This window comes from Ochrobactrum teleogrylli (assembly GCF_006376685.1).
GTDB classification, from domain to species: Bacteria; Pseudomonadota; Alphaproteobacteria; order Rhizobiales; family Rhizobiaceae; genus Brucella; species Brucella teleogrylli.
On the sequence record NZ_VEWL01000009.1, the window covers coordinates 1 to 115,343 of the forward strand.

Genomic DNA, 115,343 nt, shown 5'->3' on the forward strand with positions numbered 1-115,343 from the left:
CGAAAGCTCGCAACCATTCTTAACACCATCCTGCGAAGGCGAACTCCTTGGACCTCTCAACAACACGGTTGCTGAGGAGGCCCGTAGGGCCGTCTCGAAGGATCGCCCTTCGAGGCTGCGCTTCGCTCCGCACCTCAGGGTGAGGGGTGTGGCGCTTGATAAAGAGGTCAGAAGAGCGGCGATAAAAAAGGCGCGCTGGGTGATTGAGATTCTGGTGATGACGAGACGAAAATGGTGTTTCTCGAGAACCGGAGCGGAGTGTACTTTAGGGTACATGAGCACCGGAAGCGAAGAGAAGCGCCATTTGCAGGCCGTCAGCGCCTGAATATCATTCGCCCCGGGGCCAGGTATCCGACAACCGATACCCCCCGGGAAACGGATCGCTCGGATCGAGCATCAGCTGCGCGGTGCCGGTCACCCATGCGCGACCGGAAATGATCGGGCTGATGGCGGGCTTGCCGCCAAGTTCCAGCGCTCTGTCCAACCGGCAATGAAATTCCGTACCCAGTACGGATTTGCCGATGAAGCGCTCGCCCACTTTCATCTGGCCCTTGGCGTGCAGCACAGCCATTCGCGCCGAACATCCCGTCCCGGTCGGCGAGCGGTCCAGCTTGGCCGGACGGATAGCTACCGTGTTCACGCCGGTCAGCACATCGCCGTCGCGCGTGACCGGCTCGGTGATCTGGCAAAACGAAATGTGGTTCCAGTCCTTTTCCGGGTGACGAAAACCGAGTTGCTCATTGGCGGCCTTGGTGATCCTCACGCCGATCTCTGCCAGTTCCCGCGCCTGACCCGGCTCGATCTTCATGCCGATCTCAGCCGCATCGATAATGACAAAGCTGTCGCCACCATAGGCCGTATCGACGGTGAGGGTGCCTAGTCCTTCGACTTCAAGCGCAGCATCCAGCCGGTCCGCGAAAGACGGCACGTTGCGCACGCTGATACGCTCGGCCTTGCCGTTGCGACACTCCGCTTCCACCTCGATAAGCCCGCCCGGCGCTTCCAGCACCATGCGCGTTACCGGTTCCTGCATCGGGATGATGCCGCTATCAAGCAGCACTGTTGAAACGCAGATCGAGTTCGAACCCGACATGGGCGGCGTATCGGCAGGTTCCATGATGATGAAGCCCATCTGCGCGCGCGGATCTTTCGGCGGCACCAGCAGATTGACATGACGAAACACCCCGCCGCGCGGTTCGTTCAGCACGAAATTGCGCAAGCTCTCGTCGCTGGCGATGAAACGCGACTGTTCCCACACTGTTTCGCCCGGAGGCGGCGCGACACCACCGACGATGACATCGCCGACTTCGCCCTCCGCATGACAGCCGACGATATGGATGACCTTGGTGCTGCGCATGGGAACCTCGCAAAATACAACACGTATATTCCTATCCAGACGCTGTGCCGGTCAATCATTTATCGGACGATGGATGGCTCATTCGCGACAGTTTTGAAAACTGGTTTCGAGGCATGCCGCGAAGTTGGAATTTACTTCCCAAGATGTGTTGCTCTTTTAAGCGGGTCTGATATCCATGTGCTGCTAAATTGTGCAGATCGATGCGCAACCCGCTTGGCTCCGGATCAGTTTCAGGAACATGCAAAACGTTCCCCATTGAAATTGAACAACCCGAAAAGCTGGGGCGCCGTTGTTTTGAAAAGCAACGCGCGGCTCTTAGCCGGCATGGGACGGTCGATGATCGTATCGCGACGCCACTCTCTCCTCAGATTGACCCGGTCTCTGAGTCTTTGATGTCTCGGCGCGTGGTTTTCAGGTTTTGAATTGTCCGGCGGAGTGACGGCTCCCCGGATGATTCAGGGGAGTGGAATGTGAGCAGTACAACCAATGCGGGCTTTCATGAGCCCAATCAGAACAGCGTTCAACGCTGGGGCAGGGAACTTTCGGCGGCGCTGAAGCTCGGCTGGCCGCTGATCCTGACCAATGTTTCGCAAGCCGCATTGACGGCAACCGACGTGATCTTCATCGGGCGTCTCGGCAAGGATACGCTCGCCTCGGCGTTGCTCGCCACGAGCTTCTACCACACGCTGGTCATCTTCTCGATGGGGCTGGTTTCGGCGGTCATGCCGATGATCGCCATCGCGCTTGGCAAGAACCGCCATTCGGTGCGCGATGTGCGCCGCACGGTCCGTCAGGGCTTCTGGACGGCGATCATCATATCGATCCCGATCTGGGTCGTGCTGTGGCATTGCGAGGAGATATTCCTGTTCCTCGGCCAGCAGCCGGATATTGCCGCACGCTCGACCGATTTCATGCACACGCTGCAATGGGCGCTGTTGCCCTATCTGTTCTACATCGTGCTGCGCTCGTTCTTCGCGGCGATGGAAAAGCCCATGTGGACGCTGCTGATTGCAGGTGCTGCGATCGGCTTCAACGCGCTTGCCGGATGGACGCTGATCTTCGGTCATTTCGGCTTTCCGCGCATGGAGTTGCATGGCGCAGGTATCGCGACGACGCTTTCCAGCCTGATGATGTTTCTCGGCATGGCGGTGATCGCGCTGCGTCATCGCCGCTTCCGGCGCTATCACCTGTTCGGTCGCTTCTGGCGTCCCGACTGGCCGCGTCTGCGCGAGCTGTGGCGCATTGGCTTTCCGATGGCGCTGACCTTCGTGTTCGAAACCTCGATCTTCTATGCGGCGGTGGTCATGATGGGCCGGATCAGCCCGACCGCCATGGCGGCGCATGCGGTGGCGATCCAGATCGCATCGCTGAGTTTCATGGTGCCGCTCGGTTTCGGGCAGGTGGCGACCGTGCGGGTGGGGCGTGCTTATGGCGCGGGTAATCCCAAAGCTGTCGCTTATGCTGGCTGGAGCGCCTATGCGCTCGGCGTCGGCTTCATGATGATCATGGGCCTTCTGATGATCCTGATCCCGCGTCTGTTCATCGGCGTGTTTCTCGATCTGCACGATCCGGAAAATCTGCCCGTGATGGAACTGGCCGTCAGCTTTCTTGCGCTGGCCGCCCTGTTTCAGACGGTCGATGGCGCGCAAGCGGTCGCCGCGGGCATGTTGCGCGGCATGCGCGACACGCGCGTTCCGATGTTTCTGGCGCTGCTTGGCTATTGGGGCGTCGGCCTGCCGCTTGGCGCGCTGCTCGCCTTCAAGGTCGGCATGGGCGGTCAGGGCATTTGGCTCGGCCTTGCCGCAGGGCTTGGCATCGTTGCGGTGATGATGACCCTACGCTGGCGCAGGCATCTGGCCCATATTTCCAGAACACTGGCATAAAACAAAAATGCCGCACGGCCTGAAGGTCGTGCGGCATAGTTGCATGCTGCGGATATCATACCGTATCCGCGTTCTCGCTTTTGCGATTACTTCGTCAGAGCAATAATGCGATCAAGCGCGCTGCCGAAACCCTTCAGGGAAATCTTGAAGGCGACCGGCTGGCTTGGGCTGAGCGCCGTCGCGGTCACGTTGATATTGGCACCCGCCTTGATGGCCGCAACCTGTTTGGGGTCGAAGCTGACCGGTGCAAGGCAACCCTGCGGAAGGCAGGTGGAAAATGCCAGATTCGGACCAGCGGCCTCATCAACCTTGATGGTTGCGCCTTTGCCGATATCAAGGCCGAACGGCATCAGGATGACGCCGTCGACCTTTCCGCCCGCCACATTGCGCAGCTCGACGGTCAAGACGCGCTGGCCGGTCTGAGAGCTGTTCTGTTCCTGGCGGATAGCACAGACGGACGCCTCCTTCGACGTCTGGCAGGAGACGGTCCAGTCCTGATAGGTTTCCTGCAAGGTGCTTGCGCCGCCCGGAAGGGGGGCTGCAAAAGCAGGCGTTGCGAGAAGTGCTGCCAGCGTGCAAGCAAGGCCGAGCGCGCGATGGTTTTTCATAAATATATTTCTCTCTAAAAAACAATCATCCGAAGCCTGCTGCTCAAAAGAGGCGGCTTTGGAGATTTATTGAGCATAAATCAGCAGGGCGTTCAACTGCAATCCCATCAAAATATCTTGTTTGCTCGAATAATCTTAAAAGGTTATCGAAGTCTAATATAGTCTTCACTGCAACGTTTGCTTGAAAATAGCGGGTTGGGCGTTGCAGTGAGCAGGTATCCAGCCAGCTTTGGCCGGATACCTGTTGCGGTTTTCGCTTATCGCGACAGTTTCATATGGCGGTTCACATCCTTGTAAAGCAGATAGCGGAACTTGCCTGGACCGCCTGCATAGCAGGCCTGCGGGCAGAAAGCGCGCAGCCACATGAAATCACCGGCTTCCACTTCCACCCAGTCCTGATTGAGCCGGTAGACCGCCTTGCCTTCCAGCACATAGAGGCCGTGCTCCATGACATGGGTTTCGGCAAAGGGGATCACGCCGCCCGGTTCTAGCGTCACGATGGTGACATGCATGTCGTGGCGCAGATCGTTCGGATCGACAAAGCGCGTCGTTGCCCAAACGCCATTGGTGTCGGGCATGGGCGAGGGGGCGATGTCGTTTTCGTTGAGGAAGAGCGGCTCCGGCACATCAAGCCCGTCCACATAGTCATAGGCCTTGCGGACCCAGTGGAAACGTGCGGTCGCGCTGGCCGTGTTGCGCAGGCTCCAGCCGCTTTTCGGCGGCAGATAGGCATAGCCGCCTTCGGTCAGCGTGTGGGTCTTGCCCGCGACGGTGACGGTGACTTCGCCTTCGACCACGAACAACACGCCTTGCGCTGTGTCGTCAAGCTCGGCACGGTCGCTGCCGCCGCCGGGCTGCACTTCCATGATATATTGCGAGAAGGTTTCGGCAAAACCCGACATTGGGCGGGCGATCACCCATAGACGCGTCTTTTCCCAGAAAGGCAGGAAGCTCGTCACGATATCGCTGAACGTGCCTTTCGGAATAACCGCATAGGCTTCCGTGAACATGGCGCGGTCGGTCAGAAGCTGCGTCTGCGGTGGCAACCCACCGGTCGGTGCGAAATAAGTGCGGGTCATTGTCTGTTCCTGATCAATAAAGCGTTTCTGGCAGAATATCTTTCAGCCGGAGAAGGGCGATGCGCTCGACCTGCGCGCAAGCGGTGGCGAACTCCGTCTCGCGGTCATTGGCGACGCGGCGCTGGAACGTGCCGAGGATTTCCTGTTTGTTGCGTCCCTTCACGGCAATGATGAAGGGAAAGCCGAATTTCTGCGTATAGGCGTCGTTCAGTTCGGTGAAAGTCTGCTTTTCCGCATCGGTCAGTGCATCGAGACCGGCACCGGCCTGTTCGGCGGTGGATTCCGCCGTCAGGCGTTTGGCCTGCGCCAGCTTGCCGGCGAGATCCGGGTGGGCATTCAAAACGCCAAGCCGCTCCTCGGGCGAGGCGGCGCGGAAGATTCTCGTCATCGCAGCGGCAAGACCGGAGGCCGTGTCCTCAGCGGCACCGAAGCCGGCATCATAGGCGCGCTCGGCGATCCACGGCGAATGCTCGAAAATGCTGCCGTAACGGGCGACGAAATCGGCTTTGCTGGCTTGGGATGGCACTACATCGGCCACTTTTGGCTTATGGTGTTCGTGCCAGTGATTGGCAATGTCGATGCGCTTGGCAACCCAGACCTTGTCGTGGCTCTGGACATAGTCGAGGAAACGTTCAAGGGCGGCTGCGCGACCCGGACGTCCGACCAGACGGCAATGCAGGCCGATGGACAGCATCTTGGGCGCGCCTTCTGCGCCTTCGCGGTAGAGCACGTCGAAGGCGTCCTTCAGATAGGTGTAGAACTGGTCACCGGAATTGAAGCCTTGCGGCGTTGCAAAACGCATGTCGTTGGCATCGAGCGTATAGGGCACAATCAGATGCGGGCCTTTCGGGCCCTTGACCCAATAGGGCAGCTCGTCCGCATAGGAATCGGCTGAATAGACGAAGCCGCCTTCTTCCATCACCAGTTTCAGCGTGTTGTCGGACGGCTTGCCCTGATAAATGCCGAGCGGACGCGAGCCGGTGACTTCGGTGTGCAGGCGCACGGCTTCGCGGATATGCTCGCGCTCCACTTCTTCCGGCACGTCCTTGTATTCCCACCAGCGCAAGCCGTGGCTGGCGATTTCCCAGTCGGCTTCCTTCATGGCAGCGACTGCTTCGGGATTGCGCGCCATGGCCAGCGTCACGCCATAGACAGTGACGGGCATGTTGCGCCGCGTGAAGGCGCGCCACAGACGCCAGAAACCGGAACGCGCACCGTATTCGTAGATGGATTCCATGTTCAGGTTACGCTGGCCGTTCCAGGCCTGTGCACCGACGATTTCCGACAGCAGGCATTCCGAGGATGCATCGCCGTCGAGAATGCAGTTTTCCGCACCCTCTTCATAATTGACCACGAATTGGACGGCTATATTGGCCCCGCCGGGCCAGCGCGGATCTGGCGTGTTGCGGCCATAGCCGATCAGATTACGTGGATAGCTCATGCCATACATCCCCTTCCAAACATCCCTTTGGGTTCTGTTATTTGGTCCATGATAATAAAGATTTACGCGCTGAATTCCCCTTCAAAATTTTGAAAGACATCCAATGAGAAAGCTCTTTCTTAATGCCGCATAAGGCGGAATACTTCACGATGGGAACAAAAGCGGGAACGCCGCCGGTCTGCCATAAAAATGTGCTTTCATTGCAAAAACAGCACTGGCAAACCGAGTAAAATCAGCGACTTGCGGCGGTTCGGCTGTTAATGGCCGGAGAATCACGCAAGCGGTCAGGAGTGCAAATGGGTCAGGGACATCACGGCGATGAGGGCAGAACAGGTCGGTTGACGACACATGTTCTCGATACGGTCAGCGGCAAGCCTGCTGCGGGATTGCGTATCGAATTGCGCCGGATCGAGAATCACACGCCGCACAGCGTCAAGGAAATCCGCACCAATCAGGACGGGCGCAGCGGTGAGCCGCTGCTGGCCAATGGCGACCTGCAACGCGGCTCCTATGAGCTCCTGTTTCATGTCGGCGAATATTTTGGCAAGGACGAAGACGGCGTGCCGTTCCTTGACGTGGTGCCGTTGCGCTTTGGTGTTTCCGATGAAAAGGCGCATTATCATGTGCCGCTTCTGGTTTCGCCTTTTTCCTATTCGACCTATCGCGGGAGCTGAGCAGGATGGTTCAGTCTGTGAGAAACAGAATACGTTTTCTTCTCAATGGCGAACGGGTTGAACTCGACCGGGTTTCGCCAACGGAAACGCTGCTCGATTATCTGCGTCTGGCCTGCAAGCTGCGCGGCACCAAGGAAGGCTGCGCCGAAGGCGATTGCGGCGCCTGCACGGTGCTGGTGGGCAAGATCGCGGGCAGCGAACTGGTTTATGAAAGCGTCAATGCCTGCATTCGTTTCGTCGGTTCGCTGGATGGCTGCCATGTGGTGACGGTCGAGCATCTGCGCGGTGCCGATGGCGGTCTGCATCCGGTGCAAAAAGCGATGATCGACTTCCACGGCTCGCAATGCGGCTTCTGCACGCCGGGTTTTGTCATGTCGCTTTACGGGCTGTGGATGCGCAATCCCAAGCCCGCCGATCCGGCTATCGAAAAGGCGCTGCAAGGCAATCTTTGCCGCTGCACGGGCTATGAGGCGATCATTCGTGCGGCGCGCGCCATTTCCGATTACGGCAATACGGCGGAAGACCCGCTCGCCGCCGAACGCGCCCATGTGTTCGCACAGCTGAATTCCATGCGCGACGGTTCGCGGGTCGAAGTCGGCGATGGCAAGGACCGTCTGGTCGTGCCTGCCGATCTCGACGATTTTGCCGCACTGCTGGCCAATGAACCGAAGGCGACCGTGGTGGCCGGTTCCACCGATGTGGGCCTCTGGGTCACAAAAATGATGCGCGATATTTCTCCGGTCGTCTTTATCGGCCATCTGACCGAATTGCGGGCGATCACCGAGGACAACAATGTCGTCACCATTGGCGCGGGCGTGACCTATACGGAGGCCTTCGCCTTCCTTGCCAAGCGCATTCCGCAGCTTGGGCAACTCATCAACCGCATCGGTGGCGAGCAAGTGCGTAATATGGGCACGATCGGCGGTAATATCGCCAATGGTTCGCCCATCGGCGACACCCCACCGCCGCTGATCGCGCTCAACGCAAGGCTGACGCTGCGCAAGGGCGATAGCCGCCGCACCATTCCGCTGGAAGATTTCTTCATCGCCTATGGCAAGCAGGATCGTCAGCCCGGCGAGTTCGTCGAGGCGGTGCATGTGCCGGTTCCGGAGGCAGGCAATCTCTTTGCGATCTACAAGGTGTCCAAGCGTTTCGAGGAAGATATTACCGCAGCGCTGGGCGCATTCCACATGGCGCTCGATGCGGCAGGCAAGGTCGCTTCCATTCGCATCGCCTATGGCGGCATGGCGGCAACGCCGAAACGCGCCTTTGCCGTGGAAGCCGCACTTCTGGGCCAGCCATGGAGCGAAGATACAGTGGAGGCCGCAATCGGTGCCTATGAGCAGGATTACCAGCCCTTGAGCGATATGCGCGCCACGGCGGATTATCGTCTGATGGTCTCGAAGAATTTATTGCGCCGCTTCTATGCCGAAACGCAAGGGCAAGCCGAACCCTTGCGCGCTCAGCATATCGAAGAAGCGGTCTGAAGGAGGCAGGCATGAACAAACATCCTGCAAGCACGATCAAGGCCGCCGCTATCAGGGGCGGTGTCGCCACCGACCAGAAGCACGATTCCGCGCATAAGCATGTGACGGGCGAGGCGGTCTATATCGACGATATTCCCGAACCCGAAGGCACGCTGCATGTCGGCGTCGGCCTTGCGACGGTGGCCCATGCCAATATCAAGTCTATCGACCTTGCCGCTGTGCGCGCTGCACCCGGTGTGGTCGATGTGCTGACTTATCGCGACATTCCCGGCGAAAACGACGTTTCGCCATCGGGCATGCATGACGATCCAATCTTCGCAGTCGATACGGTGCAGTTTCACGGCCAGCCGATCTTTGCCGTGATCGGTCGCACCCGCGATCAGGCCCGCCGCGCCGCGCGTCTGGCCAAGGTCGAATATGAGGAAATGCCGGGCCTGTTTTCCATTGCCGGTCTCGATGGCGCGAAAGACCGTCTGGTCTTCACGCCGCTGACGCTCAATCGCGGCGATGCCCGCAAGGCCATCGACGAGGCCCCGCGCAAGGTGAAGGGCCGCATGATGGTCGGCGGTCAGGACCATTTCTATCTTGAGGGCCAGGCATCGCTGGCCGTTCCCGGCGAGGATGACGACGTCACCATCTATTGCTCCACGCAGGGGCCGAGCGAAACGCAGCATCTGGTCGCCCATGCGCTGGGCGTGCCGAGCCATGCGGTCACGGTTGAAGTGCGCCGCATGGGCGGCGGCTTCGGTGGCAAGGAAACGCAGGCCAATCAATGGGCCGCTATTGCCGCTATCGCCGCCAAGAAGCACAAGCGCGCGGTGAAAATCCGTCTCGACCGCGACGAGGACATGACCGCCACGGGCAAGCGTCATGATTTCATGATCGATTACGAGGTGGGCTTCGACGACGAAGGCAATATTCTGGGCGTCGATTATATGTTCGCGCTCAATGCCGGTTTTTCCGCCGACCTTTCGGGACCGGTCGGCGACCGGGCGCTGTTTCATTGCGACAATGCCTATTTCTTTCCGGCAGTGCATGCGCAATCCGCGCCGCTTTATACCAATACCGTGTCCAACACGGCGTTTCGCGGTTTTGGCGGCCCGCAGGGCATGGTCGGTGCCGAACGTGTCATCGAGGAAGTGGCCTTTGCGGTTGGCAAGGACCCGCTCGATATCCGCAAGCTCAATTTCTACGACGCGATGGGTACCGAGGGTGGCGCTCGTAACGTCACACCCTATCACCAGAAGGTGGAAGACTGCATCATCCAGCGCATTGTCGCGGAACTGGAAGAGAGCGCCGATTACGCTGCGCGCCGTGAGGCTATCCGTGAATTCAACGCCAAGAGCCGCACCGTGAAGCGCGGCATGGCGCTGACGCCGGTGAAATTCGGCATTTCCTTCACCAAGACCGAGTCCAATCAGGCGGGTGCGCTGGTGCATGTCTATAATGACGGCTCGGTGCATATGAACCATGGCGGCACCGAAATGGGGCAGGGGCTCCATATGAAGGTGGCGCAGGTCGTGGCGGAAGAATTCCAGATCGACATCGACCGGGTGAAGATCACCGCGACCACCACCGCCAAGGTTCCGAACACGGCACCCACGGCCGCATCGTCCGGTGCCGATCTCAATGGCATGGCGGCGCAGGATGCCGCACGCCAGATCAAGAAGCGGCTGATCCGTTTTGCCGCACAGCAGCATCAGGTGCCGGAAGAACAGGTTGTCTTCCTGCCCAACCGCATTCGCGTCGGCAATCAGGAGATCAGCTTTAATGAGCTGGTGAAACAGGCCTATATCGGGCGCGTGCAGCTTTCCGCCGCCGGGCACTACAAGACGCCGAAAATCCACTGGGACCGGGCGAAGGGCAAGGGTCATGCCTTCTATTATTACGCCTATGGCGCGGCCTGTTCGGAAGTCTCGGTCGATACGCTGACCGGCGAATATGTGGTGGAACGCACCGATATTCTTCACGATACCGGACGCTCGCTCAACCGCGTGATCGATATCGGACAGGTGGAAGGCGGCTTTGTGCAGGGCATGGGCTGGCTCACCACCGAGGAACTTGTCTGGGACGATAAGGGGCGGCTTCGCACCCATGCGCCGTCCACCTACAAGATCCCGCTGGCGTCCGACCGGCCCAAGATTTTCAATGTCGCGCTGACCGACTGGTCGGAAGCCTATGAGCCGACCATCCATCGCTCGAAAGCGGTGGGCGAGCCGCCGCTGCCGCACGGCATGTCGGTGCTTTATGCGCTGTCGGATGCGGTAGCGAGCGTTGCCGACCACAAGATCAGCCCGCGTCTCGATGCGCCAGCCACGCCTGAGCGTGTGCTGATGGCTATCGAGCGGTTGCGCGCGCAAAAGGGGTAACACCATGAGCCGCGGCACGCTGGGCAGGCGGGACGATATAAGGGCATTCCTGAACCGTCGCCACGACAGCGTGCTGGTGGAGGTGGCGGATGTGAAGGGCTCTGCGCCCCGCGATGCCGGGGCATGGATGCTCGTCGCCCGCGATATGATCTTCCGCACCATCGGCGGCGGACAGCTCGAATATATGGCCATCGACCACGCCCGGAAAATACTCGCTGGCGGTCGCGATTCTCCGATGGATGTGCCTTTGGGCCCCGAAATCGGCCAATGCTGCGGCGGGCGCGTGGCCCTGAATTTCAGGCGCGTCAATCGCGGCCTTGCGGATGAACTGGTCGGCAAGATCGATGCGGAAATCGCCACCCGCCCGCATGTCTATGTCTTCGGCGCGGGCCATGTCGGCGATGCGCTGGCCTATGCGCTTTCGCTGACGCCGGTGCGGGTGGTGCTGGTGGATACGCGCGAGGCGGAGCTTATGGCTGTTGACGCGCCGGGCGTCGAAACCTGCCTCGCGGCCATGCCGGAACAGGTGGTGCGTTCCGCGCCGCCTAGCAGTGCGTTCATCATACTGACGCATGATCATGCGCTTGATTTTCTGATCGCCGCCGAGGCGCTGCAACGTCGCGATGCGGTCTATGTCGGTATGATCGGCTCGAAGACGAAGAAGGCGACTTTCAAAAATTGGTTGAACCGCGAATTCGGCAGCGACGAGTTGTTTGAAGAGCTCATCTGCCCGGTCGGCGGTGCGGTCGTGAAGGACAAACGGCCGGAAGTCATTGCAGCCCTTGCGGCGGCCGAAGTGCTGACCGCCGTTTTGTGTGTCAATTATTCCAAGGCGCTGAGATGCTGACGCATTACGCCTAGTGATCTGATTCCAACATTTGCATCTACCGCGCGGGCTCAACCAAGCCATCATATCCGTTATCGTTGAGCCAGCCACCCGTAAAGCCGGCTCGCTTCAATCCGTCGCGAATATAACTGCTCTTTTTCATCGTGTCCCATATCAGGCGGCTGTAATAATTTTCAATCATGAGCACAATCGGTCCCTGATCAATACCAATATATTGATAACCCACCCATCCATTTACATATGGAGACTTGTTTACGGTGAGGTTGAAAGCGTCGAAGAAGCCATATTTACCATAAACAGGCCTGTTTCCAACGTTTATATTCTTCATATGTTTTAATGTGGGAATGACAATATCTGGTGCAAATGCGATGGAGCCACCTGCTGCCGTAGGCGCAATCGTACCATCGTCAGAAACGATGGTGCCGCCGGCATCTGTATAAGCATCCGCAGGATTGATAACGCCCAGACGCCCGGCGCCACGGGCAGTATAGCCGAAATAGCGCTTTCCCTGTGCGTCCCAGTAAGGTTCGCCACCAGAATCATTGGCAGGGCCATCGCATGCTGTGAGCCCCCACACATTTTCGCCATATCCCTTGAAACCCAGTGGATTGGCGACCGCATAGGCTTGCTGATGATAGGTCGCACGGCAGCTGTTCTCGAAATAGTCCAGCCCGTTTTCTTTGTTCCAGTCGTCCTGGATGCCTTTAAAATCAAGCCAGATATGGCTGTATTGGTGGCCAAACATGGGCGCGAAACGAAGCAGGGTTTTGTCCTGATAAGAGCATATTTGCCGGTAATAATTACTGGTCCATCCCTCTTTCCATGCAGACGGTGGAAGCGAAAATGTAGGCGCGCCCAGTGCAAGGATATATAATATCATTGCTTCATTATAGCCGAGCCACGGGGCTGACACAAAAGAGCCCCCCGATTCCGGCAGCCAGCCCATGGCAATTGTCTTTTTGTCGGCTCCACCCCGCATCCAGCTCCAGTTTACTTTTGAATAGATCTGACCGGAGAGGTTGCGAATAGCTTTCTCTAGCGGGTCAGAAGGGTTGGAATAGTAGGCTTGAGCAAACAGCGCCCCTGCAAGCAGCAAAGCGGTATCAATGGATGATAATTCGCAGGTGTTATAACGGGTGCCGCTGTCCTTGTGCAGGAAATGGTAGAAAAATCCATTGTAACCCGTGAAGCCGCTCGTCCCGTCGCCCTGAGGTGCGGTGGCAAAAAAATGAAGGGTATTATACGTTCGTTCTGCGGCCTCATGACGAGCAATATATCCGCGCTCGACACCGACAGCGTAGGCTGTAAGGGCAAAACCCGTGGCTGCGATGCTTGTGAAATCCTGATCGAGATGCCCTTCCGAATTGCGATCGGGGATAAGGCCGTGGGGACTATTTTGCCCGCTCTCCCAGAACCATTGGAAGGTGCGCTTCTGGATGTCTTCAATTATTGGGTCGCGATTTGAAGCATCAGGTGAAATATTTTCTCTCAAAAAAATAATTCCTTGAAATTTATTCACATTTTCTCTGAACCGTTGGATTTACGGGTTGATACTCATGGAATTTTTAAAATGAGTATTGTGTAAAATGTATTATTTTGAATTTATATTTCAAATATATTTGAAAGCTTTATCCGATTAATTGTCAATTCGAATAGTGTGGTCCCTTATTGTTGCGTGGATTAGATACTCTTGCCGCTTTGATGGCCGTTACTATCACGGGATTTATGGTTCATCATCCAGAACAGGAGATTTTGAACGGGCGCGGCCCCCGATAGTATGGAGCGGCTCCGCCGGTCGGCGGTGCGGTCTTGAAGGACAAACGGCCGGTGGTCATTGCAGCCCTTGCGGCGGCCGAAGTGCTGACCGCCGTTTTGTACAAACAAGTGAAGCGTCGTGAACTTATGTAACCATAAACGGTGTTACAATTCCTGATGTTTCGCCAAATATACTCGTTACATCAATTTGTGCGAGGTAGGTGCCTTTAGCAAGGGCTGGATCTATTACAAATGAGCACTGTCGTCTTTCTGGGGCTGCATCAGAGTTCGTCCATAGCGGTTTGCTCGCTGTAGTATTTTCGTATATAGTTATAGAATAGCTTAATTGAGGTGGTTTTTGGCTGTCTATTTTCCAAATTGCTGATATATTTCCATCTTTATTGTAGGATACGCTAAACTCCAGCATTCCGCACGGGCCTGCAGGTTTCGGTTTTGTACTGCTTATTTTTAGCGGGGCACTAAATGTGCTGGACGTATTAGAGAAAGGTGGAACTTCGGTACTCATTGTAATGGCTGTTTGCTGAAAAGCAGTTTCTGCGCTCCATAAGTTGCCGCAATCTCCTGGCGTAACCGATACAGTATTTGATTTATACCACCCCGTTCCCGAGCGCCACGCAAAGTACTGTCCAAAAGAGCCGCTATAGTGGGCCGCTGGGCTGTTATTGCGTTCTAGAAAGCCTGTGGGCTTCATTGAATGAACGTCGTCTCCCGGAAAGAGGATGTCGACGCAAGGAAACGTCACAGTCAGATAATGAAACCATGTGTCTTTTTGGTAGTCATACATGAAAAACCCAACATGGGTGACCTTTTCTCCAGGTTTGTACCATCGTCTGATCACGCTGGCGTACCAGGTGCCGGGAGCCCATGGCATTACACCGGTGGATGCGTTGCTGATTCGAATTCCGCCACCCGCATCGTCGTCAAAATAAGTTATGTCATTTCCCGGGTCCGAATATTCAATAACGACATCCGAAATTTTATTTGATGAGTTATCTGAAGTATTTTGAATTACAATCAAATTATTATAAGGGCTTTTCCCGCGAGGATCTATCGAGTATCGAATACCTAATGATCCTTTGAATTCGTTTATAATGAAGCTTCTACATGCCATATATACGCTTAGTCCAATTGAACCGTATTGTGCATATTGCTCGCCATAAACCAAATCATAAAAAGTATTAAAACCAGATTCAGCGAAAACCACAGGGCCATGTAATGATAAATTAGATTTTTCTTGATCGCTTTTCGAAGAAATTTGGTTACTCATTTTATACCCCACAAATTAGAAAAACAGTGTCTCCTTTTTCGAGTTATTTGATAACTGACTGTCGTTACAGGACGGCCTATTTGGGACTCTCTTAAGCCAGCGCTTCCCGTATCAGCCGCTGGCAGCGCTCCGTCATGAAATCGATGATCAGACGCACCTTCGGGTCCTGAAAACGCTTGTGCGGATAGATCGCCGCAAGCTGGATCGGTGCTGGCGGCGTGCTTTCGAGGAGCGGCACCAGTCGTCCGTCGCGGAGATATTCCTTCACCTCGAACAGCGGCTTGTTGATGATGCCGCGCCCGCCCAGCGCCCATTGCGTCAATACGTCGCCATCATCGGAGTCATACGGCCCGGTGACTTCGAATTTGCGAAGACCTTCCGATGTTTGCAGCGACCAGTAATATTCCTTCGACCCCGGAAAACGCAGCAGCAAACAGTCATGCGTGTCGCCCAGCAGCTCTTCCGGTGATTGCGGAACTCCATGTTTTTCAAGATATTGCGGGGCGGCGCAGATCACGCGCTCACAATTCAGGATGCCGCGCATGCGCAAGTTGGAGTTTTCCAGAACACCGAGTTTGAAGGCGACATCCACGCTTTCGCTCATAATGTCGATCTCGTGGTCAGATAGTCGCAGGCGCACTTCGATATCCGGATATTTGTCGTGAAACTCCGGAATGCCCGACGCGATGAGCCTGCGGCCAAGCCCCAAAGGCGCGGTGATGCGAATCGATCCCTTGGGATTTTTCGCAAGTTCCGCGACGGCTGCTTCCGCCTCATCGACCGCTTCGAGGATTTTCAAAGCGCCGTCATAGAATATGCGGCCATGCTCGGTCGGCGTCAGCTTGCGCGTGGTACGGTTGAAGAGCCGGACGCCAAGATGCTTCTCCAACTCCTTGATTCGATTACTCGCAACCGCCGGAGAGGCGCGCTGGTCGCGCCCGGCGGCAGAAAGATTTCCCAATTCGACAACGCGCACGAAAACGCGCAGATTATCAAGATAAGACATGCGTCCCCTCCACGATTGTCTAGTTTTTTTTGAAAGTGATGGTCGTGTTGTGACGTTCCCTCGGACGCAAAGCTTTGGCACATAATGAGATAACGAACAATGGGGCGAACAATGGGAGTGCCTGATGTATGATTTTGCCGTAGCCTGGGACTGGCTGGGCTTCGCAGCGCGGTGGCTGCATGTCATTACCGCGATTGCGTGGATCGGCTCGTCTTTCTACTTCATCGCGCTTGATCTCGGTCTGCGCCAGCGTCCCGGCTTGCCGGTTGGTGCGCATGGCGAGGAATGGCAGGTCCATGGCGGTGGTTTCTATCACATCCAGAAATATCTGGTTGCGCCAGCCGAAATGCCGGAACATCTCACCTGGTTCAAATGGGAATCCTATGCCACCTGGCTGTCGGGCTTCACGCTGCTCTGCATCGTCTATTACACGGGTGCCGATCTCTATCTGATCGATCCGAATGTGCTCGACGTGTCTGTTCCGGTCGCCATCGCGATTTCCATCGCCTCGCTGGCCTTTGGCTGGGTCGCCTATAACACCATCTGCAAGCTGATGCTGGGCAAGAGCGATACGCTTCTGATGGTCATGCTCTATGCGGTGCTGGTGTTCGTGGCCTGGGGCTATACGCATCTGTTCACCAGCCGCGCGGCCTTCCTGCATCTGGGCGCTTTCACGGCGACGATCATGTCGGCCAACGTGTTCATGATCATCATCCCGAACCAGAAAATCGTGGTGGCCGATCTCATCGCCGGTCGCAAGCCCGATCCGAAATATGGCAAGATCGCCAAGCAGCGCTCGACGCATAACAATTATCTGACGCTGCCGGTGCTGTTCCTGATGCTGTCGAACCACAATCCGCTGGCTTTCGGCACGCAGTATAACTGGATTATCGCCTCGCTGGTGTTCCTGATGGGTGTTACGATCCGCCACTGGTTCAACACCCAGCATGCCCGCAAGGGCAAGCCGACATGGACCTGGCTGGTGACGGTCATCCTGTTCATCATCATCATGTGGCTTTCCACCGCACCGAAGATTCTGACCGGCCAGCCGGAAGAACAGAAGGTTTCGGCCTTGCAGGAAAGCTTCATCTCGGACCCGCACTTTGGCAAAGTGCGGGATACCGTTTTGGGACGCTGCGCCATGTGTCACGCGGCGGAGCCGGGTTGGGAAGGCATGATCACGCCGCCGAAGGGCGTGACGCTTGAAACGGATCGGGAAATCGCCGCCCATGCGCGTGAAATCTATTTGCAGGCCGGTCGCTCCCATGCCATGCCGCCCGCCAATGTGACCGGAGTGACCGACCAGGAGCGCCAGCTTCTCGCCTCCTGGTATGAATCCGCTACTGCTGGAGCAAAGTAACAATGACCAGACTTCTCATCCGTGGCCGCGTGCTGACCTTTCGCGATGAGCCGCAAAGTCTCGATGACAGCGCTTCCTATCGCTATATCGAAGATGGCGCCATTTTGGTCGAAGACGGACGCATTGTGCGCCTTGGGGAGTATGCGCAAGTTAGCGCGGAAGCGGGCAGCGATGTGAAGCTGGCCGATCATCGTCCGCATCTGATCCTGCCGGGCTTCATCGATACGCATATCCATTATCCGCAGACCCAGGTGGTCGCGTCCTATGCCGCCAATCTTCTGGAATGGCTCAATACCTATACATTCGTGGCCGAACAAAAATTCGCCGATGAGCAGCACGCGGAATTCATCGCCGAGCGTTTTCTGGACGAGCTGATCCGCCATGGCACCACCACCGCTGTCGCTTATTGCTCGGTGCATCCGCAAAGCGTCGACGCCTATTTCCGCGCTTCGCAGCATCGCAACATGCGTATGCTGGGCGGCAAGGTGATGATGGATCGCAATGCGCCGCCCGCCTTGTGTGATACGGCGCAATCCGGCTACGACGACAGCAAGGCGCTGATTGCCCGCTGGCACGGCAAGGACCGGCTCGACTATGTGATCACGCCACGCTTCGCCATTACCTCGACCCCGGAACAGCTCGAAGCCAGTCAGGCGCTGGCCCGCGAACATCCCGAATGCTTCATACAGACACATCTGTCGGAGAACCACGACGAGATCGAATTCACCAAGTCGCTTTACCCGGATGCGCCGGATTATCTCGGCATTTACGAGCATTACGGCCTTTTGGGAAACAAGACGCTGCTTGGCCATTCCATCCATCTGGAAGAGCGCGAAGTGGGCGTGATGGCGGAAACCGGCTCGGTGGCGGTGTTCTGCCCGACCTCGAACCTGTTTCTCGGTTCCGGCCTGTTCGACCGTGATCGCCTGAAGGCGTCGGGCGTGCGCATGGCTGTGGCAACCGATGTCGGCGGCGGCACCAGCTTTTCCATGCTGCGCACCATGGACGAGGGCTACAAGATCTTGCAGCTGCGCGAACAGCGCCTGAACCCGTTCCAGTCCTTCTACATGATGACGCTTGGCAATGCTCGGGCGCTGTCGATGGAAGACAAGATCGGCACGCTGGAGGAAGGCACCGAAGCCGATATCGTGGTGCTTGATTCAGCCGCCACATCGCCGATGCGTCTGCGCATGGCGGCAGGCGCAACGCTGGAACAGGAGCTGTTCCTGCTGCAAACGGTCGGCGACGACCGCGCCATTGTCGAGACCTATGTGGCGGGGAAGCCGCTCAAGGCGGAACTCGCCTGATCTACCAATCCTTGGAGGAGGATGGCCCGCGGCGGAGCGATCTGCTGCGGGCCCTTTTGTTTTAAAGCTCTTCCGGCCGCTTGCCGCCAATGGCGCGGGTCAGCTGATCGGCGGTCGCGCGGATGAGTGGCCCCAGCTCTTCGAGCTTCTTCTTGGGCAGGCGCACGGCGGGACCAGAGATGGAAATGCCCGCAATCCCCTCGCCATATTCGTTGAAAATCGGGGCGGCGATGCAGCACATGCCGAGCGTGTGTTCCTCGTCATCGATGGACCAGGCGCGCATGCGTGTCGCCTGAATGTCTTTCAAAAGCGCGGGCAGGTTGTCGAGCGTGCGCTGGGTGAAGTGCTCCAGCGCTTTTCCTGAAAGCGCGCGGGCGATTTCGCCATCCGACCAGGTCGACAGAATTGCTTTGCCGATGCCCGATGCGTGGATCGGTCCGCGCCGTCCGGGACGAAAGAAGGCCCGCATCGGCGCATGGCTTTCAATCTGCGAGATGAACACCACATCGCCGTCGTCCTCGACGCCGATATTCGCGGTCTCGCCGCTCGTCTCCATGAGTTGCTTCAGATAGGGGCGCGCCAGCGTGCCCAGCTTGCGGAAGCGGCGAAAGGCATTGCCGATTTCAAACGCCTTGACACCGATGGTCCAGTCGCCGCTTTCCAGATCGTGCGAAACCATGCCGTGATTGGCAAGCGAGGATAACAGCCGGTGCACGGTGGAAGGTGCCATGCCGCTCGCATCGGCGAGATCGGTCAGGGTTGAGCCATCATTCTCGGCGATCAGCGCCAGAAGTTTCAGGCTGCGGTCCAGAACCTGCACGGACGAGGGCGCTGCATTATCCGCCGCCTTGCGGCCCCGCTTTGCCTTGGCCTGTTCCATCTGCCCGCCTCCGATTCTGCTGTGATCATTCACTATCCTATTGCTGCACCGGCGAAAAGGGCCGCCGATTATCTCCATTCCGTTGAAAATCTTTATTTCCATATAATGGTATGCATTTCCATTTTTTGAAAATAGGATTTGTAAATGGAGAATAATTCCATAGGAGGATTGGCCATGGCCAGAATGCGTGCAGTCGATGCAGCCGTGCTTGTGCTGGAGAGGGAAGGGATTAGTTGCGCTTTCGGCGTGCCGGGCGCGGCTATCAATCCATTTTATTCGGCGATGAAAGCGCGCGGTTCGATCCGCCATATCCTGGCGCGTCACGTCGAGGGCGCTTCGCATATGGCCGAAGGCTATACGCGGGCAAAGCATGGCAATATCGGCCTGTGCATCGGCACCTCCGGCCCGGCGGGCACGGATATGATCACCGGCCTTTATTCCGCTTCCGCCGATTCCATTCCCATCCTCTGCGTCACAGGGCAAGCCCCCCGCGCCCGGCTCGACAAGGAGGACTTTCAGGCAGTCGATATCGCCAAGATCGCGGCCCCGGTCACCAAATGGGCGGTCACGGTCATGGAGCCTGCACTGGTGCCTTTTGTTTTTCAGAAGGCGTTTCATGTCATGCGGTCAGGCCGTCCCGGTCCGGTGCTGATCGATCTGCCGATTGATGTGCAGATGGCCGAAATAGAGTTCGACATCGACACCTATCAGCCGATGGAAGCCTATAAGCCAGCGGCCACGCGGGCGCAGGCCGAAAAGGCGATTGCCATGCTGAACGCGGCAGAACGTCCGCTGATCGTTGCTGGCGGCGGCATCATCAATGCCGATGCATCGGATTTGCTGGTCGAATTCGCCGAGATCACCGGCATTCCGGTCATCCCGACCCTGATGGGCTGGGGCGTCATCCCGGACGATCACCGTCTGATGGCGGGCATGTGCGGCCTCCAGACCTCGCATCGCTACGGCAATGCCAATCTGCTGGCCTCCGATGCGGTCATCGGCATCGGCAATCGCTGGGCCAACCGCCACACCGGCAATGTCGATACCTATAAGAAGGATCGCACCTTCATCCATGTCGATATCGAGCCGACGCAGATCGGGCGCGTCTTTGCGCCGGATTTCGGCATCGTGTCCGATGCGGGCAAGGCGCTGAAGCAGTTGCTCGACGTTGCGACCGAATGGAAGGCGGCAGGCAGGCTGCGCGACTGGTCCGGCTGGGCCAAGGAATGCGAGGGCCGCAAGCGCACCATGCTGCGCAAGACGCATTTCGACCAGACGCCGCTGAAACCCCAGCGGGTCTATGAGGAGATGAACAAGGCTTTCGGGCGTGACACCTGCTATGTCACCACCATAGGCCTCAGCCAGATCGCGGGCGCGCAGTTCCTGCATGTCTACCGCCCGCGCAACTGGATCAATTGCGGTCAGGCCGGTCCGCTCGGCTGGACCCTGCCTGCGGCTTTGGGCGTCCGCGCCACCGATCCCGACCGGCCTATCGTGGCGCTGTCGGGCGACTATGACTTCCAGTTCATGATCGAGGAACTGGCGGTCGGCGCGCAGCACAAACTGCCCTACATCCATGTCGTCGTGAACAATTCCTATCTCGGCCTGATCCGTCAGGCGCAGCGCGGCTTCAATATGGATTTCGAAGTCAGCCTTGCCTTCGACAACATCAACGCGTCCGGCGATGCGGAAAAGGGCTATGGCGTCGACCATGTGGCGGTTGCCGAAGGTCTCGGCTGCAAGGCAATCCGGGTGCGCAGTCCCAACCAGTTTGCGGAAAGTTTCGAACAGGCCAAGGCCTTGATGCAGGAGCATCAGGTGCCGGTCGTGATGGAATTCATTCTGGAACGCGTCACCAATATTTCCATGGGAGCCGACATCGATCAGGTGGTCGAATTCGAGGAACTTGCCGAACGCGGCGAGGATGCGCCGACAGCCATCGCGGCATTATTGGATTAATCTCGGAGGAGGCAGAAATGCCAAGATTTGCAGCCAATCTTACCATGCTTTTCACCGAAGCGCCGTTCATGGATCGCTTCGCGCTGGCCGCCAAGGCGGGGTTCACAGGTGTCGAATATCTGTTCCCCTACGAGTTCAACCGGCATGAGCTGAAAGCAGCGCTGACCCGCCACAATCTGGCGCAGGTGCTGCACAATCTGCCCGCCGGCAACTGGGCAGGCGGCGAGCGCGGTATCGCCGTCTTGCCAGATCGTGTGGATGAGTTCCGGCGCGGCGTGGCGGATGCCATCGATTACGCCACGACGCTCAACTGCTCGCAGGTCAACTGCCTTGCCGGGATCGCGCCGCAGGGCATCGATCCGGACGCGCTGCGGGCCACCTTTGTCGGCAATCTGCGGCTGGCGGCGAAGGAACTGGGAAAGCACGGCATCCGCCTGCTGATCGAGCCGATCAACCATTACGACATTCCCGGTTTCTATCTGAACACTGTGGAACAGGCGGTTTCGATCATCGACGAGGTAGGCAGCAACAACCTGTTCATTCAGTACGACCTTTATCACCAGCAGCGCACGCGCGGCGAACTCGTCGCGACCTATGAGCGCTACAAGCCGCTGATCGCGCATGTGCAGCTTGCCGACAATCCGGGGCGCAACGAGCCCGGCACCGGCGAGATCCATTATCCGAACGTCTTCGAAGCGCTGAAGGCGGCTGGCTACAAGGGCTGGATCGGCTGCGAATACAAGCCGAAGACCACCACCGAAGACGGTCTCGGTTGGTTCCAACAATACGATGCCGAGCGTCTCAGCGCATAACTGCATAGGGAGATAGAGAATGGCCAAGATCGGCTTTATCGGACTGGGGATCATGGGCAAGCCGATGGCGCAGCATTTGCAAAATGCAGACCACCAGCTTTTCACCTCGAAGCATAGCCAGCCGCCGCACAAGGACCTGCTGGATGCGGGGTTGACGGTTCTCGATACGCCCAAGGCGGTGGCTGCGGAATGCGAGACGACCATACTCATGCTGCCGGATACGCCGCAGGTGGCCGAAGTCCTTTTCGGGGAAAACGGCGCGGCGGAAGGTCTGGGCAAGGGCAAGACGCTGATCGACATGAGTTCGATTTCGCCCATCGAGACCAAGGAATTTGCGAAAAAAGTCCGCGCCACGGGTGCGGAATATATCGATGCGCCGGTTTCGGGCGGCGAGGTGGGCGCGAAGAACGCCAGCCTCTCCATCATGGCGGGCGGCGCGCAGGCAAGCTTTGATGCGGCGCTGCCGCTTCTCAAGCTCATGGGCAAGAACATCACGCTGGTCGGCGATTGTGGCGATGGCCAGACCACCAAGGTCGCCAATCAGATCATCGTGGCGCTCAACATCGAAGCGGTCGCCGAAGCGCTGGTCTTTGCATCGAAGGCCGGCGCCGATCCGGCCAAGGTGCGCGAAGCGCTGATGGGCGGTTTTGCTTCGTCGCGCATTCTCGAAGTGCATGGCGAGCGCATGATCAAGCGCACCTTCGATCCTGGTTTCCGCATTGCCTTGCATCAGAAAGACCTCAATCTGGCGCTTCAGGGCGCGAAGGCCTTGGGCGTCTCGCTGCCCAACACGGCCATGGCGCAGGAGCTGTTCAATTCCTGCGCGGCGCATGGTGATGACGGGCTCGACCATTCCGGTCTGGTGCGCGCGCTGGAACGGATGGCCAATCACGAGGTCGCCTGAGCTTCGGGCATGACCTTTTCTCTGGAGGGGAGAAGGTGGAGCTGGCCGCTTTGGAGGAGGTGGCCGGCTCCATTGATTTTATGTGCGCGGCACGAAATAGTGCTGCCAAACCAATAATCAAAATCGGGAATCTCATGACTGCCCCAAGCGCCATCACCGATCCGAAGAAGTTTTTGACCAGCCTTTTCGATGCGGCTGTTGCCGCAGCCGATCCGGAACTGGTGATACGGGCAAACCTGCCCGCGAAGCCCAAGGGCCGCACGATCGTCATCGGCGCGGGCAAAGGTTCCGCGCAGATGGCGGCGGCTTTCGAAAGGGCGTGGGACGGCCCGATTGAGGGTCTTGTGGTGACACGCTATGGCTATGACACGCCCTGCGAACGCATCGAGATTATCGAGGCGGCGCATCCGGTTCCAGATGATGCCGGGCTTGTGGCATCCAAGCGCCTGTTCGAAGCCGTATCGGGCCTCACGGAAGACGATCTCGTGGTGGCGCTGATATCAGGCGGCGGCTCGGCACTGCTGCCATCACCGCCGGAAGGGCTGACGCTGCAAGACGAAATTGCCGTCAACAAGGCCTTGCTGGCGTCGGGCGCGCCGATCTCGGCCATGAATGCCGTGCGCAAGCATCTTTCGACCATCAAGGGCGGACGCCTTGCCGCCGCCGCCCATCCAGCCAAAGTTTTCTCGCTGGTGGTCTCGGATATTCCGGGCGACAATCCGGCCTTCGTGGCTTCCGGCCCGACTGTGCCGGACCAAACCAGCCGCGACGATGCGCTGAAGATAATCGAACGCTACCGGCTCGACTTGCCGGAGGCTGCGCTCAAGCATATTCGCGGCGAAGGGGCGTATGCGCCAAAGCCGGACGACGCGGTTTTCGCGCAAAACGAAGTGCGGGTGATTGCATCTGCCGCCGTATCGCTGGAAGCGGCAGCGAAAGAGGCTGCCCGCCACGGTGTTGAAGCGGTGATCCTGTCGGACGCCATGGAAGGGGAAGCGCGCGAGGTGGCGCATGTCCATGCGGCAATTGCGCGGGAGGTGGCCGAACGCGACCGCCCGTTCAAGAAACCGGTGGTCATTCTGTCCGGGGGCGAAACCACCGTCACCATTCGCGGCAAGGGTGGCAAGGGTGGGCGCAACAGCGAATTCCTGCTGTCCTTCGCGCTCGATATCGACGGCTATGGCAATATCCATGCGCTGGCCGCTGACACGGATGGCATTGACGGTTCGGAGGACAATGCGGGTGCTTTCGCCGATGGCAGCACGGTGTCGCGTCTGCAAAAGGCGGGCGAGGATGGTGCGGCGCGCCTCAACAACAACGATGCCTGGACGGCGTTTGACGCCATCGGCGATCTGTTCATACCGGGTCCGACCGGCACGAATGTCAACGATCTGCGCGCGATTCTTGTGACGGCCTAGCGTCGTCGTCTAAGAGAATACGACTAGCCGCGCCATCAAGATCCTCATACTGGCCGTTTTTCAGCGACCAGAGAAAGGCGGCAAGCCCCACCGCACCCATAAGCAGCGCAACGGGAATGAGAAAGAGAAGCCCGCTCATTTATGCGCTTCCTTGACCACGGTAACCGGCGCGGCTCGTGTCTGCGCCTGTTGTTTCTGCTTTCCGGCTTTCAGCCGCAGTGCATTGCTGACGACGACGATGGACGACAGCGACATGGAAAGTGCTGCCACGAGCGGCGTGACATATCCGAAGATCGCAATCGGCACGGCGATGATATTATAGCCGATGGACAGCGCGAAATTCTGGCTGATCAGCCGGCCAGCCTCCTTCGAGACGGCGAGGGCCAGCGGCACGGCGGCGAGGCTTGTCCGCAGGAACACGAAGTCGGCGGCATTGCGCCCGATATCGGCTGCAGTTGCAGGCGCCATGGAAACATGGGCCGCGACGAGGGCGGGCGCATCGTTGAGACCATCGCCCACCATCAGCACCTTGCGGCCTTCGCCGGAAAGCTCCTGTACAAGCCGGGATTTGTCGGCGGGCAGCACTGCGCCGCGATAATCATCGACGCCGAGATAATCCGCGAGTTGTCTGACGGCGGGCAACCGGTCGCCGGAAATAATGGCGAGCTTCAACCCATCCTTTTTCAGCGCGGCGATGGCAGCGGCTGCGTCTTCGCGCGGGCTGTCCTCGAAACGGAAGGTTTCAACCAGCATACCGTCGATGGAAAGGCAGGTTTCCGGGCCGTTTGCGGCGGTTGCATCGGCCATGCCGCCCACCCATTCGGATTTGCCGAGACGAAAGAGCTTGCCGTCGATTTCCGCCTCGATACCCGAACCGGAAAATTCCTCGATCCGGGTGAAGGCGCTCATCGGGCCCTGACCGGAAAACTGCGCCAACGCCCGCGACAGCGGATGGCGGGAATAGAGCGACAGTTCGGCGGCGATTTCCAGATAGCGCGCATTGACGCTTTCAACGCCGATCAGTCGCGGCTGGCCGAGCGTGAGCGTGCCGGTCTTGTCGAAAATCGCCGTGTCGATCTCGGCCATGCGCTCCATGGCGGAGCCGTCCTTGATCATGATGCCGTTCTCGAACAGGCGGCGCGCCGCAACCACCTGCACAATCGGCACCGCCAGCGCCAGCGCGCATGGGCAGGTGATGATCAGCGTGCAGATGGCGATATAGATCGAGCGATACCAGTCGCCACCCGTGTAGACCAGCCAGCCTGTGAATGCGAGGAAGGCAATCGTGTGCACCATCGGCACATAGAGTTCCGAGGCGCGGTCGGCGAGGCGGCGATAATAGGCGCGTCCGCTCTCGGCCACATCCATCAGGCGCACCATTTCGGCAAGGAAGGAATCTTTCGCTTCCGCCGTCGCCCGGATGATGAGCGGCGTGGAGAGGTTCAGCGTACCGGCGCGAATATCTGAACCGGGGCCGACCGGCACCGCATCGCTTTCGCCCGATGCAATGGCGCAATCGAGTTCGGAGCGGCCTTCCTCAATTCTGGCATCCACCGGCACACGCTCGCCCGCCGCCAGAATGATGCGCATGCCGGGGCGGATTTCATTGACGGGCAGATAGTTCCGCTCGCCATTATCGCCGATCACCACCGCGCCGCGACTGCCAAGCTGCGCCAGTCCGCGCACGGCGGAGCGGGCGCGGGCGCGCATCATGTAATCCAGCGTGCGACCGATCAGCAGGAAGAACAGAAGCGTCACGGAGGCATCGAAATAGGCATGATGACCGTGGTTCATGGTCTCATAGATACTCATCGCAAAAGCGAGCGAAATGGCGAGCGCTATCGGCACATCCATGTTCACTCGCCTGTTGCGCAGCGCATTCCAAGCGGAAACATAGAAGATACGGCCCGAGAAGATCAGCGTCGGCAGGGCGATGAGGCCAGAGACCCAGTGGAACAGATCGCGGGTTGCCGCATCCGCGCCCGACCAGACGGCGACGGAAAGCAGCATGACATTGCTGGAGGCAAAAGCCGCAACGCCAAGCGCGATCAGAAGGCGCGTGAAGGCGGGGTCCTTCTCCTGCGCCATGTCGAAAATATGCGCTTCATAGCCGAGCTTCCGCAGCGGATCGACGACATTGGGCGGCGTTTCGCCGTCCTTCCAGCGGATCGCGACCCGGCGCGCCGTCAGGTTGACGCGCACATAGGCAACGCCCGCAATCTGGCCCAGCGAATCTTCGATGGTCTTGATGCACAGGCCGCAGTGAACGCCCGGCACCGAGAGGTCGAGTTGCCGCAGCCCGTCGCCAAGCGCGCGGCTGGCGAGCTGCATTTCATCCGGAGAAACACGCTGGATGACGGTCGCGATCTGTGCATTCTCGACGCAGCAGCTCATAGCATTTTGCCGTTTTTGATCAGGACACGGATGATGTGGCGATACGGGTCTTCCAGACCGGCATCGGCATTGATTTCCATGACCCATGCGCCATCGGTAAGCGCGATGCTGGCGCCGAGCACACCTGCTTCGTCGCCAGCGGTGAGCGCGGCCTTGGTATCGTTCACATCGCCCACCGGACGCTTGAACTCCACGGTACCGCCAGTCACTGCAACCGGCTGGCCGTTGCGGTCGAGCAGACGATAGGTCAGCACGCCATTTTCATAAGACGGTTTCGACTGCCATTGCAGAGCGGCCTGCTGCTTGCCGGTCTCGGCCTTTTCGTTGAACTCCTGGCTTGCGACGTAGGAATTGGCGACGACCAGCCCGCTCCAGCTGTTGATGGCGAAATAGGCCATCGTCACATTGACGGCGATGATCACCCCGAAGAACGCCACCATGATGCCCAGCATGTGCCAGCCGGTGAAAGTGCCCGACGAATTTGCGGATGCTGTCTTGGTTTCTGCCGACATTATCGTCCCTCCGGAGCCATGAAGGTTGCCTTGTAGCGGGCGTGTTCCGCGCCGTCCGCATCGCGCACTTCGATTTCATAATCCTGGCGGTGATCGGTGATGGCGCTGTGCGGCAGGGTCACGAAGACGCGCAATGTCTTCAGCCGGTCGGGTTCGACGGGCACGGCATAATTGCCGTCTACGTCTGCCGTCTCGTCCTGTACGGTCAGGGTCGCGCCGGGCAGACCTTCGATGGAAAGCCGGAAGGTGCGCGGCGTCGGGATCATGTTCAGAAGCTTGACGGTATAGCCGTTGCGGATTGAACCGTCGGACAGAAGCACATATTGCGGGTTGCGATCATGCAGGACATTGATGCCGATGCGCTGGCGCATCGACAGCGAAATGACCAGCGTGAGGCCGATCAGCGCCCAGACGATGAAATAGAACAGGCTGCGCGGACGCAGCACCTTGCCCCACGACAGGTTCTGCACCTTGTCGGAAAAGCGGTTCGGCGCATCATAAACCCGCGCTGGGGTGATGGGCATCGTTCCGTTGTCGGTCGCAAGCGCCATATTGGCGTTGTAATCGGCCAGTGTCGCATAGGAGATAAGCCCGCGCGCCTTGCCGACCTTGTCCATAACGGAATTGCAGGCATCGATGCATAGCGCGCAGGTGATGCATTCAAGCTGCTGGCCGTCGCGAATGTCGATACCCATCGGGCAGGCGGCGACACACGCATTGCAATCCACGCAGTCACCGACGGCTTCCCCGGTGGCGATTGCCTTCTTGGCATGGCGCGAACGCGGCTCGCCGCGCCAGTCATTATAGGTGACGGTCAGCGAATTCTCGTCCAGCATCGCGGCCTGAATGCGCGGCCATGGGCACATATAGGTGCAGACCTGCTCGCGCATCAGCCCGCCCAGCACATAGGTGGTGGCGGTGAGAATGGCGACGGTGAAATAGGCGACGGGCGCCGCCTGTCCGCTCACGAAGTCGAGGAGCAATTTCGGCGCATCGGCGAAATAGAAAATCCACGCGCCGCCGGTCAGCACCCCGATCAAAAGCCAGATCGAATGTTTCGCCACCCGCTTCCAGATCTTGTCGAAAGTCCATGGCCCCTTGTCGAGCTTCATGCGGGCGTTGCGGTCGCCTTCGATGGCGCGTTCCACCACGAGATAGAGATCGACCCAGACGGTCTGCGGGCAGGTATAGCCGCACCATGCGCGGCCTGCGACGGATGTGACCAGAAACAGGCCGAGGCCCGCCATGATGAGCAGGCCCGCGACGTAATAGAATTCCTGCGGCCAGATTTCGATGAAGAAGAAATAGAAGCGGCGATTGGCGAGGTCGATCAGCACGGCCTGATCGGGCGCATAAGGCCCGCGATCCCAGCGCAACCACGGCGTGAGATAATAGATGCCCAGCGTGATGAGCATGACGAGCCATTTGAAGCGCCGGAACTCACCGCGAACACGCTTCGGAAAAATCTTGACCCGCGCCGCATAGAGCGATTGCCGGGTCTTGGGGGAATTCACTGCCTGAACGTCGATGCGTTCGACCTGCTCTGACATTTTATGCTCCTTGAGAGGAGAAGGGAGTAGGGGAATAGGGGAGTAAGGGAGTATGAAAAAAAGGGGAGCGACGTTGCGGGCCTTCACAACCAAAACATACTCCCCTATTCCCCTACTGCCTTACTCCCCTCTCTTCATTCTCCCCCGCCCAGCGAGTGCACGAATATCGCCAGCTGCTTGACGGTCGTGTCGCCGAGGCGCGGTTCCCATGCGGGCATGACGCCGTGTTTGGGGTGCGAGACCTGACGGATGATCGCGTCTTCGCCGGAACCGTAGAACCAGATCGCATCGGTCAGGTTCGGCGCGCCGAATTCGCGGCTGCCCTTGGCGTCGGCACCGTGACAGACGGCGCAGTTTTCGGCGAAGACTTTCTGGCCTGCCGGGACCATCGACGGGTCATGCGGCGTGCCGGTCAGGCTCACCACATAGGCCGCCACATCGCGAACTTGCTGCGGTTCCAGAATGTCGGCATAGGCAGGCATTTCGGAAGTCCGCGTATCCGCGTCGTCCTTCGAGCGGACACCATGACGGATGGTCGTCAGAATTTCGTCGATGGAACCGCCCCACAGCCAGTCATCGTCGTTGAGGTTCGGATAGCCGGGCGCGCCCTGCGCGCCGGAGCCGTGGCACTGCACGCAATTGACGCGGAAGGCAGCCGCGCCGCCTGCAACGGCGAACTGGCGCAGATTTTCATCGGCCAGAATCTCGTGCACATCCTTGGTCTTGATCTGGTCGAGAATGCCCTGTTTTTCTGCCACCACCTGGCGCATGTCTTCCTGCAACGCGCCGCGGCTCGACCATTGGGTCAGCCCCGCAGTCGAGCTGGAAATCAGTGGCCATGCCGGATAGGCGATGGTGTAGCCGATGGCGAACAGGATGGTGGCGTAGAAGGTCCACAGCCACCAGCGCGGCATCGGATTGTCGAGTTCGCGGATGCCGTCCCATTCATGGCCGGTGGTGGAAACACCGCTGACGTCGTCAATATGCTTATCAGTCATTTGCGTCATCCTTGAACGGAATGGCTTTCACCTCGTCGGCGATCTTCTTGCTGCCGGGACGGAAGACATAGAAGACGGTGATAACGAAGAAGACCGTCATGCCGAGCAGGCCCCAGCTGTCGGCGAAGTGGCGCATGGCGTTGTAATCCATGGGAAGCTCCTATCGCGCTTTGGGGGATTGATCGTAGGTCGAGAAATCGACCAGCGTGCCGAGCATCTGGAGATAGGCGACGAGTGCATCCATCTCGGTCAAAGCAGCCGGGTTGCCGTCGAAATCGCCAAGTTTTGCTTTCGGATAGCGGGCTTCGACGCCGGATGTATCCGCTTCGGGATCGGCCTGTGCCTTCAGGTCGGCCAGCGCATTGTCGATCATGTCCTGCGTATAGGGTACGCCCACCGCGACATTGGCCTTGAGATCGGCGGCAATGGTGTCGGCGCTGAGCGGCGTATCCTTCAGGAAGCCATAGCCCGGCATGACCGATTCCGGCACCACGTCGCGCGGGCGGATCAGGTGCTGGACGTGCCATTCGTTGGAATAGCGGCCACCGACGCGGGCGAGGTCTGGCCCCGTGCGCTTGGAACCCCACTGGAACGAGTGGTCATACATGGATTCCGCCGCAAGGCTGTAATGCCCGTAGCGTTCCACCTCGTCGCGGAAGGGGCGGATCATCTGGCTGTGGCACAGATAGCACCCCTCTCGCACATAGATATTGCGCCCCGCAAGCTCGAGCGGTGAATAGGGTCGCATCCCTTCCACCTTCTCGATGGTGTTTTCGAGATAGAACAGCGGCGCGATTTCCACGATGCCGCCAATCAGCACCACGGTCAGCGATCCAACCAGCAGCAGCGTTGCGTTCTTTTCGATTACGGCATGTTTTTTCAGAAAGGACATGTGTGTTCGATCCTTATTCCGCAGGCTGCATCGCTGATGTCGGCTTGGCCGGTGTTACGCCGGCAATCGGCGCTTCATCGCGCAGATTTCCGCGAATGGTCTGATAGACGTTCCAGGCCATGACGAGACCGCCCGTGAGGTAGAGCAGGCCGCCAGTCATGCGGATGACGTAGTAAGGGAACATCGCGGCGACCGTTTCTGCGAAGGAATAGACGAGGAAACCCTGGTCGTCGTATTCGCGCCACATCAGGCCCTGCTGGATACCCGCAACCCACATGGCGGCGGCGTAGAGCACGATGCCGAGAATAGCGAGCCAGAAGTGCCAGTTGACCATGCGCACCGAATAGAGGCGTTCGCGGTTCCACAACTTCGGAGCCAGATAATAGATTGCGCCGAAGGTGATCATGCCGTTCCAGCCAAGCGCGCCGGAATGGACGTGCCCGATGGTCCAGTCGGTATAGTGCGACAGCGAATTGACCGCCTTGATCGACATCAGCGGACCTTCGAAGGTCGCCATGCCGTAGAAGGCGATGGCCGCCACCATCATGCGGATGATCGGATCGGTGCGGATCTTGTCCCATGCGCCCGAAAGCGTCATCAGGCCGTTGATCATGCCGCCCCAGGACGGCATCCACAGCATGATCGAGAACACCATGCCCAGTGTCTGCGCCCAGTCGGGCAGGGCGGTATAGTGCAGGTGGTGCGGACCAGCCCAGATATAGAGGAAGATCAGCGACCAGAAGTGGATGATTGACAGGCGGTAGGAATAGACTGGACGGTTCGCCTGCTTCGGCACGAAATAATACATCATGCCGAGGAACGAGGTGGTGAGGAAGAAGCCGACGGCATTGTGGCCGTACCACCATTGCGTCAGCGCATCCTGAACGCCCGAGAAGGCGGAATAGCTCTTGGTGCCAAGGAAGGAGACCGGCACGGCAAGGTTATTCACGATATGCAGCATGGCGATGGTGATAATGAAGCCAAGGAAGAACCAGTTGGCCACATAGATATGCGGCTCCTTGCGCTTCAGGACCGTGCCGAGGAACACGACCAGATAGGCGACCCAGACGATGGTGAGCCAGAGGTCCACATACCATTCCGGCTCGGCATATTCGCGGCTCTGGGTGATGCCGAGCAGATAGCCGGTGGCGGCCATGACGATGAAAAGCTGGTAGCCCCAGAACACGAACCAGGCCAGATCGCCGCCGAACAGACGGGCGCGGCAGGTGCGCTGCACCACATAGAAGGATGTGGTGATGAGCGCGGTGCCGCAGAAGGCGAAGATGACGGCGGAAGTGTGCAGTGGGCGCACCCGACCGAAGTTCAGCCATGGTTCCAGATTGAGATCCGGGAAAGCCAACTGGGCTGCGATAACGACGCCGACGAGGAAGCCGACAACGCCCCAGAACACCGTGGCGATCACGCCGTAGCGGATCGGGCCATCCATATAGACGGACTGGTCCGTCTTTTTCGGCGTCAGACCGTAATCGGCATTGCGCATCAGAAGAATGGTGAAAATGGCGAGCACGACAAACAGAATCCACATATGGGTTCTGAACAGCTCGTCATGGGAAAATCCGGCCAGAAGCACGGCAAAAAGCGCTCCCAGACCGGATAGGACTGTTCCAGCGGCGTAGTTCATGAAATCCCCTCGCAGCGCGTAACGAAGACCGCCCGTCAGGGGCAGTTGTAGCGACAGGATGTCTATCTGCGCTCGGTGGCGTGCTGTCATTGATCCTAATCAACGACGATTTTCTAGGGAGGGAAGTGGTCCCGGAGCTTATGTCACCGGGACGATCATAGAGGCGCGAAGACCACCATCGGAACGGTTGACCAGAGCAAAACTGCCGCCCATGCGCGTCACCGCCATGTGCACGATGGCAAGCCCAAGGCCGCTGCCATTATCCTGCCGGTGCTTGCCACGGAAGAAGCGTTCCGTCACATGCGGCATTTCATTGTCGGGAATGCCGGGGCCGCTGTCTTCGACGGTGAGGGTGAGGCGGTCGTCCGCGACGGTAAAGCCGCAGCGCACGAAGCCATCCACCGGGGAATGCAGCACGGCGTTTTCGATCAGGTTGCGCGCGGCAAGCGTGAAGAGATGTGGGAACGGCATCTGCACAAGCGGCATCCCCTCCAGCAATTCGATGGCGACGCCGCGCTGCGCGCCGAGCATGCGCATATCGGTGGCGATGGTGTGCAGAAGCTTGCAGGCCGGTTCCGGCACTGGTGTCTCGGCTTCGTCGCTGGTTTCAAGCGCCGCGAGATCGAGCAGCTGACCGACCAGCCTGCTGGTTCGGTCCACGCCCGCCGCAATCTGGCGCACCGCATTGGCGCGCACGGCTTTGTCCTTCGCGCTTTCGGCGATTTGCGCCTGCGTCTTCAGTCCGGCGAGCGGCGTCTTCAGCTCATGGGCGGCGAAGATCGCGAAGTTGCGCTCGCGCTCGCGCGCTTCCTCGACGCGGTGGAACAGCCCGTTCAACGCCGTCACGACAGGGGCTATTTCTTTGGGCAGATTGTCTTCCGGCAGCGGGCGTAAATCCTGTGCCTGTCGCTTCGACAGAACGGAGGCAAGGCTGCTCAACGGGTTGAGCCCGCGCCGCACGCAAAGCCAGATCATGCCTGCCAGCAGCGGTAGTACCAGAAGGGCAGGCACGGCCAGCCCCGTCACCACCGTGCGCACCAGCCTTTCACGGACATAGAGACTGTCGCCAACCATGACGCGCAGACCGAGCTGCGTGTTTTCAACCGCAAAGACCCGCCAGCGCTCGCCGTCGACAACGGTGTTGGAAAAGCCGTTCGCCACATTGGTCAGCCGTGTGATGGGCGCGCTTTCCGAGCGCCCGACCAGCTTGCCGTCCAGCGCCCAGATCTGGCAGAAAAGCTGCCGGTCATAGTCGGAAAATTCCGGCATGGGTTTTAGCGAAAGCTGGCCGCCATCGCCGTTCGGGCCGACTTCGACACGGTGATCGCTCAATAGTGAATTGACCATGCGCGCGGCTTCCATCAGACGCGCATCCAGAACCTTTTCCAGTTGCGCCTGCGTGGTGATGTGAATCCACACCACCGCAACCAGCCAGACGATACAGGTCACGCCGATCAGAATGCCGGTCAGACGGCCACGGATCGAATTCATGCGCAGGCTCCCGCCAGACGATAGCCGACCCCGCGCACCGTCTCGATGAAATCGGAGCCGAGCTTGGACCGCAGGTGGTGGACATGGACCTCCACCGCATTGCTCTCTACTTCCTCCTGCCAGCCATAAAGCGCTTCTTCCAGCGACGATTTCGAAAGCGTCGCATTGGGGCGCTCCATCAGGGCGCGCAGGATCGAGAATTCGCGCCGCGTCAGCCGCAGCGGTTCGCCGTTAAAACGCGCCGACATTTCCGCCGGATCAAGCTCGACGCCGCGCCATTCCAGCACGGCATTGGCGCGACCGGCACCGCGCCGCGCAACAGCGCGCACCCGGGCGGCCAGTTCATGCAGATCGAACGGCTTGCCGACATAATCGTCGGCACCGGCGTCCAGCCCGGCAATGCGTTCCGGCACCTGATCGCGGGCGGTCAGAAGCAGCACCGGCGTATCGTCGCGTCCGCGCCGCATGGTTTTGAGAATGTCGAGGCCGGACCCGTCCGGCAGCATGAGATCGAGCACGACAGCATTGTAATTCTGCGCGGCGAGGGCTGCTTCCGCATCGCCACAGGTCGAGACCGCATCCACGGTGAAACCGGCAATGCCAAGACCGACGGACAGGCCGTCGAGCAGGATTGCATCATCTTCAACCACCAGAATGCGCATTGGTCTTCCTGTTTTCGCCTTGTTTGTCGTTTTAAACCGCCCCGGCTTGTCGGCAACCCAGCTTAAGGCTGCCTTAAGGTGGCGGCGTCATTCGCCTTTTACAGCATAATCAATTTTCTACGAATCAGTTCGGAAAACCGGAATGCGTCTTTCTGCGAGCCTTGCGTGTTTGGCTCTCCTGATCTTCACGGCGTGCTCGTCCGCCTTTGCCGCAGGCCCCTTGCCGGTGAACGAAGCCTTTCGTCTCGGCGTGACGAAAGATGCCGACGGACGCCTCGTGCTTGGCTGGACCATTGCCGAAGGCTATTATCTCTATCGCGATCATATTGCCGCGAAGGACGACAAGGGCAATGCGCTCGATGTCGAGACACAGCCCGGCATTGCCAAGGACGATCCGAATTTCGGCAGGCTTGAAGTCTATTATCGCTATGCCAGCGCCAGCGTGAACGCGCAAACCGCGCCGATGGAAATCACCTATCAGGGCTGTCAGGAAGACGGCATCTGCTACCGGCCTGAAACGCGGACGGTCGATCCGGTGACGCTGGCGGTTTCCAGCCAGATGGGAAATCTGGCGAAATCATTCGGGCAGAGTTCGGCCTTCACGCAAGCCGCGGTCCCGCCGACCCCTGGCGCACAAAGCAAGGCCTTTGCGCTCGCGCCGGAAAAGGGCATGGTCGAAAACCTGCTGGCTGAGGGCGGCACGGGCTTTGTTATCGCGGCATTTCTGGCTTTCGGGGTGCTGCTGGCCTTCACGCCTTGTGTCTTCCCGATCTATCCCATCGTTGCCGGAACACTGGCGCGCGAAGGTGAAAAGCTGACGGCAAAACGCGGCTTCGCCCTTTCCTCCGTCTATGTGGTCAGTCTGGCTTTGGGCTTCGCGCTGGTGGGGGCGATCGCTGGCTGGTCGGGGCAGAACCTGCAAATGGTCCTGCAATCGAAATGGACAGCGCTTGCTCTGGCCGGGCTGTTCACGCTTTTGGCCCTGTCGATGTTCGGCCTGTTCCAGATCCAGCTTCCCAGCCAGTGGGTGAGCGCGGTTTCCGCGCAGACTGGCCAGCGCACAGGCTCCAAGCGCTCCGCCGCCATACTCGGCTTTTCGTCGGTGCTGATCGTCGGTCCTTGCGTGACCGCACCACTGGCGGGCGCGCTTCTCTATATTGCACAGACGGCCAATATCGCGCTGGGTGCGGGGGCCCTTTTTGCGCTCGGCATCGGCAAGGGCCTGCCGTTGATCGCTTTCGCGACCCTTGGCGCGGGCACCTTGCCGCGCGCAGGCGCATGGATGGAAACCGTGAAGCAGATTTTCGGCTTAGGTTTTCTGGCAACCGCCATCTTCATGGCCGCGCCGCTTCTGCCGTCAGGCGTGGACATGGCGCTTTGGGCGATGCTACTGTTCGGCGTGGCAAGTTTTGCCTTTCTCAAAGTGCCGGGGCACAGCGTGGTGGCCCGCACGATTGGCGCGGCGGCCTTCGTCTACGCAACCATTCTGATGCTCGGTCTTGCCTCGGGCGGCAGAGATCCGTTGCAACCGCTGGCCGCATTCGCTAACCGTGGCGACAACCAGAATAGGACCGAGCTGCGATTCGCGCCGGTCGATACGGTTTCTTCCCTTCAGGAGAAGCTTGCGACAGTGGAAGGCTCGCGCCCGACACTGGTCTATTTCACGGCGGATTGGTGCGTGAGTTGCTCCACCGTGGAAAAACGTGTGTTGCCGGATGCCGATGTGAAGAAAAGCCTGAACGGCTATCAGCTCATCAAGGCTGATATTTCCGATCTCACCAGTGGCAATGCCGACCTGATGGCGAAGCTGAAAGTGGCTGGCCCGCCGACGATGATTTTCTTCGACAAGGCAAGCCGCGAGCGGGAGGGGACGAGACTGGTGGGCGATGTCACGTCTGCCACCATTGCCCGGTCGGTTGGTCTCACAGCCGATGGCCGGATGTAATTGCAGAAACAAGGATTGAAGATGATGCCGGGGGCTTGGACTATTATGAAACGCGGGGACGATAGATATCGTATTGCAGCGCGACTGTTGCGCATTGCCACTGTCGCTGCGCTGCCACTGGCGGCAGCCGCCTGCACGACCACTTCCGCCGAGCAGCCGGTCGCGGTTGTTATGCCCGCGCCGATGGTTCAGCCGGTGGTGGTTGAGCCGCAACCGGTGCAAGTCGCAGCCGTTGCGGAACCGGAAGTACAGACGGCGCGTAGCGAATATGAAGTGATGTATGGTGCCGTCACCGACGGAAAGAACTTCATTCCCGCGCTCGACGTGAACAAGATTGCCGAGCGCAACCTGCGCAAGCAGGTCGATTACGCGACCGACCATCCGGTCGGCACCATCATTGTCGATCCCTATGCGCGCTATCTTTATCTCGTGCAGCCGGGCGGTAAGGCCATGCGCTATTCGGTCGGTGTTGGCCGCGCCGGACTGACCTTCAAGGGCGAAGCCAAGGTCGCCTATAAGTCGCAATGGCCGCGCTGGACCCCGACCGCCAATATGATCAAGCGCAATCCCGATCATTACGCGAAATATGCCAATGGTCTGGAAGGCGGCATTCGCAATCCGCTTGGCGCCCGCGCGCTCTATCTCTATCGCGACGGCAAGGACACGCTCTACCGCATCCATGGCACCAACGAACCGTGGTCGGTCGGCAAGGCGGCGTCCTCGGGCTGTATCCGCCTTTTCAATCAGGACATTCTCGATCTCTACAAGCGCGCCCCGACGGGCGCCCGCGTTGTGGTGCTCGACAAGTCGCAATCCGGTACGGGAGTGAGTTCATGATAAATCGTCGTCAGATGCTGGCTGTTTCAGCCGGAACCGTTGCGACGCTCGGCCTTTCGGGCGTGCAAGGTTTGGCACAGGCCGTTCCGACCGTGGCCGAGGTTCTCTACGACACCGAAATCCCGGTTCTCGGCAACCCGAATGGCAATGTCACCATCGTCGAATATTTCGACTATCAGTGCCCCTATTGCAAAAAGGGCCATGGCGAACTGATGCGCGTCGTCAAGGATGACGGCAATGTGCGATTGGTGCTGAAGGACTGGATCATCTTTGGCGAAACGTCAGCCTATGCGGCGCGGCTTGTTCTGGCGGCGGAAAAATCCGGTAATTACGCCAAGGCGATGGAAGCCATGATGGCCACGCCGGGCCGTCTGACCAAGGAACAGGTCGATGCAGCCTTGAAGAAGGCTGGTCTGGACGCGGCCAAGCTTCAGGCGGCCTATAAGGCGGATTCCAAGCGCATCAACAACATACTCGAGCGCAACATGAATCAGGGCGAAGCGTTTAATTTCAGCGGCACCCCGTCTTTCGTCATCGGCACCAAGCTCTATGGCGGGGTCATGAAGCAGCAGGAACTGATCGCAGCTATCGCGGATGCGCGTAAAGCGTGATGCGAATTTGAAAGCAAGCAGCGGAGTGTGAGCGCCCTTGTAAGCTTCTATGTCTGGTTCATATAAAGAAGGAACACGGACATGAACCTTATGACACTCGCAAAGCACGATCCCGATGAAAGCCGTTGGCAGAAGGTGCTCGGACGCGACAAGGCGTCGGACGGCGCCTTCGTTTATGCCGTGCGCACCACTGGCGTTTATTGTCGCCCGTCCTGCCCGTCGCGGCGAGGAAAGCGCGAAAACGTGCAGTTTTTCGACCGCTGTGAGGATGCGGAGCGGGCAGGCTTTCGCCCCTGCCTGCGCTGCAAGCCGCATCTGACCGAAACGCTCGCGACGCAGAATAATGCGCGCCATGCCGAAATTGTAGCCGCTGCCTGCCGCTATATCGAGGCGGCGGAAGAAGTGCCTTCTCTGGAGGAAATCGCAGATGCGGTGAAGACCAGCCCCGCGCATTTCCACCGCATTTTCAAAGCCTTCACCGGGCTGACGCCAAAAGCCTATGCCGATGCGCATCGCGCCCGCAAAATGCGTGTGGCGCTCGACGCGCCGGAAATCCGCGTCACCGATGCAATTTATGATGCGGGTTACAATTCCAGCAGCCGCTTCTACGAAGCCTCAGACCGGATTCTCGGAATGACGCCAAAGGCTTACCGGCAGGGCGGCAAGGATGCCGACATTCGTTTCGCCATTGGCCAATCGGCGCTTGGCGCAGTGCTTGTGGCGGCGAGCGACAAGGGCGTCTGCGCCATTTTAATGGGCGACGACCCGGAAGACCTGATCCGCGATCTGGAAAAGCGCTTTCCAAGAGCCAATCTCATCGGGGCCGACCGCGACTTCGAGGACATGATCGCGCAGGTGGTCGGCTTTGTCGAAGCGCCGGGCATTGGTCTCGATCTGCCGCTCGATCTGCGCGGCACGGCATTCCAGCAGCGTGTCTGGCAGGCCTTGCGGGAAATTCCGGCAGGAAAAACAGCAAGCTATACGGATATTGCCGAACGGATCGGCGCGCCGAAAGCCGTTCGCGCTGTTGCGCAGGCCTGCGCCGCCAACAAGATCGCCGTCGCGGTGCCCTGCCATCGTGTCGTGCGCAATGATGGCGGACTGTCCGGCTATCGCTGGGGTGTCGAGCGCAAGCGCGACCTCCTGAAGCGGGAGCGTGAAGCATGAGTGGCGATCACGAAACGGCGGCGGCAAAAGTCGCCGCTTATGACTGGGAGAAGATCGGCGCCGAACTCGACACATTCGGTACGGCTATTCTCCCGAAACTCCTCTCAGATAGCGAATGCCACAATTTTGCCACGAAATGGCATGATTCCGCCGTATTTCGCACCACCATTTCCATGGCGCGGCACGGTTTTGGGCGCGGCGAATACAAATATTACGCCTATCCGCTGCCTGCCTTAATTGCGGGCCTGCGCGAAAATCTCTATCCGCAGCTCGCGCCCATCGCCAATGCGTGGAGCCGGAGAATGGGCAGCGACATCCGTTATCCGCCGACCCATGACGCCTTTCTGGAAGGCTGCCACGCAGCCGGTCAGTTACGCCCGACGCCGCTTCTCCTGCAATATGGCGAGGGGGATTATAATTGTTTGCATCAGGACCTTTATGGCGACATCGCCTTTCCGTTACAGGTGGCTATCCTCCTGTCAAAGCCGGGCGAGGATTTTTCGGGCGGCGAATTCGTGCTCACAGAGCAACGCCCGCGCATGCAGAGCAGGGCAGAAGTGGTGCCGCTTCAACAGGGCGATGCGGTGATCTTCGCCGTCAATGACCGCCCGGTACAGGGCACGCGCGGCGACTACCGGGTCAAGATGCGGCACGGCGTCAGCCGTATCCGCTCCGGTATGCGACATACGCTGGGCATAATCTTTCACGATGCGCGATAGGACGACATAAGGGGTTGAACCGAAACGCGTATTAGCCTTTGATCGCGCAATGGATTGAAGGAGTCGACCATGAGCGTGACCATTTACGGTATCAAAAACTGCGACACCATGAAGAAGGCGCGCACATGGCTGGAGGACCATGGCATCGACTATGGTTTTCACGATTACAAGAAGGAAGGGCTGGATGCGGCAACGCTCGACCGTTTCCTCAAAACCGTCGCATGGGAACAGCTTCTGAACCGCGCTGGCACGACCTTCCGCAAATTGCCCGAAGATGTACGCCAGAGTGTCGATGCCGCCCAGGCGCGGGCGCTGATGCTGGAACAGCCCTCCATGGTCAAGCGCCCGGTGCTCGACAGGGACGGCGTGCTGACGGTTGGTTTCAAGCCGGATCAGTATGAGGCGTTCTTCAAGGCTTGAGCTGCCGGGCTTCTGCCATAAGTATCTGCGGATAGGCCTGCCCAAGCGGAGAAAACCCCATGCATCAGCGCGTGAACAAGGTTGTCCAGCAATGGTCGGTGAGCTGGCGCGATGCGTTGATTGCTTCCATTGGTGGGGCGGTGGCGTGGCTGATCTGCCAGTGGCTTCTCGGTCAGCCAAGGCCGGTCTTCGCCATGGTCACGGCGGTGATCTGCCTTGCGCCCAACCTGCCAAACCACGGCAAGCAGGCCATTGGCGTCATGGTCGGCGTGACGACAGGGGTAGCCGCGGGAGAATTGTCGCTGCTGCTGCCGGAAACCGTTCTCGTCGCGCATATGGCGGTGGTGACCTTCATCGCCATGGTGCTGGCAACCTCGTTCGGCATGGCGCCGGCAATTGCCATCCAATCCGGTGTTTCGGCCATTCTGGTGCTCGCCATGGGGCCGCAGGTGGCGGGTGTGACGCGCCTGATCGACGTTCTGGTGGGCGCAGGTGTCGGGCTTCTGTTCAGCCAGATCTTGCTGACACCGGACCCGGCGCGGCTGATCGACCGGGCGGCGCGGGGCCTGCTGGACCGGCTGGCCAACGGGTTGAAACAGGCGGCTATCGCGCTCGACAAGGAGGACGCGGCACGCGCCCAAAACGCAATCAACCAGTTCACCTCCGCGCATCGCGCGGTAATCGCGTTGGGTGACGGCATTGCGCTTGCGCGCAGCAATGCGCGCTGGTCGTTGCGCGGGCGGCTGGCGGCGCGCGAAGTGACAGAAATGGCCGGGCGTTATGACCGTCGCGGCATTCGTCTTTATGCTTCAGCGCTCTTGTTTGGCGAAGCGCTGGGTAATGCGTTGCGCAAGAAGGAAGCGCCTCCGCCGCCATGGGTTAGCGAGGCGTTGCAGATCATCATCGCCAATTGTTCGCTGGATGAAGGCGTGGCGCCGCAGCGCATTCCGCCCGTGCCGAAGGAAATTCCCTTCGGCTGGCGCGATTGCGTGCACCGGCTGGAATCGGTGCAGGATACGCTGCTGCACTTCCTCCATGCCGGGGTTCCGGACAGCGTGCCGGTCGGGCCAAAGGACACGAAGCGCGTCCTGAGCGATGAAGCTGCGCGTTAGAGCGCGTTTCTATCTGATACGGTCAGGTCGAAATGGGTACTAGTCCCATGGATGTGATCGTGGTCGATTGAGTTCGATTTGGGCCCGTATCGAACCCGCTTCGGCGGCGAGTTGCCTTTGCCGTTGGATCGCTTCGTTTTCAATGGCGGAAACTCCATTGTTCCTGGGAGAAAGAGAAGAAGCATCATATGTTCTGTCCCCTGCGCATCCCGTAAGTGCACTTAACAATAATAAAATACAGATTTTTGTCTTCATTTTATTCAACTGCCATTTATGATAAATAAGTAAAAATAATATTTTTATGAAATATTGCGCTATTTTATAGATTTATTTGGCGGAATTGTGTCAAATATTATGAAGTAATCTATGTGACGCTCCATGGGCGCGTTTGTTCTGCTAGGGCTGGCGCCAGCTACCAGCTGATCATTGCTGGCTATTGTTGATAGCTACCATCAGAAAAATTCAATTGTGTGCCCGCGCTTGAGGGGTATTTTGCCGTGCATGATCCAGTGCTCTACCAGCACTGCAGTGCTAAGTCGAACTTCCTTAAGTCTGCTTTCTCCCGTTCGGATTTTTCAATGTCATCCTCCCCCAATACCGCTCAACACCAGACGGCGATCCGTTATGCGCTGGGCGGTTTTCTCGCCATGGCCTCCGCAATGGGGATCGGGCGTTTCATCTATACGCCGATCCTGCCGGGCATGATGGCTGATCTCAGCTTCAACGCCGCCGATGCGGGCTTCATCGCTTCCGCCAACTATATCGGCTATCTGCTCGGCGCTGTTGCCGCAGGCTATGGCTGGTCGGCAGGCATAGAGCGCGCCAGCGTGATCACCGGCCTGATCATCAGCGCCGCACTTTGCGCCGCCATGGCACTGTTCGACGGCGTCTGGATGTTTGCCGCGATCCGCTTTGCCGCCGGTTTCGCCAGCGCCGTGACCATGATCCTCTGCACGGCCATCGTGCTCAGCCATGTGACTGCCGCCGAGCGCAACGGGCTTGGCGCGTTGCATTTCGGCGGCGTGGGCAGCGGTATCGCCATATCGGCGGTGCTGGTGGCGGCCATCCGCTTTTCCGGCCTCGGCTGGCGTGCGGACTGGATCGGCGCGGCCTTGCTCACGCTGGTCATGCTGGCGGCAGTGGTCTTTCTGGTGCGCGAGGGACCACGCGGCAACGGCGGCAACACGCGTGAACCTGCTTTGCCGAAAAGCTTCGCCTTCAACGCGCTGGCGCTCGCCTATGGCATTTTCGGCTTCGGTTATGTCATCACCGCCACCTTTCTGATCGCCATCGTGCGCGCCAATGATGGCGGGCCCCTGATGGAAGCAGCCGTGTGGATCGTCACCGGCCTCACCGCCGCGCCGTCGATCTGGCTGTGGTCTCCGGCGGCGAAGAAGTTCGGCCTGTTCAATGCCTTCGCGCTGACGGCGCTACTGGAAGCCATCGGTGTCGCCGCAAGCGTAGTCATCGCCCCGCCTGTCGGTCCGCTGGTCGGCGGTGCGCTTCTCGGCATGACCTTCATGGCGCTGACTGCTTTCGGTCTCCAGATCGCGCGGGTTCTGGCTCCCGCCTCGCCGAAGCGGGCGTTGGCGCGCATGACCGTATCGTTCAGCCTCGGGCAGATTGTCGGGCCACTGGTCGCCGGTTACATGGCGCAGCGTTCCGGCTCCTTCACCTCGGCCAGCCTTGCCGCCGCCTTCTCGCTGGTGGCAGTCGCCGTCATTGGCGTGCTGGCCGGTCAAAAGGCCAAGTAGAACTGCAAAATTGGGAATCTAAAAAAGGTTTCTGTCAAAATCTTACAAACATTTAACTGGCAAAGGCGCTGCGAGAAGCATTCTATGGGGGCGATAACCCCATAGAATCGGGACCGCTTTCGTGTTCGTATCTTTTTTCCCCCGCCCAAAACTGTTTTTTCCATCTGTCGTTCTTTGGAGCCTGCTGGCTGTGTTCGGCTGGTATATGGGGGGCGAAAATCTCGGGCGTCTTTTCGGCCTGCCGCCCGCCGCGCCGGACGCCGCGCCGATCATCGGCGCAAGCCTTTTCTGGTCTGCGCCGTTTCTCTGGTTCTACATTTATTTCGCCGTGGCGACCTTTGCGTTTTACGCTTTCTGGGCGCTGTTTTCACCGCATCCATGGCAGCGCTGGTCGATCCTCGGTTCGGCACTGATCCTGTTCACGACCTATTTTTCGGTGCAGGTGAGTGTTGCGGTGAACGCCTGGTACGGACCATTCTACGACATGGTGCAGAAGGCGCTGTCGACGCCGGGTTCGGTGACAGCCGCCGATTTTTACTGGGGGATGGTGGAATTCGCTGGCATCGCCTTCATCGCGGTCACGGTGAGCGTGCTCAGCCTGTTCTTCGTCAGCCATTATATCTTCCGATGGCGCACGGCGATGAACAATTACTATATGAGCCACTGGCCGCGGTTGCGTCATATCGAAGGCGCCGCGCAGCGCGTGCAGGAAGACACGATGCGGTTCTCCTCTACGCTGGAACAGCTGGGCGTCAACCTAGTGAAATCCGTGATGACGCTGATCGCCTTTCTGCCGGTCCTGTTCACCTTTTCGGAAAAGGTCAATGAACTGCCGATCATCGGCGCTATTCCGCATGCGCTTGTCTGGGCGGCCGTTTTGTGGGCCGCCTTCGGCACCGGTTTTCTGGCGCTGGTCGGCATCAAGTTGCCGGGGCTGGAGTTCAACAATCAGCGCGTGGAAGCAGCCTATCGTAAGGAGCTGGTCTATGGTGAGGATCACGAAGACCGCGCCGCGCCGGTGACGATGCAGGAACTGTTCCGCAATGTCCGGCATAATTATTTCCGGCTTTATTTCCACTACGTCTATTTCAACGTCGCCCGCATCTTCTACATTCAGGCAGATAATATTTTCCCGACGCTGATCCTCATTCCGTCCATCGTCGCGGGCAAGCTGACCCTGGGCCTGATGAACCAGATCTTGAACGTCTTCGATCAGGTGCGCGGCTCGTTCCAGTATCTGGTCAATTCCTGGACGACAATCATCGAGCTTCTGTCGATCTACAAGCGCCTTCGCGCCTTCGAGGCGACCATCCATGGCGAGCAGCTGCCGACGCTGGATCGCGAAAATCTCGAGGCGCCGCAGGGCGTTTAGGGAAGGGCACCAACACCCTCATGCTAAAGAGCGCCAACACCCTCATGCTGAGGAGGCGCGTCAGCGCCGTCTCGAAGCACGAGGGTTTGGAAAAACGCCGGTTACGACCGGTTCTGAATGTTCGAGCCGGTGTTCTTGTCGAGGCTGTTCAGATAATCGCCATAGGTGGTGCATTTGACGTCGGCCTTAGTGCAGACTTCCGAAACAAGGCGCTCCATGGCGCGCCAGTATGCGCCGTCATTCATCAGCACGAAATGGAAGCCAAGCTGCAAGGGAATGCGCTCGCCGTCATATTGCTTGTCGAAGGCGGCGCGAAACGCCTTATAGGCGCGCTCTTCGAACGCTGCCGACTGGTCAGGTATTTCCTTAGCCTTGGAATGGCGGACATAGAGATTGTAATCCATGCCGACGATCGGTCGCTTTGACGGGCCTTCCGGGATCAGCGGCAGACCGAAAGATGCGAATTGACCGGCGATCTGCGGCAGTTCCGGCCCGCGTGTGACGGATGATGCCTGATAGCGGAAGCCATTGGCCTTGAGTGCGTCCTGCACCGGCTTCGAAGCGGCGAGATAGGGCGCGCGAAAGCCGTTGATGCCGTTGAGAGCGAGGTTGCGCCAGCCTTCCGGCTCGCCGTCTATGCCATTATTTTTGTAGGCGTCGGCGACGATGCGGCGAAACGCGCCGATTTCCTTGTTCCAGTCGGCGGTGGACCAGCTCGTGCCGTCGAAATGGCCGCAGCCGTGGCTGGCGATCTCGTTGCCCTCCAGATGCGCCTGCCAGATATTGCCAAGCCGGGTCACGACTTCATCGCGGGTCTGGGCAAAGCCGACATTGGATACGCCCGCCTTTTTGTGCGGCGGCTGATAGCTGGCGCGGTCCTTGCGGGTCATCAGAAAGACGCAGGACAGGAAATAAGTGAAACGAGCGTTGTTTTTCTTCGCAAGCTCGCGCGAGCGCGTCCAAAGCGCATTGTCATGCGCGCCGTCGAAGGAAATCAGCACATATTGCGTTTTGCTGGCCGTTGTTTCCGGTGATGTGGCCCCGGCAGGCGCACAAAAAGCCGCCGAGAGGGAAAGAGCGAGGAGAGTTTTGGGGAAGAAAACGCGCATTGCCATCAAATACCGGGAAAATCCAAGGCCGGGAAGGGGCCAGTGACCCGGCTATCCCTTGAATATGGCGAAGGTCGGACCGAAATTCACTTTTACGCAGGGCTCAATATGCTTATTTCGCGGACGGGTCTTACATATGGCGACAATTCCGACTAAAAGCGCCAGAACAGCTATTTCGTAAATCAGATTCAAGAACAATGGCAGGTCCATGGCAGACGACAGTTTCATTCGCGAGGTAAACGAGGAACTCCGTTCGGAACGGGCGAAGCAGGTCTGGAAGAATTTCGGCCCGATCGTGATCGGTGCTGCCGTTGCAATCGTTCTGGGCACTGCCGGCTGGGTCGGCTACCAGCACTGGACCGACAGCAAGGCCTCTGCTTCCGGCGACAAGTTCCTTGCGGCGCTTGACCTTGCATCGGCAGGCAAGAACGATGAAGCGCTTGCTGCGCTCGACGATCTGGAAAAGACTGGCTACGGGTCTTATCCGGTTTTGGCGCGCCTGCGTGCGGCCTCCGTCCTTGCCAGCAAGGGCGATGCGGCTGGCGCCGTGAAGGCGTTTGACGATATCGCTGCCGACAATGCCGTGCCGGGTGCGCTGCGCGATGTGGCGCGTTTGCGGGCGGGTTATCTGCTGGTCGATAGCGGTTCTTATGACGATGTCGCCAAGCGGGTTGAAACCCTGTCTGCCGATGGCAATTCGATGCGCTCCAGCGCGCGCGAAGCCCTTGGCCTCGCAGCCTGGAAGGCCGAACGTTTCGACGATGCGGCCAAATTGTTCAAGCAGATCGCCGATGACGGTATGGCGCAGGCCAATATCCGTCAGCGCGCCAATACGATGCTGGACCTGATGCGCAGCGCAGGCGTTGCGGCACAAAGTTAAACAAAGGCTACCTTCGGGGCTGGTCTTGAACCGGCCCTGTTTCTTTCTGGAGTAATTTTCGTTCATGGGTTTCACTCTCGCTATCGTCGGGCGTCCCAATGTCGGCAAGTCCACGCTGTTCAATCGTCTCGTCGGCCGCAAGCTGGCGCTGGTGGACGACCTGCCGGGCGTCACGCGCGACAGGCGCATCCATGACGCCAAGCTCTACGACCTCAAGTTTCAGGTGATCGACACGGCTGGTCTCGAAGAGGCCGCCAATGACTCGCTGGAAGCGCGCATGCGCGCCCAGACGGAAGCCGCCATCAGCGAAGCCGATGCGGTTCTGTTCGTGGTCGATGCCAAGAACGGCCTGACGCCTGCCGACAACACCTTTGCTGAACTGGTGCGCCGGTCCGGCAAGCCCGTGGTGCTGGTGGCCAACAAGGCCGAAGCGCGCGGCGCGCAGTCGGGCCTTTACGATGCCTTCCAGCTTGGTCTCGGCGAACCGTGCCCGATTTCCGCCGAGCACGGTCAGGGCATGCCCGACCTGCGCGACGCCATTGTCGAACTTCTGGGCGAAGAACGCGTCTTCGCCGACGAAAAAGAAGCGGAAGCCGCTGACGAAGTCTTCACGCCAAAGGCGGTCGGCGAGCTGATCGGCGACGATATTGAAGATCCGGATGAGGAAGTCATCCCTGCCTATGATGCGACCAAGCCGCTGCGCATTGCCATTGTCGGACGCCCGAATGCGGGCAAGTCCACGATGATTAACACCATGCTCGGCGAAGACCGCCTGCTGACTGGCCCGGAAGCGGGTATCACCCGTGACTCGATCTCGGTCGATTGGGAATGGCACGGTCGCAAGATCAAGCTGTTCGACACTGCCGGTCTGCGTCGCAAGTCGCGCGTGCAGGAAAAGCTGGAAAAGCTTTCGGTTGCCGATGGCCTGCGCGCCATCCGCTTTGCCGAGGTGGTGATCATCGTGCTCGATGCGACGATCCCCTTTGAAAAGCAGGATTTGCAGATCGCCGATCTCATCATCCGTGAAGGTCGTGCGCCGGTCATCGCCTTCAACAAGTGGGACCTGATCGAAGACCGTCAGATGGTTCTAGCCGATCTTTACGAAAAGACCGCCCGTCTTCTGCCGCAGGTGCGCGGGCTGCGCGCCGTGCCGATTTCCGGTGAGCGCGGACAGGGTCTGGACAAGCTCATGGAAAATGTCGTGAAGACCCATGAGATCTGGAACCGCCGCATTTCGACGGGCCGCCTCAATCGCTGGCTGGAAGGCGTGATCGCCCATCAGCCGCCGCCAGCTGTTTCTGGTCGCCGCCTGAAGGTGAAGTATATGACGCAGGTGAAGACCCGCCCGCCGGGCTTCGTCGTCTCCTGCTCGCGTCCCGACGCGATGCCGCAATCCTATGTGCGCTATCTGGTCAACGGCCTGCGCGAAACCTTCGATATGCCGGGCGTGCCGATCCGCCTTGCGCTGCGCACCTCGGACAATCCGTTCGCGGGCCGCGCCAAGAAGAAGCGATAAGCATCATGTAAAAAAGCCCGGAGTGATCCGGGCTTTTTTCGTCATTCTGCATCACGTTTTGCGGCGTCCTTATAAACTGCGGCGCGATCCCGCTTCCCGACCGCTATCACAATGATAATAAGTTGTTGGTCGCGGACCTCGTAAACAAGCCTGTATCCGACACCCCGCAGCTTGATCTTGTAACGATCTGTCGCGCCTGAAAGTTTTGCGGAGGGGACATGCGGGTTCGCGCAGCGCTCGGCGAGTTTTTTCTTGAACTGTTCCCGCGTGTTGCTGTCGAGTTTGCGCCATTCCTTGAGTGCAACTTCTACAAACCCGAGTTCATAGATCATCCAGCGCGACTTTCACGACGGGATCATCACGCCGCGCATCGGCGATGGCGTTCAGTTCCGCATCTTCCAGACGTTCCATCATGGCTTCATAGGCGCGCGCCGGAACACAGTAAAAAGCCGGTTCATTGCGGTTGAGGATCGCGACCGGCGCACCTTCTCCTGCGGCCACTGTACCCATGGGGTTTTTCTTCAGTTCCGAAACGCTGGCCGTCATTTCCGCCAGAACAATATGTGCCATGTCGATTTTCTCCGACCTGTTGGTGATCCTTTAAATAGCACTCTTAAAAGCTCTTTTCAATGTCAGCCAACTTTCACCTCATCGACGCCTTGAGTAACCTGCCTTGGTCTGCTAATCCGCCCGCTCCCCGATTTTCTCCCAAAAGGTGCAGCGATGACGAAGGCTATTGAGAGCCCATTTGATGGCGTGACATTAGGCATCGATTTCGGCACCACCAACACGGTTCTGTCGGTTGCAAGCCCCGATGGCACGGCGGCTGTGCTGAGCGTCGTCAAGGATGGCGCCGAAGTTACTGGCTATCGCTCGATCCTCTGTTTCTGGCAGGATCGCGAAACCGGCGAGCGCACGGTGGAGAGCGGCCCATGGGCGATGGACGCTTTTGTCAACGCGCCGCATTCGACGCGCATGTTGCAATCCTTCAAGACCTTTGCGGCGTCCAAATCCTTCACCGACACGCCGGTTTTTGGCAAGCGGTTCAAGTTCGAGGATATTCTGACGACATTCCTCGAAACGGTTGCCGCGCGCCTCGGCGACAGGTTGCCGCCAAAGGGCAACCGCGTGGTGGTCGGGCGTCCGGTTATTTTTGCAGGCGGCTCGCCGGACGAGCAGCTGGCCATGCAGCGCTACGAAAAGGCGTTTCGCGCCTTTGGCTTCACCGACATTCACTATGTCTATGAACCGGTCGCGGCGGCTTATTTCTATGCGCAGGAATTGAAGGCGGATTCGACTGTTCTGGTGGCTGACTTTGGCGGCGGCACGAGCGATTTTTCTATCGTGCGCTTCGAAGTGGGCAAGGGCGGTCTTTCCTTCACGCCGATGAGCCAGACCGGTCTTGGCATTGCGGGAGATACATTCGACTACCGCATCATCGATAATGCGGTTTCGCCGTTGCTCGGCAAGGGCACGGAGTACAAGTCCTTCGGCAAGCGCCTGACCATGCCGAACCATTATTACGCAAATTTCGCGCGCTGGAACACGCTGTTCCTGATGAACTCGCCCGCGACGATCCGCGACCTGACCGAGCTTGCCAAGCAGGCGGTCGAGCCGGAAGCGCTGGAGCATTTCATCAATCTGATTGAGAATGATTACGGCTACGAAATCTATCGCGCCGTTTCGAACCTGAAGGTTCGCCTCTCATCCGAGCGCATCGCGGAACTGCATTTCAAGGCGGACGATTTTGAAATTCGTTCGGATATCACCCGTAACGATTTTGAAAACTGGATCGCCGAGGATGTGCGCCAGATCGAACAGTCGGTTGACGAAGCCGTGGAAAAGGCCGGACTGCAATCCGGTAATATCGACCGCGTTTTCCTGACGGGCGGCACGTCCTTCGTGCCGGCCATCCGCACCGCATTCGAAAGCCGTTTTCCCGATGCGGCGGTGACCAGCTCCAACCAGTTCGATTCGATTGCCACGGGTCTGGCGCTGATCGGACAGGACGCCGATATCGACCGCTGGTCGGTGAAGTGATGGCCAAAGGCGCTCTGTTCTGACGAGCGCCTTAGGATCCTGTCGCCGTATCGGCAAAACAGCTGGCAATCTTTGCATTCGCGCCAAGCTTTTTGGCCCATTTGACCAGATCCGGCACTTCACTCCTGTCGGCCATGCCGCCCCAGACGTCTTTAAGCTGCGGTGTCTTGCCTGAAAGGTTGAAGAAGAAATAGCCGGGGTCGGCGACCGGAACATCGGCATAAACGACTGCCCAGTCACCGCTTTGCATGAAACTGTCGATTTTGACCGCAGTTGGTTTCACCTTTTTGCGAAGGCTTTTGGCAATCAGGGCCGAGTAATTAGACCGCTGTTGCTTGGTCAAGCTCGTGGTAACCCCATCGCAGGGCGATTTGGCGAAGGCGCTCCCCGGCGATGCCAGAAACGCCATTGCGATGAAACCATTGATGCAGGCCGTCTTGAAGATTGCGGTCATCATTCCCCTCCGAACGATTGCTGTCGTTCAGGGAGCATAGCCGGATTATTCGTGAGCAGTAAGAGCCTGCTCCAAAAGTCGCCCTGTGTGGCTGCAAATGGCAATTTTCTCCTTACGGTACTCGAAAATCTCCATTTTCGCACACACATGCCGCTTTTTGCTTCAGGCTCTAAGAGATTTACGGCAGGATTTCGATCGGGGTGCCGTTTGGCGCTCTTGCCCAAATGTCGCGCATTTCCGCGTCGGTGACGGCAATGCAGCCATCGGTCCAGTCCCACAGACGATGCACGGACGCCAGCCAGCCCCAGCCATTCGGCAGGCCGTGGATCATGATATTGCCACCCGGCGCATAACCGCCCGCCGCGGCTGCCTGTTTGTCGTCTTCGTTCGGGTAGGAAATATGCAGGCTCAGATGCGCCATGGAACGCGGGTTGCGCCAGTCGATGACATATTGTCCTTCGGGTGTCTTCTCGTCGCCCTCGCGCTGCTTGTGGCCGTCATCGCCATTGCTGCCGAGCGATATGCGATAGGTGCCAATGGGCTGGCCCTGGCGGAGCAGGATCATCTGGCGGCTGGCCTTTTCAACCCGGATTGCATCGGCCTGCTGTTCTGTCGGGGCAGAGACGGGCGGCTCGACAAAGCTGACCCGCGCCATGACCTTGGTATAGCCAAACAACGCAACAGCAATGAGCACGACGGCGGCGAGGGTTTTCTTGATCATAGGGCTGCTCTGATCGTGAGGAGGTATTCTTGTGCGGGCATTTTAAATGAGATGGTTTATTATCCCACCCGATCTGTTTTGACCATTGCCACTCAAAAACGCAATGAAAACAATCGCTGGGCGGACAGTGTTAATTCAAAATTAATCAATATTTTCAAAGGGTAAACAAGACATCGTTAACGATCCATCAAGGTTAATACTCCATTATCGGCTTCGTTAAGCACATCCCGAAAAGCGTGAAACGGCTTCGGAACCTGTGCGCGAGAACTGAAGTCTGTGTGAGTGGAGTGTGCGGTGCGTCTTGTGTCGATACGAGCGCTGTTTGGCCGACGGAAGGCCGTTGCCGAGCCGGTATGGCATTATCCTGTCACGGGCTATTGCCCGGAGGATGGTCGCTATTATGCCGTGCGCGCAAAACCGCGTCACATCGCCCGCAAGCCGCAGCGTCTGATCCCGCTGGTGCTCACAGCCTTCGCCTATCTCTTCAATTCCAATGCGATTGCCTTTCAGGATATGGCGAGCCTCGTGCCGTCTGCCGATCTCGGCACGCATCGCTGGACGGCTTTTGTCGCCAAGGCTCCCGTTGGTTCGGTGCATCAGGCGGAAATGCCCTTTGTCGATGCAACGACCGTCACCGGCAGCATCGCCACCAACGGCATCGAAGTGCCGGGCATCGGTCGTGTAGCGCTTTCGGGCGGCAAGAAGACCGCGAAGCTTGGGCCGGATGATCCCAACCCGGACGAAAACCGCATCAACCGCGCCGACAAGACGGGCCGTCTGGTCTCGGTGCAGCCAAAGGCGCCTGCCAAGGCGTTCACCGCGGGCAGCATGTTCGACAAGATCAGCATGATCACCCGCCCGCCGGAAAAGACCGACACCAAGATGGCCTTTTCCAGCAAGCTTGAAGGCAAGGAAATCGGCATCACCATGGCCTTCCATGCCGTGAAGCCGCCAAAGCCGCGCGCAGAAATGCCGGTGCAACTGGCCAAGCTGATCAACAATGACCAGCCGGATGTGCTGGCCCTGGGTTATGCACCGTCTGCGCCTGATTATGGAAAAACATCTCCGTTTGAGAGTATCCTGAAACCAGATCCGAGCGAGGGGCGTTTCGTCCCGCCCATCGGACAGGAAGATCACGACTGGGCGGCAACTCCGTTGCCGCCTTCGGCATTTAGCAAGGGCGAACAGAAGTGCCTCGCCGAAGCCGTTTATTACGAGGCGCGTGGCGAAACGGTCAAAGGGCAGGTGGCTGTGGCGCAGGTCGTGCTCAACCGCGTGCGCAACCCGGCCTATCCGGGCACCATTTGCGGTGTCGTCTATCAGAACCGCGATTGGCTGAATGCCTGCCAGTTCTCCTTTGCCTGCGACGGGCAGAAACATCGTGTTACCGAGATGCCGCAATGGCGCATGGCGCAACAGGTGGCGAAGACGGTGTCGTCCGGTCAGATATGGCTGCCGGAAGTCGGCTCGGCCACGCATTATCATGCAACCTATGTGAAGCCCTTCTGGGCACCCACCATGAAGAAGCTGACCAAGATCGGCCTTCATGTGTTCTACCGCACCTATGGCGGCGGGTGGAGCTGACAAGCATTTCCAGCAAAAGTGTGAAGCGGTTTTACGTACGGAAATGCGTAGGGAAGAAAGCATTTCCAGCAAAAGTGTGAAGCCCCTCCGAGGCGGACAGCCCGCTGGACTGCCCACTGATACAGCTTTGATCTATCCGGTATCCACCGGCAAAGGCCCGCTTTAGCAGAACTTGCTGCGGCTTCGATTTCATAAAATATGCGCGAATAAATGTCTGGCGTATCGATCTGGCCCGCCTGCGTGTAACTATTCTTATTATCTAAATTAGATATATATAAATATAATTATAGTTACTTAAAATATAACTTTATTAGAATATATAAATGAATATTTTGCAATATAGACATGATATTTTAAAATACATATAAGATAGGAATCATCGGAATTGTTCATCATTTTTTTGATGTGTGAGGGGTAATGAAAGTTTTAAATAAGCATTTGGCGTATTTGCTTATTAGCACATCGTCTTTATTAGGCGGTGCACATATTGCAATGGCGCAGCAGCTGGAGTTTGATCCTAACCCTGCACCCACTTTGGTTGAGGGGGCTGGCTGAGTTAGGTCTTTGGCCAGTGGCGTTTCTGCTGACGGCAGTGTGATTTTCGGGTCTGTTACGGCTACGAATGGCGGCGTTAGTGCTGCTGCAGCCTGGGATAGCAAAACTGGAAATCTGACTGTCCTTCAAAATTTGGCTGGGTTGCAAGGTCATCCGTATAGTGCACATGGTGTGTCTGCTGATGGGCAGGTTATTATTGGCAACGCGTTCGATGCTCAAAATGTGCAGCACCCTCTGGTGTGGTTGAATGAAACGTCGACGCCAATGGGGCTTGGCGTTCTCCATGCCAATAGTACGGCCGTCGCCAATGCAATTTCGGCCGACGGAACGACGATCGTCGGATCCTCGAACAGTAATGGTGCTTCGAACAGCGGTCATGCCGTTCTTTGGTCGCGCGCTAACGGTGCCTATTCGATCCTTGATCTTGGAACCTTGGGTGGCCTTACTTCCTACGCGGCTGCCGTTTCCCACGATGGATCGGTGATTGTCGGTTGGGCAAATACGGGTCTGGAACAGAAACATGCTGCGGCATGGTATGACGGAGTTGCGACTGCGGTCGATCTGGAGACTTTAGGTGGCGCTACCTCCAGCGCTAGTGGCTTGTCTGCGGATGGGACGGTGATCGTCGGATCGTCGGAACTGGCTGGTGGAGATCAACACGCGGCAGCATGGTACGGCAAAGGCAACGGCGCTACCGACCTGGGTGTTTTGAATGGTGGTACGATCTCTTTTGCTCGTGCTGTGTCCGCTGATGGCAGCGTCATCATCGGGGCGTCAACGTATTCACCAACAGCTGATACCCATGCCGTAGCGTGGTATAATCAAGGGACAACACCGACCGATCTGGGCACTTTAGGGGGCAAGACTTCTGACGCAACTGCCGTTTCAGCGAATGGAGGGGTGATCGTTGGCCATGCGGCGAACGAGAGCAATGCAATCCACGCTGTGGTTTGGATTGGCGATGCGGCATCGCCGACGGACCTCGGGACTTTGGGGGGCAAGTATTCCTATACGAGCGGCGTCTCTGCCGATGGGACCGTGATCGCCGGTTACTCTCTGAACGATAATGGTGTTGCGCATGCCGCGCTCTGGAAACTGGTGACGGTAACGCCGCCCGATCCTGAGCCGAACCCAACTCCGACCCCTGATCCGGATCCGAACGGGAATGGGCAGCCGACACCAGCACCCGAACCAACGCCCACGCCTGTCGGCATCGATGTCACCAATACGGTGCAGACGGTTGCCGCACTTGCCAATGACACCTTCTCGGTCGTCGGCTCGCAAGGCGCCATTGTTGGCCGGCTGATGGGCGGCAGCAGCAGCGGTCAGGGCTTCAACGACTTCTCCGGCGCCGGTCTCGGTATGGCGCGGGGTGGCGAAAGCTGGTACGGCATCTATTCCGACGTTGGCCGCGCTGGCGACAGCAAGGATGTGCTCGGCTGGATGACGCTCGGTCACGCCTTCACCGATAATTTCTCGGCAGGCGCAACCATTGCCCATACGTTCTGGCAGGACATGCCGGACAATTTCGACCGCACCAACAATAATCTCGGCGGCGGTATCTATGCGCAGTGGAAAGACCGCACCGAGAGCGGAACCTGGTATATGCGTGGTTCGGCTGCGATCAATCGCTATGATGTCGAGCGGACGCGTCAGGTGCTGGGCTATACCGAACCGGGCAGCGGTGACAGCACCGTCAATGGTTGGGGCGTACAGCTGGAAGCAGGGCAGTCGTTTGATCTCGGCAACAAGGCATCGTTCGGTTATTACGGCGGCTTGAACTATACCGACCTGAAAATGGACGGCTATACCGAATCCGGCGCTCATTTCCCATTCACCTATTCGGATGTGAAGTCACAGCGCACGACGGCCTATCTCGGTCTCAATTACGGCATGGCGCTGACCGACAAGGTCAACTGGTCCGTCAATGCCGAGATCGAGCAGGATTTGTCGCACAAGGACCCGAGCGTAATCGCCAGCGCCGACTATATCGGCTCGTTCAAGTTCGATTCCGATGCGGCGCATACACGCGGCAGCCTGTCGACCACGGTTTCCTATGCGTTCAGCGATGCCGTCAGCATCGGCGTGACGCCTTATGTAAACCGCACGGTCAACAAGGATACGGCCTTCGGCGCGATCATCGGCCTTTCCGGCAAGTTTTAAGCTTTGCCGGGCAAGGAACGGTTCTGCATGGCATGAAGCGTTAGAGCCGACGGCAGATCGGCTTCGACGTGACGTTTAGCGAAACTGTCACCATGAAAACAAACAGGCGGGAGAGGGCAACCTCTTCCGCCTGTTGCGTTGCGCCAGTTCTTGCCCAACTCCCCTTGCCTGTGTTTCGCTGCTCGACAGCAAGCACTTGGCGCAGTGCGCTCTCACGCGAATCCAGGGCGAGTTTGATCGTTGATCGCGGCGGAAACCGGATGGCTGAAGCAGGGCCTGCGTTTCATTTGCGCTGGAGCCGCTCCGGCTGCGATACGCTGGGGATAGTGGCAACGAAAAAGTGAAGGATTCGCGCCACATTCTTGGACTTTGGGCGGAAAATGAGTCGCACCATTAGCTATCCAATTGTTTTTTATGAATAAAAAACCTTCTGGAGCAGTGGCTTCACCGCCTTGACTAGCGGGCGGGGTGTCAATATGTTGCGCGCAACTTGGAAATGGGGTTTTGAACCTGCCTTTCTTGAAAAAAGGAGCTGCCAATGGCACGGGGAATTGAGCCCGAAAAGCCATCCGGTGCTGTCAAGGATGGGCAAGGGCAACCTGCTTCCGGGGAGCTGGATCAGCGTTTGAACCGTCTTGAGGCCGAATTGGTCAAGAAAGGCATGTTCAAAAAGCCAGCTTCCGAGGAGGAGCGGTCGGAGACGGCAAGTTCGGTCGCGCAGGCCATGAAGCTTTCCAGCGAGTTTATCGCTGGGATCGTGGTGGGTGCGGTGCTTGGCTGGTTCATCGATCGTATCGCCGGCACGTCGCCTTGGGGATTGATCGTATTTCTCCTACTGGGCTTCGCAGCGGGTGTCCTCAATGTGCTTCGTTCCGTAGGTTATGTCGCCGATCAAGGCGGCATTAAGACTAACGCGGAAAAGAGTGACAGGAAATAAGACTTGGCGGACTTTACGGTAAAGTTCGTTCAAGTGTAAGTGATAAGCGGGCCGGATGCATGTCGGGCCCCGAGACTAAATCGCCTTCGGGCAGGGAAGACAGACGAGGTTAAGGTGGCGAACGATCCGATCCATCAGTTCCAGATTTCTCGGTGGATTCCCATCGATGTAGGCGGCGTTGACCTGTCGTTCACGAATGTTTCGGCTTTCATGGTCGCAACCGTCGTGGTCGCTTCGGGCTTCCTTTATCTGACGTCGTCGGGTCGCGGTCTTATCCCGACCCGTCTGCAGTCGGTTTCGGAAATGGCCTATGAATTCGTGGCGACAAGCCTGCGGGATTCGGCTGGTTCGAAGGGTATGAAGTTCTTCCCCTTCGTCTTCTCGCTGTTCATGTTCGTGCTGGTCGCGAATTTCATCGGTCTCTTCCCGTATTTCTACACTGTCACCAGCCAGATCATCGTGACGTTCGCTCTCGCGTGCCTGGTCATCGGTACGGTCATCGTCTACGGTTTCTTCAAGCATGGTTTCGGCTTCCTCAAGCTGTTCGTGCCGAGCGGTGTTCCCGGCATCATCGTGCCGCTGGTTGTTGCCATTGAAATCATCTCGTTCCTGTCGCGTCCGATCAGCCTCTCGGTTCGTCTTTTTGCGAACATGCTTGCAGGCCACATCACGCTCAAGGTTTTTGCTGGCTTCGTTGTTTCGCTGGCCGCACTTGGGCCCATCGGCGTCGGCGGCGCGGTGCTGCCGCTCATCATGACGGTTGCGATCACCGCACTCGAATTCCTCGTAGCCTTCCTCCAGGCCTACGTGTTTACCGTTCTCACCTGCATGTACATCAACGACGCAGTACATCCGGGACACTGAGTTCAAACCGGCGGGCGACCGCCAGAACTGAAATCCGCGCTTATATTTCAATCCAGAAGGAGCTTAACATGGAAGCGGAAGCAGCAAAGTACATCGGCGCCGGTCTCGCCTGTTTCGGTATGGCCGGTACGGCTCTCGGCCTCGGCAACATCTTCGGCCAATACCTCTCCGGCGCTCTGCGCAACCCGTCCGCTGCTGACAGCCAGTTCGGCCGTCTGGTGTTCGGTTTCGCCGTTACGGAAGCTCTGGGCATCTTCTCGCTGCTCATCGCGCTTCTGCTCCTCTTCGCCGTCTAATAAACGGTTCAAGAGTCTGGCCTGCCGCGATCTGTATCTTGAAATGCAGCGCGGCTGGCCTTTGCATATGACGTTCGAGTAGGCATGATCCCGGAAGACGGGAACCGGTTTTCGGATCAGATCATGCTCGATTTAAGGGGAAATCTGGATGTTCGTGTCCACGGCGTTTGCCCAAACCGCCACCGAATCGCAACCGGCACCAGCTGCTGGTGAGCACGGCGCAGCTGATGCTGTGCACACCGAAACCGGGGTCGCGCAGGATGCCGGACACGGCAGCGGCGTATTCCCTCCGTTCGATTCCACCCACTACGCCTCGCAGCTTCTGTGGCTGGCGATCACGTTCGGTCTTTTCTATCTGTTCATGTCGCGCGTGGTTCTGCCGCGCATTGGCGGCGTGATCGAAACCCGTCGTGACCGTATCGCCCAGGATCTCGAGCAGGCTGCCCGTCTCAAGCAGGATGCCGATAACGCCATCGTTGCTTATGAGCAGGAACTGGCCCAGGCCCGCACCAAGGCCGCTTCGATCGCCGAAGCTGCTCGCGAAAAAGGCAAGGGCGAAGCAGACGCCGAACGCGCTGCTGCCGAAGCCGCGCTGGAAGGCAAGCTCAAGGACGCCGAAGACCGCATCGCTGCGATCAAGGCCAAGGCCATGAGCGACGTCGGCACCATCGCCGAGGAAACCACGGCTGAAATCGTCGAACAGCTTCTGGGCACCAAGGCCGACAAGGCTTCGGTAACAGCCGCTGTCAAGGCCGTGAACGCCTGAGGAGAGGACAATGGACGCTACATTTTGGGCACTTGTTGGCCTCATCATCTTCCTGGCGATCCTCGCCTATCTGAAAGTTCCAGCCATGGTTGGTCGTTCGCTCGATGAGCGTGCCGATCATATCAAGAAGGAACTGGAAGAAGCCCGTACGCTGCGTGAAGAAGCACAGCAACTTCTGGCCGAGTACCATCGCAAGCGCAAGGAAGCCGAAAAGGAAGCAGGCGATATCGTCGCCGCTGCCGAACGCGAAGCCAAGGCTCTTCTCGAAGACGCCAAGCGTGCGACTGAAGAATATGTGGCCCGCCGTAACAAGCTGGCTGAACAGAAGATCGCAACCGCTGAAGTCGACGCTATAAATGCTGTCCGCGCTTCGGCTGTCGATCTCGCCGTTGCTGCCGCTGGCAAGCTTGTCGCAGACAAGGTTGACACCAAGGTTTCAGGCGGTCTGTTCAAGGACGCACTGGTTCAGGTCAAATCGAACATGAACTAAGGTTCTCGCGACCTTTTGAGTTTTGAAATGCCGCCTGAAAGGGCGGCATTTTTGTTTTAATAAGGCCTCGGAGAGGGTGCGCCAATTCGGCGGTGCATACCAATGGAATGGATGAGCCATTCAGGGACATGCCGAGTATTCGAAAAGAATGGAGCTACCGGGGGCGATGGATGACATAACCGGCGCGATCTGGTTGATCGCCGCCAGCGGCGCCTCATAATCCACTAGGATTCGATCGGTGCAGCTTCCGGTTTTGCGCTCGCATCTTTTTGGATCGAGCCGGATAAGGGCTCATTCCGGCGGACTGATTTCCGTTCAGGCGTTTCGCATCTACACGATGCGCTTAAGTGTGAGGCTCAAAGCGTCCCTTGATCGGTGCGAAAGTGTAACGGTGCAGGCCGGGGATAGGGCCGTCGCTTTCAATGGCGGCGCGGTGACGGGCGGTTGCATAGCCTGCATGCACTTCCATGCCGTAGACCGTGTGAACGCTGCCTGCGCGCTCCATCATGCGATCCCGCGTCACTTTGGCGACGATGGAAGCCGCAGCAATCGATACGGAGCGCTGATCGCCCTTCACGAGGGCAGAACCGGGGCAGGGCAGGCCAGGTGGTACATCGCGCCCATCGATCAATGCGTGGCATGGCTGTAAGATCAGCCCGTGTACGGCGCGACGCATGGCTTCCAAAGCAGCTTTCCGAATATCGCTGACATCGATGCTGCGGGCGCTGAGACTTGCAACAGAGACGCTTATGGCCTTCGCCAGAATAGTCTCATAGAGCGCATCGCGCTTGGCTGCATTGAGACGTTTGGAATCGTCTAGCCCGTCGGGAACGTCGCTTGCGTCCAGCAGCACGGCGGCAGCTACGACCGGCCCGGCCAGAGGCCCGCGCCCCGCTTCATCGATGCCGACAATATGGCGAAGCCCACGCGCCAGCAGCCTCGCTTCTTCAGAGAAGTCGGGCACGAGCGGAATGTCGAACAGAAGAGGAGAATCAGAAGCCGTGCTTTTCATGAATTCGGAATATATTTGCCAATGCTGGCCAGACTTTAAGGGCGCGCAGCTTTCGAGGCAACGCCAATTCCGGATTATTGTCGTGAGAAGGAGAGACTGCCGTGAAGTTTCTATTCAAAGTGAGAGAACGCTGACCGGAAAGGCCAGCGTTCTATTTCAATCAAGCGGTCTCACCACCGGACTTTGAAGCCCACCGATCCTTTGACGGTGTAACTATCGCCAAGACGGTTGAGAGGCGAGTTAAGAGAGCCTTCGCCATAGATGGCATAGCGCTCGCTCGCCCAGCTATAGGTACCGCCGCCACCAATGCCGCCCCACGTGCGGCTGTTTGCGGTATCGAAGGTTACATCCGCCACCTTGAAGCGCATATCGCCGAGGAAGTCCTGGTAGAGATTGACGATGCCGTAAATATTGGCAAGGTTGAACGTGCCGTCTGCCCCGTACCATGTGTTTCTGTAATCCGCAGAAAGGCCAAGGCGCCCCCGTAAACTGTCGCCGTCATGCAGCGATACATCCGCGCCCCAGATATCGTTGAAGCTGTTGAAAGAAACAGACGACCACATCAGCTGTATCTGCGGGGTTAGCGACCAATGGTCGTTCAGCCCGAAACGTTTGCCTGTTTCGATGGAGAGGGCATAACCGAAGCCCTTTCGACTATCGGCAATGTCGGAGCTGGACGTGCTGGAAGACAGATCGCTATCGTACCAAGTGGCCTGTGCCTGACCATCGGCATAAAAGCCGCTGTCGCCGTACCATGTTAGCGCCGTGCCGAGTGACCATCCCTGCATTTGTATCGAGCCATCACCATAGATCGATGAAATGTTGGAATGCGACGTGCCATATTGACCAGTGATACTGCCGACCAATTTACCCAGGTGGTTTTCGTAGAATTGTCCGTCGACCCCGGCCTGTAATTGGAACACATTTACATTCACACTTGTTGCCGTTGCGGAGGTTGCCGGTTCGAAGTGATTATGCGCGCCTTCAATGCGTCCCCACACCGTGCGGTTTGATGCAGCATCCTGCCTATCATAGAGCCGCGCAGAGCTAGTCTGGCTAGATTTGCGGTCCGGTTTTGCAGCGGTTTCATTGGCGTCTGACCAATAGCGATTGCCGGTGCGCTGTTGCAACGTCGGCAGACTGTTGAGCGCCTGCATTGCTTGGATCATGCCTTCATAGACGGGAATGGCAGGGCCGTATCTTGGCCCGGGACCATCTTTCAATTCGCTGCGCAGATACCAGTCACCGTCGCCTGGCGTGCTTACGCCGCCCTTATGCAGCGTATAGGCAAAGGCACCGGCAACGATTGCTTTTTCTCCGTCCCAAGTCGTATAGTCTCCGTTCAGACTGAAATTGCCATTCGATTGGCCGACAATGTCGACGACCTTGATGCCCTCCACCGTTTGTTCTCCCGTCCCGCCACGGTTGATGAACCTGAGGCTAGTGGAGCCTGCCGTGTCCCCTAGAACTTTGAGCATATCCGTCTTTGAACCATCACCCTGCAGAACGACGTTCATCAGCAACGAACCGTCCGCGCCGATGTAATTGCCGTTTACAGTGATTGTGGTTCCCCCGGTCCCGCCGAAGCGAACAGCGCCGCTATTCGTCAAACCAGCAACTTTCGTTTCGAAGCCGCCGAAAGCCAGCACTGCGTCTTGTCCGACCATATAAACGGCGGTTTGGCTGAAAGCTCTGCTCTGCCCTTGAAAGAGTGTACCATCGTTGACGACTGCGTTTCCTGTATAACTGTTCGGGCCAGTGAGCGTGAAGATGCCGGTGCCATTCTTGATCAGATCGCCATTTCCCGAAATGTTTCCAGAGAAGGTCGTATCAAAATTCTGGTCGAGGGAGAGCGCAGCATTCCGAAGAGTAACATTGCCGCTACCGGTAAGCCCGCCGACCGTGGTATTGAACCCGTCCAGATCGGCCATGGCACCGGCCTGTACATTCAGAAGTCCCGCACCAAATGCGTGATTCACAATGCCTGCACGGGCGGTTCCCTGGGCGACCGTCAGACCGCCAGTAAAGTTGTTGTCGCCTTTGAAAACGGTGACACCGCTTCCATTCTGCAGGACAGCACCGTCGCCGCTGATCTGGCCGTTAAAGTCTGTTTCGTCGGAGCGATTGAATGCGAGAGTGCCATAATCATAGATGTTACTTTCCACCACGACGTCGCCGAGAATGCTTCCCGTTGTGCCGCCATCACCGAGTTGCACGATGCCCTGGCTGATCGTCGTGACTCCTGTATAAGTATTGTTCCCGGTCAGGATCAGTGTACCTAAGTCGGTTTTCTTGAAGCCCTGTGTCCCGCGTAGCTCGCTGGCCACGGTGGCGATCATGGAGTCACTTGCCGAGCTGCTATTACCGACGCGTATAACGGGAGTGGTGTTGGTGTCGACGAGGGTGATGTGTTGGTCGACAAGCCTGTAACCGCCAACCGAGAATACCAGTCCCTTAGTTCTGATATCGCCCGGATTATTGTCTACCTTGACAGTACCGGCACTCCCCTCGAACATAGCGTAGTTTCCATTGTCCCAGGGACCGTTTGGCGCGCCAACCTTCGTTGTCCAGTTGTTGTTAATTGTATCCCAGGTTCCGTCACCACCATCAACCTGGTTGTTATTATGCTTGGCAGGATCGCCGCCGTCCCAGTAGTTGAGGCTGGCTATAGTGCCACCAAAAAGCAGATCGACCTGATGTTGGGTGCTGGCATCAATTGACAATAGCTGTGGATCAATGTGGGTGGGCACCGTGCCGATCGTCATTATATTATCGGTGAGATTGCCGCCATAATCGAACAGGCGATAACGCCCCGGTCCGAAAGCGCCCAAATCCTCGATATTTAAAACGCCGTCGAGCGTAAGATCCTGTCGGACGTCGAAAAGGGCGGAAAAATTCGTTGCTGGACCAAGCTTTACATTCACATTCGTTGCATTTGAAAGCATCAGGTCGCTTCTGAATGTGAACACATAGCCCTGTTGTCCGTTGAACGTGGCGTTGTCGCTGGTTGTTGTATCGCCGACAATCGTGCCTTTGCCAGCCAGGGTGGTTCCGCTGCTGGCGGCTACAGTTCCGCCTAATACGGCATTGTCCTCGATCCACAGCGAGCCGACATTCAAGAGTGTCTGACCATTGAAGCTGGAACTATCTGCGTTGAAGGACAATTGGTCTGTTCCATTTTGCTCAATCGTGCCGGATCCCGTCAAAACACTCCCGAAGACGATCTCGTTGCTTCTTTTGAAGACGAGTGTGGCGTTGGTGTCGATCTGTACGGGAAGATCAGCCAAAGCCCCGTGTACACTATCGTTTCCTAGTTGCAGCACGCCGGTTCCTGTAATGGCCACATTGCCTAGATTGTTGACGTCACCAGTGAAAATCTGGGTGCCGCCAGCAACTTCCAGGCCACTCTTGGTTTGAATCTGTCCCGCATATTCGTCGCTTTGTGCATTTGTTATAACCAATTTGGCATTACTGCGGGGCTCGCTCTCCGCACACGTCTCCTCTCCCGGTGCCAGTTGTCCGCAATCATCAATCAAGCCCCGCCCAGAGCCGGCAAGTCCTTGAATTTTGAATATTGAACCCGTCGCCAGATTGCCAAGATTTAACATGGCGCGAAGGTGCTGTTGGGTATCGGGCGTGCCAATCGTGATTTTGCTAGAGTTCTGGAGATCTCCGGCCAAACCCATGACAAGGCGACCTTCTATGATCGTCCACGGGGCGGCACTTTCCTGAGCATTGTCGACTGTCCACCAGCTTGCCCCGGTCTTTTCGAGACGTTCAATGCCGTAAAAAGGGGTATCGGTTACAGTTGTTGAACTGTAGGTTCCGCTAACCAGCTTGGACAGATCAAATGTGCTGGGATGGTTCTCGCTGTCCGCTCGCATGCCACCGAGTACGATTCCATTATTTGTGCCGGTAGAGTTTAGAATTCCCTCTATCGACGTATTTGGATGCAGTTCAATTGTATTGTTGTCTCCGTGCATCAAAACCAGTTGCTCACTGGCGCTCAATGGGACCCCCTGGGAATTCGGTGACTGACTGATAGATGAGGCCATGTCGTTTGTGGTCAGGGTCAGGCGGTTACCATTGCCTCGAAAATAAACGGCCAGGCCGGTCTTTGATTCCTGAGTCCCGTTCGGGGTGCCACCCTCAATATTCATGCCGCCTTGCAGCATGAGGTTTGCCTCACTGCCGGAAAAAACCACTGCCGTTCCAAGTTTGCCCACATTCGGATCAGTCGCGGTTCCGTCTGCCGTGTCGACATGTATAATTTTATTCTGAGCAGCGGTTGCGGCAGCCGCTCTGACGATCACATTGTTACCGTCATTAAGAATAAGGCCGTCGCCACTGTTAGCGCCATCGCCGCCGCCCTTGCCACTAAAAATGGAACTTACCGCACCTGCCGCTCTATTTTCAGCCATATTGATGATGACCGGACTTGATCCAAATATAACAGCAGCTGCGCCGCCGCCGCCGGCACCGGCATCGGAACCACTTCCGCTGCCACCGTCTCCTCCGAAAATTCTATCCGCTTGAATTTCCAGTGTGTAGTCGCTGTCGTTGTGGATGACCAATCCGGCGCCGCCGCCACCGCCACCACCGCATTGCGACTGGGCGGCACATGATCCGCTGCCGCCTGGCCCGCCACGGATCGTGCCTCGGCTTAACGAACCTGCGCCGGGAATAATAATCGTAACTTTGCCGGCGACAATAGAAGGGGATGGAACGGTCGCCGAATCATACAGGAGGCCTGCGCCACCGCCACCGCCACCGCCACCGGCAATTCCGTCAGTGCCAGCGTTGCCATTCACATCACTAAGTGGCGGCGGCGGCGTGTCACCGATCAATCCTGGCGCCCCGCCTGCCCCGCCTGTCCCGCCAAAGGTTCCGTTTGCGCCATTCCCGCCCGTCCCGTTAGAGGGCGCGAGACCGGGGTCGTCGATGCTCGCGTCCCCGCCAAACCCACCGCCCTCGATAGTCGATCCACCACGCCCGCCATTCGCTCCCCTAGGACCAGGAACACCGGCGCCGCCCCAGTCCGGAAGACTTTGAGCATAAACAGGTGCAAAACCGTTCATAAACAGTGCTATGGACAGAACATAAATGCAATGTTTGGGCTTTAGAACTATGTGTCTAATATTCATGCCGTTACCTAACCTTATAATATTTTTAGAATAAAATAATAATTTCTATGATTTTCAGATTGTAGTTTTCAATTGTAAATGTTGTCAACATTGACAGTTGTAAATTAAGAATATTATAGAAATAATAAAATTTATATATGATATAAAATATTTAACTTATGGAGAATAAGATGGTAGTGGGTACTTTTAAATTCGATATCTCGGAGAAACGAGAACTACGTATGGGTGCCACAGAAAAAATTACAGTCTTTCTGGATTTGAACGACCCGCTACCTGACGATTCTTCTAAAATATTCGCTACTTTATCAAGTAATGATTATAATGCGGTGATCTCTGGGGCAAAAAAAAGGCTCATGAACGCCGTTCCTTCCCCTGATCCCAAAGTGCCACCGAAGCGGTATACTGCCGACTTTTTTATCAATGTCGCACCGAACCTGGTTGAAACTTCTTTAGTTTCCCTTACGGTAGTATCAAATATTGTTGTCGAAAGTATACCAGGTAAAATACAAGTAAAGGTTGGTAGAAGCGCTAACGTAACGGCTGTTTCTCCGGACCCGAATCCCATATACTTCACAACAGTCGAGACCATAATAAGCCCGGAGCTTTCTGCGCAAAAGGCGGAATACTCTTTAACTATTCTCGATAACAATAAAAAACCGATAAAGGATTATATTGTTGAATGGGGAGAACAATATAATACAGGGTCGTTTAAGTATGTAATGGCATTTGATTCATTAAATTCAACAAATCCTTTAATTCCTGATTTTGATGACCAGGCGACTATAAAAAAAGAAGTATATCGAACGGTAACAGATAGTAAAGGTGTTGCAACTATATTCTTTCTCCCCGGAATGGAACCGGCGTATCTTGCCGTCAGATGTACTGCTGTTGCAAGCCAGCCGCAAACATATAGTCCGATTGTGATATTTGATGCCCTTAAGCCCAGTGTATATGCATTGCAGGAACCTGGAGTGGAGCTTGGGCGAGATCAGCAAGGGAACCTTGACCTGAACACGTCTGCAGGTGACACAGTGAACTGTGTTATCACAACGAATAGTAGTTCTTTTTATAGTACAGATACACTAATATTATTCTTCGCTGATGATAACAAGCTTGCAACGTACTTTAATGTCTTTTTTGATGGCCCGGTGCCTCCGGCCATTATAGATTTGACAGTTCGAAAGGCGTTCTTCAAAACAGGTGCAGGAGACACTAACCGGAACAAATTCTATTATGTTGTCGCTGATAAGATAGCAGGCGTTGTGACCTCTTTATTTTATAGGTTCAACGCATCGGGAGGGCGAGGCGAAAACAAGCCTGATCCAACTATACAACCACGAGACTTGCCAGCCCCGGTCGTAGAAAATTTATACTTAAATACTGTGAATTTAAATACCATCGAAAATGGTTTTCTGAATGTAAAGGTTGACGTTGCTCCTGGTCCTGGGTGGATGACGCCCAAAGCCGGGGATGCTATAATATTAACGATCTATCTTAACGGGCTGGACCCCAAGACAGGTTCGGACAAGAACGCAGCATTCGATGCCAAAATAATACTTTCTTCTACAGATATTACGAATGGCTCTGTAAAATTTCAATTTGCTCGTGGAGTTGTGCAGGGATATGAATCGTACCAATTAAGACCGGGCGACTTTTATGCAGAATACTTTGTCCAGCCGGCCGGATCTCCGCAAAAAATTTATTCAATGATTACCTGGCATTTCCTGGATACCGTCGCGCCGACCAGCTTAAAGCTTACTAATTGAACTTAACGAGCTTTAAAAATGGCTTATATCCCGTTACAACTAAATATTACCCAAGGGTCGGGGCCTGATGACGCCAAACATACTGGTATCAAGCCATCAAATATTGCAACGGTCTATGGTTCTCCGGGCGCTGCTCTTACTGCGCGGATCACTGGGGACGCCGGCATTCGCGAGGCGTCATTTGGCACGATATATTCGTTCACCTTAAATGCCAATGGCCTCGGACAGTTTCATATCGCCAGAAAGCTCAGTTTGGGGGAGCGGGATGTATCCCCCAGCGTAACAGTAACAATTACTGACCGCGATAATCCGCAAAATACCATCAGTGGTAATGTTGTTTTTGGTCTTTTTGGACTAGGCGACCTGAAACTCCACTCCCAAAACAATACGACCGGTGCTCCATCTGATGGTGTTACGCCCTGCACCATATACGTAATCGTCAATCCGGTCGTGATAGATATAGGCACACTCACCAAACTCGCCATACGGGTGGATGGCAAAGCATTTCTTCTCGGAAACACTGGCGATCCGGCGGGTGCATTTGTTCCGCTGGACCAGGATGGTAGCGCGACGATCTCTCTCGCGAGCTTTTGGCCGGGGGAGAATAAGGTAACTGTTGCCTTGCCTGAAAGCCCTGATGGTGAGTTTTTTACCGTTCGGTTGAGTTTTGTCAATTTTCCAATTACGCAATAACTGAATGGACCATTCATCATGGACAATCCAACGCTCGTTGCCCCCCTGCTGCCACAGGCTGAAAACGGCATAATCGACGTCCAGCGTATTATCGGATCCATTACTGTACGTGTGCCAGCCTATAGCAATATCAGAAAGGGTGACATTCTTGTTGCCTTTTTGGATGATGTGAGTTCAGTGCCTCAGCTCGTCCCGGCGCCGGACCTAGGGGGTGGTTACCCTGTGCCCTTTGATTTGCTGTTTCAAAACAATAAAATCGATAACGGTCTCAAGACAGTTTGGTACACTGTAACGGATGCGTCCGATAATGTTGGAACCTCGATTTCGACAACTGTAAGAATCATTAACAGCACCGCGATAAAGCCGCCGCCGCCAACCTTCCCGGATGCTCGCAACGGGAAGTTATTCAAAAGCTCAATCCAGAAAAATGATGGCGCTCGCATCAGAGCTACATATGCCCGCATGATGCAGGGGGATGCTGTAAAGTTCTTCTGGAGCGGGTCCGATGCCTCAGGAGCCTCTGTTCCCGAAGCATCTTTTGAATCCGCCCCGATTACTATCCAGCCAGCCGATGTTGCGCAAGGTTATGTTGAAAGCAGAATTCCGGCCACAAACGTTCTCGTGCTTGGAGATGGCGGTATTGGAACGGCCCATTATAAGATAGAATTCGCCCAGCCCGGCGACATCAGACCAGTCTCTCCAGACACAAGCGTTCTGATCTCATTTGCTGGATTGGATCAGCTGACATTGATTGCCACTCAGGAATCTGGGTCCCGAGATGTGACATTCCCGCTTCTGCTGCCCAATAACGTTATCAAAGTCTATGGTCCTCCCAAAGCAAAAATGAAAGCGGACGTAACAGCAGGTGCCAGGATTGTTGATGCGTCGGCCCCAGGAACGGATTACGATTTCGAATTAAACGGTGATGGCGTATTCTATTTAGAGGTATACACGTCCCGTCCCTTTATAGAGACCAAAGAATCCATAAACCTTTTAGTATACGAATCTGATTTACTATTTAGCAAATCGGTAGATCTTTCTTTTGCTGTCAACAGGGCTGGCTCTGGGGGCGTTCAGTCGTACAGCCGGACCACGGGAGCCGTTGCTGATAGCATCATGCGTTGCTCAATTTGGCTGATTGCAGAACGGGGCGTTGCATCCATCAATGCGGTGATTACGGGATCGGCTTACATCAACGGCTGGACACAGCAAACGAGTATACCTGTTCATGCAGATGGGACTGCAACGATAAATATAATTAGCGAAGTGGCTCAAGCCGTCACATTAAATCTTAAGGCACCGGGCGAATATCATGGTGAAACGAACGTCAACTTCATTTTTCTTAAAGATATTATATAGCAAAAATCAATAAATTAAAATAGAGATTAGATATGCCTGATTATTTTACTCATTCTATAAATATGAATGATTCAACAAAGACAAACGTGGATTCCAGGACAGGATTATACAGCGTAACTATTCCGCTAGCCAATCTTTTCGCAAATAAGCTGAAGGGACCGGAACAATCATTAGTGTTGAACTATGCGCCATTTGTGGATCTTGATTGTGGGTTCGGTAGGGGGTGGCAACTTAACTGGACGTGCTACGACGAAAATAGCCAGACCTTGCATCTTCCATCGGGTGAAAAGTACAAGATCGAAGTTGATTCTGGATTTACTATTCGACAGACGAAGATAAAGTCATTCAATTTCGGGAAGACGCAGGATAATTCGTACCGTATAACCCACAATACTGGTGGTATTGAAATACTTGGTAGCAATAATAATGGAATTTGGTATCCGACAAGAATATTTTCTCCGTTAGGGGGGTATATAGAATTGTCCTGGAACCAGCCTCAATCAAATACAACAGCCAGTCTCGCATCGATATATGGTGCTGACGATGAACAATTGCTTAGCGCAACCTACAGCGGCGGAAGGGCAGCTTTCTCATTGTGGCCGGATGGCGAGGATTCTGAAAAATTTGATATAGTCGCCGTTAAGTCCAACGGATTTTTAACAGAACTTCAAATCGGAGACTGGGTTTGGAAATTTGATTACGATCGCTCAATCAATGCACAACTTGGCGCGCCTTTAAATTACGTCAAGTATCCAAACGGAATGATTGAAACGGTAGATTATCTGCCAGACGCGATGCACTATCCAGCAGAAGCGGGTCATAGAGTGTCAGTTCCGTGCGTGCGCACTTATACTCGTACGTTCAATGGTGGGCAACCTCCGGTGGTGGTTGTGTACGACTTTAAATCAGAAAAATATAATGGAACAAATTATCTTGGTTTTGGTGGAAGTTTTTCTGAATACAACGAAGAAGATGACAATATATTCAATATAATAGATAGTAACTATAGGTACTGTACAAAAGAAACACTTAAAAGTGATGGTGGCGATATTGTAACAGAACGAACCTTTAACTCATTTCATTTAATGGTATCGCAAATCTCAGGTAAGGGCGATTCCAAAACGGCTGTAACGGTAGATTACTGGATTGATGGGAGCACGTTCCATGATCTTCCGAAGTATTATAAGTGCCCCAAGAGTATTAAGGTCCAGCGTAGTATTGGGATCGAAAAAGGTGATGTTTATGAAACTACATTCACCTACAACGATGATGGAACCAAGAAAAGTTGCACCGCCAATGACGGGACCCAAATTGATTGGGAATATTTCGATATAAACGGCGAAACTGGCGCCTGTCCACCGAGCCCTGGCAGGTTGCAAAGGTTCATCAAAACCCAAACTGTTACCTCGCCGGCAAAGACGAGTTCCACGGGTCAGATATGGAAATCAAGTAAATATAAGGACGAGTATAAATATATTCAACTGGATGTCGGCGGCGACATTAATGATCCAAATATGCCGGTTGCTTATGCGGTGCTGGGATGTAGCCAGGATTACAGCGTTTTTGATTCAATTAGCGGGAAATGGAAATATTTGTATAAAAAAGGAGTGAGCTATTTCGATGAAAAAAGCGATAGTTTGTTATTTGGAAGATTAAAATGCAATATTAAGACAATTGTGGACGAGAGTGGAAAAGAATATATTCGCAATGAAAATTACAAATATGAATACTCTGATTATAGTGACACATTAACGACAACGGAGACAATCACAACTTACGACAGCAAGGACGATATTGTTACAAAATCTCAATACTCATGTAGAACAGGACGTGTTTTGGCTGAGTGGGATAGATTCAACGTTAGGTCAGATATATATTATAATGTTCATGGACAAGTTAAAGAAGTTAAACTCGCTTCTGAAACAAGTAAGTATTTGAGGGTTTTCAATAAAAGTTATCAATTCTTGCCGTCAGATATAGATAAAGAAGTGCTTCTGCCAACAGAAACGCTTACCTTCGCCAGTGGAGCGCAGATACGACGATGGTATGATGGCGGTGCTCGGCAAATAAAGGAGGAACGGAAAGTTGATAACGTTTGGGTTACCCACTCGGAGTTTGCGTATGGAGATCATGGCAACATCGTGGAAATAACAGAATATGATTATGATGGCGATAAGAATATTATAAAAGAGCAAACCAGGATTGATTATAATAATTGGTGTAAGCGATCCCGCTTCACGAATTTGGTGAACCAGCGTTTTACAGAGTTGGATCATGATCTAATGAATCGCGTGGTGACGATGACCTGGAGCGACGACAAGGCGCCCGGCGCGGTTTCGAGCAGAGATGTATCAGCAGCGTCCGTTGTGACTCAGCTTGATGCACGCGATCTGCCCATATCTACGACATGGCGGAACAAGCGCAACGAAGTCATTGCGACTGAAAATAGTTATTATGATGGCATGAAAAAGCTCCGCGAACATATCGATGGGAGTGGCAACAAAACGTTATATGATTACGATCGTTGGGGGCGGTGTATAACACGCACGCTGCCTGGTGGTGATAAGGTTACCCAAAGCTATGCACCGCAAAGCGGCGACGTGCTTATTACGTCGATAGCGGTTCGGGATAAAGAGATTGGAAGCCAGATATTTGATGGATTTGGTCGCGTTACATCAGCGAAACATGGCGGACGTGAATGGAGCTGTACATATGCCGGGTCATTTCCAAAACCTGATACTGTGACAGCTCCCGACGGCGTTGTTTTCAAAAACGAGTATATACCGGAACTCGACTGCGCGTTAGCGAAGAGATCTACAGTTACCGGAGACCTGATTCAGGAATACGAATTTGATCCAAGATTAATGAGTATGACAAAAGCCGTAGAAACGGTTTCGGGAAGGGAAACCGTCATCGATTACGAATATGATATCTGGGGAAATTTAAAGAAAAAAGACTATAAGCTTCCTAATCGAAACAAGCGGACTGAAATTAATACGGTTTCTGCTTTTGGCCGTATACTGACGCATCTCGATGTTGACGGTGGCAAGGATACCTACACATATTTGCAGGATGGATCGGTAGATGCGGTTACAAATGGATTGGCATCCGTCCGCTTCGGTTATGTGAAGGGAGAGCTATCGCGCTGGACGGTATATGAAGGCACTGCCGAGCGTGCCACGACTGCGATTGAGCGAGACGAATTTCTGCGCGAGATATCCCGTACAGTAACCCCGACTGATGGTGACGCGTCTGTGCGCGTTGCGCAGACCTTTGAGGATAAGAGCGGTGCCATCGCGTCCCGAAGCGTGTCTCGTGGCGAAAAGATGGATTGGGTGGAAGAGTACGGTTACGACGCGCGAAATCGGTTAACGAGTTGGTCTTGCAAACGCAATGTTCAAAGCAACGATCCCGGCGCTCAAACATTTGTTTATGACGCATTTGATAATATAACCAGCTGCACCACAACGAATTATGCCGGAAAAACTAATGTTACGTCATATTACTTTGATAATGCTGACGATCCTTGCCAGCTGACCAGATTGGTAACAGTTCAGCCGTCAAGCAAGCGTTCGACAGTTTCCTTGGAATATGACGCCCGTGGCTGTTTGAAAAAAGACGAGAAAGGTCGTCGGCTCACATATGATGCTATGGGTCGTTTGTCATCGATCAATACCCGAAAAGGCGCGAAGGTCAAAACATCGTTATACAGTTACGATGCGCACGGCGAAAGACGGATGCAGACATTGCCTGATAAAAGCCAACTTGAATTTTACTACGGCAGTCATTTTCCGCAATGCGTCATCCATCGTAAAGGCGCGCAAACACGAGCGACGCGGTGGCTTTATCACGGCAGTGACTGTCTGGTCCAGACGAGCAAGGATGGGTTGCTTCTGCCTGTGAGTAATTCGCAAGGCTCGATCCTCGCTTCAAAAAATAATGACGAAAAATTTAAACTGCACCTATGCTTGCCATATGGCCAGACGATGGGTGCTGGCGCTGATCCTGTCACTATCGGCTTCAATGGCGAGTTCAGCGATCCTGTCTCGGGTCACTATCACCTCGGCAACGGCTATCGTGGCTATAATCCTGTGCTGATGCGCTTCAATGCGCCCGATTCATATTCTCCATTCGGGCCCGGCGGCATCAATCCCTATGCTTATTGTTCAGGAGACCCCGTAAACAAAACAGATCCATCCGGTCACCAGGCAAGTACGTTCAAAATAATTTGGGGGATATTTTCGATTGCAACCTTCGCGCTGGGCTTGTGGGGGATGGGAAGTGCGATCGCCGGGCTTGCGGATTTGGCGCTGGATGAGGGGGGTATCCTGACTGGCGAGGATGTAGCGGAAGGCGTGGTAGCTACTACGTTTATCGGGGCGAAAAAGGCTTCCAAGCTCGGCATCGGTATTGCGGGGCTTTCGGGGCTTGCCAACTTAACGTCTACCGCCACGTCCATTGCGGGTGCTGGCATTTCGGTGACTGGAAATCAAGGCTCCATAGATTTCGATCCCGCACCCGAAGACCGGACAGACGCAAGAATGGATCTTGCCAATAGGCTTGAAATAGCGAGTGTTTCTTTCGCTTTCGTGGGTGGGCTTTTATCTATCTTTGGTTTCCTCCACGGCGCTTTTACTAACCTAAATAACGTCGAGCAGGATTTCACCAATGTGAAAGCGTGGGGGAAGAAAAAGCTTGGTATTAAAGGTCCGTCTAGAGAAATACAGCCAGGATCACCGTTGGCCCCGGAGCCCGCTCATAGGAGCGGTGGCTTGCTTAGCCGGTTTCGAGAATTTATAAATAGTCGGCGGGAGCCCAACAATACGTCGCAGCCTGCGTTAAATGATGTTCCAGAGAGTAGTCCTGTGCCCTCTCGCGCCTCTTCGCACAGCTCAATACGAGCTGTAGTGAATTCGGATACTTCTGCCCCTCCACTTCTGACTACTCCGCAACCACAACTCCGAAACAGATCATTTCAATTTAGTCACGATAATGTATCTATCAATGGCACAAGGGAACACTTTAGTTACGGGGAGACAACAACAATGAATTTGACGTAGGCGTAATGTTAATATTTTGTATTAATTGTGTAGTTTTTTTATGAAACCAATAATATTACAATATGGGAAATTATATTCGAAGTATGAGCCTAAAAGGACGGCTGCATAGACTAAATATGTTTGGATTAATAGAATAATGTTAAAAAATTATGTATTATTTTTCGCGATTACTTGAAAATTTATTTAATTATTACAAAGAGTAAATTTTTTTATATAATAGAAGAATTGTTCGATCTTTAATAAATAATATAAGTATTATTAAATAAGTATATTTAAAGGAATATTGTATGGCTACAGAATTTGATATTGAAACAGAAAACGGCGATACGGCTTATGCAGATGGTATAGATTTTATTGATGCAAAAGCATTTTATCGTGTCGATGGGACATATCCAAGCGTAACAGTCACTTTTACATTATCGGGATCGTCGACCGCCAAGTTTGAAAACCGAACCCAGATTACATCGCAGAAGACCGATAACTCCGGTTATGCTTGGGTTAAGATTTTTGATACGACTGCCGGGAAGGTCACTCTCACGGCTAAGACCGAAGGATCAACCGCATCTCGCACTTTTACCTTCACCTTGGCTCCCTGCGTCATTCTGAAGTCTTTGAAGGGCGAGGCGTTTGTCTGGACGCAGCCCAAAGGTTTGCCAAGCGAAGATAGCCAGGCATCTATCGAGATAACTGTAGATGGAGCAGAAGCCGATGAAACATATGCAGTTCCTTTTAGAATAATTCCGCGCAGCACGTCGGAAGGTCCGGATCAGTGGATTATTGATGAAAAGGACCCTGATAATTATAAGAACACGCGCGGTGTAGCATACATATCGAAATCCTATCCGAAATCGATAGTAAATTTAGCAAGTAAAACTGTTGTAGATATGGCTTTTCTTGCTAGATTTGACGGTCAATCAGATCACGAGGAACGAAGTATATATGTGAAATTTGTGCCTAGGTTGCCTGATACTTTAAATCTTCGCGCATATCCACCCGTAGTTAATGCTGACGGTATACAGTTAATATCTGCGGAAGCAACAGCATTAATCAATGGCCAGACCGGATCAACTAAGCCGCTCCCCGGTGTCGATGTATATTTCTCTTTGCCAGACGATTCGAACGCAGAATTTGAAACCGGCGGTCTAATACATGACTGTGACGACACCCACCGCCCCAGCTATGGGGGGAAAACTGTATGGGGCACTACCGGGCCTAATGGAATAATTACGGCACAGTTTAGAAGCAGAGAGCCAGAAAAAGGTAAAGTATTGGCTTACGCTTACTATGACAAGAACAGCGTGCAACGAGAGGCTGACTACGAATTTGAAGTCCCGGCTGGTCTTACAATCATCATGACCGCCCAGTCGATGACGACGGACAGCCCATCGGTGCCTGTCAGATGGAGGCCGGGCGATACACCTATCGCTGCTGCTGACGGGGTGTCATCAATCTCTATCTTCACGAAGCTCACAGACTCCCATGGAGTGCAGTGGAAGGGCGGGGATATGTCCTATGAACTCAGTGGCACATCCGCCCAGTTTGTCCCGGGCCCGGGTATCAAGTTGACCAATTCCAACCGCACCGCAATCGTCGACATTATTGATAAAAGCACGGGCAAGCCGTTTGTCCTCGGTGTAATTAATACGGTCGCAGAAACGGTGATGGTGACGATAAAGGTGCCGTCCTTAGAAGATCGCAATACACAAACGAATACGCTGTCGTTCACGGAACCATGGATGGATGTGACGAATGTGATAGCAAGATTTCCCGTTCAGGATGTAACGCAAAGAAAAATATATGCGAACGGGCGGCATGTCGTCGAAATGCAAGTATCCATGGATATGACGACAAACAACCACGATGCTTTGCCTCAAACTGCCGTCCCGGAGAAACCATTCAAAAACGTCCAATTTTTAAACTTTAATGACGGCACGCCGTTTCCGCCCGTTGGATCGGCCGGCGTTGAGGAACGTTCCGATGCCTCGGGGTGGACCATCGTAGAGGGAACGACGCCGGATTATCCTTATGCAACACCTATTTCCGACGCCATAAAGTCGGCGGCAGGTGAGGATGCGATAACTGAGGCCCTTCAACCCCGTATTGGAGGCCTGGCATATGCCACAACGAGGACAGCGGCTTACAGTATTAAGTGTGGTGAATCGGTATCGGGGCAGCAATATCAATTCGGATTCCAGGTAACACCAAGCGGAACAAGGATCATCGCGTCGAATGAGCATGTTTCCGAAGGAGGCGTTGAGATTCCGTATGCCATAGCTCTGGCAATAGAACCAATACGGTTTTTTAAAACCGGACGTTTCCTGGATCTAAATTCCCAGAAAATCATCAAATCAATACCGCAGCTTTCCTATAATATGTCCCACATAGACACGAATGGTGTCACCACAAGCACCGAGTTAACGGATATTGATGCGATACTACAATACCCACAAAATTACTCCAGGCAGTGGGACTACATAATAAGGTTATTAGAGGTAGAAAATAGTAACAGAATAAAAAGAGTTATATTAAGACAAGGTAGTAAAATTCCAGAAGATTACTGCTTCGCGGAAGAGTCGAATGTTATTTATAATTTTAAAACGTATATATGGCCAAATAATATTTATGATTCCGATGGAAACTTATTGCAAACAAAAGAATCTTATACGTTAAGCAGCGAAGGGATTCCAGATGTAAAAAAAACAAATATTGTAACCATAAGTGATGCAATTCGGCTAACCCTTTTTGTAGCCTTCGGTAACATATCAAATGGTTCGTATAAATCGCTAAATGTAAGCATAGATATATATGATCAGTATGGAAACACGGGGGCATTCTATCTCAATCCCGCGCCTCCGATTACTTACAACACAGGTTTGCTTAAAGCGCAGAAGTTCCTCCTTTCGGGAGATTTTTTCGCTAATCCGTCCACGGCTGGCGTTAGTACGGGATTTATCAATTCGAGGAATCGCCCGGGCCTTCGTGCTGGCTATGATGCCAGCCTTACGCTAGCTAACCGAGCTTGGGTGGTGTTTAACGCGGGCAATAAGTTGAAATTTCTGGCGAAGCCCAGAACAGATCCAGTTTCAATTGCCAATATACCTCCCGGATATAAAATTAATCTTGGTGATTTCTACTCCGTAACTAGTGATAACAGAGAAGTATTCTATGTATCTAACGGAAAGTATTGGAGGATCACACCTATGTGGACCGACAATACAGTGCTCATATCTGAGTTTGGTAATGACACCGATTCATTCTGGAAAATTAGTTCTGCAACTCAGGGTTCAGTATACTGGGTTCCGACAACGACAACTTATTCTGCAAACAACCAAGAAATATTATGGATTTTAGATGACGGAAGATAAAAATATATATTGACCCGAATCTGGATTAATTAATATACATTATACATAAGTCGCAAATTTGTCCCGAAAATACCCGTTAGTGCATTCGGGCTAAAATTGATATACAGATCGTTTCTGTTTTTTCAACGCGATTAAGCGTTGTGGCAAATCAATCGCCTTTTGTCGTTGACCGATACTTTTCGTTCGCCGGTATGTGCGGGCGGATTATTTTCCGGCCTTCGGCGCCGCATATGTGTCTCAAGCCCAATGTTTTAAATGTATATCGCTGGTCACTGGCAGCGGTAAATAAGTATATGAAGCCCAGTCATAACGGAAAAAAATGAAAAAAAAACAATTATTAGAAGAAGCAAAAGTATCCATTCTTTTGCACAATAGTGGTGCACAGCCATGCACAGATTCTGGTCAACCTACGCCCGACGAAATAGTTACCGTACTAATCAACGTTGAAAACCCGGGTTGCGATGATGATTTTACATTGTTCGTTGAGCTTCTGGAAGAGATTCCGGCGTGGATAATCGATGACAGCAATCCGAACGCGCGGACTAAAACAAACATAACTTTTCCTATGCACGGCGCAGGAGAGGCGTCTTTCTCCATGGCCAGCAGCAAGCCAGGACCTGTTACCGTTGCGGTTCATATTGATTACGAGGATGGAAGTAAAAGTAAAGAATTTGAGCAAAAAGTGCATTTTAGCGAGACATTTCCTGACACCATCGAGCTGGACTTAAGCAACGATGACGCACAGGCGGATGGACGCGCCACAATTGTGGCAATCGCTACGGCTAAAAAAGACGGAACCCCAGTTGAAGGAGTGACCGTCAAGTTTGAACTGCACCAACTCGATAGTGCTGCACGGTTCTTGGTTGAAGCAGGGATAGATATACAGCCCGATTCCGACGACAAAATAGCGTCAGGCCAAACCAATGAAAACGGGCAGGTTCAGATATCTTTTACAGACACGATCTCAGAAACCGGTGCGCTGGTTGGCTACTACAAGACGGATACGGAGCACAATACGCCAACAAAGGAAAGACCGTTTAAGTTCAGGTGGCCCGATGGAGTAAAAGTCAACCCTGTTGGCTTATCGTTGACTACGAACAGCACCGATGATTCGGAAAGACAATTGGTTGACTGGGGAGATTCTACGGCAAGAGCATTTGCGGATGGTCAGACGGAAATAACTTTGTTTGCTGCGGTCAGGGGTGAGAATAATCAGTTATTACAGCGCGGAAAAGTACGATTTAGGATAAAGGGAACGCACGCCAAATTTAGCGGCAATGAAGATTACCTTTCTAATAGTAAAACGCAGGCTATCCTCGATCTCGCTAAAGACACCGGTTATACAGCCAAATTGGCTATAACCTCCGCCGAAATGGAAGAAAGTAAAATTATAGTAGAACTATTAGGAGCAGATTCGACGGAAAATGACTCCCCCGAGGCTTCCGAATTAAACTATAGTTTTGGCGAAACTTGGTTCCATGTTCCCACCATCCGTGTTGAATTTCCAGGTAGCAACGTTGATAGAAGATATATTTACGCAAACGATCTGCATTCGGTAGACCTGCGTGTATCGGTCGAGTTTGCCGACTTCTATGGTAATCCAATTCAGGACCATTTGAAACCCAAAGATCCATTCAAAGATGCTAATTTGATTTCTTTCGAGCAGGCCGATGTACTGGGCACTGGTGTATCAGAGGGGTGGACTTGCGAGCCCCTTGCCGAAAATCCTTTCACAACTCCGATTCCGCCTAACAATCGCGAGGGTTTGCCGGGGTACTGGGGTGAGCTCGATGCGATCACGCCGGTCAGGGCTTTTGATGCAAATAAGACGTATTCGATTAGATGCGCTCCAACGGCGAAAACGTCTAGCTATCAGTTTGGGTTCGAGATTACTCCTACAGCTCGGCAGGTTGTCGCCAAGTCGGACTATGGAAATTATACATATCGGATGGCTGAGGATATCGCCTCTAAATCTATCCGGTTCTGGGCATTTGGCATTCCTTTGAACGAAGATCAGATGAAGACCATTACCACCATGCCAAAGATACAGTATTGCGTTGATGATTTTGATACGAATATTTCTGTCTATCCCGATAAGAAGCAAAACGATAAAGGTACATCGAATCCATCAGGGCGAGATAATCCTGAAAACTATTGGAGGCAGCGGTCTTGTACGGTAACCCTGAAAAAGGGAGACAACGAAAATTTTCTATCTCAGTGCAGAGTTTCAAACATAAGCGATATACCCAAAGATTACTCTATAAAATCAATCGCAAAAAATCTTTTCTATTATAAAATGTATTTTTGGCCAATAAATGTATATGACAATTCGGGGAATAATATAAGTGTTCCAGGTGAGCGTATCGTTTGTGGTTATAACGATGTCCCTCGTAGATTTGAGTTAAACGCGCGGCCCGGCGAGTTACACTTCGAATGGTACGCGAATTTTTCTGGTTGCTTCCCAGAAGAGACGCATCAGGTTAGTACTGAAGTAAAAGTGGATATATATGATCAGTATGGAAACTTCGGTAGCTTCACTATTACTGGCGCGAGCATGCCTACTTCAAACACGCAGGACGATTTTGATCAATGGAAAATATTGCAAGAGGGCACCACAAATAGAGCAGCAGGCCGGGCCTTATCTTCGCTACAGCGTGTACCTAACGATATTTTTCTCAAGGACAATACGAGCAGCACAGTAGGGAATCAGGTAGATCTAGGGAATGTTTGTTTTTATACGAAGAACTTCGGAAATGATGACTCGTATTATTATCTCACGGTTGGCAAAAAAAACAATACTGCGCCAAAATCCGATCTCTCGCTTCATGTACGTGATAAGTATAACTGGCCTGGTATAAACGGTGCTCTGAAATGCAATATCGTGACTTCCAATGGCGCTTACCCCGCCGAATGCAATTATATGCACGTGAAACATTTGTTTGATATACTATGGTTTTCTGTGCTGGAAGCAGATATTGTAGATCAAGGCAGTGGTAAAGACAATTTTAATGGCTTATTGACCGCCCTTCAATCAGATTCTTTGATGATACCTGAAAGGTGCAAGTATGTACTTTCTCCAGTGTGGGAAACAGGCGAGATTATGTTATATAGCGAGTACGCGAAACAGTATTGTTATTGTAATGGTGAGACTGATAGTCTCAGAATGGGTGTTTACGATGAGGGAAATGATAATTCACGAAAAAAATTTTGGTTTAGCGTGGAGAGACAGACGCCTATAACGGATACGGATGTCTTATGAAATTTATATCAGTATGTAATTTTATCTAAAATATTTGTCACGAAGGTGTTAAATAATGAATATAAGCAAATTGAGGAAAGACGAGGATTTATTAATTTTTTTAGAAAATAATGGAGCGCATACGAGTCGCGGCAAATCTTCCCTCGACGATAATGAAAAGATTATAGTTTATTTGGAAGTAAATTGGGTAGAGGAAGGAGAGAAATATATAATTAATGCGGAGCTTGAGGGCGCAGATGCGGCCTGGATTTTTACTGAGGATTGTATTGAACAAAAAACAAAGAGAAGTATTTCTTTTTCGATGGAAGGGCCCGGTAAAGTTGCATTCGTACTCGCAGCCGCGCAAGCCGGTATAGTCCGCATTAGGGCGCATATTCTGTATAGTTCGGGTGTTAAAAGTCCTATATCCAAAGCAAAAGCGTTTTTTTGTAAGTCATCTATATCTGAGGGAGGGATATCAAGAAGCTCTTCTGATGCGATTTCTTTTACGCCTATCGCGCTGTCATTTACGACTAAAGGCCGTAAGGAGCTCGTCGATTGGAACGGGCGCCCTGCAGTTGCGGCGGGCGACGGTAAGGCTCAGATCCAAGTTTACGCTATTGTGAAATCGGGAGATACTGCTTGGACCCATGGAAAGGTAATTTTCAGTATAGCAGAAGGTGAGGCTACTTTTAGTGGTGACGGCGATAATTACTCGGCAGATCATCGAGTCGTAACTGTTCCCTTGGGGGCCGACGGCACCACAAAACCATTACTCATGACGTGTTCGAAAGTCGGAGACGGCCTGGTTATTGCTGAGCTGGTGGCTGAAAATGTACCTGGAGGAGTTTTTCCACCAGCATCTGCAATCCCGTATAAGTTTGCTGATCCTTGGATAAGTGTCTCTCAGGTGGAAGCACGGTTTCTCGGTAGTACAGATAAGCAGAGATTTATCTATGCGAATGGACTTCACTGCACAGATCTACACGTGAGTATGCGGCTAGCAGGGCCTGATAATACTGCACTCGGTGAGAAGTACATACCTGAAAATCCTTTCGAGACTGCAAAATTAATCCACTACGATACTGGATCTGAGCTTGGTCAGAACGGGAAGCCGGGCGAAAAGGATATGGCGGCTTGGTCACAACTGAATATTCCAACCGCTTTCGTCGCGCCCCTATCGCATGTAACGTCTACGCCGACGAATGAAATCGGCGATCCCGCCGTTGTTTTAACAGACGAGGAACGAACCGGCGGTTGGGTCAGTAAAACTTACTATATAACTTGTTCCGACAATGCCAAAATCGGCGGGTATTATGCTTTTGGGTTAAGTATTGCTCCAAGCGGGCCGCAGATAGTGGCTGGAGATGGAAAGGGAAGCAGCGGACTTCCGGTAGCAGAAGAGGAAGAGAACGGAGCTCTGAAATTTTGGGTCAATGGAGTTGAGATATCCTCTGGGTATCAAAGAACGATAACGAGCCGTCCTGAATCTGGATATTCCACCCAACATTTGGATATCATTCGCTGTCCTTTCGGCGCTGGAAATCAATATGATAAAGGCCCGTACTATAGCGATGGGACTGATGATTCTGACAATTATTGGCGTCGCTGGAGTTTTAAGATTTCACTTAAGAACGGTCGTGATAATAGTTATATTTTCCAAAACAGAATCCTCGATGAGAAGCTCATAACAACGGACAGCGTGATAGCTGAGAAGTATCAGGACGGATATACATACCAAGTATATCTATGGCCAACAAATATATATAACAGTTATGGGGAGCAGATAAAAGACGATGGGGGTAAACCGATCGATTTTTCGGGTTCTTTTCGTCTTAGATCCGATTGGGGGGAAACTCCGGTTAAATTAAATGATGACGGACGATCACTATATATAGATTGGTATGCCACATTCTTCATCTGGAATCCAAGCAGTGATAAATCCTATTCTAAAAAAATACCTATAAGGATTTACGATCAATATGGCAATCATGGCGATTTTACAATAGACCCTTCTGATATTCCGGTTTACAACCGGGATGAATTAAAGAAATGGGAGATACTTCTTCCAGGAGCTAATATGATTGCCGAAGATAGCGTAGATAAATCCCATATTGAAGCACCGCGTAGATTTAAGCCAGATATGCGGAAGCAGAATGATTTTATACCGCCAAAAACGGTATATCTTAAGAGTGAATATGCGGCAAAGTCGGGCGATTATTACCTTTCTATTGCGAATAATCTACCAGACGAACCAAAAGCCAGGAATGCTAAGCTTCAATCATGGTCCGGAAGTAATTCGAATATAGCTATCAAAGTTGCTGAGTGTGAATATGCAGATATAAGCTCCTACCAATGTACGTTAGAAGCTCAACACTCTGTTGGATGGAGACTTTCCGGGCAATACCGTCTCTGGGATGAGCAAAATGGCATAAATGGATACTATACGAGTGGTTATGTCGGTATTTTTTCGACGTCAGGCGATGATTCGCAATCCGATGCTTTTAGATGTAAAATAACCCCCGTTTGGGAGACTGGTGAAGTTCTATTATATTGTATTGCAAGGAAGCTTCACTATTTCGCCTACAGCAGCGATACGTTGGTTGAGCAATATGATGCGTATATGCCACTTCATAAGTTGAACGATAAAGACAATAGATATAGATTTAAGCTTATATGCGAATGATTTGAGTTTCTAGTATATATTCCTATATTTTTTAATGTAAAAATAAAGGATGTATAAATTACATGAAGTGATAATAGATATATGGTGATTGTGATGGGAAATACGAAAATAATTGATAATGTTGGTATCGACATTTTTACTGAAGGTGATTATGCGGCTCCTTATGAAGGGAATGACCTTCCTGGCGAAGGCGAGGAGGTAATTGTTACCATACAAGTAAGTAATTTGCCTGAGAAGCAGAAGTACCAGTTATATGCTGATTTACTGCGTGCTGAAACAGCTTGGATTGTAGATGCTGATAGCCCAGGGTTGCGGTCAAAGAAAGATATAAGTTTTGATTTGGTCGGTAATCAAAAGCGGAGTTTTTCTGTTGCCAATAGCACCGCTACCGATATACTTGTTGGAGTGCGTGTGACGCTTGAACCCGACGGTACTGTCTTTCGAAACAAAACTCCAGCGCCGGTACATTTTGAAGAGCGGTTCCCCGATAAGGTTACTATCGAGTTAAGTCGCACTACCGCAGTGGCCGACGGAGCAACCCCCATAATTGCCACGGCTACTGCTTGGAAAAATAAGACCCCAGTCAGGGATGTCGTCATCGATTTTGAGCTTCATGACAATGATTGCTACGCAGTTTTCCAAAAAACCGATGGGGTAACAATTCCTGATACGGGCAAAGGAAAACTCGCTTCAGCTGTAACAGACAAGAATGGACAGGCTAGTGTTTCATTTACGGATGAAATGTCCGAAAAAGCTTTTATACTTGCTTATTATAGAACTGAAGATATCGAAGACCAACCAGAAGATGATAAGCCGTTCGAGTTTAGTTGGCCTGACGGGCTGCAAGTCACGGTTGTTGGTTTATCTGAAACAACTGTCGAGTCGGATAGTGTCCCGAAGGGAACGCTGGTCGAATGGGATGGGGAAAGCGTTCTTGCACCGAATGATGGACTTTCTCCTATGTACGTATTTGCTTTCGTAAGGACTGCAGACGGCAAACCTTGGACGCGCGGAAATGTTAGCTTCAAGATATGCGGACCCCATGCTCATTTCGAGAATTCTGATCAAGAGATTTTTCTGGAGTTGGACAAGGATACCGGCCAGACTCAACAGCTGCCGGTATTCTGTCTTACTTTGGAAAGTAATAGAATTCTCGCTAGAATGGTGTCGGGAAGTATGCCGGATGATGATGATCCGTCGGTGTCTTCGCTGTCTTATGACTTTATTGATACTTGGATGGACGTGAGCGAAGTGTCGCCAACCCTTGCTTATGTTCCCATTAGCCATGTAAAGCCTGAGCCTGAGCCAAGTTATAATGCGAAGTTTGAGATAGGTATAAAATTTTCTCGTAATAGTGTGCCTTGTAGTTCTTATAGGCTTGCGAAGGATGCTGATTTTTACTCTGTAAAGATTCTCGATTATGACGAAGGTGTGGAACTGGGAAGTGGAGATTCAGTATATTGGCAGTATGAATTTGATGCCCAAGGCCTTCCAACGACATCTGAAGCCGTTTCCAAAAATTCCGACCCAGCAATTGTGTGGCCGCGGGCTACTGTTATCGGTTTGGATAGTGCACCGAAACGATGGTGTAGCTTGGGTGTTGAAGTCACTGTGACGGGGGCCCAGATTCTCTCTACGGGAAGCCTGGGACTATATGGATATCCCATAGGGCGGACCCAGCAACAGACTTCAACAATTCGCTACTGTAAATCGGGAAGGCACCTGAACACAGGCCCCTTCATAGTCAAGGCACAACCAGACACGGGCTATTAATTTCGTTCTGCCTTATAAAAGTACTTCTGGTGTAGCCGTTAGGCAGCCATCAAAACAGGGATAACTGCTTGCCGCCTTTCTGGACGGGTTCGAACAGATCGGTGCGCAGGTGTTTGCGCTGGGTGTTAAAGCCGAGCTTGCGGGCGGCGATTTCGAATCTGCGGCCGATCTGCCAGGCATAAGGGCCGGTGCCGCGCATTCGCTTGCCCCATTCGGCATCGTAGTCCTTGCCGTCGCGCATCGAGCGCACCAGCGACATCACATGCCGGTAGCGGTCGGGATAATTGCGCAGCAGCCAATCCTTGAACAAGGGCGCTACTTCCAGCGGCAGGCGCAGCAGCACATAGCCAGCCTCGCGCGCTCCTTGCGCATAAGCCGCGTCGAGAATGCGCTCGATCTCGTGATCGTTGATACCTGGAATGACAGGTCCCATCATGACCGAAGCCGGAATACCTGCATCGGTCAGCTTGCGGATTGCCTGAAGGCGCAGGCTCGGCGTCGAAGCGCGCGGCTCCATCGTGCAGGCCAGATGCGCGTCCAGCGTCGTCACCGATAGCGCGACCTTGGCGAGACCCTTTTCAGCCATGCGGCTCAAAATGTCGATATCGCGCACCACAAGCGCCGATTTCGTTACGATGCCGACCGGGTGGTTGGCTGCCTCCAGCACTTCGAGAATTTCGCGCATGATGCGCCATTTCTTCTCGATCGGCTGGTATGGATCGGTATTGGTGCCGATGGCAATCGTCTTGGGCTGATAGCCAGCCTTCGCCAGTTCGCGTTCCAGAAGGCGCGGCGCATCCGGCTTGGCGAACAGGCGGGATTCGAAATCGAGACCAGCCGACAGCCCCATATAACTATGGCTCGGGCGGGCGAAACAATAGATGCAGCCATGCTCGCAACCGCGATAAGGATTGATCGAACGGTCGAAGCTGATGTCGGGAGAATCGTTGCGGGTGATGATCGTGCGCGGCTTTTCCACCTGCACATCGGTGTTAAAAGCGGGCAGCTCTTCCAGCGTGGTCCAGCCGTCGTCGAAATCCTCGCGCGTGGTCGGCTCAAAGCGTCCCGTCGGATTAATGCCCGCACCGCGTCCGCGCCGACGGCTGTGATCGATCCGCAGCCCCGCTTCGCCGACAAGCGCATTGGCATGCTCCGCACGGCCCGTGCCGAATGCGGCCATGTCTGCCTGCTTGATGATATCTGCGTGCTGGATAGCTGCCATCTTCATCTCCCTGCGGAGCTTCAAAGCATGTCCGGCAAAGCCTCTGACGGCTTGCATGCGGCAACGCTTCTGGTAATTGTCCGACTCTGTCTGATGAATCTATTCCTATCCGAAGAGTAAGAACAAATCAAGAACATAGTGCGTTCCGCTTTCCGTTCGCGCTCTGTTGATATAAGAAGCGCGCATGCTGTCCGTGATTATTGAAACGCAGAATTCCGAAAAGCCTCTGGCTCACACATTGTCGGCGCTTGTGCCAGCGGTGGTGGAGGGGCTTGTTCGGCGCGTTCTGGTGATCGACAAAGGCTCGTCGGATGAAACCGCACTGGTGGCGATTGGCGCCGGATGTTCGTTCAGCGATGGCGCGGATAAGGCGGCGGCGTTAAGCGAGATCCGCACGCCCTGGGTTCTGGTTCTCGCGCCGGGCGCTATTCCGCAGGATGGATGGGAAGAAGTTGCGCGTCGCCATATGGACGGCACAAGTGATCCGGCGCGGTTCACGCTGGCCGGGGAGCGCGGGCTTGGCGGGTTGAAGGCGGCAGTGTTCGGCAAGGGGCCGACGCTCGATGCCGGGCTTCTGGTTCGGCTGGATATGATCAAGCCTCTGATTTTGGACGGGATGGCTTTTGCTGGGCTTCCGCGTCAGCTGAAGCCGGTGCGGCTCAAGCATGGCATTCATCCGCCCACGCAGGATTGAAGCGGTCCCTAAGAGCCTGTTCCAAAAGTCGTCCTGTGTGGCTGCAAATGGCAATTTTCTGCGTTCCGGTGCTCACGTACTTTGAGTACGCTCCGCTCCGGTACTCGAAAATCACCATTTTCGCACACACATGCCGCTTTTTGATTCAGGCTCTAAACAGCAAAAGGCGAAGCACGTGCTTCGCCTTTTTGTAAGATAGCAGCTTTCGCTTCTATCTTGTTTAGTTCTGGTAGCTCGAAGGCGAAGCGTCGCCAAAACGATGTGCAGAACCGTCCTGATAGGTCGAACCCGACTGGATCGTCGCGGTTGCGGTGTGGTCAACGGTCTGCGAAGCAACCGGGGTACGGTCATTTGCATAGAGGTCGGCCGGTTCGCCGACATGCGGGTTTTCTGCGAAAGCAGCACCGGCGCTAAGGGCAACGGCAACGGCAGCAAGAGCAAGCTTTTTCATTTTCATATTCCTTTGAAGATCGCCCTTCGGATGGCACCCGAACCAATCGGGAAGCAAGTAAGGGCACCCGGGTGGCTCAGGCACCATCCTTCGGGGAGATAACTGTTGAAGCCGGATCGTTTGAGGCCCGGCCTTGGGCGTCAGCGTTCGAACGCGACGCCCGTTATGCAGCAGGCTTTGGCCTGATTAGTTCTGGTAGCTCGAAGGCGAAGCGTCGCCAAAACGATGTGCAGAACCGTCCTGATAGGTCGAACCCGACCGGATCGTGGCAGTTGCCGTGTGGTCAACGGTCTGCGAAGCAACCGGGGTGCGGTCGTTTGCATAAAGGTCTGCAGGTTCGCCAACATGCGGGTTTTCTGCGAAGGCAGCACCGGCGCTAAGGGCAAGGGCGGCAGCAGCAAGAGCAAACTTTTTCATCTTCATATTCCTTTTCATTAGCCGCGCGGACGACACCCAATTACTGGGTTCTGTCCGGGGCGTCCCGGGTGGCCGAAATGCCATCCATCAGGGAGGGGAAATCAATCGCCGGGATTGCTTGGGAGGATTCCGGCAGGGCGGGCGTCAGCGGCGTTTTCAACGCGACGCCCGTTATGCAGTCAGGCGTGGCCTGATTAGTTCTGGTAGCTCGACGGCGAAGCATCGCCAAAGCGATGAGCAGAGCCGTCCTGATAGGCCGAACCAGACTGGATGGTCGCGGTTGCGGTGTGGTCAACGGTCTGCGAAACAACCGGGGTGCGGTCATTTGCATAGAGGTCTGCAGGTTCGCCAACATATGGGTTTTCAGCGAAGGCAGCGCCGGCGCTCAGGGCGAGGGCAGCAGCAGCAAGAACAATCTTTTTCATTTCCTATCTCCTTGGAAACTGGAGCGGCGTTTCTTTTCGTCGTTCCGATGCAACTGAAATGGGTGACAATGGGCAAAAGTTCCAGTCACGAAAATGTTTTGTTAATCACACATTCGTGCTCGTTAATATTTGGAAACAATCGAAAATAGGAAAAATATATACGTAAAATCAACAGTTTGATTGATATACCAGCAATCACGTGACTGTTATATGACGCTTTTTGTTCATAAATCGCGAACAGACTGTCCGTGTTTATTGTCCAATAAGAGTGAACAATAGCTGCCTTTTGAATAAGGTGTTACTGACTATCAAAGGAGAATGGATTTCTGCGGGCTGCACGCAAGCGCAACGCAAGCAGAATCAATATCGGAGGAGGCGGGTTACAGCTGTGTGAGGGTTACGATGCAGCTGTGCCGGTCGCGATGACAAACCAGTCCGGCTTTTCGGCTCTCATGCGGGCTGCGGTCTTTTGCAGGGCGTCTTCGTCGGCGAAGATTGCAAAACAGGTCGCGCCGGAACCGGACATCTGGGCGTAAAGCGCATCGCCCGCCCGTAGCAGCGCAAGCTTGTCGCCGATTTGCGGAGCGAGCGCCAGGGCTGGCGACAGGAGATCATTGCGCGTCGTGCCAAGGTAATGGCAGAGCGCGCCGAGTTCATTCTGGTCGGGCGGCAGCAAGGCGGGATTGTTCCGCTTGTCGAGGGCGCGAAACACATCGGGCGTGGCAAGCGCCGTGCCGTCATTGACGAGCAGCAGGGGCAGGGCCGGAAGGCCCGTAACAGGTGCAAGGTCTTCGCCAATGCCGCGCGCCGTCAGTGGCGTGCCATGCGCCGCACCGTGGAGGCACATGGGCAGATCAGCGCCAAGCGCCAGACCGAGCGCGGCGAGCCGGTCGAAATCGAATTGGAGGTTCCAGAGCGTGTTGAGGGCAAGCAATGTGGCCGCCGCATCGCTGGAGCCGCCGCCAATGCCCGATGCTATGGGCAGGTTTTTCTCAAGATGAATGGCAACGGGCGGCAGATCGCGCCCGGAATGCGCGCGCAATGCATCGCGCGCCTTGAGCACCAGATTGCCGCCATCGAGGGGAACCGCCGAGGCGAAAGGCCCGCTGACCGTAAACCGGTCTTCCGGCGCATCGGCAACCGTTATCGTATCGCCATAGTGCGCAAAGACCACCAGCATGTCGAGCAGATGATAGCCATCGTCGCGCCGTCCTGTGACGTGCAGCGCGAGGTTGATTTTCGCTGGGGCAAGACGGGTAACAGACCGGCTGTCAGCAGGCCGGGCGCGCAACAGGGTGTCGGTCATCGGGGTTTAAGCGGATCAGTCTTTCTTGACGTAATATTCGCCGGTTTTCGGGTCCTGCACCAGCGTGCCGTTGGCACGGTTCTGCGCTTCCTTCTCGGCCTGACGAACGCGCTGCGACACGCGTGTGGCTTCACGCTTGAACGAGCGGTAGCCATACCAGGCGGCGATGATGATCAGCAGCAGAAAAATGAGCTGTGGCATGACCAAATTCCTTATGTGTCGTGTTGGGCGCGCGCTTATCGCACCCTGTCATTTCTGACATCTTATCACGAGAAACCGTGATGTTTCAAAGACCATAGCGTCCCCAAAGCGCTTTTTCTTCGGCAACGGAGAGCAGGCCGTCGCCGAGATGGGCGGCAATTTCCGCCGGTTCCAAGCCGGAAAACGCCGATGAAAGCGCCATGCCGACGCCCGGAACCTTGCGGCCAAGCAGTCCGCGCTGGGGCTGGATCAGCTGGAGCTCCACCTTTTCGCCATAGGTCTTGCGCAGGAAACTGCGCATGTCGCCCAGCCCGTCGATGAGGCCGAGCTGCAAGGCTGTCGTGCCGGTCCAGAACAGGCCGGTGAACAGGTCGGATTCCTCGACAAGCTTGTTGCCACGCCGTTCCTTGACCATTTCGATGAAGGTGTCGTGGATTTCGAGTTGCAGCGATTTCAGCCGTTCGATGTCGGCCTTCTTTTCCGGCTGGAACGGGTCGAGCGTGACCTTGTTGCTGCCGGCGGTATAGACGCGCCGCTCCACGCCGATTTTCTTCAGCAATTCCGGAAAACCGAATGACGCGGAAACCACGCCGATGGAGCCGACGATGGAGGAGGGGTCTGCGATGATCTCGTCACCGGCCAGCGCAATCATATAACCGCCGGATGCGGCCACATCCTCAACGAAGATGAAAACCTTTTTCTGGTGTTCGGAGGCGAGATCGCGAATGCGGCGATAGATCAGGCGCGACTGCACCGGCGAACCGCCGGGAGAATTGAGCGAAATCGCCACGGCTGGCGCGTGCTTGTTGCTGAAGGCCTTTTCCAGCACGGCAGCGGTCGATGCCAGCGATAGCGACGGGCGCAGCGCTGAACCGCCACTCATGATGGCGCCATGCAGGCGCACGACGGGAATTTCAATTGCGGCATTGCGAAAGCGGCGCGGAACAAGGCGCGTCAATAAACCGGGCAAGGCAAACTCCAAACTGGATCAACTGTTGGTTGCCAATGTAGGAAGCAATCTGGGAAACACAAAGAAAACCCTCCGAAAATTTATATCTTCGGAGGGTGAGTAGGATCATTTTTTCGTGGGTTTTGCCACGATCCGCAACAGCCCATAGCCGAATATGGCCGAGAGCGCCGAACCGGCCAGAACGCCAATTTTCGTTTCGGTCTGCATGAGATCGGACGGGAAGGACAAAAGCCCGATGAAGATGCTCATGGTAAAGCCGATGCCGCACAATATGGCGACGCCATAAAGCTGCGCCCAGCTGGCGCCCATCGGCTTTTGCGCAAGGCCGGTCTTGATGGCGAGCCAGGCTGCGCCGAACACGCCAAGCTGCTTGCCAACAAAAAGCCCGAGCAGAATGCCGAGTGTCAGCGTGTCGCCCATCACCGAGGCATCCAGCCCGGCAAAGGAAATGCCCGCATTGGCAAAGCCGAAGATCGGCACGATGAGGAAGGCGACCGGTTTTGCCAGCGCATGTTCGAGGATGTGCAGCGGTGACGTCATGTCATCCGGTTTGCCGGGCGCAGGTTTCAGCGGCACCATCAGCGCCGTCACCACACCGGCGACGGTGGCGTGAACGCCGGAATTGAGCACGAAGAACCACAAAATTGCGCCGCCGATCAGATAGGGCAGCAGCTTCATCACGCCCATGCGGTTCATTGTGAAAAGCGCGATCGCAGTTATGAAAGCCCCGCCCAGATAGGGCATCGAGATTTCGGCTGTGTAGAAAATGGCAATGATGACGACGGCGGCCAGATCGTCGAGAATGGCGAGCGTCGCCAGAAAAACCTTGAGGCTCGACGGTACGCGTGAGCCGAGCAACGACAGGACACCGAGCGCAAAGGCGATATCGGTTGCTGAAGGCACCGCCCAGCCGCGCACTTTTTCGGCATCGTGAAAATTCAGCGACGCGAAGATGATCGCAGGCAGGATCACGCCGCCTGCTGCGGCAATGCCCGGTAGCATCCGGTTTGGCCAGCTTGCAAGCTGCCCGTCGATGAATTCGCGTTTGATCTCCAGCCCGACGAGCAGGAAAAACACCGCCATCAGCGCATCATTGATCCAGTGCGCAAGGCTCAAAGGGCCTATGTAGACGTGAAGCGCATCGAAATAGATTTGCGAGAAGGGTGAGTTGGCCACGATGAGCGCAAGCGCTGCCGCTGCCATCAGCACCAGGCCACCGGCAACCTCGCTATCCAGAAAGCGTCGCATGAGAGATACGGGGCGAGCGGAATTTGGACTGTGGTTCATCGGTCTCCTTAAAGAAACTGTTAGGTGCTTTGCGGCGCATCCACTTCGTAGAGCACAAGATCGCGGTCGGTGATGCCGAGTGTCGGCCATGTCGAACGCCAGGCGGCAATGTGCCCGGAGGCAAAATGTTTGTCCAGCGAAGCCCGGTCCAGCCACAGCTCTTTTACATGGATAAGACCCGGATCGAGAATGTCGGCGGCATAGGAATAGTCGATGCAGCCAGCCTCGGCGCGGCTGGCTTCGATCATTTGCTGCATGACAGGGCGCGCCTCATTCAACTTGGCAGCAGGCAGCCGAACGGTTCCGACGATAAGCAGCACGGTTTATTCTCCCCGGATCAAAGAAGCGCGGTCTGGCCGTTGTTGATGGCATTGGCGCGGGGTGTGAAACCGTTGCCGCTGTCGCCATGCAGGACGAGCGGCGGCATGAACGAGAGACCGGCGCGGCTGCCCCGCGTGCCGGTGACGACGATACGGATTGCCGCTGCGTCACCGCGGGGGTGCACCGGCACGATGCGCAAGCCGCCGAAGCGCCCGGTGAGCGCTTCCAGAATGGGCGCAATCGAGCCCGGTCGCGCTATGATGGCGATGCCGCCGCCCGGCCGGACGATGGCCGCCGCCGTGCGCACCCATTGTTCGAACATGCCTTCGGGCATGACATGCGCTTCCGCCTTGAGCGGATCGGGCGTGCGCCGGTCCGCCGCTTCGTTGAAAGGCGGGTTCATGATGGCGAAATCGAAGCTGTTATCGGCAAGACCTGCCGCAACACGCGCCTTTCCGGTCAGCGCCACATCCGCTTCCACAATCGCGAGGCGGTCTGCCAGAGCTGTATTCAGGGGATGCGCGATGGTCTTTCTGGCAAAGCCGACCATCAGGCCAGAGCGTTCGACAAGGGTAATGCGGCTTGCCGCGCATCGGGCCGCAACCGCAAGCCCGGCTGCACCAGCACCGCTGCCGAGATCGGCGAGGCGTCCGGCAAAGCCGTCCGGCACCACGCTTGCAAGGATCATCGCATCGACGCCGGAGCGATGCCCTTTCATTGCCGGTTGCACGAGATGAAAAGCGCCGCGATGAAAGACATCCAGCGTTTCTTCAATCTCGTCTTCGGTCGTCAGGGTCATTGATCGCGCAGTTCGTGTTCAATCTCGGCATCGATCAGGATTTGCCGCGCTTCGTCCAGCTGATCCTCACTGACCAGAAGACGGCGCGGCAGTACGCCCAACGACCCCTCGATAATGCTCATATTGGTGTCTGCGATGAAATAAGCTATTCCCGCTTCCTTCATCAAGGCTTCGGCGAAAGACAAAAGGACGGAATCGTTGGTGCGGATAAGTTCGATCATTTACCTAGTTTGGAGCCAATGCACCGCATTGACAACAGCTTCCGTCAATGTTGAACAGGCAGTGAAGGCACGGAATGCGTCTTGAGCATTCCGCCGCGCTTAAATATGGTGGCGGCCCCATCAAGGAGTAATGGCATTGGGTGTGGTTCTGAATCTCGACGACAAGAAAAAGCAGACAGGATCGGTGCAGCCGCTTGTCGACCTGACGAAGGCCGATATGGCGCGCGTGAACGAAATGATCCTGTCGCGCGCCGGTTCCGACGTCGAAATGATTCCCGAAGTCGCCAATCATCTGATCTCGTCGGGCGGCAAACGCCTGCGCCCGATGATGACGCTCGCTGCCGCCCGCATGTTCGGTTACGACGGCGACGGTCACGTGCGTCTCGCAACCGCTGTCGAATTCATGCATACCGCAACGCTTTTGCACGATGATGTGGTTGATGAAAGCGATCTGCGCCGTGGCAAAAGCACCGCCCGCATGATCTGGGGCAACCAGGCCAGCGTTCTCGTCGGCGATTTCCTGCTCGGTCAGGCTTTCAAGATGATGGTCGATGTCGGCTCGCTCGACGCGCTTGACGTGTTGGCGACCTCTGCTTCGGTGATCGCCGAGGGCGAAGTCATGCAGCTTGCCGCTGCCAAGAACATGGAAACCACCGAAAACGAATATCTGGCGGTCATCAAGGCCAAGACGGCGGCGCTGTTTTCGGCGGCTGCCGAAGTCGGCCCGATCATCGCCGGTGTGCAGCGTTCGGATCGCGCAGCCTTGCGGGATTACGGTCTCAATCTCGGTCTCGCTTTCCAGCTGGTTGACGATGCGCTCGACTATGGTGGCTCTGCTGCCGATCTGGGCAAGAACACGGGCGACGACTTCCGCGAAGGCAAGATCACGCTGCCGGTGATTCTCAGCTACCGTCGTGGCACCGATGAGGAACGCGCGTTCTGGAAGCACGCCATCGAGGACGGTGCCAGCGACGATGCATCGCTGCAAAAGGCCATCGGTCTGATGACCAAACATGGCGCGATTGCCGATACCGTGCAGCGCGCGCGCCACTTTGGCGAGATTGCCCGCGATGCTCTGGCGCCGCTGAAGGCCTCGCCGGAAAAGGATGCCCTCATCGAAGTCATCGACTTCTGCATCAGCCGCGTGAACTGAGTTCGAATATTTCGAACGGGATCGATCAGGAAAAGCACCCCATCACGGATGCTTTTCTTGCCCCCTCATCCCAAAAAGGCCATGCTTGAAGTGCCTTTTCCGGTGAGGAGACGGCTTGTCGGTTTGGATACGGTCGGCGATTCGTTGCCGATGGCACAGGTGGGAATGTGAGAAGAGGATTGGGCTTCATGCGGCATGGAATGAAAAACGGCCCGCTTTACGGTTTGCTTTTTTCGCTTCTGGCGGGAATTGCAATGCCTGCCAGCGGCGCATGGGCCAAGGCGGCAGCCGATCCCGCTCCCGTCGTCACGCCTGCTGTTCGGGCCGGTTCCTTTGCTGGCGCCTATCTGGCGGGCCGCACCGCCGAAGCCGATAACAACCTGTCCGCCGCCGCCGATTTCTATCGTCAGGCCATGGCTTTCGATCCGGGCAACAGTCAGGTCAAGCAGGACCTGCTTCTGGTTCTGCTGACCGAAGGCCGCTTCAAGGACGCCCTGCCACTCGCTTCTGAATTGCAGAATGTGCCGGATATCGAGCGCTTCTCCCGCGTCGCCCTTGCCATCGACGCCATTTCCAAAAAGCAGTACCGCAAGGTCGGACCGCTTTTGATGCTGTCCATGCAGTCCGACATGGACCGGCTTGCGACAGGCTTCATGAATGCGTGGGTCAAGGTCGGGCAGGGCAATCCCAAGCAGGCACTGGCCGATATCAAGAAGATGGAAGGCCCCGAATGGTATGGCCTGTTCCGCACCTATAATTCTGCTTTGATCGCCGATCAGGCCGGGATGAAGAAGGAAGCGGCGGAATTCTACCAGCAGGCCTTCGATGACCGTCCCGGCGGCAGCGCTGCGCCCGATACCTATGAACGCATCATCATGGCCTATGCCTCGTTCAAGCTGCGTCAGGGCGACAAGGCCGGGGCGATCCAGATCTTGAAGGATGGCGAGGAACTGCTGAACGGTCGCATGACGCTGACCGAACTGCGCGAGCAGGTCGAGGCGGGGCAGAAAGTTGACCGTCTGATCGAAACGCCGCAGCAGGGCGCTGGTGAAGTGCTTTATACGCTCGGCACCGCGATCAACCGCAGCGGTGCAGAGGCATTTGCGAAGCTTTATTTGCAACTCTCGCTGCCGCTGCGTCCGGGCAATGATGCGACCCTGTTCCAGCTTGGCGATATTTCGGCCAAGCTGCGCCGTCCAGAAGCGGCAGTGGAATATTATGCGCAAGTGCCGGAAAAATCGCCCTATCGCCGCGATGCCGAAATGCAGCGCGCGTTGAACCTTGCCGATAATGACAAGTCTGCCGAGGCCATTGAGCAGTTGAAAACGCTTCTGGGCCGCGACAAGACCGACATTCGCACCTATCTGGCGCTGGGCGGCGTTTATGCGCAGGACAAGAATTTCGCCGAAGCCGCCAAGATTTATGACGCGGCTGTCGAACAGATCAAGACGCCGGAACGCAAGGACTGGCCGGTCTTCTACCAGCGCGGCATCGCCTATGAGCGCCTGAAGCAGTGGGACAAGGCGGAACCGAGTTTCAACAAGGCGCTGGAGCTTTATCCCGACCAGCCGCAGGTGCTGAATTATCTCGGCTATTCCTGGGTCGATATGGGCATCCATCTCGATCGCGCGCTCGATATGATCAAGAAGGCGGTCGAGTTACGCCCGCAGGACGGTTACATCGTCGATTCGCTGGGGTGGGCCTATTATAAGCTCGGTCGTTACGACGAAGCGGTGGTGGAACTGGAAAAGGCTGTGAAGCTGCGCCCGGAAGACCCGACGATCAACGATCATATGGGCGATGCCTATTGGCGCGTTGGTCGCCAGCTTGAAGCGACGTTCCAGTGGAACCATGCAATTGCAGGCAAGCCGGAGCCGGAAGAACTCGTCAAGATCGAGGAAAAGCTGAAGAAGGGGCTGCCCGACGTTTCGGGCCAGTCTTCCGCCGATGCCACCAAGCCAGGCGAGAAGAAGCCGGACCAGCCGAAGCCGGAAGAACCGAAGCAGGACACGCCTGCTGTCGCGCCAGCCCCTGCCGTACCTTCGCCGGTTAAGCCGACGACTGACTAAAAACGGCAGATAGGTCCGGTTTCAGGGCGATAGGACACTGAAACCGGCAGCCTGTGCTTGACCCTGCGGTGCTGATGTATGATCTGGCAGGATTTTTATCCGAAAACCGGTTGCCACTTTTCGGAAATCCTGCTTAGACCGGGCCATCATTTCAATAACGAGGCCCAGCCCGGTGTCTAATTCGTCCAGCATGTTGCCCGCACATATGCATCCCACCCGTTCCTTTCAGGGTCTGATCCTGACGCTCCATCACTATTGGGCGGAACATGGTTGCGCTATTTTGCAGCCTTACGACATGGAAGTGGGTGCGGGTACGTTCCATCCGGCAACCACGCTGCGTTCGCTCGGGCCGAAGCCGTGGAAAGCCGCCTATGTGCAGCCGTCGCGCCGTCCCAAGGATGGCCGCTATGGCGAAAACCCCAACCGGCTGCAGCATTATTACCAGTATCAGGTCATCATCAAGCCATCGCCGCCGAACCTTCAGGACCTTTACCTCGGTTCGCTGAAGGCCATCGGCCTTGATCCGACGCTGCATGATGTGCGCTTCGTGGAAGACGACTGGGAAAGCCCGACGCTCGGCGCCTGGGGCCTTGGCTGGGAATGCTGGTGCGATGGCATGGAAGTGTCGCAATTCACCTATTTCCAGCAGGTCTGCGGCATTGAATGCTCGCCGGTTGCCGGTGAGCTGACCTATGGTCTGGAGCGCCTCGCCATGTATGTGCAGGGCGTGGACAATGTCTACGACCTCAATTTCAACGGTCTCGAAGGCGACGAGAAGGTCACCTATGGCGATGTGTTCCTGCAAGCTGAGCAGGAATATTCCCGCTACAATTTCGAAATGGCCGATACCGAAATCCTGCATCGCCACTTCATTGATGCCGAGCGTGAATGCGAAGCCATCCTGAAGGCGGGCAGCACGGGCGAGGGTTCTTTGCACAAATGCGTGCTCCCCGCCTATGACCAGTGCATTAAGGCATCCCATGTTTTCAACCTGATGGATGCGCGCGGCGTGATTTCGGTCACCGAACGCCAGAGCTATATCCTGCGCGTCCGCAATCTCGCGCGTCAGTGCGGCGAGGCATTTCTGCTCACCGATGCAGGCGGCTTTAATTACAAGAATGAGGCTGTGTAATGCCTGACTTACTTCTCGAACTCTTTTCCGAGGAAATCCCGGCCCGCATGCAGCGCAAGGCTGCCGGCGATCTGAAAAAGATGATCACCGATGGTCTGGTCGAAGCCGGTCTTACCTATGAAGCCGCGACCGCTTACTGGACGCCGCGTCGCCTGACGCTCGACATTCGCGGCCTGACCGTGCGTTCCAAGGACGTGCACGAAGACATCAAGGGCCCGTCGGTCACCGCACCCGAGCAGGCCATTCAGGGCTTTCTGCGCAAAGCAGGTCTCAGCGATGTTGCGCAGGCGCATGTGCATTCCGATCCGAAGAAGGGCGATTTCTATGTCGCCCATCTGACGAAGCCGGGCCGCGCTGCCGAAGAAATCGTCGCCGAGCTGGTGCCGCAGACGATCCGCAATTTCCCGTGGCCGAAATCCATGCGCTGGGGCGCGGCTTCGGCAAAGCCCGGTGCATTGCGCTGGGTGCGTCCGCTGCAATCGATCCTGTGCACCTTCGGCCCTGAAACCGAAGAAACGGTGGTTATCGATTTCGACGTTGACGGCATCAAGTCCGGCAATCTGACCTATGGGCATCGGTTCCTGAGCGACGGTCAGGCGATCAAGGTGCGCCGCTTCGACGATTATGTCGAAAAGCTGGAAAAGGCTTTTGTGGTGCTCGATGCCGAACGCCGCAAGGAAATGATCTCGCAGGACGCGCATAACCTTGCTTTCGCGTCGGGTCTCGAACTGGTCGAGGACGAAGGGCTTCTGGAAGAAGTGTCCGGTCTTGTCGAATGGCCGGTCGTGCTGATGGGCGAATTCGAGGAAGAGTTTCTGGCCATTCCGCCGGAAGTCATCCGCCTCACCATCCGCGCCAACCAGAAGTGTTTTGTCACGCGCAAGCAGGGCGAAACGGAAGCGCTGTCCAACCGGTTCATTCTGGTGTCGAACATCGCTGCGCGCGACGGCGGCACGGAAATCGCATACGGTAACGGCAAGGTGGTGCGCGCACGTCTGTCGGATGCGCTCTATTTCTGGCACACCGACCAGAACGATCTGCCCGATCTCGACAAGCTCAGCGCTTCGGCGGAAAAATTCGGCCTTGATCTGAAGAAGCCGCTCGATCAGCGCATGGCGCGGCTGGACGCGTTGAACGTAACCTTCCATGCAAAGCTGGGCACGCAGGGAACACGTATTGAGCGCATCAGATCACTAGCGCGCTTTATCGCGCCATTAGTGGGTGCCGATCCTGAACTCGCTATCCGTGCAGCCGTGCTTGCCAAGGCTGATCTCCAGACCGAAGTTGTGGGTGAATTCCCCGAGCTTCAGGGCGCGATGGGCCGCAAATATGCGGTGCTTCAGGGTGAAGACGCAGCCGTTGCCGCAGCGCTTGAAGAACATTACAAGCCGCAAGGTCCGTCTGATGTGGTGCCGAAGAACCCGGTTTCGGTCGCTGTTGCATTGGCTGACAAGCTCGATACGCTGGTCGGTTTCTGGCTCATAGATGAGAAGCCTACAGGGTCGAAAGACCCCTTTGCGTTGCGTCGTGCGGCATTGGGCGTAATCAAACTTATTCTTGAGAACGATGTGCGACTACCTTTGAAGAAGTTCATCGGCTTTGCCTATATTGAAAACCACGAGCGCCTAAGAAGTGACAAAGCAGTTGACGTACTCGAACGGATTCGGGAGGGCGTTGAGCAATTTAATCCAGAGTTACGGAATTACCTCTTCATTGATGAAGCGGTTAGCAAGTTGGAGCAGTACTTACCCGATCTGCCTTTCTCCGTGCCATCAAAGGCAGTGTTGGAAAATGACCTCCTCTCCTTCCTGCACGACCGTTTCAAGGTGCATCTGAAAGACGAAGGCGCACGTTACGACGCTATCGACGCCGTGCTGACGCCGGAAGCCGACAACCTGCTTTTGGTCGCACGCCGCCTGGAAGCGCTGATCGTCTTCATCAATGAGGAAGACGGCAAGAACCTGCTGGCCGGCACCAAGCGCGCCGCCAATATTCTGTCAGCCGAAGAGAAGAAGGGCACCAAAGTCGCGAGCAGCGTCGATGCTTCGCTTCTCAAGCTGGACGAGGAAAAGGCGCTGTTCGAAGCGGTGACGCTTGCATCGAGCGAAACCGAAACGGCAATCGCCCGTGAAGATTTTTCGGGCGCGATGCTGGCGCTGGCCAAATTGCGCGGCCCGGTCGATACGTTCTTCGAAAAAGTGCTGGTCAACGACGAGGACGAAAATGTCCGCGCCAACCGTCTGGCTTTGCTCGACCTGATCCGCACGGCCACCGGCAAGGTTGCGGATTTCTCCAAGATCGCTGGCTGATAGCCCGCCTATACGAAATAAAAATGGCGCCGGTAGGCGCCATTTTTATTTGAGGATTATTGAAGGCTGGGTCTGAGCGTCAGCGAACTCAGATCGATTTCTCCCGATGCGCCAGCCCACGGATCGCCGACGACGCGCACGGGCTTGGCGGGGTCGAAGTCCGGCATCTTCTGTTCGGTCGGGATGATAGCGGGCTGTTCCTGCACGTCTTCCGGCAGCGGCTTGCCCTGCATGCGCGCCATATAGGCACGGGCGCGCTTGCGCCGTGCTTCGATTTCCTTCAGCGCTTCGGCTTCAGCCTCTTGCCGCTGGTTGCAGGCACCGCATACAGGCAGCCCATTGGCGCCCATCCGGTCATAGCCGATATAATCGATGGAGCCGACCGCATAGATCGTTCGCGCAAGTTCCGCCCCGTTGGCCGAGGCAACAACGGGCAGTCCGGCGACAGTCAGTGAAATGGCGATAAATCGCGATAACATTATTCACCTCAAGCATGGATAGTATCATCCTGCCGCAAAAAAGCTAACAAAACGCAATTTTCCGGGTCGCGTTGCCATAAATGTGCACGAGGCAAACCGCCTGTTTGCTTGCGCAGGGCTTCGCGCTTGTGTAGGCAGAAGGCGCTCATATCTATGCGTGCACCTTGTCCGAAAACCGCTTTGCACTTTTCGGGATGCACTCAACTTGGACGCCCGAGAGGCGGGAAACCAGTGTCAGATGTAATGAAATTCGATGATAAGGCAGTCCTGCGCGCGGTCGATATCCTGCGGCGCGGTGGCCTTGTCGCCATTCCTACCGAAACGGTCTATGGCCTTGCCGCCGATGCCGCGCATGGCGAAGGCGTTGCCGGCATTTTCGCAGCAAAAGGCCGCCCGCAGTTTAACCCGCTGATCGCCCATGTCAGCGGCATTGCCATGGCAGAGCGCTATGTGACCTTCGACGCCCTGTCGCGCAAGCTGGCGGAACTGTTCTGGCCCGGCCCGCTGACCATCGTGCTGCCGCTGAAAGACCAACAGGATACCAGTCGGCCCATTCATCCGCTGGTGACGGCGGGACTGCCGACGCTCGCCATCCGCATGCCGCATGGCCGTGTGCAGGAGGTTATCACGGCGCTGGACAGCCCTGTTGCGGCACCGAGCGCCAATACCTCCGGGCGTATCAGTCCGACAAGCGCCAAAGCCGTCGCGGACGATCTTGGCGACAAAATAGACCTGATCCTCGATGCCGGTCCATGCGGGGTTGGCGTGGAATCGACCATCGTGAAGGTCGAGGGCGATACAGTGCGTCTGTTGCGCCCCGGCGGGCTTGCGGCAGAGGACATAGAAGCAGCGATTGGCACAAAGCTGGTGCGCACCGAACAGACCGAGGCCATTCAGGCGCATATCATCGCGCCGGGCATGATGGCCTCGCATTATGCACCGGATGCCGCCATGCGGCTTGCGGTTGGCGATGTGCAGCCGGGCGAGGCGCTGCTGGCTTTCGGGCCGTCGCGGGTGGCCGGAGCCGAGACGGCAAAGGCCGTGCTTAACCTCAGCGCCGATGGCAATCTGCGCGAGGCGGCCAGCAATCTGTTCGATTTCATGCGCAAGCTCGACGCCACCGGCGCCAGCACCATTGCCGTTGAACCCATTCCTTCCGACGGTCTCGGCGAGGCCATCAACGACCGTTTGAACCGCGCTGCCGCACCGCGCTAGATTTCAAAGGACCAATATGGACACCGGATTGATTGAACGTTTCGCCGCCATCGTGGGCGAGAAGAACGCACTCACCGCGCCAGAAGACATTGCGCCCTATCTGATCGAGCAACGCGATCTTTATAAGGGCAATTCGCCGCTTGTGTTGCGTCCCGGCTCCACGGAAGAAGTCGCGGCGATAATGAAACTCGCCAGCGAAACGAAAACCCCCATTGTGCCGCAGGGCGGCAATACGGGCCTCGTCGGCGCGCAGACGCCGGATGAAAGCGGCACGACGATCGTGCTGGCGCTTGGCCGCATGAACAAGATACGCGCGCTTGATACGGTGGGCAATCTGGCCACCGTCGAGGCAGGCGTCATCCTGAAAAACCTTCAGGACGCGACCGAGAAGGCGGGCCGCCTGTTCCCGCTGTCGCTGGGCGCGGAAGGTTCGTGCCAGATCGGCGGCAATCTCGGATCCAATGCAGGCGGCACGGCGGTGCTCGCCTATGGCAACATGCGCGAGCTTTGCCTCGGTCTCGAAGTGGTTTTGCCAACCGGCGAAATTCTCGACGACCTCCGCTATGTGAAGAAAGACAACACCGGCTACGACCTGAAAGACCTGTTCGTGGGTTCTGAAGGCACGCTCGGCGTGATCACGGCGGCGGTTCTGAAAATCTTTCCGCAGCCGAAGGGCAAGGGCGTCGCCTATGCCGGGATGCGCAGCCCGGACGACGCGCTGCGCCTGTTCCAGCTCGCGACCGAACATGCAGGCCCGTCGCTGACCGGGTTTGAGCTGATGCCGCGTGTCGGCGTCGAGTTCACCGTGCGCCATGTCGATGGCGCGCGCGATCCGCTGGAAAGCCCGCATGACTGGTATGTGCTGATCGATATTTCCTCCACGCGCTCGGAAGAAGATGCGCGCACCACGCTGGAAACCATTCTGCACGAAGCTTTTGAGGCGGATATTCTTCAGGATGCGGCGATTGCAGAAAGCGTCGCGCAGGCGCAATCCTTCTGGAAAATGCGCGAGGAAATGTCCTGGGCGCAAAAGCCGGAGGGCGGCTCGATCAAGCACGATATTTCCGTGCCCGTTTCATCCATCCCGGCCTTTATTCGCGAAGCCAATGAGGCGGTGCTGGAAATGATCCCTGGCGCACGCATCGTCTGCTTCGGCCATATCGGCGATGGCAACCTGCATTATAACGTGTCGCAGCCGGTCGGCGCGGACAAAAAGGAATTCCTCTCCCATTGGGGCGCGCTTAATCACCGCATCCACACGATTGTCACAAGTTACAGGGGGGCGATTTCTGCCGAGCATGGCATCGGTCGCCTGAAGCGGGACGAGCTTGCGCATTTCAAGCAGCCTTTCGCGCTCGACCTGATGCGCCGCATCAAGACGGCCTTCGACCCGGCGGGGATTATGAACCCCGGCAAGACCCTGTAAAACAAACCAAATTGCTACTTGAATGACGGGCGGTTTTTCCGCCCGTTTTGCTATCGGTAAACGCATATTAGGAAGAATTTCCGAATTCTTACACCTGGTTGCATTCTGATAACCAAAGGAAAAAGCAGGGAAAAGTTAACCCAACTCCTTAAGGCCATCGGTAACAAACGCGGTCTATTCTCCATCTCAACGAGGGCAGAAAGCCCAATCAAAGAGAAGCTGGAATAACCGGCTCTCGACAGAGACAGAGAGACAGAGGCGTTGACAATGATGAGCAAGGGACTGAAGCCAGACTGGGCAGGCCGTGAACTGCGGCTCGATCCGTTTCACTTTCCGCAGGTGGTGAGCTACGCATCGCACGACGGCAATACCGACGTCACCTTCACCATCAACGAACGGGGCGCGGTCATCCGGCAGGTTCTGCCGTCGAGCGGCCTGCCCATGTCGATTGCACTGCCGATCCATGCTTTTGTCGGTGTCGTGGCCCGCGCGGTCGAAGATGAATATGGCGAAATCACCGTCACGCTGGAACTGATGCATCAGGACCCGCAGCTTTCCGTGCCGCTTCTGGTGGCGCATGACCTGACCGATGTTGCCGCCGACTGGCGCGCCTGGGCGGCTGCGTTCAACCTGCCGATGATGCTGGTGGAAGAAGATGGTATCGCCCGTCCGCTTTACGAAAGCACCGGCCCGGTGCGCACCAGCCAACCGCAGGCCCGCCGTCAGGGGCACGAGACGCGCCGTCGCCGCCCGCGCTTCCTCGCCCGCCGCAAGGCTGGCACGCTGGGCGTCCGTCTGGTGATCGAAGGCAAGGAAATCATCGCCCGGAATTGACCGCAGCGGAAAAGTTGAACGGGCGAGATTATTCACATTGTCGTGTGATCACGATCTCGTCCCATTCTGCCGCTAGGTTTAGGAGACTGCTTCATTTTGAAGCTAAATTAATTGGCTGACCTCCAGACAAAGCCACCTGGATGGGTTTCCCCATCCGGGTTCTTTTTTATCGATCAGAGCCGGGATTTACTTCTTGCGGCTGAGAAAGGCCATGATGGCCTCACGCGCTTCATTGGAGGTCAGGCGTTCGCCGAAAAGCTTCGCTTCCCGCGCAATACGATCCGCGATGTTTTCGGCGGGCATGCGCATGAGCGACCGCGCGATCTGCATGGCCTCCGGCGGCTTGGCGGCGATTTCTTCCGCAGCCTTCAGCACTTCCGCTTCCAGCTCTGCGCTTTCCACGATTTTATAGACGATGCCCGCTTCAAGCGCTGCTTCCGCGCTGAAACCATGACCGAGCGCCAGAAGGGCAAAGGCCTTCTGATGCCCCATCAGCGGTGGCGCGAGCAAGCTGGAACCGGCTTCCGGCACGAGACCGAGATCAACGAATGGCGTGCGGAACAGCGCATGTGACGTTGCAAATGTCAGGTCGCAATGGAAATGGATCGTCGTGCCAATGCCAATCGCAAGGCCATCAACGCCTGAGACGACCGGCTTTTTGGCGCTCGACAGGGCATAGAGAAAATCCAGAATATCCTTGCCCATATCGCCGCCGCCAGCCGCTGCGGCCATGAAATCCTGCATGTCGTTGCCGGATGAAAACGCGCCCGGCACACCAAGAAACACATGGACGCGCACCGCGTCGTCGGCGTCGCCATCCTTCAACGCCTTGGCCATGGTGGCATACATGGCGCGGGTGATGGCGTTTTTCTTGTCGGCCCGGTTCAGTCGGATAATCTGCACCGCATCGCGACGTTCGACGAGAATATGTTCGCTCACGTTCAAGCCTCCAGTGCGGATTTAGCGGCGGCGAGGCTGGCTGCGCCGGTGATGACGGTGTCTTTCAACGACGATACTTCGGCCAGCATGTTCTCGGCGAAGAAACGGCAAAGAACGGCGCGACCCTTATCGTCGCCTGCAAGGGCTGCGCGGGCCAGATAAGCGCCGCCGGAAGTAAGCGACAGCAGACGCTGATAAGGCGTTGCACCGGCAAGCGCTGCCTCTGCGCCACCCTCGGCAACTGTCTTTTGCAGCCAGTCGGTCGCTTCACGCGCTTCGGAGAGCGCCTTTGCAAGACGTGCGCCGGTTTCGCCCAGTTCCGGGCGGTTGGAGGCAACTGCCTTGTCGGCATCGTGCTGCAATTCGGCAAGGAAACCCTTGATATGCTCGCCATTTCCAAGCGGTAGCTTGCGCATCACCAGATCGATGGCCTGAATGCCGTTGGTGCCTTCGTAAATCGGCGTGATGCGCGCATCGCGCAGCAATTGGGCTGCGCCGGTTTCCTCAATGAATCCCATGCCGCCATGGATCTGCACGCCGAGCGACGCGACATCCACGCCGATATCGGTGGCAAAACTCTTGGCCAGCGGCGTGAGCAAACCGGCACGGTCGGCCCAATGCTGTGCATCCGCACCTTCGGTCGCATGGCTCATGTCGATGGCATGGGCGCAGGCATAGGTGATGGAACGGGCGGCCTGCGTCAGCGCCTTCATGGTCAAAAGCATGCGCTGCACATCGGGGTGTTCGATGATCGGGCTCATACCCTCCTTGGGATTCGCACCGATGGCGCGGCCCTGCTTGCGCTCCTTGGCATAGTTGAGCGCCTGCTGGTAAGCCGCTTCCGCAACGCCAACGCCCTGAATGCCGACCAGCAGGCGGGCATTGTTCATCATGGTGAACATGCAGGCGAGGCCGCGATTTTCTTCGCCGATCAGATAGCCGACCGCGCCCTGTTCCTCGCCTTTCACGAAACCGTCGCCATAGATCATGGTGCAGGTCGGCGAGGCGTGAATGCCCATCTTGTGTTCAAGACCAGAGCAGAACAGATCGTTGCGACGACCGAGCGAACCGTCTTGATTGACGAGGAATTTCGGCACGAGAAACAGCGAAATGCCCTTGGTGCCCGCAGGCGCATCGGGCAGGCGGGCCAGCACCAGATGCACGATATTGTCGGTCAGGTCATGCTCGCCATAGGTGATGAAAATCTTCTGGCCGAAAATGCGATAGGTGCCGTCATTGCTGCGCTCGGCGCGGCTGCGCAGCGCGCCAAGGTCGGAACCGGCCTGCGGCTCGGTCAGGTTCATCGTGCCCATCCACTCGCCGGAGATGAGCTTTTCGAGATAGATATCCTTCAATTCCCTGGAGGCATGCTTTTCCAGGGCCTCGATTGCGCCCGTGGTGAGCGTCGGCCCGATGGCGAAGGACAGCGAACCGGCATTCCACATTTCATTGACGGCGACCGACATCATGGTCGGCAGACCCTGACCGCCATAGTCCGGCGTGCCCGTCAGCGAATTCCAGCCGCCTGCAATCCAGTCGCGGTAAAGGTCTTTCCAGCCCGGCGCGGTGGTGACGACGCCGTCCTTGACGGTCGCGCCATGCCGGTCGCCGGGGATGCGCAAGGGCTCGACACGTTCAACGGCAAACTTTCCGGCCTCTTCGAGAATGGCTGCGGCCAGATCGGCGGAAAATTCGGGAAAGCGGTTGTCGGCCAGCGCTTTTTCAAGCCCCGCAACCTTCATCAGCGTATGGGAAATTTCAGAAACCGGCGCGCGATACATCTTTCCTCCACATCGTGCTCATCGAGGCCCCTCCTCGGAAACCCCGGCCTCCGATCTGCAAGCGTGCAGAGGGAGTATCAGTCTTCTTCAACACAAGAGCTATCGGCTTATTACGTAAACGTCAATAATTTACGTTCAGAGTCGACCGGTCTTCGGATCGTGGTATGCGGCTCCATGTTGTTTGAGTTGATGGTGGAACTTACTTCAGTATATAAGCCTTACGGGTATTATCGGATTTATTCGTAATTTGATTCAAATCTGTGCGGGGAAGCTTTGATATATCAGGTAGTAAATTTAGAAAATCTTGTAGTAAATAGAGCTAATGATCGTCATGGTGAACTTGAGAATGAGACCGCAGCAATAGCTTGGCTTTTTTCCAATCATGCTGCCCACATGCGAAAGTTAGCGCGTGATATTGTAAAAGCAAGCCGCTTATACGAGCCGCCCCTTGTCTATCCCGACGGTTTGGAATTCATTGTTTATGATGGCAACAGGCGAACAACTTGCTTGAAATTATTGGCTAATCCCAAAAGAGCTCCAAATACAGAGTTGCAACAGTTCTTTGCAGAACTCCGAGCCGGATGGATCGGGGATTTCCCTTTGTCTGTCACTTGTCAAGTTGAGACGGATCGCGATGAAATAGACGAAATACTATTCAGGCGACATACCGGTATTCAGGGCGGGATAGGACAAAGCAGATGGACAGGCCGGATGAAGACAAACTTCATCAATAGAACAGGCAAAGGCGGCAAGCTGAATTTAGCGGATGCAATAGAGGAGCGTCTGAAAGAGGCTCATCTGCTGCCAGAAAATGTAAAAATTCCTCGAAGTAATTTTAATCGGCTTCTTTCTGCTGAAAATTACCGAAATCGCGTAGGTATAACGACAATAAAGGGTCGTCTTGAATTTATAAGGCAAGAAGATATTGCATTGAAGGCGTTGGCGCGAGTGGCCAAAGATATGGCTGAAAAGCATACGACTCTTGACGATGTTTGGGATGCGGAGCGCAAGTCAATGTACTTAGACAGCCTTGAAACTCAGGGTTTGTTGCCGACCGCTGCTCACGCTTTATCTATTTCGCCGAACAAGACAACTGCCAATCAACCTTCTGAAGCAAGTATTAAACTGCCGGTCCGCGCGAAAAAAATTCCAAAGCGTACGACTCTTATTGCTCATGAGGAATATGGCGTAGTGTGGTCGGGCCGAATTCAGCGACAAAAAGCCATTTGGAATGAGCTGCAATTTAAGTTGGAGTTAGACCTACACCCTAATGCAATCGCTGTTTTATGTCGCGTTTTACTAGAATTATCGGTGGATAATTATATCAGTAGAACGAAATTAGCTTCGGTTTCTGAAGCTGACGCTCTCGTCAAAAAGCTTATTGCGGTAGCTGAAAATCTTCAGGCTTGCGGTAAGTTAAACAAGCGGTACTTAGAAATAGTACGAAAAGCTCGTAACATGGACGCTATTGTCTCAGTCGATACATTGAACAAATACGTCCACTCGTCCAATCTTGCGCCAAATGCAGATCATTTGACTGCGCTTTGGGATACATTCGCTGAACTTGTTGTGCTTTGTTTGAATGAATAGCGGCTGGGTTGGCCTATGAAGTGAAAGGGCGCCGCAGGGCGCCTCCTAGTTCGCTTTTTCCCGCTCCACAGCGCGCCAGCCGATATCGGTGCGATAAAAACCTTCCGGCCAGTCGATCTTCCTGATGGCGTCGTAGGCTTTCGCCTGTGCTTCCGCGACAGTGCTGGCGACTGCGGTGATGTTCAGCACACGACCGCCATTGGCAATGAGATTGCCGTCCTTTTCAGCCGTGCCTGCGTGGAAGACCTTGACACCATCGAGACCGTCAAGCGCGTCGAGGCCGCGAATGACGCTGCCCTTCTTTACATTGGTCGGATAGCCTTCCGCAGCCATAACGATGGTCAGCGCCGGATCATCTTTCCAGTCCGGCGAAACCTGATCCAGCTTGCCGTCGACGGCGGCATTGATCAGCGCCAGCAAGTCGCTGTTGAGGCGCATCATCAGCACCTGACATTCCGGGTCACCGAAACGGGTGTTGTATTCGATCAGCTTTGGGCCATCCTTGTCGATCATCAGGCCGAGGAACAGGATGCCGGAGAAGGGCGCGCCGATTTCCGCCATGCCGCGCATGGTCGGCTCGATCAGTTCGCGCATGGTGCGCTCAACGATTTCCGGCGTCATGACCGGAGCTGGGGCATAAGCGCCCATGCCGCCCGTATTGGGGCCGGTGTCGCCATCGCCGACACGCTTGTGATCCTGCGCCGAGCCAAGCGGCAGGGCCGTTTTGCCGTCGCAGATGCAGAAGAAGCTTGCTTCTTCGCCGTCCAGAAATTCTTCCACCACCACTTCGGCCCCAGCAGAGCCGAACGCGCCTTCGAAGCAGGCATCGACCGCATCCAGCGCTTCATCGAGCGTCATGGCGACGACCACGCCCTTGCCTGCGGCCAGACCGTCAGCCTTCACTACGATGGGCGCGCCCTGCTGGCGGATATAGGCCTTGGCCTTCGGCGCATTGTTGAAACGGCCATAGGCCCCGGTCGGAATATCGAAGCGGGCGCAGAGATCCTTGGTGAAACCCTTGGAGCCTTCCAGCTGGGCTGCCGCCCTGGAGGGGCCAAAGACGCGGATGTTTTCGGCGCGCAGATCGTCGGCAAGGCCTGCAACCAGCGGCGCTTCCGGTCCGACGATGACCAGATCGATGGCCTTATCCTTGGCGAAGGCAATGACGGCCTTATGGTCGCTGACATCGATATCGACCAGCTCGGCGGCTTCCGCGATGCCAGGATTGCCCGGCGCGCAATAGAGTTTTGTCAGTGACGGAGAAGCGGATAGTTTCCAGGCCAGAGCATGTTCACGACCGCCAGAACCGATTAAAAGAACTCTCATTGCTTGCTCCGTCTTCGTCGGGGTTATAGTGATGGCTGCATATATCAAGGATTTCGCCATGTCACAGCCCGAACTACACGGATCGATTCAGTCACGCAATGCGCAAGGGCGCGTAAAGGACGCTCCGTCGGGCCATTGGGTCTATAAGTTGTTGCCGCAGTCGCTTTGGCCCTATGCGCAGCTTGCGCGCTGGGATCGCCCGATTGGCTGGCAGCTTCTGTTGTGGCCGTGCTGGTGGTCGGCGGCACTGGTGGCGGGCACCGGTGCGCAGCCCGGTGACGGCGCATGGTCGGTCGTGCCTTCGATCTGGCACCTGTTCCTGTTTCTGGTTGGTGCCATCGCCATGCGCGGCGCGGGCTGCACCTATAATGATCTGGTCGATCAGGATATCGACGATCAGGTGGACCGTACCCGTTCACGCCCGCTGCCTGCCGGGCAGGTGACACGCGGTCAGGCCAAGGCCTTTCTCGTCCTGCAAGCGCTGGTCGGGCTTGTCGTGGTGCTGCAATTCAACTGGTTTTCGATTGCGCTCGGCATTTTCTCGCTTTTGATCGTCGCTGCCTATCCCTTCATGAAACGCATTACCGACTGGCCGCAATTTGTGCTGGGTCTCGCCTTTTCATGGGGCGCGCTGATGGGTTGGGCTGCGGTCGAAGGATCGCTCTCATTGCCACCGGTGCTGCTCTATATCGGCGCGATCCTGTGGACCATCGGTTACGACACGATTTACGCCCATCAGGACAAGGAAGACGACGCGCTGGTCGGCGTGCGTTCCACGGCGCGCCTGTTCGGGAAGCACACCAAGACCGCACTGATGATCCTTTATGGTGGCGCTATCGGTTTCTTTGCCGCCGCCTTCGCCGTGGCGCAGGTGCCGATGCCAGCGCTGGCCGGATTGCTGGCCGCTGGCGTACATCTCTACCGCCAGATTATCGTGCTCGATATCGACAACCCCGACCAGTGCCTGAAACTATTCAAGTCGAACAATATCGTCGGCTGGCTGATCTTCCTCGGCCTCGTTTTCGGCAGTCTCTGGGTGGCGATCAAGCCGATTGTGTAATTGAGGGGCAGGCGTAAACGCGCGACCCTCATCCTGAGCTTGTCGAAGGGCCGCCCCTTCGAGGCTTCGCTACGCTCCGCACCTCAGGGTGAGGGCGGGGGTAGCAGCTTTTCTTTCCCTTACGGATAAAGCCGGTCCTTGTTCCAGTCGCCTTCCGGCACGGGCCGGGTAAACAGCACGCGGTCATGCAGGCGGAACGGGCGGTCGTGCCAGAACTCGATGGAAACCGGGCGGATGCGGAAGCCCGACCAGTGCGGCGGACGTGGAATGTCGCCGATGGCATATTTCGCGGTATATTCCGCGACAGATTTTTCCAGCGCGAAACGGCTTTCCAGCGGGCGCGACTGTTTTGAGGCCCATGCGCCGATACGGCTGCCGCGTGGACGCGAGGCGTAATAAGCGTCGGCTTCGGCATCGCTGACTTTCTCAACCGGCCCACGCACGCGCACCTGACGGCGCAGCGTCTTCCAATGGAAGCACATGGCAGCCTTCTCAGCCGACAGGATTTCCTGCCCCTTCTTGCTCTCATAATTGGTGTAGAAGACAAAACCCTGCTCGTCGAAATCCTTCAGCAGCACCATGCGCACATTGGGCAGCCCATCAGGATCGACGGTGGCAAGCGCTACGGCGTTAGGATCGTTCGGTTCGGTCTTGCCTGCATCGGCCAGCCACTCAGCAAAAAGCTTGAAAGGCTGGGAAGACAGGGTGAAATCGTCGCTTGAGCTGGTCATTTCCACTATTCTCGAATGATTGTGGTGATAGGCGTAGCCGGGACGGGAATCCCGACCTGAAAAACTGGCGCGAGCTTCCTCCATAAAGCGCGTCTTGTCCACCTCCTGGTCAGAGACGGGGGGCGGGGTTGAATGCATATGACGCATCACAAGAATGGGCGTGGATTTTTCTGCCCGTCGGCTGAGGAAACCCACAGAGTTGCTGTTGTGCATTGGTATGGTTTTGTTTACCTTGCCAGCTCATCGCTTGTTAACCCACCACCGCCATAATCGCTGCATCCATAGCGTGTAAAATTGAGGACGTAGCGTTTGGCTGCTGGAACTGTCTGTCACCAGAAACATATCCGCTCTGCCGTTGATTTTGCTGCGGCCCTGCGCAATGCCGTGATCGGCATGACGATGTTTTCGCTGGCCGGTTGTGCCATGGGTGGCGTCAGCATCGACAAGGCCGTTCCTGATTCGACCACTATCACCGGTTCGGTGCAGCAGCCGACCGTGCCGGATTCCAGTACGCTTTCCGATCAGTCAACAGTCAAGAACGTGGTTTCCGCTTTAAACTTCACGCAATGGGGTAAGAAGCCGGTGCCGTGGACCAATCCGGATACTGGCAGCCAGGGCACGATCACGACCGTTGCCGAGAGCAACAAGAACGATCAGCTCTGCCGTGAATTCGAGACCTCACGCGAAGCTTTTGACGGCGTTTCCATCTATCGCGGCGAAACCTGCATGCAGCGCGGCGGCCAGTGGACGGTCACGGCCTTCGCGCCAATCTGAGAGCCTGTTTCAAAAGTCGTCCTGTGTGGCTGCAAATGGCAATCTTCTCCGTTCCGGTGCTCACGTACCTTGAGTACGCTCCGCTCCGGTACTCGAAAATCACCATTTTCGCACACACATGCCGCTTTTTGATTCAGTCTCTGACAATATGCGCAGTCTGACGTCCGTACAGACTGGAACTTTTCTTGCCTGATGCGCATATTAGGCTCAATTGAGTCTTACCACTGACTTCACAGTCATTTTCCTGAATGAGGAACTATATGCGCGATCCCTATAGCGTGCTGGGCGTCGCCAAAACGGCGAAGCCCGAAGAAATAAAATCGGCCTTTCGCAAGCTGGCCAAAAAGCACCATCCGGATCAGAACCAGGATGATCCAAAGGCGCAGGAGCGCTTTGCGGAAGTTAATCAGGCCTATGAAATCGTCGGCGACAAGGATAAGCGCGGTCAGTTCGACCGTGGCGAGATCGATGCCGAAGGCAAGCCCTTGTTTCAGGGTTTCCAGGGCGGCGGTGGTTTCGGCGGTGCACATGGCGACCCGTTTGCGGGCTTCCGCCAGGGCGGCGGCAATAGCCATTTCGAATTCCGTTCCGGTCCCGGCGGTCAGGGCGGCGGCTTCAGCGGCGCAGAAGACATTCTGAACGATTTGTTCGGCGGTGCTTTTGGCGGCGGCGGACGGCAGCGTGGCCGCGCGGGCGGCAGTGCCAAGGGCCAAGATCTGTCCGCATCCATCGACGTGACCCTGTCGCAAGCGGCAGGCGCGGAGAAGGTCGAGGCGATTTTCCCGAATGGCAAGCATCTCAACATCAAGCTGCCGAAATATGTCGAGGATGGCCAGACCATCCGCTTGAAAGGGCAAGGCGAGCCGCTGATGGGCGGAACGCCCGGCGATGCGCTTGTGACGATCCGCTTCAAGCCGCATCCGCGTTTCCGTCTTGAAGGGCGCGACGTGCATGTGGATTTGCCGGTCAATCTCAGCGATGCAGCCCTTGGCGGCAAGGAAGAGGTCGAGACGCTTGATGGGCGTATTGCGGTGAAGGTTCCCGCCTGGTCGAGTTCGGATCGGGTGCTGCGCCTGAAGGAAAAGGGCCTGCCGCTGAAAGCGGGCGGGCGCGGCGACCTTTATGTTCATATCCGCATCATGCTGCCGGAGGGCGGTGACAAGGAACTAGAAGAATTCCTCCAGAAGCGCCGCGAAGGCTGACATTGTTCTCCCGAAGCGGAAAATCGCTTTGGGAGGCAATAAGGCCACACAATAAGAATTGATGCGATTCTGATCGATTGAATTGCTTTTCAATCGATCAGAACTGTTTTTTCTGTGGTCACGCGGGCCAAAATGCGGGCCGGGTGTTGTAGCTTTGCGGCAGTAAAGTGACAATGCCCGGCTTTTTCGCTGCAATTGCTTGAAGGTGATGCAAGCCTGTGCGATAGGGCAACAAGTTTATAGTTTTTCAATGAGGACCCTTAATGACCGCACAGTCTGGTTTGTTGCAGGGCAAGCGTGGATTGATTCTGGGCGTGGCCAACAACCGCTCCATCGCCTGGGGCATTGCCAAGGCCGCCCGCGATGCCGGCGCAGAACTCGCATTCACCTATCAGGGCGATGCATTGAAGAAACGCGTCGAGCCGCTTGCCGAAGAACTTGGCGCTTTTGTTGCCGGTCATTGCGACGTGGCGGATGCCGCGAGCATCGACGCTGTTTTTGACGCGCTTGAGAAGAAGTGGGGCAAGATCGACTTTCTGGTGCACGCCATCGGTTTCTCCGACAAGGACGAACTGACCGGCCGCTACCTCGATACGTCGGAAGCCAATTTCACCAATACGATGCTGATTTCGGTCTATTCGCTGACGGCGGTTGCCCGTCGTGCGGAAAAGCTGATGGCCGATGGCGGGTCGATCCTGACGCTGACCTATTACGGCGCCGAGAAGGTCATGCCGAATTACAACGTCATGGGCGTTGCCAAGGCTGCACTCGAAGCAAGCGTAAAGTATCTCGCCGTCGATCTCGGCCCACAGAACATCCGCGTCAACGCGATTTCGGCAGGCCCGATCAAGACGCTGGCCGCTTCGGGCATTGGCGACTTCCGCTATATTCTCAAGTGGAACGAGTATAACGCGCCGCTGCGCCGCACCGTGACGATTGAAGAAGTGGGCGATGTCGGCCTCTACTTCCTCTCCGACCTGTCGCGTTCGGTGACGGGTGAAGTGCACCACGCCGATAGCGGTTACCACGTCATCGGTATGAAGGCGGTGGACGCGCCGGACATTTCAGTCGTCAAGGACTGATACGATCCTTTTGAAATCCCGAAAAGTTGAGACGCTTTTCGGGATTTTTCTTTGTCTTTCCCGGACCGGGAAAGTTATCCCTGTTTTAGAGAAGAACAGCCGGAACGGCTTCGACAGCTGTTTTCGACTGGCAACGCTTTAGAGGTAAGGCTTTGGCCCGGGAGATCATCTACTTTTCGCGTCACGGCGAAACAGACTGGAATGTTTCGCAGCGCATTCAGGGGCAGCTCGATATCGACATCAACGCCCATGGACGCACCCAGGCTGATCGCAACGGCGATATGCTGAAATCGCTGATCGGCGACGGCGCGGGCTTCGATTTCGTGGCAAGCCCGCTGCGCCGCACGCGCGAAACGATGGAACGCATCCGGCTGCGCATGGGTCTTGACCCTTATGATTTCCGCACCGATCCGCAGTTGATGGAAGTGAATTTCGGCGACTGGCAGGGCTTCATGATGGAAGATATCGCCAGGGAGCGGAATGATCTGGTGGAAGCGCGCGCCCGCGACAAGTGGAATTTCGTCCCGCCGGGCACGACTGCGGAAAGCTATATGAGCCTGTCGCAGCGCATTGGTCGCTGGGTGGAGGCCGTGGAATGGCCAACCGTTTGCGTCACGCATGGCGGCTGCATTCGCACATTGTTTTATCTCTATGGCGATCTGGAGGGGCACGAGGCCGCCAATCTCTCCATCCCGCAGGACAAGATTCTGAAGTTCGAAAACGGCAAGCTGGAGTGGGTTTGATCTGTAAAGTTACCCGAGAATAAAATCGGGTATTTTCTTGCGTTCATACAGTTATAATTGACGACAAAATAAATAAATTTGATAATTATTTAGTACGACATATCGGTCGTTATCTTTATATTTCTTGCGGTAAAACGGAAGGGATATCCTGTGTTATTGCTTTGATTTCAAAATTTATATTTGGAGATTTTTCGAATGCCG

The 115,343-nt window shown here is 55.7% G+C and carries 95 protein-coding genes and 2 pseudogenes (1 of these 97 running past the window's edge); 56 read left to right on the top strand and 41 right to left on the bottom strand.

The features are described from left to right. On the top strand, nt 1-325 hold a 325-nt coding region (locus tag FIC94_RS22570; protein ID WP_210237297.1), incomplete at its 5' end, for a hypothetical protein. Between the two features lie 3 nt (nt 326-328). Here FIC94_RS22570 and FIC94_RS14480 read toward each other — a convergent pair. Beyond that, entirely contained in the window at nt 329-1,357 is a 1,029-nt protein-coding gene (locus FIC94_RS14480; RefSeq protein WP_140025369.1) for a trans-3-hydroxy-L-proline dehydratase, read from the bottom strand. Nucleotides 1,358-1,827: 470 nt separating this feature from the next. Between FIC94_RS14480 and FIC94_RS14485 the strand changes: the two genes are divergently transcribed. Further along, nucleotides 1,828-3,240, top strand: coding sequence for an MATE family efflux transporter (locus tag FIC94_RS14485; protein ID WP_109368381.1), 1,413 nt, complete (start codon nt 1,828-1,830; stop codon nt 3,238-3,240). 86 nt (nt 3,241-3,326) lie between these two features. Here FIC94_RS14485 and FIC94_RS14490 read toward each other — a convergent pair whose 3' ends face one another. From FIC94_RS14490 to puuE, 3 genes are all read right to left on the bottom strand, one after another. Further along, nucleotides 3,327-3,848 (bottom strand): invasion associated locus B family protein, encoded by a 522-nt coding sequence (locus tag FIC94_RS14490; RefSeq protein WP_140025370.1) that lies wholly within the window; start codon nt 3,846-3,848, stop codon nt 3,327-3,329. 257 nt (nt 3,849-4,105) lie between these two features. Next, nucleotides 4,106-4,927, bottom strand: a complete 822-nt coding sequence (locus FIC94_RS14495; RefSeq protein ID WP_140025371.1) for a bifunctional allantoicase/(S)-ureidoglycine aminohydrolase — start codon at nt 4,925-4,927, stop codon at nt 4,106-4,108. 13 nt (nt 4,928-4,940) lie between these two features. After that, nucleotides 4,941-6,368: an allantoinase PuuE gene (puuE, locus tag FIC94_RS14500; protein WP_140025372.1), complete on the bottom strand. Its 1,428-nt coding sequence runs from the start codon at nt 6,366-6,368 to the stop codon at nt 4,941-4,943. 296 nt (nt 6,369-6,664) lie between these two features. Here puuE and uraH point away from each other — a divergent pair, with 296 nt between their 5' ends. From uraH to xdhC, 4 genes are read left to right on the top strand one after another with little or no spacing between them, the layout of a single operon-like run. Next, nucleotides 6,665-7,042 (top strand): hydroxyisourate hydrolase, encoded by a 378-nt coding sequence (gene uraH / locus FIC94_RS14505; RefSeq protein ID WP_121537280.1) that lies wholly within the window; start codon nt 6,665-6,667, stop codon nt 7,040-7,042. Between the two features lie 5 nt (nt 7,043-7,047). Next, nucleotides 7,048-8,529, top strand: a complete 1,482-nt coding sequence (gene xdhA / locus FIC94_RS14510) for a xanthine dehydrogenase small subunit (protein WP_140025373.1) — start codon at nt 7,048-7,050, stop codon at nt 8,527-8,529. Between the two features lie 11 nt (nt 8,530-8,540). After that, the gene (gene xdhB / locus FIC94_RS14515) at nt 8,541-10,898 is read left to right on the top strand and encodes a xanthine dehydrogenase molybdopterin binding subunit (RefSeq protein WP_140025374.1); all 2,358 of its coding nucleotides are present in this window, start codon (nt 8,541-8,543) and stop codon (nt 10,896-10,898) included. A gap of 4 nt (nt 10,899-10,902) precedes the next feature. Beyond that, nucleotides 10,903-11,745 (top strand): xanthine dehydrogenase accessory protein XdhC, encoded by an 843-nt coding sequence (gene xdhC, locus FIC94_RS14520; protein ID WP_140025375.1) that lies wholly within the window; start codon nt 10,903-10,905, stop codon nt 11,743-11,745. Between the two features lie 37 nt (nt 11,746-11,782). Here xdhC and FIC94_RS14525 read toward each other — a convergent pair whose 3' ends face one another. Next, on the bottom strand, nt 11,783-13,264 hold the full coding sequence (locus FIC94_RS14525) for a glucoamylase family protein (protein ID WP_140025376.1): 1,482 nt from the start codon (nt 13,262-13,264) through the stop codon (nt 11,783-11,785). 272 nt (nt 13,265-13,536) lie between these two features. On the opposite strand from FIC94_RS14525, the pseudogene FIC94_RS22645 reads away from it, so the two are divergent. Then, nucleotides 13,537-13,653 (top strand): annotated as a pseudogene (locus tag FIC94_RS22645) (xanthine dehydrogenase accessory protein XdhC); the annotation flags it as partial. On the opposite strand, the gene FIC94_RS14535 reads toward FIC94_RS22645, so the two are convergent. Together FIC94_RS14535 and FIC94_RS14540 are read right to left on the bottom strand one after the other, a co-directional pair. Next, nucleotides 13,646-14,788: a DUF3472 domain-containing protein gene (locus tag FIC94_RS14535; RefSeq protein WP_140025377.1), complete on the bottom strand. Its 1,143-nt coding sequence runs from the start codon at nt 14,786-14,788 to the stop codon at nt 13,646-13,648. The pseudogene FIC94_RS22645 and the gene FIC94_RS14535 overlap by 8 nt on opposite strands. A gap of 91 nt (nt 14,789-14,879) precedes the next feature. Next, complete coding sequence (locus tag FIC94_RS14540) at nt 14,880-15,794, bottom strand: LysR family transcriptional regulator (RefSeq protein WP_140025378.1); 915 nt, start codon at nt 15,792-15,794, stop codon at nt 14,880-14,882. Between the two features lie 124 nt (nt 15,795-15,918). On the opposite strand from FIC94_RS14540, the gene FIC94_RS14545 reads away from it, so the two are divergent. Then, complete coding sequence (locus FIC94_RS14545) at nt 15,919-17,154, top strand: urate hydroxylase PuuD (protein WP_140025379.1); 1,236 nt, start codon at nt 15,919-15,921, stop codon at nt 17,152-17,154. A gap of 2 nt (nt 17,155-17,156) precedes the next feature. Further along, on the top strand, nt 17,157-18,461 hold the full coding sequence (gene guaD / locus FIC94_RS14550; protein WP_140025380.1) for a guanine deaminase: 1,305 nt from the start codon (nt 17,157-17,159) through the stop codon (nt 18,459-18,461). A gap of 61 nt (nt 18,462-18,522) precedes the next feature. Here guaD and FIC94_RS14555 read toward each other — a convergent pair whose 3' ends face one another. After that, nucleotides 18,523-19,341 carry an IclR family transcriptional regulator gene (locus FIC94_RS14555; RefSeq protein ID WP_140025381.1) on the bottom strand — a complete coding sequence of 273 codons (819 nt, stop codon included), beginning with the start codon at nt 19,339-19,341 and terminating at the stop codon, nt 18,523-18,525. 174 nt (nt 19,342-19,515) lie between these two features. Here FIC94_RS14555 and gcl point away from each other — a divergent pair, with 174 nt between their 5' ends. The 4 genes from gcl to FIC94_RS14575 all read left to right on the top strand — a co-directional run bounded on the left by gcl (nt 19,516) and on the right by FIC94_RS14575 (nt 24,434). Beyond that, the gene (gene gcl, locus FIC94_RS14560; protein ID WP_140025382.1) at nt 19,516-21,300 is read left to right on the top strand and encodes a glyoxylate carboligase; all 1,785 of its coding nucleotides are present in this window, start codon (nt 19,516-19,518) and stop codon (nt 21,298-21,300) included. A 17-nt stretch (nt 21,301-21,317) separates the two neighbouring features. Then, the gene (gene hyi, locus FIC94_RS14565; protein WP_140025383.1) at nt 21,318-22,112 is read left to right on the top strand and encodes a hydroxypyruvate isomerase; all 795 of its coding nucleotides are present in this window, start codon (nt 21,318-21,320) and stop codon (nt 22,110-22,112) included. A 19-nt stretch (nt 22,113-22,131) separates the two neighbouring features. Then, nucleotides 22,132-23,016 carry a 2-hydroxy-3-oxopropionate reductase gene (locus FIC94_RS14570; RefSeq protein WP_140025384.1) on the top strand — a complete coding sequence of 295 codons (885 nt, stop codon included), beginning with the start codon at nt 22,132-22,134 and terminating at the stop codon, nt 23,014-23,016. 134 nt (nt 23,017-23,150) lie between these two features. Continuing rightward, on the top strand, nt 23,151-24,434 hold the full coding sequence (locus tag FIC94_RS14575; protein WP_140025385.1) for a glycerate kinase type-2 family protein: 1,284 nt from the start codon (nt 23,151-23,153) through the stop codon (nt 24,432-24,434). Here FIC94_RS14575 and ccoS read toward each other — a convergent pair. The 10 genes from ccoS to FIC94_RS14625 form a co-directional block, all read right to left on the bottom strand. Continuing rightward, nucleotides 24,400-24,573, bottom strand: coding sequence for a cbb3-type cytochrome oxidase assembly protein CcoS (gene ccoS / locus FIC94_RS14580; protein ID WP_121537302.1), 174 nt, complete (start codon nt 24,571-24,573; stop codon nt 24,400-24,402). The two genes, FIC94_RS14575 and ccoS, sit on opposite strands and share 35 nt — an antisense overlap. After that, nucleotides 24,570-26,828 (bottom strand): cation-translocating P-type ATPase, encoded by a 2,259-nt coding sequence (locus FIC94_RS14585; RefSeq protein ID WP_140025386.1) that lies wholly within the window; start codon nt 26,826-26,828, stop codon nt 24,570-24,572. The genes ccoS and FIC94_RS14585 overlap by 4 nt, the downstream gene beginning before the upstream one ends. After that, a complete protein-coding gene (locus FIC94_RS14590; RefSeq protein WP_109368397.1) occupies nt 26,825-27,340 on the bottom strand; it encodes a FixH family protein in 516 nt (171 codons plus the stop codon). Before FIC94_RS14590 ends, FIC94_RS14585 begins: the two co-directional genes overlap by 4 nt. Continuing rightward, nucleotides 27,340-28,890, bottom strand: coding sequence for a cytochrome c oxidase accessory protein CcoG (gene ccoG, locus FIC94_RS14595; RefSeq protein ID WP_140025387.1), 1,551 nt, complete (start codon nt 28,888-28,890; stop codon nt 27,340-27,342). Before ccoG ends, FIC94_RS14590 begins: the two co-directional genes overlap by 1 nt. Nucleotides 28,891-29,024: 134 nt before the next feature. Further along, entirely contained in the window at nt 29,025-29,888 is an 864-nt protein-coding gene (gene ccoP, locus FIC94_RS14600; protein ID WP_121537310.1) for a cytochrome-c oxidase, cbb3-type subunit III, read from the bottom strand. Beyond that, entirely contained in the window at nt 29,881-30,039 is a 159-nt protein-coding gene (locus tag FIC94_RS14605) for a cbb3-type cytochrome c oxidase subunit 3 (RefSeq protein WP_078337972.1), read from the bottom strand. The genes ccoP and FIC94_RS14605 overlap by 8 nt, the downstream gene beginning before the upstream one ends. A 9-nt stretch (nt 30,040-30,048) precedes the next feature. Continuing rightward, a complete protein-coding gene (gene ccoO / locus FIC94_RS14610; RefSeq protein ID WP_109368400.1) occupies nt 30,049-30,780 on the bottom strand; it encodes a cytochrome-c oxidase, cbb3-type subunit II in 732 nt (243 codons plus the stop codon). A gap of 13 nt (nt 30,781-30,793) precedes the next feature. Further along, nucleotides 30,794-32,422: a cytochrome-c oxidase, cbb3-type subunit I gene (gene ccoN, locus FIC94_RS14615; protein WP_140025463.1), complete on the bottom strand. Its 1,629-nt coding sequence runs from the start codon at nt 32,420-32,422 to the stop codon at nt 30,794-30,796. Nucleotides 32,423-32,560: 138 nt separating this feature from the next. Next, entirely contained in the window at nt 32,561-33,913 is a 1,353-nt protein-coding gene (locus FIC94_RS14620; protein ID WP_109368402.1) for an ATP-binding protein, read from the bottom strand. Beyond that, the gene (locus FIC94_RS14625; protein WP_121537316.1) at nt 33,910-34,575 is read right to left on the bottom strand and encodes a response regulator; all 666 of its coding nucleotides are present in this window, start codon (nt 34,573-34,575) and stop codon (nt 33,910-33,912) included. The genes FIC94_RS14620 and FIC94_RS14625 overlap by 4 nt, the downstream gene beginning before the upstream one ends. 142 nt (nt 34,576-34,717) lie before the next feature. Between FIC94_RS14625 and dsbD the strand changes: the two genes are divergently transcribed. From dsbD to sbmA, 9 genes are all read left to right on the top strand, one after another. After that, a complete protein-coding gene (dsbD, locus tag FIC94_RS14630; protein WP_140025388.1) occupies nt 34,718-36,520 on the top strand; it encodes a protein-disulfide reductase DsbD in 1,803 nt (600 codons plus the stop codon). Nucleotides 36,521-36,565: 45 nt separating this feature from the next. Further along, nucleotides 36,566-37,357 (top strand): L,D-transpeptidase, encoded by a 792-nt coding sequence (locus FIC94_RS14635; protein ID WP_140025389.1) that lies wholly within the window; start codon nt 36,566-36,568, stop codon nt 37,355-37,357. Then, a complete protein-coding gene (locus FIC94_RS14640; RefSeq protein WP_109368406.1) occupies nt 37,354-37,968 on the top strand; it encodes a DsbA family protein in 615 nt (204 codons plus the stop codon). Before FIC94_RS14635 ends, FIC94_RS14640 begins: the two co-directional genes overlap by 4 nt. A gap of 81 nt (nt 37,969-38,049) precedes the next feature. Further along, nucleotides 38,050-39,135 carry a bifunctional DNA-binding transcriptional regulator/O6-methylguanine-DNA methyltransferase Ada gene (gene ada / locus FIC94_RS14645; RefSeq protein ID WP_140025390.1) on the top strand — a complete coding sequence of 362 codons (1,086 nt, stop codon included), beginning with the start codon at nt 38,050-38,052 and terminating at the stop codon, nt 39,133-39,135. Further along, nucleotides 39,132-39,854, top strand: coding sequence for a 2OG-Fe(II) oxygenase (locus FIC94_RS14650; protein ID WP_140025391.1), 723 nt, complete (start codon nt 39,132-39,134; stop codon nt 39,852-39,854). Before ada ends, FIC94_RS14650 begins: the two co-directional genes overlap by 4 nt. Before the next feature lie 69 nt (nt 39,855-39,923). Beyond that, complete coding sequence (locus tag FIC94_RS14655) at nt 39,924-40,274, top strand: ArsC family reductase (RefSeq protein ID WP_140025392.1); 351 nt, start codon at nt 39,924-39,926, stop codon at nt 40,272-40,274. Nucleotides 40,275-40,333: 59 nt separating this feature from the next. After that, a complete protein-coding gene (locus FIC94_RS14660) occupies nt 40,334-41,386 on the top strand; it encodes an FUSC family protein (protein ID WP_140025393.1) in 1,053 nt (350 codons plus the stop codon). 578 nt (nt 41,387-41,964) lie between these two features. Next, on the top strand, nt 41,965-43,140 hold the full coding sequence (locus FIC94_RS14665) for a YbfB/YjiJ family MFS transporter (RefSeq protein WP_140025394.1): 1,176 nt from the start codon (nt 41,965-41,967) through the stop codon (nt 43,138-43,140). A gap of 121 nt (nt 43,141-43,261) precedes the next feature. Further along, nucleotides 43,262-44,512, top strand: a complete 1,251-nt coding sequence (gene sbmA, locus FIC94_RS14670; RefSeq protein ID WP_140025395.1) for a peptide antibiotic transporter SbmA — start codon at nt 43,262-43,264, stop codon at nt 44,510-44,512. Between the two features lie 101 nt (nt 44,513-44,613). On the opposite strand, the gene FIC94_RS14675 is transcribed toward sbmA, so the two are convergent. After that, complete coding sequence (locus FIC94_RS14675) at nt 44,614-45,621, bottom strand: polysaccharide deacetylase family protein (protein ID WP_140025464.1); 1,008 nt, start codon at nt 45,619-45,621, stop codon at nt 44,614-44,616. A gap of 208 nt (nt 45,622-45,829) precedes the next feature. On the opposite strand from FIC94_RS14675, the gene FIC94_RS14680 reads away from it, so the two are divergent. Both FIC94_RS14680 and der read left to right on the top strand, forming a co-directional pair. Further along, the gene (locus tag FIC94_RS14680) at nt 45,830-46,501 is read left to right on the top strand and encodes a tetratricopeptide repeat protein (protein WP_140025396.1); all 672 of its coding nucleotides are present in this window, start codon (nt 45,830-45,832) and stop codon (nt 46,499-46,501) included. A gap of 64 nt (nt 46,502-46,565) precedes the next feature. Further along, nucleotides 46,566-48,017 carry a ribosome biogenesis GTPase Der gene (gene der, locus FIC94_RS14685; protein WP_140025397.1) on the top strand — a complete coding sequence of 484 codons (1,452 nt, stop codon included), beginning with the start codon at nt 46,566-46,568 and terminating at the stop codon, nt 48,015-48,017. 41 nt (nt 48,018-48,058) lie between these two features. Here the strand turns inward: der and FIC94_RS14690 are convergent, their stop codons facing one another. Beyond that, nucleotides 48,059-48,349, bottom strand: coding sequence for a type II toxin-antitoxin system RelE family toxin (locus tag FIC94_RS14690; protein WP_140025398.1), 291 nt, complete (start codon nt 48,347-48,349; stop codon nt 48,059-48,061). Then, complete coding sequence (locus tag FIC94_RS14695) at nt 48,339-48,587, bottom strand: type II toxin-antitoxin system Phd/YefM family antitoxin (protein WP_140025399.1); 249 nt, start codon at nt 48,585-48,587, stop codon at nt 48,339-48,341. Before FIC94_RS14695 ends, FIC94_RS14690 begins: the two co-directional genes overlap by 11 nt. A gap of 153 nt (nt 48,588-48,740) precedes the next feature. Here FIC94_RS14695 and FIC94_RS14700 point away from each other — a divergent pair, with 153 nt between their 5' ends. Beyond that, nucleotides 48,741-50,057 carry an Hsp70 family protein gene (locus tag FIC94_RS14700; protein WP_140025400.1) on the top strand — a complete coding sequence of 439 codons (1,317 nt, stop codon included), beginning with the start codon at nt 48,741-48,743 and terminating at the stop codon, nt 50,055-50,057. Nucleotides 50,058-50,088: 31 nt separating this feature from the next. Here the strand turns inward: FIC94_RS14700 and FIC94_RS14705 are convergent, their stop codons facing one another. Together FIC94_RS14705 and FIC94_RS14710 are read right to left on the bottom strand one after the other, a co-directional pair. Beyond that, nucleotides 50,089-50,514 carry a hypothetical protein gene (locus FIC94_RS14705; RefSeq protein WP_235892019.1) on the bottom strand — a complete coding sequence of 142 codons (426 nt, stop codon included), beginning with the start codon at nt 50,512-50,514 and terminating at the stop codon, nt 50,089-50,091. Nucleotides 50,515-50,689: 175 nt separating this feature from the next. Continuing rightward, on the bottom strand, nt 50,690-51,232 hold the full coding sequence (locus FIC94_RS14710; protein ID WP_140025401.1) for a L,D-transpeptidase family protein: 543 nt from the start codon (nt 51,230-51,232) through the stop codon (nt 50,690-50,692). Nucleotides 51,233-51,526: 294 nt separating this feature from the next. On the opposite strand from FIC94_RS14710, the gene FIC94_RS14715 reads away from it, so the two are divergent. The 7 genes from FIC94_RS14715 to FIC94_RS14745 all read left to right on the top strand — a co-directional run bounded on the left by FIC94_RS14715 (nt 51,527) and on the right by FIC94_RS14745 (nt 58,887). Next, nucleotides 51,527-52,816 carry a cell wall hydrolase gene (locus FIC94_RS14715; protein WP_140025402.1) on the top strand — a complete coding sequence of 430 codons (1,290 nt, stop codon included), beginning with the start codon at nt 51,527-51,529 and terminating at the stop codon, nt 52,814-52,816. Nucleotides 52,817-53,614: 798 nt separating this feature from the next. Further along, entirely contained in the window at nt 53,615-55,534 is a 1,920-nt protein-coding gene (locus FIC94_RS14720; RefSeq protein ID WP_180917993.1) for an autotransporter domain-containing protein, read from the top strand. A 538-nt stretch (nt 55,535-56,072) separates the two neighbouring features. Beyond that, nucleotides 56,073-56,471 carry an AtpZ/AtpI family protein gene (locus FIC94_RS14725; protein ID WP_140025404.1) on the top strand — a complete coding sequence of 133 codons (399 nt, stop codon included), beginning with the start codon at nt 56,073-56,075 and terminating at the stop codon, nt 56,469-56,471. 114 nt (nt 56,472-56,585) lie between these two features. Continuing rightward, nucleotides 56,586-57,335 carry a F0F1 ATP synthase subunit A gene (locus FIC94_RS14730; protein ID WP_109368422.1) on the top strand — a complete coding sequence of 250 codons (750 nt, stop codon included), beginning with the start codon at nt 56,586-56,588 and terminating at the stop codon, nt 57,333-57,335. Between the two features lie 68 nt (nt 57,336-57,403). Then, a complete protein-coding gene (locus FIC94_RS14735) occupies nt 57,404-57,631 on the top strand; it encodes a F0F1 ATP synthase subunit C (protein ID WP_002963544.1) in 228 nt (75 codons plus the stop codon). Nucleotides 57,632-57,779: 148 nt separating this feature from the next. Next, entirely contained in the window at nt 57,780-58,397 is a 618-nt protein-coding gene (locus FIC94_RS14740; protein ID WP_140025405.1) for a F0F1 ATP synthase subunit B, read from the top strand. 10 nt (nt 58,398-58,407) lie between these two features. Next, nucleotides 58,408-58,887: a F0F1 ATP synthase subunit B gene (locus FIC94_RS14745; protein WP_109368424.1), complete on the top strand. Its 480-nt coding sequence runs from the start codon at nt 58,408-58,410 to the stop codon at nt 58,885-58,887. Between the two features lie 343 nt (nt 58,888-59,230). Here the strand turns inward: FIC94_RS14745 and rnhB are convergent, their stop codons facing one another. Both rnhB and FIC94_RS14755 read right to left on the bottom strand, forming a co-directional pair. Then, on the bottom strand, nt 59,231-59,899 hold the full coding sequence (gene rnhB, locus FIC94_RS14750) for a ribonuclease HII (RefSeq protein WP_140025406.1): 669 nt from the start codon (nt 59,897-59,899) through the stop codon (nt 59,231-59,233). Between the two features lie 170 nt (nt 59,900-60,069). After that, the gene (locus tag FIC94_RS14755) at nt 60,070-64,746 is read right to left on the bottom strand and encodes an autotransporter outer membrane beta-barrel domain-containing protein (protein WP_140025407.1); all 4,677 of its coding nucleotides are present in this window, start codon (nt 64,744-64,746) and stop codon (nt 60,070-60,072) included. A 467-nt stretch (nt 64,747-65,213) separates the two neighbouring features. On the opposite strand from FIC94_RS14755, the gene FIC94_RS14760 reads away from it, so the two are divergent. From FIC94_RS14760 to FIC94_RS14795, 8 genes are all read left to right on the top strand, one after another. Then, entirely contained in the window at nt 65,214-66,809 is a 1,596-nt protein-coding gene (locus FIC94_RS14760) for a hypothetical protein (protein WP_140025408.1), read from the top strand. Nucleotides 66,810-66,827: 18 nt separating this feature from the next. Further along, complete coding sequence (locus FIC94_RS14765; RefSeq protein ID WP_140025409.1) at nt 66,828-67,502, top strand: hypothetical protein; 675 nt, start codon at nt 66,828-66,830, stop codon at nt 67,500-67,502. A gap of 18 nt (nt 67,503-67,520) precedes the next feature. Then, nucleotides 67,521-68,861 (top strand): hypothetical protein, encoded by a 1,341-nt coding sequence (locus tag FIC94_RS14770; protein ID WP_140025410.1) that lies wholly within the window; start codon nt 67,521-67,523, stop codon nt 68,859-68,861. 32 nt (nt 68,862-68,893) lie between these two features. Beyond that, entirely contained in the window at nt 68,894-73,921 is a 5,028-nt protein-coding gene (locus FIC94_RS14775; RefSeq protein ID WP_140025411.1) for an RHS repeat-associated core domain-containing protein, read from the top strand. 287 nt (nt 73,922-74,208) lie between these two features. Then, complete coding sequence (locus FIC94_RS14780; RefSeq protein ID WP_140025412.1) at nt 74,209-77,286, top strand: Ig-like domain-containing protein; 3,078 nt, start codon at nt 74,209-74,211, stop codon at nt 77,284-77,286. Between the two features lie 319 nt (nt 77,287-77,605). Beyond that, the gene (locus tag FIC94_RS14785; RefSeq protein WP_140025413.1) at nt 77,606-80,545 is read left to right on the top strand and encodes an Ig-like domain-containing protein; all 2,940 of its coding nucleotides are present in this window, start codon (nt 77,606-77,608) and stop codon (nt 80,543-80,545) included. A gap of 55 nt (nt 80,546-80,600) precedes the next feature. Further along, nucleotides 80,601-83,210 (top strand): hypothetical protein, encoded by a 2,610-nt coding sequence (locus tag FIC94_RS14790; RefSeq protein ID WP_140025414.1) that lies wholly within the window; start codon nt 80,601-80,603, stop codon nt 83,208-83,210. A 93-nt stretch (nt 83,211-83,303) separates the two neighbouring features. Next, on the top strand, nt 83,304-84,983 hold the full coding sequence (locus FIC94_RS14795; protein ID WP_140025415.1) for an Ig-like domain-containing protein: 1,680 nt from the start codon (nt 83,304-83,306) through the stop codon (nt 84,981-84,983). A gap of 49 nt (nt 84,984-85,032) precedes the next feature. On the opposite strand, the gene FIC94_RS14800 is transcribed toward FIC94_RS14795, so the two are convergent. After that, nucleotides 85,033-86,205, bottom strand: a complete 1,173-nt coding sequence (locus FIC94_RS14800; RefSeq protein ID WP_140025416.1) for a PA0069 family radical SAM protein — start codon at nt 86,203-86,205, stop codon at nt 85,033-85,035. 184 nt (nt 86,206-86,389) lie between these two features. On the opposite strand from FIC94_RS14800, the gene FIC94_RS14805 reads away from it, so the two are divergent. Next, complete coding sequence (locus FIC94_RS14805) at nt 86,390-86,899, top strand: glycosyl transferase (protein ID WP_140025417.1); 510 nt, start codon at nt 86,390-86,392, stop codon at nt 86,897-86,899. 47 nt (nt 86,900-86,946) lie between these two features. Then, nucleotides 86,947-87,078, top strand: a pseudogene (locus tag FIC94_RS22885) (flagellar basal body P-ring protein FlgI); the annotation flags it as partial. 41 nt (nt 87,079-87,119) lie between these two features. Here the strand turns inward: FIC94_RS22885 and FIC94_RS14810 are convergent. The 10 genes from FIC94_RS14810 to FIC94_RS14850 form a co-directional block, all read right to left on the bottom strand. Beyond that, complete coding sequence (locus FIC94_RS14810; protein ID WP_109368428.1) at nt 87,120-87,350, bottom strand: hypothetical protein; 231 nt, start codon at nt 87,348-87,350, stop codon at nt 87,120-87,122. Nucleotides 87,351-87,536: 186 nt separating this feature from the next. Beyond that, the gene (locus FIC94_RS14815) at nt 87,537-87,767 is read right to left on the bottom strand and encodes a hypothetical protein (RefSeq protein ID WP_140025418.1); all 231 of its coding nucleotides are present in this window, start codon (nt 87,765-87,767) and stop codon (nt 87,537-87,539) included. 194 nt (nt 87,768-87,961) lie between these two features. Next, nucleotides 87,962-88,192: a hypothetical protein gene (locus FIC94_RS14820; RefSeq protein ID WP_109368430.1), complete on the bottom strand. Its 231-nt coding sequence runs from the start codon at nt 88,190-88,192 to the stop codon at nt 87,962-87,964. A 397-nt stretch (nt 88,193-88,589) separates the two neighbouring features. Then, complete coding sequence (locus tag FIC94_RS14825) at nt 88,590-89,498, bottom strand: 4-(cytidine 5'-diphospho)-2-C-methyl-D-erythritol kinase (protein WP_140025419.1); 909 nt, start codon at nt 89,496-89,498, stop codon at nt 88,590-88,592. Between the two features lie 15 nt (nt 89,499-89,513). Then, on the bottom strand, nt 89,514-89,699 hold the full coding sequence (locus FIC94_RS14830) for a hypothetical protein (protein ID WP_109368432.1): 186 nt from the start codon (nt 89,697-89,699) through the stop codon (nt 89,514-89,516). Nucleotides 89,700-89,784: 85 nt separating this feature from the next. Beyond that, entirely contained in the window at nt 89,785-90,669 is an 885-nt protein-coding gene (locus tag FIC94_RS22650) for a S49 family peptidase (RefSeq protein WP_235892020.1), read from the bottom strand. 105 nt (nt 90,670-90,774) lie between these two features. After that, nucleotides 90,775-91,956 carry a Na+/H+ antiporter NhaA gene (gene nhaA, locus FIC94_RS22655; RefSeq protein WP_235892021.1) on the bottom strand — a complete coding sequence of 394 codons (1,182 nt, stop codon included), beginning with the start codon at nt 91,954-91,956 and terminating at the stop codon, nt 90,775-90,777. 20 nt (nt 91,957-91,976) lie between these two features. Next, complete coding sequence (locus FIC94_RS14840) at nt 91,977-92,276, bottom strand: putative quinol monooxygenase (protein WP_109368433.1); 300 nt, start codon at nt 92,274-92,276, stop codon at nt 91,977-91,979. A gap of 17 nt (nt 92,277-92,293) precedes the next feature. Further along, nucleotides 92,294-93,076 (bottom strand): tRNA1(Val) (adenine(37)-N6)-methyltransferase, encoded by a 783-nt coding sequence (locus FIC94_RS14845; protein WP_140025420.1) that lies wholly within the window; start codon nt 93,074-93,076, stop codon nt 92,294-92,296. Further along, nucleotides 93,073-93,297, bottom strand: a complete 225-nt coding sequence (locus tag FIC94_RS14850; protein ID WP_109368435.1) for a putative signal transducing protein — start codon at nt 93,295-93,297, stop codon at nt 93,073-93,075. Before FIC94_RS14850 ends, FIC94_RS14845 begins: the two co-directional genes overlap by 4 nt. A gap of 136 nt (nt 93,298-93,433) precedes the next feature. On the opposite strand from FIC94_RS14850, the gene FIC94_RS14855 reads away from it, so the two are divergent. From FIC94_RS14855 to glyS, 4 genes are all read left to right on the top strand, one after another. After that, nucleotides 93,434-94,450 carry a polyprenyl synthetase family protein gene (locus FIC94_RS14855; protein ID WP_140025421.1) on the top strand — a complete coding sequence of 339 codons (1,017 nt, stop codon included), beginning with the start codon at nt 93,434-93,436 and terminating at the stop codon, nt 94,448-94,450. Nucleotides 94,451-94,638: 188 nt separating this feature from the next. Next, nucleotides 94,639-96,519: a tetratricopeptide repeat protein gene (locus FIC94_RS14860; RefSeq protein WP_140025422.1), complete on the top strand. Its 1,881-nt coding sequence runs from the start codon at nt 94,639-94,641 to the stop codon at nt 96,517-96,519. A 205-nt stretch (nt 96,520-96,724) separates the two neighbouring features. Continuing rightward, nucleotides 96,725-97,651 (top strand): glycine--tRNA ligase subunit alpha, encoded by a 927-nt coding sequence (locus tag FIC94_RS14865; RefSeq protein WP_109370177.1) that lies wholly within the window; start codon nt 96,725-96,727, stop codon nt 97,649-97,651. Between the two features lie 47 nt (nt 97,652-97,698). Next, complete coding sequence (glyS, locus tag FIC94_RS14870; protein ID WP_371830921.1) at nt 97,699-99,960, top strand: glycine--tRNA ligase subunit beta; 2,262 nt, start codon at nt 97,699-97,701, stop codon at nt 99,958-99,960. Nucleotides 99,961-100,016: 56 nt separating this feature from the next. Here the strand turns inward: glyS and FIC94_RS14875 are convergent, their stop codons facing one another. Continuing rightward, nucleotides 100,017-100,439, bottom strand: a complete 423-nt coding sequence (locus FIC94_RS14875; protein ID WP_140025424.1) for a hypothetical protein — start codon at nt 100,437-100,439, stop codon at nt 100,017-100,019. A gap of 243 nt (nt 100,440-100,682) precedes the next feature. Between FIC94_RS14875 and FIC94_RS14880 the strand changes: the two genes are divergently transcribed. The 3 genes from FIC94_RS14880 to FIC94_RS14895 all read left to right on the top strand — a co-directional run bounded on the left by FIC94_RS14880 (nt 100,683) and on the right by FIC94_RS14895 (nt 103,914). After that, nucleotides 100,683-101,654 (top strand): L-threonylcarbamoyladenylate synthase, encoded by a 972-nt coding sequence (locus FIC94_RS14880; RefSeq protein ID WP_371830920.1) that lies wholly within the window; start codon nt 100,683-100,685, stop codon nt 101,652-101,654. Nucleotides 101,655-101,670: 16 nt separating this feature from the next. Further along, on the top strand, nt 101,671-103,080 hold the full coding sequence (locus FIC94_RS14885) for an FAD-binding oxidoreductase (protein WP_140025426.1): 1,410 nt from the start codon (nt 101,671-101,673) through the stop codon (nt 103,078-103,080). A 267-nt stretch (nt 103,081-103,347) separates the two neighbouring features. Beyond that, nucleotides 103,348-103,914, top strand: a complete 567-nt coding sequence (locus tag FIC94_RS14895; RefSeq protein WP_140025427.1) for a DUF6101 family protein — start codon at nt 103,348-103,350, stop codon at nt 103,912-103,914. Nucleotides 103,915-104,100: 186 nt separating this feature from the next. On the opposite strand, the gene FIC94_RS14900 is transcribed toward FIC94_RS14895, so the two are convergent. After that, entirely contained in the window at nt 104,101-104,853 is a 753-nt protein-coding gene (locus FIC94_RS14900; protein WP_109368442.1) for a crotonase/enoyl-CoA hydratase family protein, read from the bottom strand. A 2-nt stretch (nt 104,854-104,855) separates the two neighbouring features. Beyond that, nucleotides 104,856-106,634: an acyl-CoA dehydrogenase family protein gene (locus tag FIC94_RS14905; protein WP_140025428.1), complete on the bottom strand. Its 1,779-nt coding sequence runs from the start codon at nt 106,632-106,634 to the stop codon at nt 104,856-104,858. 273 nt (nt 106,635-106,907) lie between these two features. On the opposite strand from FIC94_RS14905, the gene FIC94_RS14910 reads away from it, so the two are divergent. After that, a complete protein-coding gene (locus FIC94_RS14910) occupies nt 106,908-108,224 on the top strand; it encodes a hypothetical protein (RefSeq protein WP_180917994.1) in 1,317 nt (438 codons plus the stop codon). Between the two features lie 45 nt (nt 108,225-108,269). Here the strand turns inward: FIC94_RS14910 and purD are convergent, their stop codons facing one another. Continuing rightward, a complete protein-coding gene (gene purD, locus FIC94_RS14915; RefSeq protein ID WP_140025429.1) occupies nt 108,270-109,550 on the bottom strand; it encodes a phosphoribosylamine--glycine ligase in 1,281 nt (426 codons plus the stop codon). Between the two features lie 58 nt (nt 109,551-109,608). On the opposite strand from purD, the gene ubiA reads away from it, so the two are divergent. Further along, a complete protein-coding gene (gene ubiA, locus FIC94_RS14920; protein ID WP_109370178.1) occupies nt 109,609-110,610 on the top strand; it encodes a 4-hydroxybenzoate octaprenyltransferase in 1,002 nt (333 codons plus the stop codon). A gap of 119 nt (nt 110,611-110,729) precedes the next feature. On the opposite strand, the gene pdxH is transcribed toward ubiA, so the two are convergent. Then, nucleotides 110,730-111,341: a pyridoxamine 5'-phosphate oxidase gene (pdxH, locus tag FIC94_RS14925; RefSeq protein WP_140025430.1), complete on the bottom strand. Its 612-nt coding sequence runs from the start codon at nt 111,339-111,341 to the stop codon at nt 110,730-110,732. Nucleotides 111,342-111,683: 342 nt separating this feature from the next. Here pdxH and FIC94_RS14930 point away from each other — a divergent pair, with 342 nt between their 5' ends. The 5 genes from FIC94_RS14930 to FIC94_RS14950 form a co-directional block, all read left to right on the top strand. Next, nucleotides 111,684-112,115 carry an RT0821/Lpp0805 family surface protein gene (locus FIC94_RS14930; protein ID WP_328592139.1) on the top strand — a complete coding sequence of 144 codons (432 nt, stop codon included), beginning with the start codon at nt 111,684-111,686 and terminating at the stop codon, nt 112,113-112,115. Between the two features lie 260 nt (nt 112,116-112,375). Continuing rightward, the gene (locus FIC94_RS14935) at nt 112,376-113,317 is read left to right on the top strand and encodes a DnaJ C-terminal domain-containing protein (protein WP_140025431.1); all 942 of its coding nucleotides are present in this window, start codon (nt 112,376-112,378) and stop codon (nt 113,315-113,317) included. Between the two features lie 263 nt (nt 113,318-113,580). Then, entirely contained in the window at nt 113,581-114,399 is an 819-nt protein-coding gene (gene fabI, locus FIC94_RS14940; RefSeq protein ID WP_109368447.1) for an enoyl-ACP reductase FabI, read from the top strand. Nucleotides 114,400-114,551: 152 nt separating this feature from the next. Next, nucleotides 114,552-115,142 carry a histidine phosphatase family protein gene (locus FIC94_RS14945; RefSeq protein WP_140025432.1) on the top strand — a complete coding sequence of 197 codons (591 nt, stop codon included), beginning with the start codon at nt 114,552-114,554 and terminating at the stop codon, nt 115,140-115,142. A 195-nt stretch (nt 115,143-115,337) separates the two neighbouring features. Further along, a protein-coding gene (locus FIC94_RS14950; protein ID WP_140025433.1) for an insecticidal delta-endotoxin domain-containing protein crosses the window boundary here: on the top strand, nt 115,338-115,343 show its 5' portion. It continues 1,314 nt past the right edge of the window; only the first 6 of its 1,320 coding nucleotides appear in the window; the start codon lies at nt 115,338-115,340; its stop codon lies off the right edge, out of view.

Excerpts from the sequence above, each read along its gene's own strand:
- FIC94_RS14765 (WP_140025409.1), top strand. The coding sequence starts at position 66,828 with ATGGCTTATATCCCGTTACAACTAAATATTACCCAAGGGTCGGGGCCT.
- purD (WP_140025429.1), bottom strand. The coding sequence starts at position 109,550 with ATGAGAGTTCTTTTAATCGGTTCTGGCGGTCGTGAACATGCTCTGGCC.
- FIC94_RS14690 (WP_140025398.1), bottom strand. The coding sequence starts at position 48,349 with ATGATCTATGAACTCGGGTTTGTAGAAGTTGCACTCAAGGAATGGCGC.
- FIC94_RS14540 (WP_140025378.1), bottom strand. The coding sequence starts at position 15,794 with ATGTCTTATCTTGATAATCTGCGCGTTTTCGTGCGCGTTGTCGAATTG.
- FIC94_RS14795 (WP_140025415.1), top strand. The coding sequence starts at position 83,304 with ATGGGAAATACGAAAATAATTGATAATGTTGGTATCGACATTTTTACT.
- FIC94_RS14640 (WP_109368406.1), top strand. The coding sequence starts at position 37,354 with ATGATAAATCGTCGTCAGATGCTGGCTGTTTCAGCCGGAACCGTTGCG.
- FIC94_RS14700 (WP_140025400.1), top strand. The coding sequence starts at position 48,741 with ATGACGAAGGCTATTGAGAGCCCATTTGATGGCGTGACATTAGGCATC.
- rnhB (WP_140025406.1), bottom strand. The coding sequence starts at position 59,899 with ATGAAAAGCACGGCTTCTGATTCTCCTCTTCTGTTCGACATTCCGCTC.
- FIC94_RS14880 (WP_371830920.1), top strand. The coding sequence starts at position 100,683 with ATGAAATTCGATGATAAGGCAGTCCTGCGCGCGGTCGATATCCTGCGG.
- FIC94_RS14810 (WP_109368428.1), bottom strand. The coding sequence starts at position 87,350 with ATGAAAAAGCTTGCTCTTGCTGCCGTTGCCGTTGCCCTTAGCGCCGGT.
- FIC94_RS14695 (WP_140025399.1), bottom strand. The coding sequence starts at position 48,587 with ATGGCACATATTGTTCTGGCGGAAATGACGGCCAGCGTTTCGGAACTG.
- ccoG (WP_140025387.1), bottom strand. The coding sequence starts at position 28,890 with ATGTCAGAGCAGGTCGAACGCATCGACGTTCAGGCAGTGAATTCCCCC.
- puuE (WP_140025372.1), bottom strand. The coding sequence starts at position 6,368 with ATGAGCTATCCACGTAATCTGATCGGCTATGGCCGCAACACGCCAGAT.
- FIC94_RS14770 (WP_140025410.1), top strand. The coding sequence starts at position 67,521 with ATGGACAATCCAACGCTCGTTGCCCCCCTGCTGCCACAGGCTGAAAAC.
- ada (WP_140025390.1), top strand. The coding sequence starts at position 38,050 with ATGAACCTTATGACACTCGCAAAGCACGATCCCGATGAAAGCCGTTGG.
- FIC94_RS14605 (WP_078337972.1), bottom strand. The coding sequence starts at position 30,039 with ATGGATTACAACGCCATGCGCCACTTCGCCGACAGCTGGGGCCTGCTC.
- FIC94_RS14780 (WP_140025412.1), top strand. The coding sequence starts at position 74,209 with ATGGCTACAGAATTTGATATTGAAACAGAAAACGGCGATACGGCTTAT.
- FIC94_RS14575 (WP_140025385.1), top strand. The coding sequence starts at position 23,151 with ATGACTGCCCCAAGCGCCATCACCGATCCGAAGAAGTTTTTGACCAGC.
- FIC94_RS14590 (WP_109368397.1), bottom strand. The coding sequence starts at position 27,340 with ATGTCGGCAGAAACCAAGACAGCATCCGCAAATTCGTCGGGCACTTTC.
- FIC94_RS14660 (WP_140025393.1), top strand. The coding sequence starts at position 40,334 with ATGCATCAGCGCGTGAACAAGGTTGTCCAGCAATGGTCGGTGAGCTGG.
- FIC94_RS14735 (WP_002963544.1), top strand. The coding sequence starts at position 57,404 with ATGGAAGCGGAAGCAGCAAAGTACATCGGCGCCGGTCTCGCCTGTTTC.
- FIC94_RS14680 (WP_140025396.1), top strand. The coding sequence starts at position 45,830 with ATGGCAGACGACAGTTTCATTCGCGAGGTAAACGAGGAACTCCGTTCG.
- xdhB (WP_140025374.1), top strand. The coding sequence starts at position 8,541 with ATGAACAAACATCCTGCAAGCACGATCAAGGCCGCCGCTATCAGGGGC.
- FIC94_RS14480 (WP_140025369.1), bottom strand. The coding sequence starts at position 1,357 with ATGCGCAGCACCAAGGTCATCCATATCGTCGGCTGTCATGCGGAGGGC.
- FIC94_RS14495 (WP_140025371.1), bottom strand. The coding sequence starts at position 4,927 with ATGACCCGCACTTATTTCGCACCGACCGGTGGGTTGCCACCGCAGACG.
- hyi (WP_140025383.1), top strand. The coding sequence starts at position 21,318 with ATGCCAAGATTTGCAGCCAATCTTACCATGCTTTTCACCGAAGCGCCG.
- FIC94_RS14935 (WP_140025431.1), top strand. The coding sequence starts at position 112,376 with ATGCGCGATCCCTATAGCGTGCTGGGCGTCGCCAAAACGGCGAAGCCC.
- FIC94_RS14850 (WP_109368435.1), bottom strand. The coding sequence starts at position 93,297 with ATGATCGAACTTATCCGCACCAACGATTCCGTCCTTTTGTCTTTCGCC.
- FIC94_RS14865 (WP_109370177.1), top strand. The coding sequence starts at position 96,725 with ATGCATCCCACCCGTTCCTTTCAGGGTCTGATCCTGACGCTCCATCAC.
- FIC94_RS14535 (WP_140025377.1), bottom strand. The coding sequence starts at position 14,788 with ATGAGTAACCAAATTTCTTCGAAAAGCGATCAAGAAAAATCTAATTTA.
- pdxH (WP_140025430.1), bottom strand. The coding sequence starts at position 111,341 with ATGACCAGCTCAAGCGACGATTTCACCCTGTCTTCCCAGCCTTTCAAG.
- glyS (WP_371830921.1), top strand. The coding sequence starts at position 97,699 with ATGCAGCGCAAGGCTGCCGGCGATCTGAAAAAGATGATCACCGATGGT.
- ccoO (WP_109368400.1), bottom strand. The coding sequence starts at position 30,780 with ATGTCCTTTCTGAAAAAACATGCCGTAATCGAAAAGAACGCAACGCTG.
- FIC94_RS14655 (WP_140025392.1), top strand. The coding sequence starts at position 39,924 with ATGAGCGTGACCATTTACGGTATCAAAAACTGCGACACCATGAAGAAG.
- ccoN (WP_140025463.1), bottom strand. The coding sequence starts at position 32,422 with ATGAACTACGCCGCTGGAACAGTCCTATCCGGTCTGGGAGCGCTTTTT.
- der (WP_140025397.1), top strand. The coding sequence starts at position 46,566 with ATGGGTTTCACTCTCGCTATCGTCGGGCGTCCCAATGTCGGCAAGTCC.
- FIC94_RS14620 (WP_109368402.1), bottom strand. The coding sequence starts at position 33,913 with ATGAATTCGATCCGTGGCCGTCTGACCGGCATTCTGATCGGCGTGACC.
- FIC94_RS14775 (WP_140025411.1), top strand. The coding sequence starts at position 68,894 with ATGCCTGATTATTTTACTCATTCTATAAATATGAATGATTCAACAAAG.
- FIC94_RS14490 (WP_140025370.1), bottom strand. The coding sequence starts at position 3,848 with ATGAAAAACCATCGCGCGCTCGGCCTTGCTTGCACGCTGGCAGCACTT.
- ccoS (WP_121537302.1), bottom strand. The coding sequence starts at position 24,573 with ATGAGCGGGCTTCTCTTTCTCATTCCCGTTGCGCTGCTTATGGGTGCG.
- FIC94_RS14555 (WP_140025381.1), bottom strand. The coding sequence starts at position 19,341 with ATGGAACAGGCCAAGGCAAAGCGGGGCCGCAAGGCGGCGGATAATGCA.
- FIC94_RS14585 (WP_140025386.1), bottom strand. The coding sequence starts at position 26,828 with ATGAGCTGCTGCGTCGAGAATGCACAGATCGCGACCGTCATCCAGCGT.
- FIC94_RS14675 (WP_140025464.1), bottom strand. The coding sequence starts at position 45,621 with ATGCGCGTTTTCTTCCCCAAAACTCTCCTCGCTCTTTCCCTCTCGGCG.
- xdhA (WP_140025373.1), top strand. The coding sequence starts at position 7,048 with ATGGTTCAGTCTGTGAGAAACAGAATACGTTTTCTTCTCAATGGCGAA.
- FIC94_RS14790 (WP_140025414.1), top strand. The coding sequence starts at position 80,601 with ATGAATATAAGCAAATTGAGGAAAGACGAGGATTTATTAATTTTTTTA.
- guaD (WP_140025380.1), top strand. The coding sequence starts at position 17,157 with ATGACCAGACTTCTCATCCGTGGCCGCGTGCTGACCTTTCGCGATGAG.
- gcl (WP_140025382.1), top strand. The coding sequence starts at position 19,516 with ATGGCCAGAATGCGTGCAGTCGATGCAGCCGTGCTTGTGCTGGAGAGG.
- uraH (WP_121537280.1), top strand. The coding sequence starts at position 6,665 with ATGGGTCAGGGACATCACGGCGATGAGGGCAGAACAGGTCGGTTGACG.
- FIC94_RS14570 (WP_140025384.1), top strand. The coding sequence starts at position 22,132 with ATGGCCAAGATCGGCTTTATCGGACTGGGGATCATGGGCAAGCCGATG.
- FIC94_RS14725 (WP_140025404.1), top strand. The coding sequence starts at position 56,073 with ATGGCACGGGGAATTGAGCCCGAAAAGCCATCCGGTGCTGTCAAGGAT.
- FIC94_RS14830 (WP_109368432.1), bottom strand. The coding sequence starts at position 89,699 with ATGCCACAGCTCATTTTTCTGCTGCTGATCATCATCGCCGCCTGGTAT.
- FIC94_RS14745 (WP_109368424.1), top strand. The coding sequence starts at position 58,408 with ATGGACGCTACATTTTGGGCACTTGTTGGCCTCATCATCTTCCTGGCG.
- FIC94_RS14545 (WP_140025379.1), top strand. The coding sequence starts at position 15,919 with ATGTATGATTTTGCCGTAGCCTGGGACTGGCTGGGCTTCGCAGCGCGG.
- FIC94_RS14800 (WP_140025416.1), bottom strand. The coding sequence starts at position 86,205 with ATGGCAGCTATCCAGCACGCAGATATCATCAAGCAGGCAGACATGGCC.
- FIC94_RS14860 (WP_140025422.1), top strand. The coding sequence starts at position 94,639 with ATGCGGCATGGAATGAAAAACGGCCCGCTTTACGGTTTGCTTTTTTCG.
- nhaA (WP_235892021.1), bottom strand. The coding sequence starts at position 91,956 with ATGAACCACAGTCCAAATTCCGCTCGCCCCGTATCTCTCATGCGACGC.
- FIC94_RS14760 (WP_140025408.1), top strand. The coding sequence starts at position 65,214 with ATGGTAGTGGGTACTTTTAAATTCGATATCTCGGAGAAACGAGAACTA.
- xdhC (WP_140025375.1), top strand. The coding sequence starts at position 10,903 with ATGAGCCGCGGCACGCTGGGCAGGCGGGACGATATAAGGGCATTCCTG.
- FIC94_RS14805 (WP_140025417.1), top strand. The coding sequence starts at position 86,390 with ATGCTGTCCGTGATTATTGAAACGCAGAATTCCGAAAAGCCTCTGGCT.
- FIC94_RS14875 (WP_140025424.1), bottom strand. The coding sequence starts at position 100,439 with ATGTTATCGCGATTTATCGCCATTTCACTGACTGTCGCCGGACTGCCC.
- FIC94_RS14845 (WP_140025420.1), bottom strand. The coding sequence starts at position 93,076 with ATGACCCTGACGACCGAAGACGAGATTGAAGAAACGCTGGATGTCTTT.
- FIC94_RS14710 (WP_140025401.1), bottom strand. The coding sequence starts at position 51,232 with ATGATCAAGAAAACCCTCGCCGCCGTCGTGCTCATTGCTGTTGCGTTG.
- FIC94_RS14815 (WP_140025418.1), bottom strand. The coding sequence starts at position 87,767 with ATGAAAAAGTTTGCTCTTGCTGCTGCCGCCCTTGCCCTTAGCGCCGGT.
- FIC94_RS14895 (WP_140025427.1), top strand. The coding sequence starts at position 103,348 with ATGATGAGCAAGGGACTGAAGCCAGACTGGGCAGGCCGTGAACTGCGG.
- FIC94_RS14885 (WP_140025426.1), top strand. The coding sequence starts at position 101,671 with ATGGACACCGGATTGATTGAACGTTTCGCCGCCATCGTGGGCGAGAAG.
- ubiA (WP_109370178.1), top strand. The coding sequence starts at position 109,609 with ATGTCACAGCCCGAACTACACGGATCGATTCAGTCACGCAATGCGCAA.
- FIC94_RS14905 (WP_140025428.1), bottom strand. The coding sequence starts at position 106,634 with ATGTATCGCGCGCCGGTTTCTGAAATTTCCCATACGCTGATGAAGGTT.
- FIC94_RS14625 (WP_121537316.1), bottom strand. The coding sequence starts at position 34,575 with ATGCGCATTCTGGTGGTTGAAGATGATGCAATCCTGCTCGACGGCCTG.
- fabI (WP_109368447.1), top strand. The coding sequence starts at position 113,581 with ATGACCGCACAGTCTGGTTTGTTGCAGGGCAAGCGTGGATTGATTCTG.
- FIC94_RS14650 (WP_140025391.1), top strand. The coding sequence starts at position 39,132 with ATGAGTGGCGATCACGAAACGGCGGCGGCAAAAGTCGCCGCTTATGAC.
- FIC94_RS14635 (WP_140025389.1), top strand. The coding sequence starts at position 36,566 with ATGAAACGCGGGGACGATAGATATCGTATTGCAGCGCGACTGTTGCGC.
- FIC94_RS14740 (WP_140025405.1), top strand. The coding sequence starts at position 57,780 with ATGTTCGTGTCCACGGCGTTTGCCCAAACCGCCACCGAATCGCAACCG.
- FIC94_RS14820 (WP_109368430.1), bottom strand. The coding sequence starts at position 88,192 with ATGAAAAAGATTGTTCTTGCTGCTGCTGCCCTCGCCCTGAGCGCCGGC.
- ccoP (WP_121537310.1), bottom strand. The coding sequence starts at position 29,888 with ATGACTGATAAGCATATTGACGACGTCAGCGGTGTTTCCACCACCGGC.
- dsbD (WP_140025388.1), top strand. The coding sequence starts at position 34,718 with ATGCGTCTTTCTGCGAGCCTTGCGTGTTTGGCTCTCCTGATCTTCACG.
- FIC94_RS14785 (WP_140025413.1), top strand. The coding sequence starts at position 77,606 with ATGAAAAAAAAACAATTATTAGAAGAAGCAAAAGTATCCATTCTTTTG.
- FIC94_RS14825 (WP_140025419.1), bottom strand. The coding sequence starts at position 89,498 with ATGACCGACACCCTGTTGCGCGCCCGGCCTGCTGACAGCCGGTCTGTT.
- FIC94_RS14665 (WP_140025394.1), top strand. The coding sequence starts at position 41,965 with ATGTCATCCTCCCCCAATACCGCTCAACACCAGACGGCGATCCGTTAT.
- FIC94_RS14705 (WP_235892019.1), bottom strand. The coding sequence starts at position 50,514 with ATGATGACCGCAATCTTCAAGACGGCCTGCATCAATGGTTTCATCGCA.